This is a genomic window from Pseudomonas sp. HUK17, assembly GCF_001566765.1.
This window is the reverse complement of record NZ_LSMW01000012.1, coordinates 1-113242: the sequence shown is the minus strand read 5'-3', so window position 1 is coordinate 113242 and position 113242 is coordinate 1. Positions and strand designations below refer to the sequence as shown.

Here is a 113242-nt window from a genome sequence, read left to right as displayed (position 1 = left end):
AAATCGCGGCGTCATCATCAACGTCGCCAGCGGGGCCGGGCGCCAGCCCATCGCGGGCGCCGCGGCCTATGGCGCCGCCAAGGCGGCAGTGCGTTTCTTCAGCCAGAATCTGGCGGTGGAGCTGGCGCGCGATGGCGTGCGGGTCAATGCCGTCTCGCCGGGCGACATCGATACGCCCATGCTGGACTTTCAGGCCGCCCACTATGGCAGCGGCGACCCGGCCGGTTATCGTCGCAATCTGCTCAATCGCTACCCCCAGGGCGATACCGCTCGCTTCATCCAGCCGGAGGAAGTGGCTGAGTTTGTCTATTTCCTCTGTCAGCCCCAGGCGGCGGCCATTTCCGGTGCCGACCTGCCCATCGACTTCGGGCTCTCCGCCGGCCGTTGATGGCTGTGACAGACGGCGCCGTTGCGCCGTCTACAGGATTTTCCCCCCTCGAGGATTCGCCCATGGAAGCCGGCAACCACCAGTTGAGCATGACCATCCTGATGACCCCGGACCTGGCCAACTTTTCCGGCAATGTCCACGGCGGCGCCCTGCTCAAGCACCTCGACGAAGTGGCCTACGCCTGTGCCAGCCGCTATGCCGGACGCTATGTGGTGACCCTCTCGGTGGATCAGGTGATCTTTCGCGAGCCGGTGCATGTCGGCGAATTGGTGACCTTTCTCGCCTCGGTGAACTACACCGGGACCACCTCGATGGAAATCGGCGTCAAGGTGATCACCGAGAACATCCAGCAGCGTTCGGTGCGCCACACCAACAGCTGTTTCTTCACCATGGTGGCGGTGGACGAGAACGGCAAGTCCTGCCCGGTCCCGCAGCTGGAGCCGGTGACCGCGGACGAGAAGCGACGCTGTGTGCAGGCCCAGCAGCGCCGGCAGATCCGTCGGGAACTTCAAGAGCGCTATCAGGCACTCAAGGAAACCTTTTGAGTTTTGCCGGCTAGGTCGCCGTCGTTCGACGGCAGCGGCTCCAGGATCTGGCAATCCAAATCCTTGGAGCCAGCATGTCCCATGACACCCCTCTGATATCCACCCTGGCCATCGGCCTGGTCCTGGCCTTCGCCTTCGGCACCCTGGCCACCCGCCTGCGCCTGCCGCCCATCGCCGGCTATCTGCTTGCCGGCGTGGCCGCCGGCCCCTTCACCCCCGGCTTCGTCGCCGATCCCGAGCTGTCCAAGGAACTGACCGAAATCGGCGTCATCCTGCTGATGTTCGGTGTGGGCCTGCACTTTTCCATCAAGGATCTGCTGGCGGTCAAACGCATCGCCATTCCCGGTGCCATCGTGCAGATCGCCGCCGCCACTCTCATGGGCATGGGGGTGAGCCACTTTCTGGGCTGGGGCCTGGGCAGTGGTCTGGTCTTTGGCCTGTCACTGTCGGTGGCCAGTACCGTGGTGCTGCTGCGGGCCCTGGAAGAACGCCAGATGGTGGAAAGCCGGCGCGGACGGATCGCCGTCGGCTGGCTGATCGTGGAAGACCTGCTGATGGTGTTGGCCCTGGTGATCCTGCCGGCGCTGGCCGGACCCCTGGGTGGCGATAGCGGCGAAGAGCCGGGCCAGAGCCTGGGGCTGGAACTGGGCCTCACCGCGCTCAAGGTGAGTGCCTTCATCGCCCTGATGCTGCTGGTGGGGCGACGGGTCATTCCCTGGCTGCTGGCCCGGGTAGTCCGTACCGGTTCACGCGAACTCTTCACCCTGGCGACCCTGGCCATTGCCATGGGCATCGCCTATGGCTCGGCCTCGCTGTTCGGGGTGTCCTTCGCCCTGGGCGCCTTCTTTGCCGGCGTGGTGCTCAACGAATCGGAACTCAGCCATGACGCTGCGGAAAATTCGCTGCCCCTGCGCGAAGCCTTCGCCGTGCTGTTCTTCTTTTCCGTAGGTTGCCTGTTCGATCCGGAGATCCTGCTGGAGCAGCCCCTGGCGGTGCTGGCGACGGTGGCGGTGATCGTCCTCGGCAAGTCCATCGCCGCGACCCTGATCGTCCTGGCCTATCGCCGCCCCCTGAGCGTGGCCCTGACCATCGCCGCCAGCCTGGCGCAGATCGGCGAATTCTCCTTTATCCTGGCCAGCCTCGGCCTGTCGCTGAAACTGCTCGACCAGGGCGCCCACGACCTTATCCTGGCCGCCGCCATCATCTCCATCATCCTCAATCCCCTGCTGTTCCACGGTATCGATCGCCTGCAGCCGTGGATGGAGCGCCGCGAGGGTCGTCGGCTGATCAATGCCAAGGGCAAGCATGCACCGGAACTGGAGGACGAACCCGAGCCGATCGAGCAGAGCGGCCACCTGGTGCTGGTGGGCTATGGACGGGTGGGTCGCTACATCTGCGATCGCCTGGATCGCCAGGGACCGCCGCTGATCGTGATCGCGGACGAGCCGGAACACGTCACGGCGCTACGCCAGCAGGGCTTCACCGCGATCCTGGGCAACGCGACCCAGGACAAGGTGCTGGCGCGGGCCAAGCTCAAGGAGGCACGCGCCCTGCTGCTGGCGATTCCCAACGGCTTCGAGGCCGCCGAGATCGCCCGCCGCGCGCGCGAGCTGGCGCCGGACCTGCATATCCTCGCCCGTGCCCATCACGATGACGAGATCCGGCATCTGGAGAATCATGGCGTGGATGAGGTGATCATGGGCGAACGCGAGATCGCCCATGGCATGTTCCGCTATCTGGGCCTGGAGCGGCCCGGGGAACATGAGGCGGCGCCCAAGGGCTCCGCCGCCTAGCGACCTAGCGGCGCTGGATCTTGAAGTTGAAGGTCTTGGTGGCCTTGCGCGGCACGATCTGACCGCCGGAAACCCGGGGGGCGAAGCGCCATTCGCCCAGCACGTCGAGCACGGCGCGCTCCAGTTGCTTGTTGGAGGCTTCCAGCACCTGGATGTCAGCCAGTCGACCATCGGCGGTCACGGTGAACATCACCCTTACTTCGCCGCCCACGCCGCGGCGACGCAGCATTTCCGGATACTCCGGCGGTGTCATCTTGATCGGCCGGATGTCGGCGTCGTCGATACTGCCAGTGGGCAGGCCGGCGGTCTTCGGCGGACCGGAAGGCGCGGCGGCCGGTGCCGGCTGACTGGGCGCAGCCGTTGCCGCCGGTGCTGGTGACGGCGTCGCCTGGGCCACGGGCTCCGGGGCCGGTTCGACCTTTTTCGGCAGCGGCTTCTGCTGGCTGTGCTCGACCGGCTTGGGCTTCGGCTTGGGTTTGGGCTTTTCCACCACCGGCTTGGGTGGCTCCACCGGTTTCGGCGGTTCCACGGGCTTGGGCGGCTCCGGTGGCGGCGGTTCGGGTTGCGGTGGCGGGGGCGCGGGCGGTGCCGGGGTTGGCGCAGGCGGCTCGGGAACCGGCTTGGGCAACTGGATGAAGCTGACCTGCATGGGCTCATCGCCCTTGGCGATCTTCAACTCCGGCGGCGCCTGAACCACCATGAACAAGGCCACCGCCATGCTGGCGTGCATGATCAACGACAGCGCCGAGGCAGCGCCCCAGCCGCGGTCGCGCGGTGGCTGCTCGCCCGGCTCGGCCGCACCAACCGGGGTCAGCACCGGCGTCACGATCTCTTCGTTACGCTCGGGCATGCGGAACGACAGGATGGTGGCCGAGGGTTCGCTACGCTTGGCATTGACCCCCGCCACAGGCTCTACGTCGCCTGCCAGGGCGGCCCTGACAGGACCCTGAACGGATTCCACCTCATCACCGTCGGAACGCGCAGCAACTACGAGAGGTTCAGGCTTGGCAAGGGACGTTGGAGCCATGGGAGCTATACGCAGAGGAAGTAAATTTAATAATCATTATCATTAACTGAAAAGATTTGGCAACCTCAAATGTCGCGAATGGTGCCGCGCAGGCCTTTTTCGAGCGCCTCTAGGTCCGGCATCTCATCCAGGATCAACTCCAGCCGATTGTCGCGGCGCCACAGGGTCGACTCCCAATCGCCCTGCCCAGCTACACCATTGTAGGCCTGCCAACCATCCGCCAACTGCAGGACCGCCTTCAGCCTGAGCAGCCCGGGGAGACCACCCAGCAGGCCCAGCAACGCCGGGCCATCGAAGCGGTGGCTGGGATGCCAGCGCCAACCGACGGCATGGTGTCCTTCCTGGGTATGGCTGAAGCGCAGCGGGCGCCCGGGCAGCAACAGTGCCTGGGGACTGGAAGCCGCCATGGGCTCAGGTAGCTCATGGTCAGCCGACGTCTCACAATCAACCAGAGGCAGTTCGGCCAGGGTGATCCGCCCGCCTTCGGTCCAATACAGTGGCCGGTCGCCCAGTTGCGCAGGCACATCTGTCCGATCCAGGCCAGCGCTCTTGTTGAGCACGATCAGACCAGCCTGCTCCAGTGCCTGTTGTTGCGCCTCAGGCAAGGCCTGGCCTGCCAGCAGTTGTCCGGCATCCACCACCCAGATCAGGGGTTGCAGAGTCAGTACCCCGGTCCAGGGCGGCGCCTGGAGTTGCCGATAGAGGCTGGCGGGATGGCCCAGGCCGGAAGGCTCGATGAACAGCCGCTGCGGTCGCGCGCGCCGGAGCAACCGGGTGAGGGCTACCTGCAGGGGCACGCCTTGGACGCAGCACAGGCAACCACCCGGGACCTCGGCGATAATCAGGCCCGCGTCATCGCGAGTCATCAGCGCAGCGTCGAGACCGACCTGGCCGAATTCGTTGACCAGGATCGCCCAACGCTCATTGGCGGGACGCTGGGCGAACAGCTGGCGGATCAGGGTGGTCTTGCCGGCGCCCAGGGGACCGGCGATCACATGGGTCTTGATATCGGCGAGGCGCATGGCGAGAGGTCGGATGCTAGAGTGGCGATTTCATCAGGGAGATGGGCTGGAATGTGGCGATTGCTGATGACTCTGCTGCTGTTGCCGTCGTTGGCGCTCGCCGATGCCTGCGTGATCCGCAGTCGCCAGGGCAGTGTGGACGTGCAGGTCTGCCAGAGCAATATCGACATCCCTGCCCAGCTGTTCCGCGACGGCTTCTGCCAGCCGCAACTCAAGGACCAGCAGACCGAGGTCCGCTTCATCGACCGCTGCCCGGTCGGTGAGATCGGCATCTGTCAGGGCGCACGCAGCCCAGGCGTGCCCTACCGACAGGATATCCACTACTACGGCGAACCTGGCGACGGCCGCTTCCTGGCCGTCGCCTGCGTCCAGCAGAACCGGGGTAGTTGGCGGGTACCCTGACGAATTCCACCACCCGGCGCCGGCGAGAGCGTCGTGCGTCACTCAGGCTACCTTGGCCTGAACGCTGAACAGACTCGCCCCCAAGGCCACGAAGGACGCGCCGAACAGCCGGTTCAGCAGGCGGGCACGATGCGGCGCGGCGAGCTGGCGCCTGAGCACCCGCGCCAGGGTCACGTAGCAGCCATGGGAAAGCAGCGAGCAGGCTGCGAAGGTCAGCACGAGAAGACCCAGCTGGGCGTGCGAGTCGCTGTCCGGGCGGATGAATTGCGGCAGGAAGGCGGCGAAGAACAGGATCGCCTTGGGGTTGGTTAGCGCCACCAGTACCCCGTTGAGCAGCAGTCTGCGGTTGGACAGCGCACGCCTGGCCGGCGGGTCGAGCCTGTTGAAGGCGCTGCTGCGGCTCTGCCATTGCCTGATGCCCAGGTAGATCAGGTAACTCGCGCCGAGCACCTTGAGCAGCAGGAAGGCGGTCGCCGAGGCCTGCAGCAGCACCCCCAGCCCGGCACTGGTGGCGGCCGATATTACCAGCAAGCCGAGGGCATTGCCGATCGAACCGAGCATCGCCCGTCCTGGCCCATAGGCCACCGAATTGGACAGCGCCATGATGACCCCAGGCCCCGGCGTGAGGGTCACCAGCAGGGCGACGGCGACAAAACCCAACCAATCGTGGAGCGACATCCCTGCACCTCGCCTGGATAACTTTCCTTGAATTACCGGGGGTAGCCTGCGCTCAGGCAGGAACGCCGATCCTCGGATCCACTGTATACGTTAACCTGTGCTGGAGCCCAGATTACTCGCAGACCATGCTAGACATGTTCGTACTGAAACGACTTTGACCCAAGTTGCTGGAGTTCGTTGACCCACCCGAAGACTTAGCAAATGGTGACCTTGCGCGGAAATTCATAAGCTAAGGATGGGATAGCCGAAGTCGTCAGCCAGGTCAAAATCGCATCAGCGCCAAAACTTAGCTGTCAGATCGTGAAGCAACGAGCACGTTTCCGAGGTTCAGTATTCGAGAAGGTCGTTTGGCCGCCCAACATGAGTACCTTGCAATGCAGCGATCTGGGACTGTGCGTAAGCGACAGGAGATGCTCCACTGAAAACAAGCCAAGAGACGAGCTCGGGATCTACGATTGCCGTGAACCGTGCAAACTCAGCAAGATTTTCATGCGCGAGTGCAACTCGCTTCAGATGCCGTTTGAGCTTATCTGGTTTGCCCTTTGTGTCCTCACCCTGATAATCGGAAAGCTGGGAAGCGACTTCTGAGTAGTTTCGAGCAAGGGAAAGATCCTTGCACTCGACGATGAGCACTTGGTTTCGATCCGCACGCCAAGCAAGCAGGTCTATATCACCAGGATCATCGGACAGTTTTCGCCCCAATATCTCTGGAAATCCGATTCCGCGCCGTACAGTCCACCCCGCACCTTGAAGATCCTTTTCTAGAGACTTTTCGAAGGTATGCCCTTCCCGGGCCTCACCCAACCATTCGTCCCTCATTCCGTCGGTACGGAAGAATTCTCGTTTGAGCCGCCCCGAATGTGCCCCGTCGAAGACGTATTGCAGCGAGTTGCGCAATTGCCCTGGCGATACGATTACTAACGGGTCTTGGCTATCGTATATCTGTAGCAACGGCCTGGCGGCGGCTGACAAGCGTCGACCGAACCGCCAAGGATAGATGTCGGATAAGTCAAACTTGTCAGTCACTTCAGCCCACTTCGGACGAGTTTTGAGCACGAATTGGTCAAGGAACGCGGAAACGACGTTATCGTCGAGTCCGGCGGACTGGCCGGCATGCTCCAACTGGCTCCGCTTCATGGTGAGGATTGCCGCCTGATTAGCGATCCCAATCAACTCAAGTGCATGGACGAATTCGAGGCCTTCTACTAGCGTAAAGCCCATTTCTGCGTTCCAAAACGCGAGAAAGCTCTCAGTATCGTCATCGTCTGTGGCAGCATCCCTGGTGCCTTCTTCGCTTATCAACTCTTCAATCTCTTCCACTTTGGCGTAATGCTGTTTGAACCGAGCAGCGTGGGCTTCGAACCGCTCGTTGGTCACCTTAGACAACAAAGGGTCAAGCACCATTTCTCCAAGCTCGTCGCGGAAGAGAAGGTCACCTAATGGAGAAATCTGCACTTGGGCAGGTAGCGCTCCAAAGCGCACGGCGTCAGACATGCCGCCGATGCGAAAGAGTAATGCTGCTTGTGCAAGGAGCCGCTCGAGTGCCATATCGGAAGGCTCCATCCCTCCTTCAATAGGGCACGCGCAAATTGCTAACTCAATGACTAACCGGGAAGTCAGCGCCGCGCCGGAAAAACGTCCTAACTGCTTGGCGACGGTTGTCTCGACACCGACTTCACCAGCATGCAGACCGAGTACCGCAGCAGCCGTCCGATGCCAATGGTTCTCCTCACGGCGTGCTCGTTCGCAATTCTCGAGCAGGCGGGTAAGAGTCTTCAGCCGATCGAATTGGGAAAGCTCATCCTGCATGTCTTTCAAGAGCACATCCACTACATCGTTGAGGAGCTTACCGACCGCCTTCTTCCCCTCGTACTGCGCCGGTGCATCAGCCGCAACCGCACGCCACCCGAGCTCAATTCTGGCGGCACCCGACTCAGTATTTTCGATAGTCAAAAGGCGTCGGCTCAACGAGCTGGACACCCGGTCACTGAAGTCGAATGTTTCCATGATGTGGAAACTGCGCGCGGCATCATTGGTAACCGCGATCTGCTCGATCGCAAAGCCCTGGTCGGCTGGTGCATCGAAACGAAGCAGAGTGGCAAACGCGGTGCCGAGCGCGCGGACCAATGCGCGTTCTGCACGATTGTCCGAAGCTCGAAAGCCAGCAAGATATCCGTCTTTGAGCACTACTCTTAGTGCCCCATGCTCACGGATCCGCTCGAGCCTCCAGAAAGCATTTAGGTCACGGGGAATCGCCTTACCGTCGAACCCGCCAATATCGCCGTCACCCTCAAAGCAGAGATAGACCTTTGTCGACTTCCTCGTCCTCTCATTGCCTATGGCTTCGACCGCCTCACCAATTCGCCCAGCCCACGTGCGTACCATCTTGGCCAGCTCGACAAGGAGCGCTTGATCTTCTATATCAGGTGCCTCAATCGTCACCCAAAGGGTGAGCTGCCCCTCGTACACGCAACTCAGACGGTGAGCGTCAAGCTCATCGATTGATACGTAGCACCTGCTTTCGCGTTCGGTCGGGAAGTAGTCTCCCGCTGATGGCCGCATCACTCTGTGCCATCTGCCACTGTTGTCACAAATGCGATGCCAGTCATACCCCGTGTCTGCAGCTAACCGTACGTCGCGGAGAAGATCTGTAGGAATTGAGAGCATCAGAGGGCGCTCTGGTGTGATGCGTCCCTCTGGCAATTGATCGTGCGGCACCATATGGCCGTCATTGGAGCGTGCCCAGCCAAGGAGGTTGAGAATGCCGTTGACGTTGATCAATTGAACACCGGCTCGCGAAATTATTTCTTCAGCGTCCTGTACACGCCAGAAGGCAAGTGGGGACATCTCGGGGAGCGAGCTTAAGCGGAAAAAGTCTGCGCACGACATCCACTCAAACTGCCATGCCTTTGGCATTTCGGGCACCGAGCCAGCAAAGCCTGCACCCCAGCCACAACCCACACGCACGACGATGCCGCGCTGGAAGCCTGGTTGGTTGGAAAGACCAGCAGCGGCCTTTGCAGCTCGGGCGTCGAGGATACTCGCGGTTTCTTCATCGAGCCGGAGCATGCTGCTGAAACCATCGGTCGAGTGCTGCTGTACTGAAGGCAAGACGAATTGGAGCACCATGAAGTGCCCCACATCGACCGAAGAGTAAGAGGTCGCTGATCGGGTAGTCCCAACCTTGTCCCACGACAACCTAACTCGCTTGCCATCACCGAACGCTGGTTTCTGGGACAGAGTAAGTGCATAGGCTTCGGCTAATGCCCTGTCAAGGTTGCTCAACTCTCCCTTCTGCGCAGCGAACGCTATCACCGCGTGGCGAAGCGTGATAGATAAAGCAGTGGGTAGTACAACGATAAGGCCATCACGTGTGCGAAGAAGCGGACGTTGCTCCAGCACTCCCGCGCTAGGTACTTGGCTGCCAAGAGAAGAAATCTGCGTGTTATCGAGGATAAAGGGAGAAAGATCTGCAACTGCTACGCCAGCGGCCTGCAGCACGCGCCTCGTCAGGATGACACGTGAGCGGAGGGAGCTTGCGTCAAGGCCTCCAGTTACGAGCGAGTTGGTATCGATTTCAACACCCGGTTCGTAACGTCGTAGACCAGAGTTAGCGCAAATGACATCCGAAAGCCGAAGAAGCGCCTGAGTGGCCCGTTTAAGCGAAATGAAATAGCCCTCATCGGGCATGGCGAAGACAACATCGACCATCAACTGCGTGTAAAAGCCTGCGGCCTCCCATACGCCTTCCAGAATGCGGTAATCGCCTTTCTCGTTACCAACAATCGAGACGAATACATCCTCAGCCGGATCTTCCCCAATGACACTGTTCGACTCGCCGATGGTCGCATACCAGCGCCGCGCATCATCGACGGTGGCAACCTGTGCGCCTTGGCAATGAATGAGAGCCAGAGCAACCATCAACTCTAATCGCAAGCATTCGGACTGATGCGCAGGGAGTGTTAGCAAACTGGCGAGCAAAGCCACTGTGCCGCTCCGTTCGAAGTTGGCGAGGTCGGCGGCAAGTCCAGCGTTGTCCTTCGCAACATCATCCAGCGAGTGGCTGGGACTTGCCCAAGCAGCATTCTCGGCCATAGCCTCAAGCAGAATTTGCAAATCTTGTGTTGAGAAGGAATCGTTCACGAACAGCCCCTGGCAAATTGTTGGCTAGAGGATCTTACGTGACGGGCGGAAAAGGGCCCATGGGAACTTGAGGAGGGTGTGTTGTTGACGCTGACATCAAGTTGACCCAGTAGAGGCCACGCTACTCCAGCACTAATCCGCGAAATTTTAGCAATGAAGCGGGTCATAAAGTAGGGGCGTGGGTCAGCGACCGGGTCTGTCCTGTGCCGGCGATAACACAGAAGACAAGCCGAGGGCTGCTACCTAGTCCCTGCCAACAGATCTAATTCTCTCAATCCAGACGCTGGTATCAGAGAGTTAAAACTGTCGCAGCCAACACTGACGCGGCTTCGAGCAGTTTTTAACGCTGCTCTTGACCTGATCGGAACTCCCAAGTCGCAAGTAGAAACATTGCCATAGAGCCAGCTAGGTTTACGGCCAGTTCGGCATGTCGGGGTGCTGCCTTCGCAGCATTTTTACACTTTCCGTGCGCATCGCTGAGGCGATTTCTCAACGAGCCCAGTCCCTCCACCACTGCAGTGCAGCCTCCCAATATTTGCTTAAAAACCACCTCTTCATGCTGCGCTTTTGTCAGGTTGAGCAGCGAGGCTGTTTGCTTGTAGAGCTTGTTGAGATCAGGATTTGCTTCATGCTCGCTGTCGCCCGCTTCTTCCAGGATATGCTTGCAGACGGACTCAAGAAGCGTCCGGGCCATGGTGATCGCCCCCTCAGGATCCGAAGTACGGCGTTCAATCGCTTTAGTCCAAGCACCACGTACATGCTCGGCGTCGAATCGGTTCATCGCCTCAGACACCACCGCATCAGACGGATGTACATCGCCGACCTCAGCGTAATCAGCAAGTGCCCTGAACTCATCCCATATGAAGCTTCTACGTTCCGCGTACGATCCAAATTTTGGCTTTATGAAGCCCCAGAACTGATCTAGGTTCCGGTGCCTTTTCACCCAAGCAGGAGCAAGCGAAGCTGCACGTGGGTCGTCCAAAATGCTCTGACGGTAAAGTGGATAATCTCGCTCGTCGTCGTTGTTACCCAGTCCGGTCGCGCGGTTTACGTAGATAGCCTGTAAAGCATCAACATCGTCGATCAGAGACACTGGCGTCCTACCTCCAATGTAAGCCCATACTGACAGCGATTCAGGAACCGCTCCATCGTGCGTCGTTCTGGAGCGTATTATTGAAATCGCCGCCCTCTACGATACGAAGATAACATTTGACTAGGCGCTTGGTGGCAATGCTCATGGGCCTAGCCATTGATTTCATCCACCTCTGGCCTGATGCTTCCAGCTTTGCATCCGTACAAGGAGTCTCCATTGCTTTCATGGATTAAGCAGCTGATCCGTCAACCAGCCCGCGACTACGAAGAACGATTTACCCAAGCCTTGAAGCGCAGCAATGGCTGGGGCTTGGCGCCCTCAGGTTTCAGGCGCACCGACGAGCGCTTTGTCAGCAAGCACAACCTCCAAATCTTTCAGCAAGTGGTGGAAGCGCATCTATCCCATTTCCATGCTGAAGATGTTTCTCAGCAGTGCTTTGCCGTAACCGCAATGTTGAAAGCCCCATTAGAAGAAGCTCTGGGGGTGCCGCTCACGTTCACCCTAGGTTATGTCGAGTACAACGGGCACAATGTTTTTCATAGCGATACCCGTGATCTCAAGAGGATGCTGAAAAAAGGCTTACCGTCCCTAGCTCTGAATCTGCATGCGTGGCTCACGCTGCCAAGCCATGAGGTAATTGATATGACATTTGGCACAACCTACGGCGTGGTCAATGAAGTGCCGGAAGTCATTGGCCGCATGTGTTTCCTGCATCCGGATGATATGACCGCCGATATGCAGTATCACCCGCAGCTGATTGGGTGGGATTACCTGGAGCGGATCGGTGCTATGCACCTCTTGCTGATGCCGTCTTGAGCCTTAATCACATTGTATGAGCCTGTTGCTCGTGGAAAGACGCTGGCGCTAACCAAACGATGATTCAAGCTCCAGCACGCAAGCGCTACTAGCTTGCGATCAGATTGAGCTGATTTCGTCATAGAACTGCTGGAACACTGGGTATGTCCCCGACAGCCCCCCATGTCCAATGTCAAAACGCTTTGTATGTAGAGCTTGAGGAACGATAGCGTCTCACTTGCTCCTTGGTGAGGCCCGCCACTGTTCGATTCTGAAATGAAGTGGTGATCTTATCCGACATTGACTGGGTGCCTTCGATGTTATCGTCACTATCAACCACAGCAAAAACCTGACCTTGGGCTGACTCATAAGAAGGACGTTGACGATCTTGGATACACCTATTTTGCCCAGTGCTGATATCACCTCGATTTCAGGCGATGGGCTACGGGGTTCGCAGGAGGCAGTGAGGCAAATCCACCGGCTCCTGCGACAGTTTTAATTCTTTAAAACCAGCGTTCCACGTGGAACCCGTTATTCCACGGTCACTGATTTCGCCAGGTTGCGCGGCTGGTCCACATCGGTGCCCTTGAACACGGCCACGTGGTAGGACAGCAACTGCAGCGGGATCGTGTAGAGGATCGGCGACAGGGCATCGTGGATATGCGGCATAGGCACGATGCGGGTGCCTTCGCCTTCCTCGAAGGCCGCGCGCTCGTCGGCGAAGACGATCAACTGGCCACCCCGCGCCCGTACCTCCTGCAGGTTGGACTTGAGCTTTTCCAGCAACTCGTTGTTGGGCGCAACCGTCACCACCGGCATATCGGCGTCGACCAGGGCCAGGGGACCATGCTTGAGCTCACCGGCCGGATAGGCCTCAGCGTGGATGTAGGAGATCTCCTTGAGCTTGAGCGCCCCCTCCATGGCCACCGGGTACTGCTCGCCACGTCCGAGGAACAGGGTGTGGTGCTTTTCAGCAAAGGATTCCGCCAGCTTTTCCACGGTCTTGTCCATGGCCAGGGCTTCGTCCAGGCGCGCCGGCAGGCGGCGCAACTCGGCCACCAGTTCGGCTTCGATGCCGGCATCCAGGCGTTGCTGGCAGCGGCCCAAGCTCAGGGTCAGCAGGAGCAGCGAAACCAGCTGGGTGGTGAAGGCCTTGGTCGAAGCCACGCCGATCTCGGGACCGGCCTGGGTCAAAAAGCTCAACTGGGATTCGCGCACCAGCGAGCTGGTCGCCACGTTGCAGATCGCCAGGCTGCTCAGATAGCCGGATTGCTTGGCCATGCGAAGGGCCGCCAGGGTATCGGCGGTCTCGCCGGACTGGGAGATGGTGACGAACAGGGTGTCCGGGCTGACGGCGACGCGGCGATAGCGGAATTCGCTGGCCACCTCCACCTGGCAGGGAATGCCCACGTATTCCTCGATCCAGTAGCGCGCCACCGAACCGGCATGGAAGCTGGTGCCACAGGCGACGATCTGTACCTGGCGCACCTTGGCGAACAACGCGGACGCCGAGGGACCAAAGGCCTCGGGCAGCACCTGCCCATCACCCAGGCGCCCTTCCAGAGTGCGCTGGACCACGCTGGGCTGCTCGTGGATCTCCTTGAGCATGAAGTGGCGATAGGCGCCCTTGTCGGCGGCCTCGCTGCCTTCATGGTACTGCACCGTCTCGCGCTGCACCGGCTCGCCATCCACATTCCAGAGATTGACCTGATCCAGGCGGATCTCGGCCACGTCGCCCTCTTCCAGGTAGACGAAGCGGTCGGTCACCTGGCGCAGCGCCAGTTGGTCGGAGGCCAGGTAGTTCTCGCCCAGGCCGAGGCCGATCACCAGGGGACTGCCGCTGCGGGTCGCCACCAGGCGATCCGGCTGCTGGCGCCAGACCGCCGCCAGGCCGTAGGCACCGTGCAGCTCCTTGACCGCTGCCTTGAGCGCCGTGGTCAGGTCGCCACTGTCCTGCAGCTTGAGGTGCAGCAGGTGGACGATGACCTCGGTATCGGTCTGGGAGGTGAAGACATACCCCTGAGCCTTGAGCTGGGCCCGCAGGGCTTCATGGTTCTCGATGATGCCGTTATGCACCACCGCTACGTCACCCTGGGAGAAATGCGGGTGGGCATTGGCTTCGGTGGGTGCACCATGGGTAGCCCAGCGGGTGTGGGCGATGCCCAGGCGACCGGCCAGGGGGTCGGCCAGCAGGGCCGCTTCCAGTTCGCTGACCTTGCCGATACGGCGCAGGCGCTGCAACTCGCCCTGGGCATCCAGCAACGCCAGGCCGGCACTGTCGTAACCGCGGTATTCCAGGCGCTTGAGACCCTCGACCAGAATGGCGGTGATGTTACGCTCGGCAATGGCGCCGACGATTCCACACATGCTTACCTCCCGTTGCCGGTCTTATCCACAGCGACCCGACTGGGCCGGCAGTGGATGACCTGATTGTCTAGTTGTCCACCGGGGCGCAGATGACCTGCACCCCGCGGGTTTCGATCGCCCGGGCCGCTTCGGCGGGCAGTCGCTCATCGGTGATGAGCACATCCACTCTTTCCCAAGGTAGTTCCAGATTGGGAATTCGCCTGCCCAGCTTGCTCGCTTCGGCCATGACCACTACCTCCCGCGCCACCTCGGCCATCACCCGCGACAGCGACAGGTGCTCGTTGAAGGTGGTGGTGCCCCGCTCCGGATCGAGGCCGTCGGCGCCGATGAACAGCTGGTCGAAGTCGTAGGATCTGAGCACCTGCTCGGCGACCTGGCCCTGAAAGGATTCCGAATGCGGATCCCAGGTACCACCGGTCATCAGCAGCATGGGCTCCTGTTCCAGCTCGCGCAGGGCCATGGCGACCTGCAGGGAATTGGTCATCACCACCAGCCCGGGGCGGCGATCGAGTTGCGGAATCAGCGCCGCCGTGGTGCTGCCGCAGTCGACGATGATCCGCGCGTGTTCGCGCAGGCGCTGCGCCGCGGCCCTGGCGATGGCCTGCTTGAAGGGCGAGGCCTGGGGCGGCGCTTCAGCCAGCAACTCCTGGGGCATGGCCACTGCGCCGCCATAGCGACGCAGGAGCAGGCCATTGCGTTCGAGGGCGGCCAGGTCCTTGCGGATGGTGACCTCGGAGGTCTCCAGCTGCCGGGCCAGCTCGTCCACGCTGACCTCGCCCCGCTCCTGGAGCTGGGTAAGGATGGTGTGGCGACGCTGGGCAGTATTGCGACGAGTCATAAATTTCGATTCGAAAGATAATGGATCGAATCAAAACCTAATAGTGGCGTGTCGTCAAGCCTTGGGGACCTTCTTCGGTCGCTGCCAGCCAGTCTTGTTGACCTGCCTGGCCCGACCCAACGCCAGGGCGTCGGCCGGTACGTCCGCGGTGATAACCGAACCCGCCGCGGTGGTCGCACCAGCGCCCAGGGTGACCGGCGCCACCAGGGAACTGTTGGAACCAACAAAGACATCCGCACCGATTTCGGTTCGAAACTTATTGGCCCCGTCATAGTTGCAGGTGATGGTGCCCGCGCCTATGTTGCTACCCACGCCGATGCTGGCATCACCGAGATAGCTCAGGTGACCGGCCTTGGCGCCATCTTGCAGATGGGCGTTCTTGAGTTCGACGAAGTTGCCCACATGGGCCTTGCTGCCCAGTTCGCTGCCGGGACGCAGACGGGCGAAGGGACCGACGTCGGCGCCCTCCCCGATCACGGCGCCGTCCAGATGGCTGTTGGCCTTGATGATGGCGCCGCGCTTGAGGACGCTGTCCTTGATCACACAATTCGGACCGATGCTCACCCCATCCTCCAGCACCACCCGACCTTCGAGGATGACGTTGACGTCGATGGAGACGTCGCGGCCGGCCTCGACCTCGCCGCGCTGATCGAAGCGCAGGGGATCCAGCAGGGTCACGCCCTGCAGCATCAGGCGCTCGGCGGCACGCTGCTGGAAGTGCCGCTCCAGCTGCGCCAATTGCCGGCGATCGTTGGCGCCCTGGACTTCCATGGCGTCCGCCGGCTGGCTGGTGGCGATGGTCAGGCCATCCGCCACTGCCAGGGCGATGACGTCGGTCAGGTAATACTCGCCCTGAGCGTTGCTGTTGGACAGGCGGCTCAACCAGTCCGCCAGCCGCCGACCCGGCACCGCGAGGATGCCGGTATTGCCTTCGCGAATGGCACGCTGGGCGTCGCTGGCGTCCTTGTGCTCGACGATGGCGGTTACCCGCCCCTGGTCATCGCGCAGGATGCGGCCATAGCCGGTGGGATCGTCCAGCTCCACGGTCAAAAGCGCCAGGTGACCGTCGTCCACCTGCTGCAGCAGGCGTTGCAGGGTCTCGGTCTGGATCAGGGGGACATCGCCATAGAGGATCAGCACCCGCTCCGCCGTCAGCGCCGGCGCCGCCTGGGCCACGGCATGGCCGGTACCGAGCTGCTCGGCCTGGACCACGAAGCTCACGTCGTCGGCGGCCAGCTGGCTGCGAACCTGATCGGCGCCATGGCCGATGACGACATGGATGCCCGCCGGCTGCAATTCACGGGCGCGGTCGAGGACATGCCCCAGCATGCTGCGACCGGCCACGGGATGCAGCACCTTGGGTAGAGCGGATCTCATGCGGGTGCCCTGGCCAGCAGCCAGGATGACGATTTCCAGGGACATCGGAACCTCGGAGACAGGAGGAAGAATCGGGCCGGTAACCGAAGGCGACAGGCGCCTTCCGAGTCCGACCACGCGAAATTTCTCGCCCACTTTTTGGGCGACAAAAGAAAAGGGTAGCCGAAGCTACCCTTGTCGTTACAGCCTGACCTTGCGCTTAGCGCTTGGCTTGCCGCTTGAGCTGCTGGATGGTGCGCAGCTGGGCGGCGGCTTCGGCGAGCTGAGTGGCGGCAGCGGTGTAGTCGAACTCCGTGCCCTTGTCGCTCAGGGCTGCCTCGGCGCGCTGCTTGGCTTCCAGAGCGGCAGCTTCGTCGATGTCACCGGCGCGGCTGGCGGTATCGGCCAGCACTTCGACGACATTCGGCTGCACTTCCAGAAAACCGCCGGAGATGTAGAACACCTCCTCGGCGCCCCCGGCCTTGACCAGGCGGATGGGGCCCGGTTTCAGATCGGTGAGCAGCGGCGCATGGCCCGGGGCGATACCCAGATCACCCAGGTGGCCGTGGGCGATGATCATCTCCACCGCGCCGGAGAAGATTTCCCCTTCCGCGCTGACGATGTCGCATTGGACTGTCTTGGCCATAGCGTGCCTCTAAGAGCGCCCGTTGCCGGGCGCGGCAGTTACAGTTTCTTGGCTTTCTCGATGGCTTCGTCGATGCCGCCGACCATGTAGAACGCCTGCTCGGGCAGGTGATCGTAGTCGCCACGCAGGATCCCGGAGAAGCCGGCGATGGTGTCCTTGAGGGACACGTACTTGCCGGGCGAACCGGTGAAGACTTCGGCCACGAAGAACGGCTGGGACAGGAAGCGCTGGATCTTACGCGCGCGGGATACCAGCTGCTTGTCGGACTCGGACAGTTCGTCCATGCCCAGGATCGCGATGATGTCCTTCAGCTCCTTGTAGCGCTGCAGCACGTACTGGACGCCGCGAGCGGTGTCGTAGTGCTCCTGGCCGATCACGTTCGGGTCCAGCTGGCGCGAGGTGGAGTCCAGGGGATCGACCGCCGGGTAGATACCCAGGGAGGCGATGTCACGGGACAGAACCACGGTGGCGTCCAGGTGGGCGAAGGTGGTCGCCGGGGACGGGTCGGTCAAGTCATCCGCCGGGACGTAAACGGCCTGTACGGAGGTGATCGAACCCAGCTTGGTGGAGGTGATGCGCTCCTGCAGGACACCCATCTCTTCGGCCAGGGTCGGCTGGTAGCCCACCGCGGACGGCATACGACCCAGCAGCGCGGACACTTCGGTACCGGCCAGGGTGTAGCGGTAGATGTTGTCGACGAACAGCAGGACGTCACGGCCTTCGTCACGGAATTTCTCGGCCATGGTCAGACCGGTCAGGGCCACGCGCAGACGGTTGCCCGGCGGCTCGTTCATCTGGCCATAGACCAGGGCGACCTTGTCCAGAACGTTGGAGTCCTTCATCTCGTGGTAGAAGTCGTTCCCTTCACGGGTACGCTCGCCCACGCCGGCGAACACGGAATAACCGCTGTGCTCGATGGCGATGTTACGGATGAGTTCCATCATGTTGACGGTCTTGCCCACGCCGGCGCCGCCGAACAGGCCGACCTTGCCGCCCTTGGCGAAGGGGCAGACCAGGTCGATGACCTTGATGCCGGTTTCCAGCAGGTCGTTACCACCTGCCTGCTCGGCATAGGACGGGGCCTTGCGGTGGATTTCCCAACGCTCTTCCTCGCCGATGGGGCCGGCTTCGTCGATGGGGTTGCCCAGCACGTCCATGATGCGGCCGAGGGTCTTGACGCCGACCGGGACCTTGATGGCCTCGCCGGTGTTGCCGACGTTCAGGCCGCGCTTGAGGCCTTCGGTGCTACCCATGGCGATGGTACGGACCACGCCGTCACCCAGCTGCTGCTGGACTTCCAGAGTGGTTTCGGCACCCTGCACCTTGAGGGCGTCAAAGACGCGCGGTACCGCGTCGCGCGGGAATTCCACGTCGATCACGGCGCCGATGATTTGTACGATACGTCCGCTACTCATTTCGCGTTCCTCGAATGTTTAAGCTGTCCGTCAGACCGCGGCGGCGCCGCCGACGATTTCCGAAATTTCTTGGGTGATCGCAGCCTGGCGAGCCTTGTTGTAGACCAGCTGCAGCTCCTTGATGAGATCGCCGGCGTTGTCGGTGGCGTTCTTCATCGCGATCATCCGCGCGGCCTGTTCGCTGGCAGCGTTCTCGACCACGGCCTGGTACACCTGGGATTCCACGTAGCGCACCAGCAGACCGTCGAGCAGGGTCTTGGCGTCGGGCTCGTAGAGATAGTCCCAATGCTTGCCTTGCAGCTCACCGCCCTCGGCCGGCACCAGGGGCACCAGCTGCTGGATGGTCGGCTTTTGGGTCATGGTGTTGACGAAGACGTTGGACACCACGTACAGACGGTCGATACGGCCGTTCAGGTAGGCATCCAGCATCACCTTGATGCTGCCGATCAGATCGCCGATCGCCGGGGCTTCGCCGAGGTGGCTGATGGCCGCGACCACGTTGCCGCCGAAGCTGCGGAAGAAGGAGGCACCCTTGGCCCCGATCACCGCCAGATCGATTTCCACACCCTTGCCGCGCTGGTCGCTCATGTCGCGGACCAGAGCCTTGAACAGGTTGGTGTTCAGACCACCGGCCAGACCCCGATCGGAGCTGACCACGATGTAACCGACGCGCTTGACCTCGCGTTCCACCATGAAGGCATGGCGGTACTCGGGGTTGGCGTTGGCCAGGTGGCCGATCACAGCGCGGATGCGCTCGGCATAAGGCTTGCTGGCAGCCATGCGGGCCTGAGCCTTACGCATCTTGCTGACCGCAACCTTTTCCATGGCGCTGGTGATCTTCTGTGTGCTTTTGATGCTCGCGATCTTGCCGCGAATCTCTTTTGCGCCTGCCATGTGACACCTATCGGGTTGGCAAACGGGGGCTGGCGCCCCCGTCGCGGCTTACCAGGTTTGCGTGGCCTTGAACTTCTCGATTCCCGCCTTGATGCCGGCGTCGATCTCGTCGTTGAAGTCGCCCTTCACGTTGATCTTGGCCATCAGGTCGGCGTGATCGCGGTTGAAGTAGGCGATCAGGGCCTGCTCGAAGCTACCGATCTTGTCCAGGGACACATCGCTCAGGAAACCACGCTCGGCGGCGTACAGGCTCAGGGACATCTCGGCGATGGACATGGGCGCGTACTGCTTCTGCTTCATCAGCTCAGTGACACGCTGACCATGCTCGAGCTGCTTGCGGGTGGCTTCGTCCAGGTCCGAGGCGAACTGGGCGAAGGCCGCCAGTTCACGGTACTGGGCCAGCGCGGTACGGATACCGCCGGACAGCTTCTTGATGATCTTGGTCTGGGCCGCACCACCCACACGGGATACCGAGACACCGGCGTTGACCGCCGGGCGGATGCCCGAGTTGAACAGGCCGGCTTCCAGGAAGATCTGGCCGTCGGTGATGGAGATCACGTTGGTCGGAACGAAGGCGGACACGTCGCCGGCCTGGGTCTCGATGATCGGCAGCGCGGTCAGCGAGCCGGTCTTGCCGGTCACGGCGCCGTTGGTGAACTTCTCGACGTAGTCGGCGGAGACGCGGGACGCGCGCTCGAGCAGACGGCTGTGGAGATAGAACACGTCGCCGGGATAGGCTTCACGGCCCGGCGGACGACGCAGCAGCAGGGAGATCTGGCGATAGGCCACGGCCTGCTTGGACAGATCGTCATAGACGATCAGGGCGTCTTCACCGCGGTCGCGGAAGTATTCGCCCATGGTGCAACCCGAGTAGGGCGCCAGGAACTGCAGGGCAGCCGATTCGGACGCACTGGCTGCCACCACGATGGTGTTGTGCAGAGCGCCGTTCTCTTCCAGCTTGCGTACCACGTTGGCGATGGTCGACTGCTTCTGACCAATGGCGACGTAGACGCAGCGGATGCCGCTGTTCTTCTGGTTGATGATGGCATCGATCGCCATGGCGGTCTTGCCGATCTGACGGTCACCGATGATCAGCTCACGCTGACCACGACCAACCGGGATCATGGCATCGACGGCCTTGTAGCCGGTCTGCACCGGCTGGTCGACCGACTGACGCCAGATCACGCCCGGCGCGACCTTCTCGACGGCGTCGGTGGCGCTGGCATTCAGCGGACCCTTGCCATCGATGGGGTTGCCCAGGGCGTCGACGACGCGACCCAGCAGTTCCGGACCGACCGGGACTTCCAGGATGCGGCCGGTGCACTTGGCGCTCATGCCTTCGGCCAGACCCAGGTAGCTACCCAGGACCACGGCGCCGACGGAGTCTTGCTCCAGGTTCAGCGCCATACCGTAGATGCCGCCGGGGAATTCGATCATTTCGCCGTACATGACGTCGGCCAGACCGAAGATCCGCACGATACCGTCAGACACGCTGACGATGGTGCCTTCGTTGCGGGCTTGCGAGGTCACGTCGAGCTTGTCGATGCGACCCTTGATGATTTCACTAATTTCGGAAGGATTGAGTTGCTGCATGCTACTGCCCCTTCAAACTCAAGGTTTCAACGCTTCGGCCAGTTGCGCGAGCTTGCCGCGAACGGAGCCATCGATTACCAAGTCGCCGGCGCGGATAACCACACCACCGATCAGGCTCGCATCCTCGGATGCATTAAGTCGCACGTGTCGACCTAGCCTTGCGCTGAGAGCCTTGGCGAGTTTGTCTTGCTGTTCTTCGCTCAGGGCGAAAGCACTGGTGACTTCCGCCTCGATGGATTTTTCCTGCTCGGCCTTGTACGCCTCGTAGATCTCGGCGATGGCCGGGAACAGGTCGATCCGGTTGTTTTCTGCCACGGTCCGAACGAAGTTCTGGGACTGTGCATCCAGCTGATCGCCACATACGTCGATGAGCAATCCGGCCTTGGCGTCCGCAGTCAACTGCGGCTGCTGAAGCAGCTGGCGCACGGTCCCATCTTGGGATACCGCGGCGAGCAGCCCGAGCGCGGCCGACCATTGGGTCAGCTGCTGCTGGGACTGTGCGAACTCGAAAGCCGCCTTGGCATAGGGCCGGGCCAGCGTGTTCAGTTCTGCCATTGGTGGCCTCGCTTAGATTTCCGCTGCCAGTCGGTCGACCAACTGGGCATGAGCATTGGCATCAACGGTCGATCCGAGGATCTTCTCGGCGCCGGCCACGGCCAGCACGCCGACGCGAGCACGCAGAGCGTCCTTCGCGGTGTTGATTTCCTGCTCGATTTCCGCCTGAGCCTGCGCCTTGATCCGGTCGCCTTCGGCACGGGCCTTGGCCTGTGCGTCCTCGACGATCTGAGCGGCACGCTTGTTGGCTTGCTCGATGATCTCGGCTGCTTGGCCCTTGGCTTCGTTCACTTTCTGGTTGGCTTGCTGCTGTGCCACTTCCAGATCACGAGCCGCGCGGTTGGCAGCGTCAAGGCCATCGGCAATCTTCTTCTCACGCTCACGCAGCGCCGAGATGATCGGCGGCCACACGTACTTCATGCAGAAGAGCACGAAGATGAAGAAGGCAACGGACTGGCCTATCAGGGTTGCATTAATGTTCACGCCAACACCTCGCTCGTTCGTTGTCCATCAGTCCTGCCTACACCCGCGAGGGTGATCAGCCGGCGATCTGACCAACGAAGGGGTTAGCGAAGGTGAAGAACAGGGCGATACCAACACCGATCATGGTCACGGCGTCGAGCAGACCGGCGACGATGAACATCTTGACTTGCAGCATCGGAACCATTTCCGGCTGACGAGCGGCGCCTTCGAGGAACTTGCCACCCAGCAGACCGAAGCCAATGGCGGTACCCAGAGCGCCCAGGCCAATCAGCAGAGCAACGGCGATCGCGGTCAAACCAACTACAGTTTCCATCTTTCCTCCCGACTTTTTTAGTCGTCTTGGTTAAGGTTGAAGCGAAAAAGTTTTCCCAAGTTACCCGGCGGACGAGGTCCTCCGGGACTCACGGCAGAACCGCCCCCGGACGCCGTCAGCAGCGTCCGGAAGCCATTCCTTAGTGACTTTCTTCGTGCGCCATCGACAGGTAGACGATGGTCAGCATCATGAAGATGAAGGCCTGCAGGGTGATGATGAGGATGTGGAACACCGCCCACGCCCACTGCAGCACGATACCCAGACCGCCCAGTGCCAGACCGTTGGCGAACATGATGGCGATCAGGATGAAGATCAGCTCGCCCGCATACATGTTGCCGAACAGTCGCAGTGCCAGCGAGATCGGCTTGGCGATCAGGGTGACGAATTCGAGCAGGAAGTTGATCGGAATCAGGATGATCTGCAGCAGCGGATTCTTGCTGCTGAAGGGGTGCAGGGTCAGCTCGCCGAAGAAACCGCCGAGACCCTTCATCTTGATGCTGTAGAAGATGATCAGGCCAAACACCGACAGGGCCATGCCCAGGGTGGCGTTCGGGTCGGTGGTGGGCACCACGCGGAAGTAGGTGTGCTCGCCGAACAGCATGCCGGCCACGGACGGCAGCCAGTCCACCGGCACCAGGTCCATCAGGTTCATCAGGAAGATCCAGACGAAGATGGTCAGGGCCAGGGGCGCGATCAGGGCGTTCTTGCCATGGAAGGTGTCACGGACGCTGCCGTCGACGAATTCCACCAGCACTTCGACGAAGTTCTGCAGGCCGCCGGGCTGACCGCTGGTGGCCTTCTTGGCGATGCTGCGGAACAGCACCAGGAAGATCAGGCCGAGGGCGACCGACCAGCCGAGGGTGTCCACGTGGAAGGCCCAGAAGCCCATTTCCTTAGCTTCAGCGGGGGTGTGGGCGAAGCTCCAGCCGTTCACCGGATGCATACCATAGGTCAGGTTCTGCAGGTGGTGCTGGATGTAGCCCGAAGCGGAGTCTGCTGCCATGTGTGCCTCGAATGCCTTAAGGTCTAGTCGGTTTTTTCAGTAGCAAGGGCGCGCCAGCATTGACCATCAGCGTCAACAGATAGACGCCGAACAGTGCAGGAGCCGAAAGCGGTTTTACCCCGGCAAACGTCAGTGCAAAGAGCACTGCCGTGAGAATCAGTTTGCCCGCCTCGCCCGAGTAGAAAGAACGGACGATGTCTCGGGCGGCATGGGCGCCGCGATAGCGGAACGCCTTGAACGAAAAATACAGATTGGGCAGCCAGGCAATCAGCCCACCCAACAATCCGGAATAACCGGCGACCTTACCGACGAAGCAATACAAGACAACGGCGGCACACGACGCGACAGCCAGTTGGACGAGCAGCAGGCGAAAGGCAGGCTGATGATGGAAGGGCAGGCGTTTGGGCGTGCGGCGGTCCATCGGCTCGAAGTCCTCTGGTGTCGGCTTAATAGTTGTTTTCACTGGCATGCTTTGTGCCGACAAAAAGCGGGCAAAGTATAGGGGCGCGCCAGGGGTGGTTCAAGCCACCCCGGACAGATTGCCTTTATTGCCGGAAGGCATTTGTGTCAGCGAATGTGCGCCAGTACGCCTTGAAGTTCGTCCAAAGAGGTATAGCGGATCACCAGTTGACCCTTGCCCTTCTCGCCATGGCGGATCTGCACGTTGGCGCCCAAACGCTCGGCCAGACGCTGCTCCAGACGGCTGATGTCCGGATCCACGGCTGGTGCCTTCTCAACCGGCTCCGTTCCGCTGAGCCACTGGCGCACCAGGGCCTCGGTCTGGCGGACGGTGAGACCCCGTGCGACAACGTGCCGCGCCCCTTCGGCCTGGCGGGCCTTGGGCAGACCGAGCAGCGCCCGGGCATGGCCCATTTCCAGCTCGCCCTTGGCCAGCAGGTCCTTGGCGTCCTCGGCCAGCGCCAGCAGGCGCAGCAGATTGGTCACGCCCGAGCGCGACTTGCCGACGGCTTCGGCCACTTGGGCCTGGGTCAGCTCGAATTCGTCCTGCAACCGCTGCAGGGCCATGGCCTCTTCCAGCGGATTGAGATTCTGCCGCTGGATGTTCTCGATCAGCGCCAGGGCGATGGCCACCTGGTCGGGCACATCGCGCACCAGGGCGGGGATGCGGTCCAGGCCGGCCTGCTGGCTGGCACGCCAGCGGCGTTCACCGGCGATGATCTCGTAACGGCCTTCGCCGATGGCACGCACCACGATGGGCTGCATCAGCCCCTGGACGCGAATGGAGTTGGCCAGCTCTTCCAGAGCGGTCGGATCCATGTGCCGGCGCGGCTGGTACTTGCCGCGCTGGATGATGTCCACCGGCAGCGATTGCAGTTCGCTGACCGGGGTGGCGGCGGCCTGCTCCTGCAGGACCTTGACGCTGGCACCGCCGAGCAGGGCGTCGAGACCGCGGCCCAGACCTCGTTTCTTCACAGCCATGGGGATTCCTTAGGCAGTCTTGGCGACGCGAGCCGCCTTACGCTGACGTTTGACCAGCTCGCTGGCCAGCTCCAGATAGGCCGCGGCCCCCTTGGAGCTCTTGTCGTAGACCAGCGCGGGCATGCCGTAGCTGGGGGCTTCGGCCAGGCGGACGTTGCGCGGAATGATGGTTTCGTAGAGCTCGTCGCCGAAGTGCTGCTTGAGCTGGGCGGCAACGTCGTTGGCCAGGCCGATGCGCGGATCAAACATGGTGCGCAGCAGGCCTTCGATCTTGAGCTGCGGATTCAACCGCTGGGCGATGTGCTGGATGCTGCCGATCAGATCGGTCAGGCCTTCCAGGGCGAAGTATTCGCACTGCATGGGGATGATCACGCCGTCGGCGGCCACCAGCCCGTTGATGGTCAGCATGGACAGCGACGGCGGGCAGTCGATGAGCACGTAGTCGTAGTTGTCCCGCACGGGGGCCAGGGCGTCGCGTAGGCGACTCTCACGCCCGCTCATCTCCAGCAGCTCGACTTCCGCGGCGGTGACGTCGCGGTTCGAGGGCAGCAGCTGGTAGCCGCCGTGCTCGGAGAAGTGCATGGCGTCGAGCAGACCGCAGGCGCCGGTGAGGACGTCCAGCACCGAATGCTCCAGGGCATGCTTGTCCACCCCACTGCCCATGGTGGCGTTACCCTGGGGATCGAGGTCGATCAGCAGCACCTTGCGCCGGTTGGTGGCGGCCAGAGAAGCGGCGAGATTGATGCACGTGGTGGTCTTGCCCACCCCGCCCTTCTGGTTGGCTATCGCGTAAACCTTGGCCATGTACCGCCTTACCCCTCTCCGTTCGTGCGGCGCAGTATCAGCAAGTGCCGCTGGCCTTGGCAACCGGGAACCGCGAGGACGTGCGCCGCCGCAACTTGGAAATCCGCTGGTAGCTTGGCCAGTTCGTCGTCGGGGTGCAGCCCCTTCATCGCCAGCCACTGTGTTTGGTTGTCGCCCAGGTGGCGCGTCCAGGTGGCGAAGTCGTCGATGGCGCTGAACGCCCGCGAGACGATGCCGGTGAAGGGCGCGGCAGGCTGGTAGGCCTCGACGCGGGCGTGGACCACGTCGAGATTGGCCAGGCCCAGTTCGATCCTGGCCTGGGTCAGGAAGCGGGTCTTCTTGCCGTTGCTGTCGAGCAGGGTGAAGCGCGACTCGGGAAAGAGGATCGCCAGGGGAATGCCCGGCATACCGCCGCCGCTGCCTACGTCCAGCCACTGCCCCGCGCCTACGTAGGGGACGATGCTGAGGCTGTCCAGCAGGTGCCGCGAGACCATCTCGTTGGGATCGCGCACCGCGGTGAGATTGTAGGCCTTGTTCCACTTGACCAGCAGGTCCAGGTAGCCCAGCAACCGCTCTTCCACGGCGGCGGTCAGGGCCACGCCGAGGGTCTCGGCGCCCTGACGCAGTTCGTTGGCTTGGATCGCGCTGGCCATCAGGCGCTGTGCTCCAGGCTGCGACCGGCGCTGCGCTTCTTCAGGTGGATCAGCAGCAGCGAGACCGCCGCTGGCGTGACGCCGGGAATGCGCGAGGCCTGCCCCAGGGTCTCGGGACGGGCCTGGGCCAGCTTGTGCTGGATCTCCTTGGACAGTCCGGAAATGCTGGCGTAGTCGAGCTCCGCGGGCAGCGCCACGGCATCGCTGGCGCGCAGTCGCTGGATCTCGTCCTGCTGGCGATCGATGTAGCCGGCGTACTTGGTCTTGATCTCGATCTGCTCGGCGACCTGGGTCTCGGCCGGCGTCTCGCCCACCGCGGCCATCAGGCCGGCATAGTCGATCTCCGGCCGGGCCAGCAGGTTCTGCAGGTTGTATTCGTGATTGAGCGGCGTGCCGAAACGCTCGGCGACCGCCGTGCCCTGGGGCGTTCCCGGACGGATCCAGGTGGCCTTGAGACGCTGCTCTTCCAGGACGATGCCCTCGCGCTTGGCTTCGAACAGCGCCCAGCGCTGGTCGTCCACCAGGCCCAGCTCGCGGCCCTTTTCGGTCAGGCGCAGGTCGGCGTTGTCTTCGCGCAGGATCAGCCGGTACTCGGCGCGCGAGGTGAACATCCGGTAGGGCTCCTGGGTGCCCAGGGTGATGAGGTCATCCACCAGGACGCCGAGGTAGGCCTCGTCGCGGCGCGGACACCAGGCTTCACGGCCCTGGGCGCGCAGCGCGGCGTTGGCCCCGGCGAGCAGACCCTGGGCGCCGGCTTCTTCGTAACCGGTGGTGCCATTGATCTGGCCGGCGAAGAACAGCCCGGCGATGACCTTGGTCTCCAGGCTGTACTTGAGATCCCGCGGATCGAAGAAGTCGTATTCGATGGCGTAGCCGGGCCGCAGGATGTGGGCGTTCTCCATGCCACGCATGGAACGCACCACCTCGAGCTGCACATCGAAGGGCAGCGAGGTGGAGATGCCGTTGGGATAGAGTTCGTGGGTGGTCAGGCCCTCGGGTTCGAGAAAGACCTGATGGCTGTCCTTGTCGGCGAAGCGATGGATCTTGTCTTCGATGGACGGGCAGTAGCGCGGCCCTACCCCTTCGATCACGCCCGAGTACATGGGCGAACGATCCAGGTTGGCGCGGATGATGTCGTGGGTGCGGGCGTTGGTGTGGGTGATCCAGCAGCTGACCTGCTGGGGATGCTGCTCGCGATTGCCGAGGAAGGACATCACCGGCAGGGGGGTATCCCCGGGCTGCTCGGTCATCACCGAGAAATCCACCGAGCGGCCGTCGATGCGCGGTGGCGTACCGGTCTTCAGCCGCGATACCCGCAGTGGCAGTTCCCGCAGGCGCTGGGCCAGGGCGATGGCCGGCGGATCGCCCGCTCGTCCACCACTGTGGTTCTGCAGGCCGATGTGGATAAGACCACCGAGGAAGGTCCCGGCGGTCAGCACCACGTTGTCGGCATGGAATTTCAGGCCCATCTGGGTGACCACGCCGGCGACGCGATCGCCTTCGACGATGAGGTCGTCACAGGCCTGCTGGAATATCCACAGGTTCGGCTGGTTTTCCAGCGTATGGCGGATGGCCGCCTTGTACAGCACGCGGTCGGCCTGGGCGCGAGTGGCGCGCACGGCAGGTCCCTTGCGGCTGTTGAGAATGCGGAACTGGATGCCGGCGAGGTCCGTGGCCGCGGCCATGGCGCCGCCCAGGGCATCGATCTCCTTGACCAGATGGCTCTTGCCGATGCCGCCAATGGCGGGGTTGCAGCTCATCTGGCCGAGAGTTTCCACATTATGCGTGAGCAGCAGGGTGCGCACACCCATGCGAGCGGCCGCCAGGGCCGCTTCGGTACCGGCATGGCCGCCGCCGATCACGATGACGTCGAAACGGGAAGGAAAGTCCACCACGCACCTCGTGCCTGTTGGCAGGAATTCAAAGGAAAGCCGGCAAGTATAAGGCCTGAGCGGCTCTTGCAGAAGGGGTTCTGGCCAAAAAATGACCAGCCGTCAAGAGAGACCTCCAATATAAACAATAGGGAAGAAAATTTTAAAAGGACTGATATAGAGCTTATGTATATGCAGGCACTTCGCTGTGGATAAGGTTATCCAGCCCTCGTCAGCACTGAGCTGGGGAAAACCTGAGCCCCGTGCATGTCTTGTGCTGTGGATGGATACAAGCTCTCAGCATCCTGTGGAGCCTTTGCCTGTTTATCCACATGCGCAGTCATGGACAGCTCGTGCACCGATTTATGGGCAGACCTCAGGCAGGGTTATCAACAGGGCTCTGGAAGGGAGAGATGAGGACAGTCAAGGCCTGCCTTGCACAGGCCTGGAACGGCGGGCGGGAAATTACTTGCCGATGCAGAAGCTGGAGAAGATGCGGCCGAGCAGGTCGTCGGAGCTGAAAGCGCCGGTGATCTCGCCGAGCACCTGCTGGGCTTGGCGCAGGTCTTCGGCCAGCAGCTCGCCGGAGCCGGCCAGGGTGAGCTGACGATAGCCATGGTCCAGGGCACTGGCGGCTCTTTGCAGGGCATCCAGGTGACGCCGCCGGGCGCTGAAGCCGCCCTCGGTGGTCTGCTCGAAGCCCATGCAGGCCTTGAGGTGCTCGCGCAAGGCTTCGACACCGCCGCCATCGGTGGCGCTGAGGGCGATCTCGACCGGTTCGCTGGTGGCCAGCAGGCCGGTAACCTCGCCGGTGAGATCGGCCTTGTTGCGGATCACCGTCAGCTTGTCCAGCGGCGGCCGGGTGCTCAGCAGCTCCGGCCAGAGCGCCTGGGGATCCCGGGCTTCCGGCGCGCTGGCATCCACCACCAGCAGCACCCGATCGGCGCCGGCGATGGCGTCCAGGGCGCGCTGGACGCCAATCTGCTCGACCCGGTCGGTGGTGTCGCGCAGGCCGGCGGTATCGACCACATGCAGCGGCATGCCGTCGATGTGGATATGTTCGCGCAGGACATCCCGGGTAGTGCCGGCGATGTCGGTGACGATGGCGGCTTCGCGACCGGCCAGGGCATTGAGCAGGCTGGACTTGCCGGCATTGGGACGGCCGGCGATCACCACGGTCATGCCATCGCGCAGCAGGGCGCCGCGATTGGCTTCGCGCTGGACCTCGTGCAGCTCGGCCTGGACGCCCTCCAGCAGGCCCTGCACGCGGCCGTCGGCGAGGAAGTCGATCTCCTCCTCGGGAAAGTCGATGGCGGCCTCGACATAGATGCGCAGGCGGATCAGCTGCTCGACCAGGCTTTCCACCCGGCGCGAGAATTCGCCCTGCAGCGAGCGCAGGGCATTGCGCGCCGCCTGTTCGGTGCTGGCCTCGATGAGGTCGGCGATGGCCTCGGCCTGGGCCAGATCGAGCTTGTCGTTGAGAAAGGCGCGTTCGCTGAATTCCCCCGGGCGGGCCAGGCGGGCGCCCTCTTCCAGGGTGCGGCGCAGGAGCAGATCGAGGATCACCGGACCGCCGTGGCCCTGGAGTTCCAGCACGTCTTCGCCGGTGAAGGAGTTGGGGCCGGGAAAGAACAGGGCGATGCCGGCGTCCAGCACGCTGCCGTCGGCGGCGAGGAAGTTGCCGTAGTGGGCATGCCGAGGCGGCAGCTCACGGCCGCAGATCGCCCGCGCCAGGGGAGCGGCCAGGGGACCGGAGACGCGGACGATGCCGACCCCGCCGCGCCCGGTGGCGGTGGCGATGGCGGCGATGCTGTCGGAAGGCAGGGACATGACGATCCTCCAGAAAGCACGACGCCCCAATCAAGGGGCGTCGTGTGGACAGGGTGAGCGAGGTCAGGCCTTCTTGCTGGCCGCCTCGATCTTCCGGGTAATGTACCACTGCTGCAGGATCGACAGGCAGTTGTTGACGATCCAGTACAGCACCAGACCGGCCGGGAACCACAGGAAGAAGAAGGTGAAGACGATGGGCATCATCTTCATGACCTTGGCCTGCATGGGATCCGGCGGTGCCGGGTTCAGCATCTGCTGCACCAGCATGGTGGCGCCCATGATGATCGGCAGGATGAAGAAGGGATCCTTGGCCGACAGGTCGGTGATCCAGAACATCCAGGGCGACTGGCGCATCTCGACGCTTTCCAGCAGCACCCAGTACAGCGCCAGGAACACCGGCATCTGCACCACGATGGGCAGGCAGCCACCCAGGGGATTGATCTTCTCCTTGCGGTACAGCTCCATCATCGCCTGGGACATCTTCTGGCGATCGTCGCCATGCTGCTCCTTGAGCGCCTGCAGTCGCGGACCGACGGCGCGCATGCGCGCCATGGAGCGGTAGCTGGCGGCGGACAGCGGGAAGAACAGCAGCTTGATGATGATGGTCAGGACGATGATCGACCAGCCCCAGTTACCCAGGATGCTGTGGATATGCTGCAGCAACCAGAAGATCGGCTGAGCGATGAACCACAGGAAACCGTAGTCGACGGTCAGCTCCAGACCGTGGGACAGGGTCTTGAGGTGCTCCTGGATCTTCGGACCGGCATAGAGGGTCAGCGAGGTCTCACCCTTGCCACCCGCCGGCACGCTGAACTGCGGACCAGTGAAGCCGACGATGTAGTTGCCCTGGGCGTCCTTGCGGGTGGTGATCTGGTGCTGCTCGTCCTTGTTCGGCACCCAGGCGGTGACGAAGTAGTGCTGCAGCCAGCCGACCCAACCACCCTGCACGGCTTCCTGCAGGCGATTCTTGTCCATGTCGCTCATGGACACCTTGCGATAGGGCTCGGCCGGGGTACCGACGGCGGCGCCCAGGTAGGTGGACACGCCGGTGGCGGTGGTCGCCGAGGGATCGCCGCTCTTGTCCCGCTTGAGCTGGGCGTAGAGCACGCCGTTCCAGGCGTTGGCGCTCTGGTTGTCGATCAGGTAGCTGACCTGGATCTGGTAGGCGTCCGGGTTGATGCAGGTGATCTTCTTCTGCGCCTTCTCGGCGTCCGAGCAATCGACCTTCAGGCCCCGGTGGAAGGTGAATCTCTTGGTGTAGTCGACGCCGTTGGCCTGGTACTTGAGATCCACCACCAACTGCTGCTGGCCATCGGCGAGCACGTAGCTGGACTGGGCCGAGGTGTACAGCGGACGCCCGGCGCTGTTGGCGTCGGGACCGTTGGCACCGGTCAGGCCGCTCTGGGCCAGGTAGAGACGCTCGTTGCCGTTGTCGAACAGCATGAAGGGCACGTCGGGATGATCCTGACGGCGGGGGTACTGCACCAGACCGAGCTGGACGATGTCGCCGCCGCGAGGATCGATGGCCAGATCCAGGACGTCGGTACGTACCTTGATGAGCGCAGTGCTTGCCTGAGTGGTCGAGTTGTCCACCGGCGCCGCAGCCTTGGCGTCAGCGGGAACATCGGTGGGCACGTTGGGAGTGTCACCCGGCAGGACGCTGGTCTGCGTCTTGGCCGTGGGCAGATCGGCCTGGCCGTAATCCTTGTTCCACTGGAAAACCAGGGTGTAGGACACGATCGCCAAGGCGGCAATGAGTAGCGGGCGCTTGATATCCATGTTTACTCGGCCATCGAAGAGGTCGGGGCTGGGGTCTTTGCGGGAGGAACGGGATCATATCCGCCTGAGTGCCAGGGATGGCACCGGCACAGTCGCCGTGTGGTCAGCCAGCCACCACGCAGCAGCCCGTGGCGCTCGATGGCTTCGAGGGCGTAACCGGAACAGGTCGGATAGAAACGACAGTGACTGGCCATCATGGGGCTGATGGCATAACGGTAGAAGCGAATCAGCAGCAGGGCCGGTTTACGCATGAGCACCGTCGGGACTGTCGGTTGGGTGGGCAACGGTCTTGCTCGCCTGGCGATTGAGACGTTTCCACAGTTGCAGCAGCTGATCGTGCAATTCGGGATTGTCGACTTCGCCAAGTCCCTTGCGGGCGACGAAGACCAGATCGAAGCTGCCCAGGCGGTCCTGATTCAGACGGAAGGAATCTCGGATGACCCGCTTGATGCGATTGCGCTCGACAGAAAGCTTGACGCTCTTCTTGCCGATGACCAACCCCAGACGGGAATGGTCGAGCCCATTGGCATGGGCGAGCAGCAGCAGGTGCTTGCCGGATGCCTTGTGGGTGGGAGAGTCAAAGACCGCTTGGAACTGTTGGGAGCTCAGTAAGCGCCTGTCCCGACCGAAACCCTGACTCACCACCTGACCGGGCAATCAGATCGCCAGACGCTTGCGGCCTTTGGCACGGCGACGGGCGAGAACCTGACGGCCGTTCTTGGTTGCCATACGAGCACGGAAACCGTGGACACGGGCGCGCTTCAGGGTGCTGGGTTGGAAGGTGCGTTTCATGGACTTTTACCTAGGTGAAAGCGGCAAGGCATGAGTGCCCCGCGCAAAGAGACCGGCGATTCTAGAGAAAGCCTCGATGCAGGTCAATTTCCAACCAGCACCGGCTGACAGGAGACCGGGCAAATAAAATCAACAGGTCAGAAGGTTTTAAAAGACTGTTGAAGTGAATATGTATGGTGCAGCGGATTTCTGTGGATAGATCGTGCCAGGGCAGATGGCCTCTGCGCTGAGCGGGAACGGAAAGTCTGTTTTCAACAGGTGCAATTCGGGTGCTCTGCCTGCTGAGAGGCTGTGGATAAGCAGACCTGTTACGCACAGCACGATTATCCACAACAAAAAGCCCCGGGATGTCCAGAGAGGTCAGACGGCGTTATCCACAGAGCTGACGGTCATGGGTCTGCTCCTGATGGCCGTAACGGCTATCTACCGGGAAACTGCGTGGCCATGTGGATAACCTGGGTGGGGAGGGATACAATGGGCGTTTGCTCATGGCCCGTCCGGGCCGCTCCAGTTCTTGGGAGACGCTGTGTCGGTCGAACTCTGGCAACGTTGCGTGGATGTGCTGCGCGACGAGCTGCCTTCGCAACAATTCAATACCTGGATCCGGCCACTGCAGGTGGAAGCGGAAGGGGATGAGCTGCGGGTGTTCGCGCCCAACCGCTTCGTGCTCGACTGGGTCAACGAGAAGTACCTGAGCCGTATCCTCGAATTGCTCGAGGAACATGCCGACGACGGCATCGCGCCGGTGCTTTCCCTGCTGATCGGCAGCAAGCGCAGCAACAAGCCGCGCCCGGCCCAGACGCCCAGCAGCCAGAGCAGTCCGCTGCCACCCCCGGTGCAGGCGCCACAACCGATCCAGTCGGATATCGTCACCGCGGGCGTTGCCCTGGAAGACGTGACCGCGGAACTGGCCGAGGCCGACGAGCCGGCGGTCAAGACCGAGCGTACCGTGCAGGTGGAGGGTGCGCTCAAGCACACCAGCTATCTGAACCGGACCTTCACCTTCGAGAACTTCGTCGAGGGCAAGTCCAACCAGCTGGCCCGCGCCGCGGCCTGGCAGGTGGCGGACAATCCCAAGCACGGCTACAACCCGCTCTTCCTTTATGGGGGCGTGGGTCTGGGTAAGACCCACCTGATGCACGCGGTGGGCAACCACCTGCTCAAGCGCAATCCGAACGCCAAGATCGTCTATCTGCATTCGGAGCGCTTCGTCGCCGACATGGTCAAGGCGCTGCAGCTCAACGCCATCAACGAATTCAAGCGTTTCTACCGTTCGGTGGATGCGCTGCTGATCGACGACATCCAGTTCTTCGCCCGCAAGGAGCGTTCGCAGGAAGAGTTTTTCCACACCTTCAACGCCCTGCTCGAAGGTGGACAACAGGTGATCCTCACCAGCGACCGCTATCCCAAGGAGATCGACGGCCTGGAAGAGCGGCTCAAATCGCGCTTCGGCTGGGGTCTCACCGTGGCCGTGGAGCCGCCGGAGCTGGAGACGCGGGTGGCGATCCTGATGAAGAAGGCCGACCAGGCCAAGGTCGACCTGCCCCACGACGCCGCCTTCTTCATCGCCCAGCGCATCCGCTCCAACGTGCGGGAACTCGAAGGCGCACTCAAGCGGGTGATCGCCCATGCCCACTTCATGGGCCGGGACATCACCATCGAGCTGATCCGCGAATCGCTCAAGGATCTGCTGGCGCTGCAGGACAAGCTGGTCAGCATCGACAACATCCAGCGCACCGCGGCCGAGTACTACAAGATCAAGATCGCCGATCTGCTGTCCAAACGCCGCTCGCGTTCGGTCGCCCGGCCGCGGCAGGTCGCCATGGCGCTGTCCAAGGAGCTGACCAACCACAGCCTGCCGGAAATCGGCGACGCCTTTGGCGGACGCGATCACACGACGGTGTTGCATGCCTGTCGCAAGATCGCCGAACTTCGGGAATCCGACGCGGATATTCGCGAGGATTACAAGAACCTGCTGCGTACCCTGACCACCTGACGGACGCGGCCCTGGCAAGGACCTGACCATGCATTTCACCATTCAACGCGAAGCCCTGTTGAAACCGCTGCAGCTGGTGGCCGGTGTCGTGGAACGTCGGCAAACGCTGCCGGTGCTGTCCAACGTACTCCTGGTCGTGGAAGGCCAGCGACTATCGCTGACCGGTACCGACCTGGAAGTCGAGCTGGTTGGCCGGGTCGATCTGGAAGAAGCCGCCGAAGCCGGTGAGATCACCGTGCCGGCGCGCAAGCTGATGGACATCTGCAAGAGCCTGCAGCCCGATGCGCTGATCGACATCCGCACCGAGGAACAGAAGCTGCTGATCCGTGCCGGACGCAGCCGTTTCACCCTGTCCACCCTGCCGGCCAACGACTTTCCCACCGTGGAAGAAGGTCCGGGCTCGCTGAAGTTCAGCATTCCCCAGGGTCGCCTGCGCCGTCTGATCGAGCGCACCGGCTTCGCCATGGCCCAGCAGGACGTGCGCTACTACCTCAACGGCATGCTGCTGGAAGCCAGCACCGGACGCCTGCGCGCCGTGGCCACCGACGGTCACCGCCTGGCCATGTGCATGCTGGAGGCCGATGTCGACCAGGCCGAGAAGCACCAGGTCATCGTGCCGCGCAAGGGCATCCTGGAGCTGTCGCGCCTGCTCACCGAACCGGAAGAGCCGGTCAACGTGGTCCTGGGCCAGCACCATATCCGCGCCACCACCGGCGACTTCACCTTTACCTCCAAGCTGGTGGACGGCAAGTTCCCCGATTACGAGCGCGTCCTGCCACGGCATGGCGACAAGCTGGTACTGGGCGAGCGTCAGCACCTGCGCGAGGCCTTCAGCCGCACTGCCATTCTCTCCAACGAGAAATACCGGGGCATCCGCCTGCAGCTGGAAAACGGCTTCATGAAGATCCAGGCCAACAACCCGGAGCAGGAAGAAGCCGAGGAAGAACTGCAGGTCGACTACGACGGCGGCAGCCTGGAGATCGGCTTCAACGTCAGCTACCTGCTCGACGTGCTGGGCGTGATGACCACCGACCAGGTGCGCATCACCCTGTCCGATTCCAGCAGCAGTGCGCTGTTGCAGGAGGCGGGCAACGACGATTCCTCCTATGTCGTGATGCCGATGCGCCTCTGATCGCCGCTCGATGACGCTGATCCGCTTCAACGCCGACCGCCTGCGCAATCTGCAGGCGGTCGCGCTTCAACCCTCGCCACGGGTTAATCTGCTGCACGGCGCCAACGGCAGCGGCAAGACCAGCCTGCTGGAAGCCATCCACCTGCTGGGACTGGCCCGCTCCTTTCGCAGTACCAAGCTGGCGCCGGTCATCCAGCATGAGCAGGCCAGCTGCACGGTGTTTGGCCAGGTGCGGCTGCCCGGTGGCCAGGACTGCAACCTGGGCATCCAGCGCGAGCGCGGTGGCGACTACCAGATCCGCATCAACGGCGAGAATGCCCGTAGTGCGGCGCAGCTGGCCGAGGTGCTGCCGCTGCAGCTGATCAACCCCGATGGCTTCCGGCTGCTCGAAGGCAGCCCCAAGATCCGACGGCAGTTTCTCGACTGGGGCGTGTTCCACGAGGAACAGCGTTTCCTGCCCCTGTGGCAACGCTTGCAAAAGGCGCTCAGGCAGCGAAATCACTGGCTCAGACGTGGTAAAATCGACCCTGCGGCGCAGGCCGCCTGGGATCAGGAACTGGCCCTGGCCAGCGGCGAGATCGATGGCTTTCGCCAGGCCTATATCCAGCGTCTGAAGCCGGAGTTCACCGCGGTGCTGGCCGAGCTGATCCAGCTCGATGGCCTGACCCTGAGTTACTACCGCGGCTGGGACCGCGAGCGCGATTTGCGCGAGGTGCTGGCAGACAGTCTGCCACGGGATCTGCAGCTGGGGCATACCCAGGCCGGTCCCCAGCGCGCCGACCTGCGGATCCGCATCGGCAACCACAACGCGGCGGACATCCTGTCGCGCGGCCAGCAGAAGCTGGTGGTGTGCGCACTGCGCATCGCCCAGGGGCGGCTGGTCAACCAGGTCAAGCGGGGCCAGTGCGTCTATCTCATCGACGACCTGCCTTCGGAACTGGACGAGGGACACCGGCTGGCCTTGTGCCGGCTGCTGGAGGCACTGGAGTGCCAAGTCTTCATCACCTGTGTCGAGCGCGAGACGCTACAGGCCGCCTGGCGGCCGGAGACAGAGGTCAGCGTGTTTCACGTGGAACACGGCCATATCAAGCAGACCCACACTAGCGGGAGCCAAGCATGAGCGAGACCAATACCTACGACTCTTCCAGCATCAAGGTGCTGAAGGGACTGGATGCCGTGCGCAAGCGCCCCGGCATGTACATCGGCGATACCGATGACGGCACCGGCCTGCACCACATGGTCTTCGAGGTGGTGGACAACTCCATCGACGAGGCCCTGGCCGGCTTCTGCAGCGAGATCAGCATCACCATCCACATGGACGAGTCCATCACCGTGCGCGACAACGGTCGCGGCATCCCGGTGGACATCCACAAGGAAGAAGGCGTCTCGGCGGCCGAGGTCATCATGACCGTGCTGCACGCCGGCGGTAAGTTCGACGACAACACCTACAAGGTGTCCGGCGGCCTGCACGGCGTGGGCGTCTCAGTGGTGAACGCCCTGTCCGAGGAGTTGCGGCTGACCATTCGCCGTGCCGGCCAGGTGTGGGAGCAGGTCTATGTCCACGGCGTACCCCAGGCGCCGCTGGCGGTGATCGGCGAGACCGACACCACCGGTACCCAGGTGCACTTCAAGCCTTCGGCCGAGACCTTCAACAACATCCAGTTCAGCTGGGACATCCTGGCCAAGCGGATTCGCGAGCTGTCCTTCCTCAACTCCGGCGTCGGCATCGTCCTGCGCGACGAGCGCAGCGGCAAGGAAGAGCTGTTCAAGTACGAAGGCGGCCTGCGCGCCTTCGTTGACTACCTGAACACCAACAAGACCGCGGTGAACGAGGTGTTCCACTTCCAGGTGCAGCGCGACGACGATGGCGTCGGCGTGGAAGTGGCCCTGCAGTGGAACGACAGCTTCAACGAAAACATCCTCTGCTTCACCAACAACATTCCCCAGCGCGACGGCGGCACCCATCTGGCCGGCTTCCGTTCGGCGCTGACGCGCAACCTGAACAGCTACATCGAGGCCGAGGGCCTGGCCAAGAAGTTCAAGGTGGCCACCACCGGTGACGACGCCCGCGAAGGCCTGACTGCCATCATCTCGGTCAAGGTGCCGGATCCCAAGTTCTCTTCCCAGACCAAGGACAAGCTGGTTTCCTCCGAGGTGAAGACCGCGGTGGAACAGGAGATGGGCAAGCACTTCTCCGACTTCCTGCTGGAGAATCCCAACGAGGCCAAGGCGGTGGTCGGCAAGATGATCGACGCGGCCCGGGCCCGGGAAGCGGCGCGCAAGGCGCGGGAGATGACTCGCCGCAAGGGCGCGCTGGACATCGCCGGCCTGCCCGGCAAGCTGGCGGATTGCCAGGAAAAGGATCCGGCGCTGTCCGAACTCTACATCGTGGAGGGTGACTCCGCCGGTGGTTCGGCCAAGCAGGGCCGCAATCGGCGCACCCAGGCGATCCTGCCGCTCAAGGGCAAGATCCTCAACGTCGAGAAGGCGCGCTTCGACAAGATGCTCTCCTCCCAGGAGGTGGGCACCCTGATCACCGCGCTGGGCTGCGGCATCGGTCGCGAAGAATTCAACATCGACAAGCTGCGCTACCACAACATCATCATCATGACCGATGCTGATGTCGACGGCTCGCACATCCGTACCCTGCTGCTGACCTTCTTCTTCCGCCAGATGCCGCTGCTGATCGAGCGGGGCTACATCTACATCGCTCAGCCGCCGCTGTACAAGGTGAAGCGTGGCAAGCAGGAGCAGTACATCAAGGACGACGAGGCGATGGAGGAATACCTGACCCAGACCGCCCTGGAGGAAGCCAGCCTGCACGTCAACGAGAACGCCCCGGGTCTGTCCGGTGTGGAGCTCGAAAAGCTGGTGAACAGCTATCGCCAGGTGATGAAGACCTTCAAGCGTCTGTCGCGGCTGTATCCGGCCGACGTCAGCGAACACCTGCTGTACCTGCCCCGCGTGGGCGTGGAGCAGCTGGGTGACGAGGCGGCCATGCGCGAGTGGCTAGCCACTCTCGAGACGCGCCTGAAGGCCGCCGAGCGCAATGGCACCACCTACACCTTGAGCCTGCGCGAAGATCGCGAGCGCAGCCTGTGGCTGCCGGAGGTCGAGACCCGGGCCCACGGCCTGTCCAGCTACGTGACCTTCAACCGGGATTTCTTCGGCAGCAACGATTACCGCCTGGTGACCGAGCTGGCTGCCCAGCTGGACAACCTGCTGGAAGAAGGCGCCTATGCCAAGCGCGGCGAACGCCGTCGCCCGGTCAGCACCTTCAAGGAAGCCTGGGAGTGGCTGATGGTCGAGACCAGCAAGAGATTCAACATCCAGCGCTACAAGGGCCTGGGCGAGATGAATCCGGATCAGCTGTGGGAAACCACCATGGACCCGAACGTGCGTCGCATGCTGCAGGTGACCATCGAGGACGCCGTGGCGGCCGACCAGATCTTCAACACCCTGATGGGCGATCACGTGGAGCCGCGTCGCGATTTCATCGAGAGCAATGCCCTGGCGGTGTCGAACCTCGACGTCTGATTCCAGCGGTTATGCACAAGCCCCGCCATGCGGGGCTTTTTTGTGGAAAACATTCTAGCTAGACGAAGATGCCGTTTCGTTCCCTGGGAAGGATTGCCACTCATCTTATAGCCAGAGGTTTTGTGGATAGTTTTCCTCAGCTGCTTTTCGCAAAGCCTGTAAAGCAGCACAAAGAGGCCGTGCCATGCGGCATAGAGACACAGGCTATAACGGGCGATCCTGTGGATAAGCCTGGGAATAAGCTTATTGGTACTTGTGGATGACAGGGGATTCGCGGTAGCGGCCCACGATCAGGGCGCAGGAAAACCTCAGGATGTCCTGTGGATAAGTCTGTGGGAAACGCGAGGAAAACTGTCGGAAACAGCCAGGCCTTGCGGCCTGGCGATCAGGCGACGCAGCGCTCGACTGGGCTGGCGTCGGGCTTGGGGGCGAGGGCCTGTTCGATGAAGGCGAAGCAGCGGGCATTGAGATCGACAATGGCGCGGGGATCCTGGCCCTGGGGATAGAGCAAGGGGCCGATGCTGACCTTGATGGTTCCCGGCGACTTGATCCAGGAACGATTGGGCCAGTAGGCGCCGGCATCGTGGGCGATGGGCAGGATGGGCACGTTCAGGCTGCAGGCCAGGGCGGCGCCACCGCGGGAGAACTTGCCCATCTGACCGTAATCGATGCGCGTGCCCTGGGGAAAGATCAGTACCCAGCAGCCCTGGGCCAGGTAGCGGCCGCCCTGCTCGGTCAGCTGCTGGAGAGCCAGCTTGCCGTTGTCGCGGTCGATGGCGATGGGCTTGAGCAGCGAGAAGGCCCAGCCAAAGAAGGGAATCCGCAGCAACTCGCGCTTGATCACCTGGGAGGTGGGTTCGAACTGGGCGGACAGGAAGAAGGTTTCCCAGGTGCTCTGGTGGTTGGCCACGATCACGCAGGGCTGCGCCGGGACGTTTTCCAGGCCGTCGATCTCGTAGCGAATGCCGCAGATGACCTTGGCCAGCCAGACGGCAAAGCCGGTCCAGGCCTTGACCACCAGCCGATAGCGGGCGCGATAGGCCAGGAAGGGCGCGATCAGCAGGCTGACGCAGGACCAGAGGATGCCGCTGGTCCCCAGCAGCACGTAGAACAACAGGGTACGCAAGAGCCGCATCAGCGCGTTTCCTCGAGCAGGTGATCAGCCACCGCGGCCAGGTCGGCGAAGACCTGGGTGCCGGCTGGTAAAGGCTTGGCCAGGGTGCGCTCGCCCTTGCCGGTGCGCACCAGATAGGGGGTGCAGCCCAGGGCCACGCCGGCTTCCAGGTCGCGCAGGCTGTCGCCGACCACGGGGACTCCCGCGAGATCAGGGAGCCCATACTGGGTGGCGATGGCGCGGAACAGGCCGGGCAGCGGCTTGCGGCAGTTACAGCCCGCTTCCGGGCCATGGGGGCAGTAGAGGATCAGGTCGACCCGACCGCCCTCCTCGGCCAGCAAGCGTTGCAGCTTCTCGTGCATGGCCGCCAGGTCATCTTTCGTGAAATAGCCCCGGGCCAGACCGGACTGGTTGGTGGCCACGGCCACCTGCCAGCCGGCCCGGTTCAGCCGAGCGATGGCAGCAAGGCTGCCGGGCAGCGGTTGCCACTGCTCGGCGCTGCGCACGTAGTCATCGGAATCGACATTGATGACGCCGTCGCGGTCCAGCACGATCAGCTTCATGCCTAGCCCAGCACCGAGATGTCGGCGATGCCGAGGAACAGGCCGCGCAGGTGGGCGAGCAGCGCGTAGCGATTGGCGCGGACGCGCTCGTCCTCGGCGTTGACCAGCACCTCGTCGAAGAAGGCATCTACCGGGGCGCGTAGACTGGCCAGGCGTTCCAGGGCTTCGCGGTAACGGCGGGCTTCGGCCAGGGGCGCGGCATCCCGCTCGGCGTCGGCGATGGCGGCGGCCAGGGTGCGCTCGGCGTCGGTCTCGAACAGGGCGGCATCGGCCTGGGCCGCGACCTGACCTTCGAACTTGCCGAGCAGGTTGGAGACGCGCTTGTTGGCGGCGGCCAAGGCTTCGGCTTCGGGCAGGCGACGGAAGGCTTGCACGGCCTGGACGCGCTGGTCGAAGTCCAGCGCCGAGGCCGGGCGCAGGGCGCGCACGGCCAGGTAGGCGGCGGTGTCGATGCCTTCGTCCTCGTAGCGGGCGCGCAGCCGGTCGAAGACGAAGTCCAGCACCTGCTCCTGCAGGCCCGCGGCCTTGACCCGCTCGCCGTAGCCGCCGATGGCGAAGGCGACGGCGGCCGGCAGATCCAGCTCCAGGCCTTTCTCGATGAGGATGCGCAGCACGCCCAGGGCCTGACGGCGCAGGGCGAAAGGATCCTTGCTGCCGGTGGGCAGCATGCCGATGCCGAAGATGCCGACCAGGGTGTCGAGCTTGTCGGCCAGGGCCACGGCCGCACCGGTCAGGGTCTGCGGTAGTTCGGCGCCAGCGCCACGCGGCATGTACTGCTCGTTGAGCGCCAGGGCCACGTCTTCCGCCTCGCCGCCCTTCTTGGCGTAGTAGTAGCCGGCGATACCCTGCATCTCGGGGAATTCGCCGACCATCTCGGTGGCCAGGTCGCACTTTGCGAGCACGCCGGCGCGGTGGGCGCGCTCGGCATCACCGCCGATGCGTTCGGCGATGAACGCGGCCAGGGCAGCGACGCGCTGGGCCTTGTCGTAGACCGTACCGAGCTGGGCCTGGAAGACCACGTTCTTGAGGCGCTCGTTGAAGCTTTCCAGCGGCTGCTTCTGGTCCTGCTTGAAGAAGAACTCGGCGTCGGTGAGACGGGGGCGGACCACCTTCTCGTTGCCGCTGACGATCTGCGCCGGATCCTTGCTCTCCAGGTTGGCCACGGTGATGAAGCGCGGCAGCAGCTTGCCCTGGGCGTCCAGCAAGCAGAAGTACTTCTGGTTGTCCTGCATGGTGGTGATCAGGGCTTCCTGGGGCACCTCGAGGAAGCGTTCCTCGAAGGCGCACACCAGCGGCACCGGCCATTCCACCAGGGCGGTCACCTCGTCCAGCAGCGCGGGCGGCACCACGGCGCTGCCCTGCTCCGCCGCGGCCAGTTCGGCCACGCGGGATTCGATGAGCTGGCGGCGTTCGGCGAAGTCGGCCAGCACATGGGCGGCACGCAGGTCGGCGGCGTAGTGGGCCGGGGCGCTGATGCGCACGGCATCGGGATGATGGAAGCGATGGCCGCGGGACTCACGGCCGGCACGGCGGGTGAGAATCTCGCAGTCGATGACCTCGTCACCGAGCAGCATCACCAGCCACTGGGTCGGCCGGACGAATTCCTCGCGGCGGGCGGCCCAGCGCATGCGCTTGGGAATCGGCAGCTCGGCGAGGGAGGCTTCGACGATGCCGGGCAGCAGCGCGGCGGCGGGCTGACCGGGGATGCTCTGGGAGAATCTCAGCTTGGGGCCGCTGCGATCGATGGCGCTGATGTCGACGCCGCACTTGCGGGCGAAGCCCAGGGCGGCCTGGGTCGGCTGGCCATCGGCGCCAAAGGCGGCCTGGAGCGGCGGGCCGTCTAGGTTGACGCTACGCTCGGGCTGCTGGGTCTGCAGGGCTTCGACCAGCACGGCCAGGCGGCGCGGCGCGGCATAGGCGCGGGCGCTGGCATAGCCTAGACCGGCCTGCTTGAGGCCCTTCTCGATGCCGGCGAGAAAGCTGTCGCCGAGGGTCTTGAGCGCCTTGGGCGGCAGTTCTTCGGTACCCAGTTCGACCAGGAAATCCAGAGTGGTGCTCATCATTCGCCCTCCTTGAGCAGCGCCTGGACATCGTCGCGACCCAGGACCTCGTCACGCAGCGCCGGGGTGGCCAGGGGGAAGCCCAGGCGGGCACGGGCCTTGAAGTAGCCCTGGGCGACGCTGCGCGCCAGGGTGCGCACGCGCAGGATGTAACGCTGGCGCTCGGTCACCGAGATGGCGCGGCGGGCGTCCAGCAGGTTGAAGGTGTGGGAAGCCTTGAGCACCATCTCGTAGGTGGGCAGCGGCAGGTCCAGGGCGATCAGGCGATTGGCCTCGGACTCGTAGAAGTCGAACAGCTCGAACAGCTTGGGCACATTGGCGTGCTCGAAGTTGTAGGTGCTCTGCTCCACCTCGTTCTGGTGGAAGACGTCGCCGTAGGTCACGGTGCCGAAGGGGCCGTCGGCCCAGATCAGGTCATAGACCGAGTCCACGCCCTGCAGGTACATGGCCAGGCGTTCGAGGCCATAGGTGATCTCGCCGGTCACCGGATAGCACTCGATACCGCCCGCCTGCTGGAAGTAGGTGAACTGGGTGACTTCCATGCCGTTGAGCCAGACTTCCCAGCCCAGACCCCAGGCGCCCAGGGTGGGCGATTCCCAGTTGTCCTCGACGAAGCGCACGTCGTGCACCAGCGGATCCAGACCGATGGCGGCCAGGGAGCCCAGGTAGAGCTCCTGGAAGTTGTCCGGGTTGGGCTTGAGGACCACCTGGAACTGGTAGTAGTGCTGCAGGCGGTTGGGGTTCTCGCCATAGCGGCCGTCGGTGGGGCGGCGGCTGGGCTGCACATAGGCGGCGTTCCAGGTCTCGGGACCGATGGCGCGCAGGAAGGTGGCGGTGTGGAAGGTACCGGCGCCAACTTCCATGTCATAGGGCTGAAGTACCACGCAGCCCTGCTCGGCCCAGTATTGCTGCAAGGCCAGGATCAAGTCTTGGAAGGTGCGCACGGTGGGCTTGGACTGGCTCACGAAAGATACCCGTTCGGCTGCGACGAAAAGCCGGGGAGTATAGCTGAAAGCCGGGGGTGGCCACATGGGGGCTTTAGGGCTGCCCGACGGGAAAGTGCCTGCTCCCGTTATCGCAACCGTGGGCCAGCGTAGGTTGGGTTGAGCGTAGCGAAGCCCAACAGTGTCTCGGGGCGCCGGCGATGTTGGGCTTCGACGATAGAGCCGTCTCAACCCAACCTACGGTCTAGTGCTGCCATGGCTGCGATACGCTGGCAACCTGATAGCGTGGAAAAGCGCCTGGTGAGGCCGTTGGATTCGTCTCATCGACCTGGCAACTGCGCTAAGGTGACGTCTCCCCTCGCCGTCCGAGCCTTCGCCATGCCGCGTTGCTTCTGGTGCACCGCCGATCCGCTGTACATCGAGTATCACGACCACGAATGGGGCGTGCCCCAGCGCGATCCGGCGGTGCTCTTCGAATTTCTCTTGCTGGAAGGCTTTCAGGCCGGGCTGTCGTGGATCACCGTGCTGAAGAAGCGCGAGCGCTATCGCCAGGTGCTGCACGGCTTCGATCCCCGGCGCCTGGCGCAGCTGAGCGATGCCGAGATCGAGGCGCTGATGCAGGATCCGGGCATCATCCGCAACGGCGCCAAGCTGCGCGCCGCCCGTCAGAATGCTCAGGCCTGGCTCAGGCTCGAAGACCCGGCCGGCTGGCTATGGTCCTTCGTCGGCGGTGCGCCGAAGATCAACCATTTTCGCGACAGCCACGAGGTACCGGCGATCACCCCGGAAGCCGAGGCCATGAGCAAGGCGCTCAAGAAAGCCGGTTTCACCTTTGTCGGCCCGACCATCTGCTATGCCCTCATGCAGGCCATGGGGCTGGTGATGGACCACACCCTCGATTGCGACCGCCATGCCGAGCTGGCATCTTTGTCGGCAGAACCGCAGGAAAAGTCGAATGTATAGGCGTCAGTTGGCGCGAACCTTACGCTTTCTTAACGTTTCCGGGGCTTGTAGACGCTAAACTGTCGGCGCATTCAGACAGGAGTCCCTCTTTTGGAAAGATTCAAAGGCGCGCTGATGATCGCCTTCCTGCGCCTTTTCGCCCTGCTGCCCTGGCCGCTGGTGCAGCGCCTGGGTGGATTCATCGGCTGGTGCATGTGGAAGCTGCCGACTCGCGCCAGCAAGGTCACCCGCATCAACCTCGCCCATTGTTTTCCCGAACTCGATGCCGCCGGTCTGGAACGGCTGTCGCGCGAGTGCCTGCGCGGCATCGGCAAGACCCTGACCGAAAGCGCCTGCGCCTGGATCTGGTCACCCCAGCGTTCCCTGCGCCTGGTGCGCGAGGTGGAAGGCATGGACGTCCTGCAGGAAGCCCTGGCCTCCGGCGATGGCGTGGTGGGCATCACCAGCCATCTGGGCAACTGGGAGTTGCTCAACCACTTCTATTGCTCCCATGCCAAGCCGATCATCTTCTATCGGCCGCCCAAGCTGAAGGCGGTGGACGACCTGCTCAAGCGCCAGCGGGTCCAGCTGGGCAACCGCGTGGCGCCCTCCACCCCGGAAGGCATCATCAGCGTGATCAAGGAAGTCCGCCGCGGCGGCGCCGTGGGGATTCCGGCCGATCCTGAGCCAAGTCGCAGCGCCGGCCTCTTCGTGCCCTTCCTCGGCACCACTGCCTTGACCAGCAAGTTCGTGCCCTCGCTGCTGGCGCGCGGCAAGGCCCGCGGGGTGTTCTTCCATGCCGTGCGCCTGGCAGACGGCAGTGGTTACAAGGTGATCCTGGAAGCCGCGCCCGCAGCCATGTACGACCCGGATCCGGAGGTCTCGGTGGCCGCCATGAGCGAGGTGCTGGCCGGCTACGTACGGCGCTATCCGACCCAGTACATGTGGAGCATGAAGAGGTTCAAGAATCGCCCGGATGGCGAGGAGAAGTGGTACTGAGGTCTTTCGCCCGGGTCCTGCCCGGGCGCTGAGGGGCAGGAGGTGGTCCTACGACCTATCGCTCGGCGCTTCGCCAGGACCGTTCGGTCGGCGCGCGGCTGACAGCCGCTGGGCTTTGCCGGAAGCTGCCCGGACCTCTAGGGAACGCCCAAGCCAGGGAGTCAGGCGATGAATTCGCGCGATCAGCGCCAACATACCCGTACCCCACTCAAGTGCCGGCTGTGGATCGCCTATCCGGATGGCGAGATCGTCGGTGAGACCCGCGACCTGTCCGATGGTGGCGTCTATGTGGTGCATCCCGAGCTGACCCGGCTACCGCAGGGCACCCGCGTGGTCGGCCAGGTACTCGATCTGCCGATCGAAGCGCCCAAGGTGACCATGGAAGTCATGCGCACCGACGCCGACGGCGCGGGCCTCAGGTTCCTGCGCGATCAGGACTGAGCGCGGCGCGCCAGGCGCTTGAGAAACACCGTCATCTCCTTTTCCGCCTGCTTGTCGCCCTTGGCTTGCGCCGCCTGCAGGCCCTGGGTCCAGGCCGCCTCGGCGCTGGCCGGGTCGCCGCTCCCCTCATGGGCCTTGCCCAGCAGTTTCCAGGCCGCCGAATAGGCCGGATCGAATTCGACGCAGCGCGCCAGGTGCTCGATCGCCCGCGCGGGCTCCCCGGCATCCAGATAGCCCTTGCCCAGTCCGAACCTGAGCAGGGCATTGTCCTGGCCGCGAACGAGCATTTTCTCCAGGGATTCGAGCATGGCGGACTCCGGTAGCAGCGGGAGGGACGGGCCGATTCACGACCTTGAGCCGAACATTCTGCCCCGACTACGGCAGCCTGACGATCCGGTGTTGAAAGTGCCATATGTCAGGTGGACGGGCAGGTTGGTCTGGAACAGGCCTTTTGCCATCATTTTGTGACGTGTTTCACTTTAAGCTGACTGATCTATCGGCGCCTAGGACGGCCGCAGGATCTGATGAAGCTGTTTTCTTCCCTCAGTCGCAAGCTTGTGCGGGACGGTGCCCACATCGTCGACCCGCGTCAGGCAAAGAGCCCCTGGCTGCTGATCCTGACGCTGACATCGCTGCTGACATTCGCTCTGGGCTGCTGGCTGGGTGGTCGGGTTTCGCCTGCTGCAGCTCCGGCCACCCCAGTCGCTGCCACTCCGGGCAGCGCCAGCACAACGGTGGCCCTGGAGCGAATGGGCGTGCTGGTCGGCCGGCTGCAATCGCTGGAGGCCGATACCCAGGCGCTGCAGCGGATGCTGGAGCAGAACAGGCAATTGCGCGACCAGGTGAGCGCGGTCGACCCCAGTCTGCTGGTCGAGCCTTCCACGCGAGGTGCCCAGGGCGGTGCCTGGCTGCCGGCGCGATCCTGTAACGCCGGCGCCGCCAGCCAGGGCTTGCCTCTGCGCATGCTGGGTGCCAGCGAACAGGTAGCGCTCTGCCTGCGTCAACAACTGGATCTGCTGCTGAACCGGGTGGCCAGTCGCAATGCCGCCCTGATGGCGATTCCCTCGCTACGCCCAGTGGAACAGGCCCGTCTGGGATCGCTGTTCGGCAATCGGGTCGATCCCTTTACCGGTCACCTGGCGTTTCATTCCGGTGTCGACTTCGCCGCGCCCACTGGCACTCAGGTACACGCCGCGGCCGGGGGGCGTGTCCAGGTCACGGGCGCCCTGGGTGGCTATGGCAATCGGGTGGAGGTCGCTCACGGCAATGGCCTGGTCACCCGCTATGCCCATCTGAGCCGCATCTTCGTCAAGGAAGGCCAGGTGGTCATCCCCGGGCAACTCCTGGGTGCGGTGGGCTCCACTGGACGCTCGACCGGGCCTCATCTGCATTTCGAGGTCTTGCGTGACGGCCAATTCCTCGACCCCCAGCGCTTTCTTGCCCTAGGCCGACTGGAGCCCGAGCGCGATGGCCAGGCGCGCGACTAGTCGAGCGTCGAGTCGCGAGTTGCTGCGCGGCGAATTTCGCCTGCAGCCGGTCCCGCGACGGCGACTGGCCGGCTGGGTTGGTTTGTGCCTGCTGCTGTTGATACCGCTCGCGTTGCTGGTGGTCGGGCAGCGGATCCACCAGGGATACCAGGCGGAACTGAATCACCTGCAAGCCGAGAATCAGCACCTGCGCGATCGTCTGGCGCAGCAGACGCTGGATCTGCAACTGGGTGCGGCCACCGAACGCCAGTTGCTCGAACGCAACGCCGCCCTGTTGGCGCAGGTCGAGCGCCTGAGCGCGGAGCTGGCCTTCTTCCGTCGCCAGAATCAGAAACCCTAGTTGGAGAGCAGCACGGATGTTCAACAGAAAGAAGGCGGTTCCTCGCCCCGCGGTGAATGGCTTTTCCAGTCTCATCGCCGACAACCTGTCGATCCGCGGTGATCTGGAGTTCAGCGATGGCCTCAAAGTCGACGGCCGGGTATGCGGCAGCATCAGTTTCAAGTCCGGCACCACCAGCCTGCTGGCGATCAGTGCCAATGGCGTGGTGGAGGGCGACGTGAGCAGCTACGACGCCCTGATCGATGGCACCATCGTCGGCGATCTGCGGGTCGAGCATCTGCTGGAGCTGCATTCCAATGCGCGGGTGCAGGGCAACATCACCTATCGCCAGCTGAGCATGGAGAACGGCGCCGTGGTGGAAGGCACCCTGAGTCGCCTCGAAGAAGGCTCCCCGGTGCTGGAGCTGCCCCAGGCGGAGGTACGCGCGCAGTTGCCGCACCCAGCCGCCACCGCGGAGAAGCGTCCGCAGCAGGGTACGAACCAGCCGCTACCGCCAGAGGCTAGCGAGCAATCTTGATCAGCTTGCAGTAATAGAAGCCGTCGTGGCCGTCGGGCTGCGGCAGGAGCTGGCGACCATGGGGCTGGGCGAGGCCCCAGGGCGCGGGGATATCCAGTTCGCGGGCGCCCGGGGTGCGGGCGAGAAAGGCGGCGAGGTTGTCGCTGTTCTCTTCCGGCAACACCGAGCAGGTGGCGTAGACCAGGATGCCGCCGACGTCCAGCGTCGGCCAGAGGGCGTCCAGCAATTCGCCCTGCAACTGCACCAGGGGCGCGATATCGCTGGCCTGACGGGTCAGCTTGATGTCCGGATGGCGGCGGATCACCCCGGTGGCGCTGCAGGGAGCGTCCAGCAGGATGCGCTGGAAGGGCGTGCCGTCCCACCAGTCGGTTACGGCGCGGCCGTCGGCGGCCAGGGTGCGGGCGGTGAGGCCCAGCCGTGCCAGATTCTGCTCGACGCGCTCCAGGCGACCGGCATCGGCGTCCAGCGCCACCACCTCGGCCAGCCCCGGCTCACGTTCCAGCAGATGGCAGGTCTTGCCCCCGGGCGCGGCGCAGGCGTCAAGCACCCGCTGGCCGGGCGCCAGCTCCAGCAGTTCGGCCGCCAGCTGCGCGGCTTCGTCCTGCACGCTGAGACGCCCCGCTGCAAAGCCCGGCAGGGCGGTGACGTCCTGGGGTTGCAGCAGGCGGATGCCGTCGGCGCTGAAGGCGCAGGGCACGGCCTCGATACCGGCGGCGGCCAGCTCGGCCAGATAGCTGTCGCGACTGCCCTGGCGGCGATTGACCCTGAGGATCAGCGGCGGGTGCAGGTTGTTCGCGGAGGCGATGGCTTCCCAGTGCGCCGGCCAGCGCGCCTTGAGCGTCTTCTGTAACCAGCGCGGATGGGCCAGGCGCGCGGCCGGGTCATGCTCCAGGGCCGGTAGCAGGCTGTCGTATTCACGCTGGGCACGGCGCAGCACGGCGTTGAGCAGGCCCTTGGCCGAGGACTTCTTCAGCTTGTCGACGCAGCCCACCGTCTCGCCGATGGCGGCGTGGGCCGGGATGCGGGTGTGGAACAGCTGGTAGAGCCCGATCAGCAGCAGGGCTTCGAGATCGCGGTCGCCGGCCTTGAAGGGTTTCTGCATGAGCTTTTCCGCCAGCAGCGACAGGCGCGGCTGCCAGCGGGCGGTGCCGAAGGCCAGGTCCTGGGCCAGGGCGCGGTCACGCGGATCGACCTTGGCCAGTTGCTCGGGCAGGCTGCTACCGAGGGAGGCGCGCCCGGCCAGGACCGCCGCCAGGGCGCGGGTGGCCGCCAGCCGCGGATTCATAGACCCAGTACCTGGCCGGGGGCGAAGCGTTCGCGGCGGGCGTTGTAGAGATCGGCGAAGCCCAGCGGCTTGCCACCGGGCAGTTGCAGCCGGGTCAGACGCAGGGCGCCCTCGCCACAGGCCACCAGCAGGCCTGCGCGATCGGCGTCGAGCACCATGCCGGGAACGCCCTGCCCTTCCGCCAGTTCGGCGGCCCAAACCTTGAGCGGTTCACCGGCCAGGGCGGTGTGGCACAGCGGCCAGGGATCGAAGGCGCGGATACGGCGCTCCAGTTCCACCGCCGGCCGACCCCAGTCCAAGCGGGCCTCGTCCTTGTTGAGCTTGTGGGCGTAGGTGGCCAGGTTGTCGTCCTGTACCTCGCCCTGCAGACTGCCGTCGGCCAGACCCGGCAGGGCCTGGACCACGGCGGCGGCGCCCAAGGCGGCCAGGCGATCGTGCAGGCTGCCACCGGTGTCCGTGGCGGTCAGCGGCGTGGTCACCTTGCTCAGCATGGGGCCGGTATCCAGACCGGCTTCCATGCGCATCACGGTGACCCCGGACTCGGCATCGCCGGCTTCCAAGGCGCGCTGGATGGGCGCGGCGCCGCGCCAGCGCGGCAGCAGCGAGGCATGGCTGTTGATGCAACCCAGGCGCGGGATATCCAGCACCGCCTGGGGCAGGATCAGACCGTAGGCCACTACCACCAGCAGGTCGGGTTCCAGGGCCGCCAGGGTGGCCTGGGCCGCGGGATCGCGCAGGGTCGGCGGCTGCTGCACGGGAATGCCGTGGCTCAGTGCCAGCTGCTTGACCGGGCTCATGGCCAGTTTCTGGCCCCGCCCAGCGGGACGGTCCGGCTGGGTATAGACGGCGGCAATGGGATAACCGGCGTCGATCAGCGCCTGCAGGTGCACGGCGGCGAATTCCGGGGTTCCGGCGAAGACGAGGCGAAGGGATCTGGACATGGCGGACCTGGCGGAAAGGGCGAGCGGCGGACGCCGATGACGCCGTCCGCCAGGGCGATCAGGCCTTGTGGCGCTGCTGCTTTTCGAGCTTCTTCTTGATGCGATCGCGCTTGAGCGGCGACAGATAGTCGACGAACAGCTTGCCGTCGAGGTGATCGATCTCGTGCTGGATGCACACCGCCAGCAGGCCGTCGCACTCCAGCTCGAAGGGCTTGCCGTCGCGGTCCAGGGCAGTCACCCGGACGCGCTCGGGACGGCAGACCTTTTCGTAGAACCCGGGGATCGACAGGCAGCCTTCCTGGTACTCGCCTAGTTCCTGGGTGAGCGGCTCGGCCTCGGGGTTGATGAAGACCAGCGGTTCGCTCTTGTCTTCGCTGACGTCGATCACCACCAGGCGGCGATGAACGTTGACCTGAGTGGCGGCCAGACCGATGCCAGGCGCTTCGTACATGGTCTCGAACATGTCGTCGATGGTCTGGCGCAGGGCATCGTCGACCACGTCGATGGGCTTGGCGACGGTGCGCAGGCGGGGATCGGGGAATTCGAGGATGTCTAGGATCGCCATGGCGTTGAGGGCACTTGTGGAATACAGTCAAGGGGCGCTGCTAAGATGCCGCAGCGTTGTTTCCACCCGGCTCGAGCTGGTCCCGAGCGGTGGATGACGTCGGTCGACGGGGATGAGCGCCTGCGCTGCCCGGTGCCGACGAAGGTGGCGATCAGGGCACGACTGGGGCGATTCCCCGACGTTTGCGTGAAGACGGTTCTTCAAAGCTAAGTGTAAAGGGATTCGACGCATGAGGAAATCTTTGTTCGCCCTGCTGCTGGTCGCCGGGGGCGCCCTGCAGTCGGCGTACGCAGCGGTCACCCTGCGTCAGGATCACCCGGAGAGCTATACCGTGGTCCGCGGCGATACCCTCTGGGACATCTCCGCCAGATTCCTCAGCAAGCCCTGGGAATGGCCGGAGATCTGGCAGGCCAATCCGCAGGTCAAGAATCCCCATCTCATCTATCCCGGCGATACCCTGGTGCTGAGCTACGTCGACGGCCAGCCGCGGCTGCAGCTCAACCGCGGCGCCTCGCGTGGCACGGTCAAGCTGTCACCTACGGTGCGCAGCACGCCCATCGCCGAAGCCATCCCGGCCATTCCGCTGGAAGCGGTCAACAGCTTCCTCTTGCAGAATCGCGCCATCGATTCGGCCGAACAGTTCCAGGCGGCGCCCTATGTGGTGGCCGGCAATGCCGAGCGCGTGGTGAGCGGCGCCGGCGATCGCATCTATGTGCGCGGCAAGCTGCAGCCGGGTGTCTCGGCCTATGGCATCTACCGCCAGGGCAAGACCTATGTCGATCCCAAGACCGGCGCCTTTCTCGGCATCAATGGCGACTTCATCGGCAGCGCCGACCTGGTCACCCAGGAGGGCGACATCGCCACCCTGCGCCTGACCCGCACCACCCAGGAGGTGCGCCTGGGCGACCGGCTGTTCCCCACTGAGGAGCGGCTGGTGAATTCCACCTTCATGCCCAGTGCGCCGGCCCGTGACATCAACGGCCTGATCCTCGACGTGCCGCGCGGCGTCACCCAGATCGGCCAGTTCGATGTGGTGACCCTCAACAAGGGCGCCCGGGACGGTCTGGCCGAGGGCAATGTGCTGGCGGTCAACAAGACCGGCGAGACGGTGCGTGATCGCATCACCGGCGAGCTGGTGAAGATCCCCGACGAGCGCGCCGGGCTGCTGATGGTCTTTCGCACCTACGACAAGATCAGCTACGGCCTGGTCCTGACCGCCACCCGCCAGCTGGCGATCATGGACAAGGTGCGCAACCCCTAACCTCTTCCGGGTCGCCAGGACGGCGACCGGCCACCCTCAAGGATGACAGCATGGCCAGCCTCTCCCCTGCCGAGCTGGACGCTCGGCTTCGCCTGCATGCCCTGCCGGAGCTCGGTGCCGTGCGCCAGCGCCTGCTGCTGGATGCCTTTGGCAGCGCCAGCGCCGCCCTCAGTGCCCCCGCCTCGGCCTGGCGCGCCCTGCGCCTGCCGGCGGTGGCCGCGGACGCCCGCCGCAGCCCCGCGACCCGCGAACGGGTCGACCAGGCCCTGGCCTGGCTGGAGGACCCCGAGCGCCATCTGCTCTGCCTGGGCGACGAGCGCTATCCGGCGCTGCTCGCCGAGATCGCCGATCCACCGCCGCTGCTGTTCGTCGAAGGACGGGTCGAGTTGCTCGAACGACCGCAACTGGCCCTGGTCGGCAGCCGCCAGGCCAGTGCCCAGGGACTCGACAATGCCCGGCGCTTCGCCCACAGCCTGGCCGCGGCCGGCTTCTGCATCACCAGTGGCCTGGCGCTGGGCATCGATGGCGCGGCGCACCAGGGTGCGCTGGACGCCGGCGGCGGTACGGTGGCCGTGCTGGGCACCGGCCTCCGGCAGCTCTATCCCCGCCGTCATCTGGGCCTCGCCCGGCGCCTGCTGGCCGAGGGTGGTGCGCTGGTCTCGGAATTGCCGCTGGACTGCACGCCCCAGGCCGCCAACTTTCCGCGGCGCAACCGGATCATCAGCGGCCTCAGCCTGGGTACCCTGGTGGTGGAGGCCAGCCCCTCCAGCGGTTCGCTGATCACCGCGCGGCTGGCCGCCGAGCAGGGTCGCGAGGTCTTCGCCCTGCCCGGCTCCATCCATCATCCCGGGGCGCGAGGCTGTCATCAGCTGATCCGTGAAGGGGCGCAACTGGTGGAGGGCGTGGAGCATATCCTCGAAGCCCTGCAGGGCTGGCGCAGCCTGGCCCCGGTCGCCACGGCCGCGGTGGTCGAGGATCACCCCCTGCTGCGGCAGCTGGCCGCCGGACCGCTCAACAGCGAAGAGTTGGCGCGGCTCTGCCGCCTGTCGTTGCCGGAGGTGCTGGTCCAGCTGACCGAGTTGGAGCTGGAGGGCCGGGTGGTGGCGCAGCAGGGCAGCTGGACGCGTCTCGGCTAGCGGTGGATGGCTACCATCGGCGGCGCGCTCGGGTAGACTTCAGGGATTTGGCGGAGGCAAGGCGATGCACAACAGCTGGCGAGTGCGGCAGGCGGCGCGAATCGTGCGCGAGGGGGGCGTGCTGGCCTACCCCACCGAGGCCGTCTGGGGCCTGGGCTGCGATCCCTGGGATCAGGCCGCGGTCTATCGCCTGCTGACGCTCAAGCGGCGGCCCATGGAAAAGGGCTTGATCCTGGTGGCCGATACCATCCGCCAGTTCGACTTCCTGCTCCACGATCTGCCGGAAGAGTCCCTGGCCAAGCTGGCCAGCACCTGGCCCGGCCCCAACACCTGGCTGGTGCCGCACCACAATCGCCTGCCCGGCTGGGTGACCGGCGCCCACGCCACCGTGGCGCTACGGGTCTCCGAACATCCGCTGGTGGGCGAACTCTGCGCCCTCACCGGTCCGCTGATCTCCACCTCGGCCAATCCCGCCGGCCGTCCGGCCGCGCGCACCCGGCTGCGGGTTCAGCAGTACTTCCCCGATAACCTGGATGGCATCCTCATGGGCGAACTGGGTGGGCGCAAGAATCCCAGCGTGATTCGCGATCTGGTGACCGGCAAGGTCTTCCGGCCCTAGGTCAGTCCAGCAACTGGCGCAGCAGCCGCGCCAGGGCATCGATCTGGAACGGCTTGGCCAGCGAGAGCTCACCGTTCGGGGTGGGCCGTTCGGCGTGACCGCTGACGAACAGCACCGGCAACTCCGGCCAGCGCTCGCGCAGGCGCCCGGCTAGGTCGGCGCCGTCGAGATCCGGCAGGCCGAGATCGGTGATCAGTAGGTCACAGGGCAGGTCGCCGTCGACCAGGGTGAGCGCCGCCGAGGCACTGGCCGCGGTGCGCACGCGATAGCCCAGCTCGGTGAGCATCTCGCGCAGCAACAGCCGCACCGAGACATCGTCTTCCACCAGCAGCAGGCGTTCGCCCCGGCTCTGGGCGATGGCCGCCTGAGGTGTATCGCTCGCTGCCGGTCGCTCGGGCTGGGCACAGGGCAGCCAGAGGCTGACCCGGGTGCCGCTGCCCAGTTCGCTCTCCAGGGTCACGTGGCCACCCGACTGCTTGATGAAGCCATAGAGCATCGACAGGCCCAGGCCGGTGCCCTGGCCGATGGGCTTGGTGGTGAAGAAGGGATCGAAGGCGCGATCCACCACCTCGACCGGCATGCCGCTGCCGGTGTCGGCGATGGTCAGGCGCACATAGTCACCCGGCGGCAGGTCATGCTCGGCGGCCAGGTCGGTGAGGTGATCGAGGGCGGTTTCCAGGGTCAGCTGACCCCCCTCGGGCATGGCGTCGCGGGCGTTGATCACCAGATTCAGCAGGGCGTTCTCCAGCTGGTTGGTGTCGGTGCGCGCCGGCGGCAACTGCAGCGCGAGGCTGCTGCGCAGGCTGATGCGTTCGCCCAGGGTGCGCTGGAAGAGTTCTTCCAGGGACAGGATCAGGTCATTGACGTCCACCGGCCGCGGGTCGAGGGTCTGCCGACGCGCGAAAGCCAGCAGGCGATGGGTCAGGGCGGCGGCGCGGGTGGCGGATTGCTCGGCGGTGTCCAGGTAGCGCTGCAGGTTGTCGTGGCGGCCCTGGTCCAGGCGCCGACGCAGCAATTCTAGGGAGCCACTGATGCCGGTGAGCAGGTTGTTGAAGTCGTGGGCGATGCCGCCGGTGAGATGGCCGATGGCTTCCATCTTCTGTGCCTGGCGCAGCGCGGCTTCGGCGTTCTGCAGGGCCAGGGCGGCGTCGTGCTCGACGGTGACGTCGCGGCCGAAGACATAGATGCGGCCATCGTGATCGGCGGTGGCCTTCCACATCATGTGGCGCCAGTGGCCGTCGCGAGTGCGCAGGCGGCCCGGCAGATCGCTGAGCACCTCGCCATGGCGCAGGGCGGCCAGGCGCGGGAACACCGGCGGATCGTCCGGGTGCTCCAGCGAGGTCGGCGGCTGGTGGCGCAATTCCTCGTCGTCCCAACCCAGGGTGCGGCCCCAGGCCGGATTGCGACTGAGCCAGCGTTGCCCCTGGATGACACCGAGCAGGTCGTCGGCCACCCGCCACATGCGGTCACGCTCGACGGTGCGCTCATGGACGCGCTGTTCCAGCAGTTCGGCCAGGCGCCGCAGGCGGTGTTCGGCCATGCGGATCTCGCTGACGTCGGTGTGCACGCCCACCCATTCGCAGACCACGCCGTTTTCCCGCACCGGCAGGGCGCGCACGCTGAAGGTGCGCCACTGACCGTCGCGGCAGCGCAGCCGGTGTTCGTCGTGGAAGTCCACCTGTTGCTGCACCGCCAATCGCCAGCGGCGCAGGGTGCGGGGGGCATCCTCGGGATGCAGGGCAGCGGCCCAGCCGTCCTGCTGATACTGGGCATAGCTCTGCCCGGTCAGGGTGCTCCAGGCGAGTTGTTCGCCGAGCAGGTGCCCCTGGGCATTACTGGTCCAGACCACCCCCTGCACCGCTTCCACGGCGTTGCGGAAACGCTGGTTGGACAGGTGCAGCGCGGCTTCGGCCTGCTTGCGCTGGGTGAGATCCACCACCACCAGACTCACCGACAGCTCCTGGCCGATTTCCGACTGCAGCGGCGAGCCATGCAGGCTGACCCAGACCACCGAGCCATCCGGGCGCAGGAAGCGCTGGTCCAGCTTGAAGCTGTCGCCGCGCTCGCGCAGGGTGTCGAGATGGCGCTCCAGGATGGCCCGGTCCTCGGGATGGGTCTGGGCCTGCAGGGTCTGTTCCAGCACCCCGACCTCGTTGCGATCGAGCAATTCGCAGTAGCGGCGATTGGCGAGCAGGATGCGCCCGCGGGCGTCGGTCTGGCAGATGCCGACCGCCGCCTGGTTGATCAGGCTGGCCAGCCGCGCGCTGTGTTCCCGCAGGGCATTTTCCGCATCAACCCGTTGCTGAACGTCGTCGAACAGGGTGACCGAGGCGATCACCTCGCCAGTGGCCGAGCGAACGGGCGCGCTGGACACTTCCAGCAGCCGGATGCTGCCGTCGGGCCGTCGATAGCGCATCAATTCGGGCGATACCGCCTGGCCACTGCGCAGCACCCGGACCGTGGGATAGTCGTCCACCGCATAGGGCTGGCCATTGGCATGCAGGGCGCCGATGGCGCCATAGCGTTCGTCCAGCGTCTCACCGGCCGGGCGCTTGCCCAGGAGGAGGTCGACGCGGTCATTGAGCATCACCGCTTCTTCGCTGCCGGCCTCGGTGATGGAGATGCCCAGGGGCGCCTGCTGCAGCACGCTGGCCAAGAGCCCCTGTTCCAGCGACAACCGCCGTTCCAGGTGCCGGACCTGGTCCTGGGTCTGCTGCCGCACCAGCAGGGCGCCCAGCAGCAGGGCCAACTGGTCCAGCAACAGCCGGGTGTCCGCCTCGACGGCGTTGCTCAGCTGCAGATAGCCCAGGGGCTGCGCCGCAGCGCCGAACGGGAGGAGCGACTGACCCGCCGGCAGGCTGCCGGCTTCGGCCACGGACAGCAGCCGCGCCTGGGGATCGTCGGCGAGGTCACGCAGGGCCTGGGTGGCGCACAGGCGCAGGGCGGCAAGATCCGCCGTGCCGCTGAGGCGCCGCGACCATTCGCCAAGCGCCTGCAGGCGTTGTGGCAGATCCCGCTCGGCGCTGCGCCGGGCGGCGAAGCGGGCCCGGCTCGCTGGGGCCTGCCAGACGTGCAGCAGCCAACCCACGGCGACATCCGCCCGGCGCAGCGGCACCAGGTGCAGGTCGAGGCGTACCAGATGACCATCGCGATGGCGCAGGCCCCGGGTTTGGCAGCGTTCGAGGGCGGTCAGCCAGCCGTCCGCCGGGGGTTCCGGGAGCAACAGGCCGACGATGGACTCGCCGACCTTGTCCTGCGCGCTCCAGCCCAGCAGCCGGGCGACGGCCGGGCACCACTGCCCGATGCACCCTTCGGCGGTCAGGGTGATCAGTGCCGTGTCCGTGGCGGTGTCGAGCAGGTTGGCGAGGGGGCTGGAGATGGGCATGACGAGGGCAGCGATCCGGCCGATTCTGGAAAGAGCGTCGAGACCTTGGCGGCCTGACTGTCCGAGATAGACCGGCGTTTACCCCCGTCGTGCCGCCTGGTTACGGGAAACTTAATGGCCGTCACGATTTACCCGGCCAGGCGCGCGAACGTCTAGCCTCAGGGCAGCAGGATGGTCGAGCCGCTGGTCTCGCGGCCTGACAGGGCGCGGTGCGCCTCCTGCACCTCGGCCAACGGATAGCGGCGACCGATGTCCACCTGGATACGGCCATCGGTGATCAGCTCGAACAACTGATCGGCCATGTCCTGCAGCGCTTCGGGTGAGGCGGCGTAGGTAGCCAGGGTCGGCCGGGTTACATAGAGCGAACCCTTCTGCGAGAGGATGCCCAGGTTGACCCCGGTGACCGCGCCCGAGGCGTTGCCAAAGCTGACCATCAGGCCGCGCGGGGCCAGGCAGTCCAGCGACATCTCCCAGGTGTCCTTGCCGACGCCGTCGTAGACCACCGGCACCTTGGCACCCTCGGTTAGCTCGCGGACCCGCGCCGGGACGTCTTCCTGGCGATAGTCGATCACTGCCCAGGCGCCCAGGGCCTTGGCCTTTTCCAGTTTTTCCGGCGAGCCGGCGGTACCGATCAGGCGTACGCCCAGGGCCTTGGCCCATTGGCAGGCCAGGGAGCCGACGCCACCCGCCGCGGCATGGAACAGCACGGTGTCGCCGGCCTGCAGTGGATAGGTCTGGCGCAGCAGGTACTGCACCGTCAGGCCCTTGAGCATGACCGCAGCGCCCTGCTCGAAGGAGACCGCCTCCGGCAGGTGCACCAGATGCCGCTCGGGCAGCACATGGACCTCGGCATAGGCGCCCAGCGGACCGGTGGCGTAGGCGACGCGGTCGCCGGCCTTGAAGCGGGTGACGGCGTTGCCCACCGCCTCCACCACTCCGGCACCCTCGGTGCCCAGGCCCGAGGGCAGCGACGGCGGCGGATAGAGGCCGCTGCGGTAGTAGGTCTCGATGAAGTTGAGGCCGATGGCGTGGTTGCGCACCCGCACCTCGTCGGGGCCGGGCGCGGCGGGTTCGAAATCCACAAGTTCGAGTACTTCGGGACCACCGGTGCGGCTGAACTGGATGCGCTGGGCCATGCTGTCGGTTCCTTATTGACGTGAGCCTTCATCCAAGCCGCAACCGCGGGCCACGTCAACCGGTCGGATACGGGTGTTATGCTCTCCGCCCTCCCCGCCTGTTGTGGAAATCCTTGCGATGAATCCCTCCCTGGAGGCCGTCAAGGCCTATCTGCTCGATCTGCAGGAGCGCATCTGCGCCGCACTGGAAGCCGAGGATGGCGCTGCGCATTTTGTCGAAGACGCCTGGACCCGGCCGACCGGCGGTGGTGGCCGTACCCGGGTCATCGCCGAGGGCGCCCTGCTGGAAAAGGGCGGTGTGAACTTCTCCCATGTGCATGGCGACAGCCTGCCGCCCTCGGCCAGCGCCCATCGTCCGGAACTGGCCGGGCGCAGCTTCGAGGCCATGGGCGTGTCGCTGGTCATGCACCCGCGCAATCCCCATATCCCCACCGCCCACGCCAATGTGCGCTTCTTTCTCGCCGAGAAGCCCGGCGAAGCGCCGGTCTGGTGGTTCGGTGGCGGTCTGGACCTCACCCCCTACTACGGCAACGAGGCCGACTGCGTGCACTGGCACCAGGTCTGCCATGACGCCTGCGCACCTTTCGGCGCCGACGTCTATCCGCGCTACAAGGCCTGGTGCGACCGCTATTTCCACCTCAAGCACCGCGGCGAACCGCGCGGCATCGGTGGCCTGTTCTTCGATGACCTGAACGACTGGGACTTCGACACCTGCTTCGCCTTCCAGCGCGCCATCGGCGATGCCTTCGTCGACGCCTACCTGCCCATCGTCCAACGCCGCCGTGACCAGCCTTATGGCCAGGCCGAGCGGGAATTCCAGGCCTATCGTCGTGGGCGCTACGTGGAATTCAACCTGGTCTACGACCGTGGCACCCTGTTCGGCCTGCAATCCGGCGGCCGCACCGAGTCCATCCTCATGTCGCTGCCGCCCGAGGTGCGCTGGGGTTATGACTGGAAACCCGTACCCGGCTCGCCGGAAGCGCGACTGACCGATTTCTTTCTCACCGACCGCGACTGGCTCGCGCTCGCCCCGACGCCTGCAGGATAGCCCCATGGATCGCTACGCCGTCTTCGGCAACCCCATCGCCCACAGCAAGTCGCCGCTGATCCACAGCCTGTTCGCCGACCAGACCGGTCAGCGCCTGCACTACGGGCCGCTGCTGGCACCGCTGGACGGCTTCACCGAAAGCGCCCGCAGCTTCTTCCAGAGCGGCCTGGGCGCCAACGTCACGGTGCCCTTCAAGGAAGAGGCCTACCAGCTGTGCGACGACCTCACCCCGCGCGCCCGGCGCGCCGGGGCGGTCAACACCCTCAAGCGCCAGCCTGACGGTCGCCTGCTGGGCGACAACACCGATGGCGCCGGGCTGGTGCGGGACCTCACCGTCAACGCCGGTCTGCAGCTGGCTGGCCAGCGCGTCCTGGTGCTGGGCGCCGGGGGCGCGGTACGCGGCGTGCTGGAGCCGCTGCTGGCCTGCCAGCCCGGGCAACTGGTGCTGGCCAACCGCACCGAACTCAAGGCGGTGCAGCTGGCGCGGGAATTCGCCGAGCTGGGGCCTATCGAGGTGGCCGCCTTCTCCACCCTGCGCGAGCCCTTCGACGTCATCATCAACGGCACCTCCGCCAGCCTCGGTGGCGGTCGTCCGCCGCTGTCGGAAGCGGTGATCGGCCCCCAGACCGTGACCTACGACATGATGTACGGCAAAGACCTGACCGCCTTCAATCGCTGGGCGCAGGACGAGGGTGCCTTCCATACCCTGGACGGCCTGGGCATGCTGGTGGAACAGGCCGCCGAGGCCTTCGAACTCTGGCGCGGCGTGCTCCCCGACGGTGCGCCGGTGCTGGCGGAGTTGCGGCGGCAGCTGGGTTAGTTCCGGGATGCTGTTGGGCTTCGCTGCGCTCAGCGCCAACCTACGGCCATGGCCGCGATCAGTTGTAGGTTGGGTTGAGGTGGCTCCATCACCGAAGCCCAACGGGCCGCGGTCAGCCCGCCAGCCGGGGCTGAAGTCTGCCGGAGGTCGAAGACACCGGCCACGCCTGGGCGATGCCGAAGCCGATTTCGATCACCAGGAACATTGCCAACAAGGGACTGGCACCCTGGTACAGCGCCCAGGCCTGCCACAGGGCGAACAGGCCCCTGGCCACGGCGTCGTAGCGCCCCAGTGCCACCGAGGGGCTGGCCAGCCGCAGCGCCGCCCAGACGCATACCACTGAGCCGAGCAGGTTGCCCAGTAGCAGGGCTTCCGGGCTGAAGGTCGCCAGGGGGGCGAATCCCAACCACTGCCCCAGGGCGTCGAGCTGCCGCAGCAGCCAGGCGAGACTCCAGGGGGTGGCGAAGGGCGCGGTGACCAGCAGATCATAGAGGGCGCTGGCACGGACCAGTCGCAGATAGGGCGCAAGCTTCCACATGGACGGACTTCCTAGAACAGAGGAAATCCAGTGTCGACCCTGGAGCTAGGTCCAGGGTCAAGGAGAACGGATGCGTATCGGCACCCTCGCCCAGGCCACCGGCCTGAGTCGCGACACCCTGAGATTCTACGAGCGCCAGGGGCTGCTCAAGGCGCCGCGGCGGGCCAACGGCTATCGTGACTATCCGCCCGAAGCCGTGGAATGGCTGGGCTACATCCGTACCGCCCAGCGACTGGGTTTCAGCCTGCAGGAAATCGCCGCCAACCTGGAGGACGTCGAGCGCGCTGCCGATCCCGACGCCTATCTGCAGGAACTGCTGCGCGACAAGCTCAGGGTCATCGAGGCGCGCATCGACGAATTGCAGGCGTTGCGTGGGGTGCTGTATTCGCGCCTGGGTGAAGCCTGTCCGCTGCGGACGTAGCTGAGCGTTGGGCTTCGCTGCGCTCGACCCAACCTACGGCCGTGAGCGGCGATCGCGGCCATGGGCCGCTCCTACCATTGCGTTGGAGCCTGTAGGAGCGGTCGTATCGACGGACCGCCATGGCTGTGATCAGTTGTAGGTTGGGTTGAGGCGGCTCCATCGCCGAAGCCCAACAGGACCAGGCCTGCTAGGCCCCCTCCTCCCCGTAGCCTTCAGCCAGATGCTGGTCCTTGAGCTTCACGTAGTTGCCGGCGCTGTAGCTGAAGAAGGCGAGCTCCTTTTCCTCCAGCGGGCGGATCTGCTTGACCGGACGGCCGACATAGAGGTGGCCGCCTTCCAGCCGCTTGCCCGGCGGAACCAGGCTGCCGGCGCCGATCACCACGTCATCCTCCACCACCGCGCCGTCCATGACGATGCTGCCCATGCCCACCAGCACCCGGTCGCCAATCGTGCAGCCGTGCAGCGTCACCTGGTGGCCGACGGTGACGTCGCTGCCGATCAGCAAGGGATAGCCGTCCGGATTGAAGGGGCCGGCGTGGGTGATGTGCAGCACGCTGCCGTCCTGGATGCTGGTGCGGGCGCCGATCCGGATACAGTGCATGTCGCCACGGATCACCGTCAGCGGCCACACCGAGCTGTCTGCGCCAAGGCTCACGTCGCCGATCACCACCGCGGTGGCATCGACGAAGGCGCGTTCGCCCAGGTGCGGGGTCTTACCTTGGAAGGTCCTTATGGTCACGATAGATACCTTTTCTCGTCGGAAGGGTCTTGAGACCTATTAGGATGGGCTCCATATATAACTGTCAAAGCCATCGCCCCGAGGGGAACGCCGTGAGCGCCAGCAATCCGCTGCTTCAGTCCTACGACCTGCCGCCCTTTTCCGCCATCAAGCCCGAGCACGTCGAGCCGGCCATCGACACCGTCCTGGCCGAGAACCGTGCCGCCCTGGCCAAGCTGCTGGAGACCCAGAAGGAACACCCCACCTGGGCCGGCCTGGTGCTGGCGATGGACGAGCTGAACGATCGGCTGGGTCAGGCCTGGAGCCCCATCGGCCACCTCAACGCCGTGTGCAACAGCGCCGAGCTGCGCGCCGCCTACGAGGCCTGTCTGCCCAAGCTGTCGGCCTACTCCACCGAGATCGGCCAGAACAAGGATCTCTTCCAGGCCTACAGCCGCCTGGCTGAAAGCGAAGAAGCCAAGGGCTTCGACGCCGGCCAGAAGACCACCCTGGAACACGCCCTGCGTGACTTCCGCCTGTCCGGCATCGACCTGCCGCCGGCCGAGCAGCAGCGCTATGCCGCCATCCAGGCGCGTAAGTCCGAGCTGGGCAGCAAGTTTTCCAACCAGTTGCTCGACGCGACGCAGGCCTGGACCAAGCACCTCACCGATGAAGCCGCCCTTGCCGGCCTGCCTGAATCGGCCAAGGCCCAGCTGCAGGCCGCCGCCCAGGCCAAGGAGCTGGACGGCTGGCTGGTGACCCTGGAATTCCCCAGCTACTACGCGGTGATGACCTACGCCGACGACCGTGCCCTGCGCGAGGAAGTCTATGCCGCCTATGCCACTCGCGCCTCCGAGCAGGGCCCCAACGCCGGTCAGTTCGACAACGGCCCGGTGATGGAAGAACTGCTCGACCTGCGCCAGGAACTGGCGCGTCTGCTGGGCTACGCCAACTACGCCGAGCTGTCGCTGGCCACCAAGATGGCCGAGAGCAGTGATCAGGTGCTGGGTTTCCTGCGCGACTTGGCGGTGCGCTCCAAGCCCTTCGCCCAGCGCGACCTGGAAGAATTGCGCGCCTTCGCCGCCGAACAGGGCGTGCAGGATCTGCAGAGCTGGGACACCGGCTACTTTGCCGAGAAGCTGCGCCAGCAGCGCTACGCGCTGTCCCAGGAAGAGGTCCGCGCCTGGTTCCCGGTGGACAAGGTGCTCTCCGGCCTGTTCGCCACGGTGCAGAAGCTCTATGGCATCGAGATCGCCGAGCTGCGCGACTTCGAGAAGTGGCATCCCGACGTGCGCCTGTTCGAGATCAAGGAGAACGGCACCTCCATCGGCCGCTTCTATTTCGACCTCTACGCCCGTGCCAACAAGCGCGGCGGTGCCTGGATGGACGGCGCCCGCGACAAGCGCCGCGATGCCCAGGGCCGGCTGATCGATCCGGTGGCCTACCTGGTCTGCAACTTCACCCCGGCCAGCCCCGGCAAGCCGGCGCTGCTGACCCATGACGAGGTGACCACCCTCTTCCACGAATTCGGCCATGGCCTGCACCACCTGCTGACCCGCGTCGAGCACGCCAGCGTCTCCGGCATCAACGGCGTGGCCTGGGATGCGGTGGAGCTGCCCAGCCAGTTCATGGAGAACTGGTGCTGGGAGCCCGAGGGCCTGGCGCTGATCTCCGGTCACTACGAGACCGGCGAGCCGCTGCCCCAGGAACTGCTGGACAAGATGCTGGCGGCCAAGAACTTCCAGTCCGGCCTGATGATGCTGCGCCAGCTGGAATTCTCGCTGTTCGACTTCGAATTGCACGCTACCCATGGCGACGGTCGCAGCGTGCGCGAGGTGCTGGAAGGCATCCGCGACGAGATCTCCGTCGTACGGCCGCCGGCCTACAACCGCTTCCCCAACAGCTTTGCCCACATCTTCGCCGGCGGTTATGCGGCGGGCTACTACAGCTACAAGTGGGCCGAGGTGCTGTCCGCCGATGCCTTCGCCAAGTTCGAGGAAGAAGGCGTCTTCAACCCCGAGACCGGGCGCGCCTTCCGCGAGGCCATCCTGGCCCGCGGCGGCTCCCAGGCGCCCATGGTGCTGTTCGTCGACTTCCGCGGTCGCGAGCCCAGCATCGACGCCCTGCTCCGCCATTCCGGGCTGAGCGAGGAGGCGGCGTGAGCGAGCCGATCCGCAAGAGGTTCATCGCCGGGGCGGTCTGCCCGGCGTGCCAGGCGCAGGACACCCTCAAGATGTGGACCCAGGACGGTACGCCCCACCGCGAGTGCCTCTCCTGCGGCTACAGCGACACCCTGGACGAGCGTGGCAATTCGGTCCCCAAGGAATTGCCGACGCGGGTCAATATCAGTGCGCTGAAACCCAAGAAGCCTGATCCTAAGGTGCAGGCCGTGCAGTTCTTTCCCAATCCCAAGCTGAAAAAGCCGGAATAGCGAAAGGCGACCTTCAGAAAAGCCGCGCCCGGTCATCCAGGCGCGGCTTTTCCGTTTCCAGGCTGGGGAAAATCGATCCGCGCACGGCTTGAGTGCAGGCGAAAACGAGCGTCAGCGCAGGGGGGTCCCAGGCTTTATCCACAAAAAGCGGATTCGATAGCCAGCCGATCATCTTTTTAATCTATTGATAATAAAGGGATTTTATTGAGTCTCTGATTGGCGTCAGGGTTTTCTCCTGAAGTTATACCGATTTTATCCCCGATTTATCCACAGGCTGAAGAGTCCTGGAATGACTTGGGAGTCTTTTCCTGCAATCAGACTCCAAGTGGATAGCCGACGCCATCGTCCCTGACGAGGAAATCCCATGCGTACCGTCCTTTCTGCTGCAGTCCTCTGTCTGATAGGCAACCTGGCCCTGGCCGCGCCGCCGGAACATGGACCGGGAGGACCCAAGGGGCCGCATGGCCCAGGCTGGCAGGACCAGGGCGGTCCGCATGGCAAGGGACCGGGTCCCGAGTCGCGTGGCCAGGGTCGCCCGGGTGCCGGACCGGGTGCCGGCGGCCCGCCGGATCTGGGACCGGCGCGGGAGCGTATCCAGGCGCTGCGCGGCCAGATCGGTCGCGGGGGCGACCTGCCGCCGGGGCTGCGTCTGGAGCGCGGACGCCCTCTCCCACCTGGTTATGGCCGACCGCTGCCGCCGGGTATCGCCCGCCAGTTGCCGGACTACCCGGGCTACGAATGGCGGCGTCTGGGAGCCGACATGGTACTGGTCGCCGTGGGCACCGGGATCGTCTACGCCATCCTGCAAGGCGTACTGGACTGACCGGGACGATTCTTTTAGCGGTAGCCAAGGAGTAGTGCCGAGCTCACCGCAGGCTCTGGCACAGACTCCTTGGGCCTGCCGGCCCGGCGGAACTGGCCGGCGCGCCATCGCAGGCGATAAATGGAGAAAGACCTCTGGCACAGTGCCAGCCTGGATTTCAGTAGAATAACCGCCGCGCGCGGCCGCCCTCCGCCTTCAGACGGTAGGGAAACCGGGCCGCTTCGTATCGGTCTCAACGCCCATCGCTCGCCAAGGATTTCCCATGAGAGCTCTGCCCCGTCTGCTGCCGCTGGCCCTGTTCGCCCTGCTCGTGGGGCATAACGCCCCAGCCCGCGCCGAACCCGGTCTGTTCAATCTGCTGGTGGGCAGTTACACCGCGGGCAGCAGCCAGGGACTGTATGTCTACCGCTTCAACAGTCGTAATGGCCAGATCGATGGCCCGCTACGGATCGTCAAGGCCTCCAATCCGTCGTTCCTGACCCTGTCCCGCGATGGCCGCACCCTGTTCGCCGTCAACGAGAACGGCCGCGGTTCGAGTGGCGACAGCATCGGCCGGGTCACCTCCTATCGTTTCGAACCGGGCAATGGCCGCCTGCAGCAGATCAGCCAGGTCAAGAGCCTGGGCGACGAGCCGACCCATTCCAGCCTCAGCACCGACGGCAAGTTCCTGTTCGTGGCCAACTACTCCAGCCTGCCGGAGGGCTCGCTGGCGGTGCTGCCGATCCAGGACGGCGGCGTGCTCAGTCCGGTGGCGCAGATCGAATTCCACCAGCCCAGCGAACAGCACCCGCGCCAGCAGTCCAGCCATGTGCACGCGGCGGTGACCACTCCGGACGGCCGCTTCGTCTTCGCCCCGGATCTGGGCGCCGACAAGGTATTCGTCTATCGCTATCTGCCGCAGCAGCCGGAGCGACCGCTGGTGGCCGCCGAGACGCCCTTCGTGCCGGTGCCGGAAGGCAGCGGGCCGCGCCACCTGGTGTTCAGCGCCGATGGCCGCTACGCCTACCTGACCCTGGAGCTGGCCGGCCAGGTGATGGCCTTCGCCCACCAGGACGGCATGCTGCGGCAGTTGCAGAGCTACAGCCTGACGCCCCAGGAATTCACCGGCGAGCGGGATGCCGGGGCCCTGCACCTGTCCGGCGACGGACGTTTCCTCTATGTCGCCAGCCGTGGCACGGACAACCAGCTTGCCGTGTTCGCGGTCAATCCCGACGGTACCCTGACCTTTGTCGAGCGCCATCCGGTCAACGGCCTGTCGCCGCGGGAGTTCGCCATCGATCCGTCCGGGCGGTACCTGCTGGTGGCCAACCAGAAATCCAACCAGCTCAAGGTCTTCGCCCGGGATCCCGACAGCGGCAAGCTCGGCGATGAACTGCAGAGCCTGGACGTCGGTGCTCCGTCCGACCTCAAATTCGTCGCGGTACCCTGATGACCCACTTCGACCGTCTGCACCATGTGGCGCTGATCTGCGCCGACTACGAACGCTCCCGGCACTTCTATACCGAGATCCTCGGGTTGCCGGTGATCGCCGAGACCTATCGCGAGGCCCGGCGCTCCTGGAAGCTGGATCTGGCAGTGGGCACGCATGCCCAGCTGGAGCTGTTCTCCTTTCCCGATGCCCCGCCCAGGCCGTCGCGCCCGGAGGCCCAGGGCCTGCGCCACCTGGCTTTCGCCGTGGCCGACCTGGACGCCACCGTCGCCCACCTGCACGGCCATGGCGTGGTCACCGAGCCGATCCGTACCGACGAGCTGACCGGCAGGAGATTCACCTTTTTCGCCGATCCGGACGATCTGCCACTGGAAGTCTACGAGCGCTGAGTTCGGCTCAGGTCGCCAGCCGTGCGCCGGCCAGGGACTCGCGTGGCATCTCCAGCTCTTCCAGCAGCCAGTCGAGAAAGCGCTGCACCAGCCGCTGGCGCCGCTTGCGCTCGGGCAGGATGGCGTAATAGCCGTAGCGCGAGGTGGCCAGTCCGGCGAAGGGACGACAGAGCAGCTCCTGCTGCAGCAGGTCGTCCACCAGGTGGCGCCAGCCGATCGCCAGGCCCTGCCCGGCAATGGCCGCCTGAATCACCAGGGTGTAGTTGTCGAAGCTCAGCACCGCGCTGGACGGTGCCGCGGTCAGGGGCGCCAGGTCCAGCGCCGGCAACAGGGTCTTCCAGTCGTACCAGCGACTGTTGGGCGCCGCCTTGAGGTGCAGCAGCGGCCAGCGCCCCAGCTCCGTGGCGGGCAGCGGCGGTTGCCGGCCCTGGAGCAGCCGCGGACTGCACACCGGAAAGACTTCCTCGCGAAACAGCGGCCAGGCCTCGCCATGCTTGAAGCGGCCGTCGCCGAAGCCCAGGGTGATGTCGATCTCCGGGCCGGGCAGCGGCACTCGATCGCTGGTGACCAGGCTGACGTCCAGCTCCGGATGGCGGGCATGGAAGCGCGGCAGGCGCGGCAGCAGCCAATAGGCGGCGAAGGCGAAGTCGGTGGCCACCTGCAGGACTTCATGGGCAGGCCGGGCGGTGACCAGGCGTACCCCTTCGTCCAGGGTGGCGAGGCCGGCCTCGACGTATTCCTGCAACAGCCGTCCGGCTTCGGTGAGCAGGATGCCGCGATGGACCCGATCGAACAGCCGCACCTGCAACTGGGCTTCCAGGCGCTTGATCTGCTGGCTGATGGCCGGCTGGGTGGTGCCCAGTTCGCTGGCCGCCGCGGTAAAGCTCAGGCGGCGCGCCACCACCTCGAAGGTGCGCAGGCTGTCCAGCGCCAGCGCCAGGGCAGGGCGGTCGGCAGGCGTAGTGGCGTCCAAGGTGAAATCCCTGTGAGGGTCAGGCATAAGCCCAGCTTATCCGAAACATCATCTTCTATGCCCTTCACGTGATTTTCCTGGCGTCGGATGATGGGTTATCCATAAGCAACCCTGATTCGAAGCGGAGGCCCTCTTGTCCAAGCCGATGAACATCCTCTTTCTCATGGCCGACCAGATGGCGGCGCCCATCCTACCGCTGTACGACGCCGCCTCGCCGATCAAGCTGCCGAATTTGCAACGCCTGGCCGAGCGCGCCGTGGTGTTCGACTCCGCCTACTGCAACAGCCCGCTGTGCGCGCCCTCGCGCTTCACGCTGGTGAGCGGCCAGCTGCCGTCGAAGATCGGCGGCTACGACAACGCCGCCGATTTCGCCGCCGACATCCCTACCTACGCCCACCACCTGCGCCGCCTCGGCTATCGCACGGCGCTGTCGGGCAAGATGCACTTCTGCGGACCGGATCAGCTGCACGGCTACGAGGAGCGCCTGACCAGCGACATCTATCCCGCCGACTATGGCTGGGCGGTGAACTGGGACGCGGCGGACGTGCGCCCGAGCTGGTACCACAACATGTCCTCGGTGCTGCAGGCCGGGCCCTGCGTGCGCACCAACCAGCTGGATTTCGACGAAGAGGTGGTCTTCAAGGCGCGTCAGTATCTCTACGATCACGTGCGTCGCGGCGATGACCAGCCGTTCTGCCTGACCGTGTCCCTGACCCACCCCCACGATCCCTACACCATTCCCCGCGAATTCTGGGACCTGTACGACGACGTCGACATCCCCCTGCCGGAAGGCACCATTCCCCAGGCCGAGCAGGACCCCCACAGCCAGCGCCTGCTCAAGGTGATCGACCTCTGGGACAAGCCGCTGCCCGAGGCCAAGATCCGTGACGCCCGCCAGGCCTACTACGGTGCCTGCAGCTATGTCGACGCCCAGGTCGGCCACCTGCTCAAGACGCTGGAGGAGTGCGGCCTGGCCGATGACACGGTGATCGTCTTTTCCGGCGACCACGGCGACATGCTCGGCGAGCGCGGACTCTGGTACAAGATGCACTGGTTCGAGATGGCCGCCCGGGTACCGCTGCTGATCCATGCGCCCGGGCGCTTCGCCCCGGCGCGGGTGCAGGCCTCGGTGTCGACCATGGACCTGCTGCCGACCTTCGTCGAGCTGGCCGGCGGCAGGCTGCCAGCGGAGTTGCCGCTGGATGGTCGTTCGCTATTACCGCACCTGGAAGGCCGGGCAGGGCATGACGAGGTCATCGGCGAATACCTGGCCGAGGGCACCGTCAGCCCGCTGCTGATGATCCGCCGCGGCCCCTACAAGTACATCCACTGCGAGCTGGACCCGCCACTGCTGTTCGATCTGCAGAACGATCCGCTGGAACGCGAAAACCTGGCCGCCAGCCCCGACTATGCCGAGCTGCTCGCCAGCTTCCAGGCCGAGGTCCGCCAGCGCTGGGACCTGGCGCGCCTGCATGGCGAGGTGCTGGCCAGCCAGCGGCGGCGGCGCTTCGTCGCGGCGGCCCTGGAGCAGGGCGAGCGGACCAGCTGGGATCATCAGCCCTTCGTCGATGCCAGCCAGCAATACATGCGCAATCACATCGATCTCGACGACCTGGAGCGTCGCGCCCGCTACCCTCAACCCTGAACCGCTAACTGGAGCACGGCCATGAAACACGGAATCATCGCTACGTTCACGCTGGCCCTGGTCAGCCTGTCGGCCCAGGCCGAGGATCAGGCCTGTGGAACGGTTCGCCTGGCCGATCCGGGCTGGAGCGACATCGCCGCCACCAACGCCCTCACCGGCGCGGTCCTGGGCGCGCTGGGCTACACCAGCAAGGTCGAGACCCTGGCGGTGCCGATCATCTACGGTGGCATGCGCAACGGGCAGGTGGACGCCTTCCTCGGCAACTGGATGCCGGCGCAGCAGGCGCACTATGACCAGTTCGTGAAGACCGGCCAGGTGACCGAGCTGGCGCAGAACCTGGTCGGTACCGAATTCACCCTGGCCGTACCCACCTATGTCTGGGAGGGCGGGGTGAAGAGCTTCGCCGATCTGGCCAAGCATGCCGACCAGTTCGGCAAGAAGATCTACGGTATCGGGGCCGGCGCGCCGGCCAACCAGTCGCTGCAGAAGATTATCCAGGACAACGAATTCGGCCTGGGCGGCTGGCAGCTGGTGGAATCCAGCGAGCAGGCCATGCTGTCCCAGGTCGGGCGCGCGGTGAAGCGTGACAAGTGGGTGGTCTTTCTCGGCTGGACGCCGCACCCCATGAATGTCGACTACCCGATCAAGTACCTGACCGGGGGCGACAAGTATTTCGGTACCGCCGGCACGGTGAACACCCTGACACGCAATGGCTACGCCGAGCAGTGCCCCAATCCGGCCCGGTTGCTGACCAACATGAAATTCACCCTGGACATGGAAAACGCCGTCATGAGCGCCGCACGGGACAAGGGCGGCAGCTACGAGGCCGCCGCCAAGGCCTGGCTCAAGGCCCATCCCCAGGTGCTGGAGCCCTGGCTGCAGGGCGTCACCACCCGCGCCGGCCAACCCGGCTTGCCGGCGGTACAGCAAGCGCTCTGATCCTTTCCCTCGTCCGGCATCCCCGTGGTGTCGGACGCTGCTCCATGCCCTCCCTAGCCGTTCTGGCCACCGTCGTTCCCTTCCCTGACCAGCCGATAGACGTAGACGTTTTGGCGGCGAGCTGCCTTGAGCTCCCCGGCGAATTCGGTCACTAATTAATGGTGTTAACTAAATAGCCGGACAAACAACAACAAAGCTTGCCGCTCGTGCGGCCGCGAGGCTCGTCCATGGAAAGGTTTTCCCATCTGCGACTGGGGCTGAAACTGCAAATCGCCTTTTTCAGCTGCGCGCTCATCACCCTGATCATCGGCGGCCTGGGCAGCCTGGGCGTTGCCCGACTCTCCAGCGGTCTGCAGCAGGTCTTCGCCCAGGACCTGGTATCGGTGGCCAAGGTCGCCGAGGCCAAGGCCGCGGCCATTTCTCACAACCGTGATCTCTATGTGGTGCTGTCGATGACCATGGGGCGTGCGCCCGCCGTGGAGATCGCGCAGATGCGCACCTGGCTGGAGGCGGACCGCCAGGCCAGCGAGCGCGCCTTCGCCCACTATCGCGCGCTACCGCTGCGGGCGGAGGAGCGGGCGCTGGGGACGCCGCTCGAAGGGCAATGGTCAGCCTATCAGGACAGTGCGACCCGGGTACTCAAGGCACTGGAAAGCGGCGACATGGCGCCGCTGCCTGATCTCCTGCGTCAGGAAGTCTTTCCCCGCTATTTGCAGGTGATGGCCACCTTCGACGCCCTGAGCGCCCTCAAGGATGAGCAGATCGGGGCGGGTGCCGAGCAGGCCGCGGCCACTGCCGAAGGCATCAAGGCCAAGCTCTATGGTGGCATCCTCGTCGCCTTCATCGTGGCGATCGGCTTGGGGTTGCTGATCACCCGCTCCATCACCAGGCCCCTGAGCATCGCGGTGGCCAGTGCCCAGCGCATTGCCGCCGGGGATCTGAACGGCGTGATCCACAGCACCCGACGGGACGAACCGGGCCAGTTGCTGCAGGCGCTGGAACGCATGCAGGGGCAGCTCAGGGGTACCCTGCAGGAGATCGGTGACGCCGCCAGCCGGCTGGCCAGGGCCGCCGCAGGCCTGGATACCGTCACCGACGCGAGCGCTCGCGGCCTCACCCGGCAGCATGATGAGATCCAGCAGGCGGCCACCGCGGTGACCGAGATGACCACCGCCGTGGAGGAGGTGGCGCGCAATGCGGTGTCCACCTCCGCGGCCTCGCGCAACGCCAGCCAGGAGGCGAACAGCGGGCGCACCCAGGTGCAGGAGGCGGTCGCCACCATCGCGAGTCTGAGCCAGGCGCTGGGCACCTCCAGTGTCACGGTGGAGCAATTGGCCGAGCGGGTGCGCAGCATCGGCAGTGTGGTGGATGTCATCCGCGGCATCGCCGAACAGACCAATCTGCTGGCGCTGAACGCCGCCATCGAAGCCGCTCGGGCCGGCGATCAGGGACGGGGCTTCGCCGTGGTGGCCGACGAGGTCCGCGCCCTGGCTGCGCGCACCCAGGCCTCCACCGGCGAGATCGAGCGGATGATCGGCGGCGTGCAAGAGAGCGCCGTGCAGTCGGTTCGCGCCATGGGCGACAGCCAGAGTCTGGCCCAGGCGACCCAGGCCGCCGCGCACGCCGCCGATCAGGCCCTGGCGCACATCACCCAGACGGTGGGCGGCATCAACGAGCGCAATCTGGTCATCGCCAGCGCCGCGGAAGAGCAGGCCCAGGTGGCGCGGGAGGTGGATCGTAATCTGACCAACATCCAGCAGTTGTCGACGCAGACGGCGACGGTCGCCCAGCAGACCCGCCAGGCCAGCCAGGAGCTGTCCCAGGTGGTGGGCACCTTTACCGGTCTGGTGGCGCGTTTCCGCTTCTAGGCGCTAGGCCGGACGCTTCACTTGAGCCCCAGCCGCCGCGCCAGGCGGGCGAGATTGGCGCGGTCCAGGTCGAGGGCGGCGGCGGCCAGGGTCCAGTTCTGGCCATGCTGTTCCAGGGCCAGGGTGATGGTCTGGCGCTGGAAGGCCTCCGTGGCTTCGCGCAGGGAGGTGGCGGGCAGGACGAGATCCTCGTCGGGCAGCGCCGTGGTGCCCAGCGGCAGGCCGAGCTGCTCGCTGTCCAGGGTCAGGATGCCGCCGCGTTCCTCGCTGCCGGCATGGGCCTTGAGCGCCGCCCGGCTGATGAGGTGCGACAGTTCGCGCACGTTGCCCGGCCAGGCGTAGGCCAGCAGGGTGCGCTGCGCCGCGGGTGTCAGCCGGAGGCCGCGCAGGCCCAGGCGGGCGCGATTCTGCTCCAGGTAGAAACCGGCCAGCAGCAGGACATCCCGGCCACGCTCGCGCAGGGCCGGTACCGCCAGCGGATAGACGCTCAGGCGGTGGTAGAGATCGGCGCGAAAGCGTCCGGCGCGCACGCAGTCGGCCAGGTCGCGGTTGGTGGCGGCGATGATGCGCACGTCCACCTTGAGATCGCGATCCGAGCCCAGCCGCTGCAGTTGGCCGCTCTGCAGCACCCGCAGGAGCTTGGCCTGCACCGTCAGCGGCAATTCGCCGACCTCGTCGAGAAACAGGGTGCCGCCATCGGCCAGTTCGAAGCGCCCGCGGCGTTCGCTGACGGCACCGGAAAAGGCGCCGCGCACATGGCCGAAGAGTTCGCTTTCCACCAGCGCCTCGGGCAGCGCCGCGCAGTTGAGACTGATCAGCGGCCGCTGCTGGCGCAGGGAGCGGGCATGCACGGCTTCGGCCACCAGTTCCTTGCCGACTCCGGTCTCACCGGTGATCAGCACCGTCAGATCGCTGGCCGCCACGGTGTCGATCTCCTGGCGCAGCCGCAGGCTGGCCGGACTCTGGCCGATGAGTTCGCGAGGCCGCTGGTGCCCCACCGATTGCTGATAGGCCACGGTCAATTCGTGCTCGCTGACGATGCGGGCGGAGAGCTGACCAATGCGCTCGGCGGCGGCCACGGTGGCGGCGGCCAGGCCGGCGAAGGCGGCGAGGGTGGTGAGATCCTCGGGTCGGGCATTCTGCGCCTGCAGCGAATCCAGGGTCAGCAGGCCCCAGAGCTGGTCCTGCACATAGAGCGGACAGCCCAGGCAGTCATGGACCTCCAGATGCCCCTGCACGCCTTCCACCAGGCCATCGTAGGGATCGGGCAGGTCGCAATCGAGGGCGAAGCGAGTGGGCGCGCGACTCGCCAGCAGCAGGGCCAGGCGCGGGTGCTCACCGACCTTGAAGCGGCGTCCCAGGGTGTCGGCTGCCAGCCCGCGCACCGCCAGGGGCACCAGCACCTCGCCATCCAGGCGCAGCAGGGCCACCGCATCGAAGGGCAGGACCTGGCGCAGGGCATCGAGCAGACTGGCGTAGCGTTGTTGATCGGGCAGGTCGCGGGCCAGATCCGCCACCAGCGGTACCATCACATCGAGCAGAGTGGGGCGGGTCAATTTGACCTCGGCGAGTCATAGGGACCTGGTCATTATGACCTGCGCACTGGCTAAAAGCCTGATCCAGGGCAAGTTTTAGGCTGGCACGACTCGTGATAGGGACAGGGCAGTCCTGTTTGGAGATCCTTGCCATGCTGTCATCCGACCAAAAAGCCATCATCACGGCTACCGTCCCCCTGCTGGAAACCGGGGGTGAGGCCCTCACCCGGCATTTCTACGCCAAGTTGCTGGGCGACAATCCCGAGATCCGCCCGCTGTTCAATGGCGCCCACCAGGCCAGTGGTGCCCAGGCGCGAGCGCTGGCCCGGGCGGTGCTGATGTACGCCCGCTACATCGATCGCCTGGATACCCTGGGGCCGCTGGTGGAGCAGATCGTCAACAAGCACGTCTCCCTGCAGGTCCAGCCGGATCATTATCCACTGGTGGGTATCGCCTTGCTGCAGAGCATTCGCGAGGTGCTAGGGGCCGAGGTCGCCACCGATGCGGTGATCGATGCCTGGGCTGCCGCCTATGGTCAGCTGGCCAACCTGCTGATCGGTGCCGAGGAACAGCGCTATGCGGCCCAGGCCGAGGCGCCTGGAGGCTGGCGCGGTGGACGCCCGTTCCGCATCGCGCGGATCGAACCGGAAAGCGAAGAGATCAGCTCCTTCTACCTGGAGCCGGTGGACGGCCTGCCGACCAGCATCGCCCAGCCCGGCCAGTACCTGGGTCTGAGCCTGACCCTGGACGGAGTCGAATACCGACGCAATTATTCGATTTCGGCAGCCAGCGATGGCCAGGGCTATCGCATCAGCGTCAAGCATCAGCCAGGTGGGGTGGTTTCGCGTTACCTGCACACCGATGCCCATGAAGGCGGCGTGTTGCAGGTCTTCGCGCCAGCCGGCGAATTCGTCCTGCAGGAATCGACCAAGCCGCTGCTGCTGATCGCTGGCGGCGTCGGCATCACGCCGCTGTTGCCCATGGTATCGGCGGCCCTGCCCAGCGGCCGGCCGATCCAGCTGATCCACTGCACCCGCCATGTCGGGGTGCAGGCCTTCGGACACTGGCTCGAAGAGCAGGCCGCCCATCATCCGCAATTGCAGCTGTACTTCTGCTACAGCGAGCCGGTGGCGGAGGAGGCCTATGCCTCGCGATTGGACCGGACGCGCCTGCAGCGCTGGTTGCCCAAGGATCGCGACCTGGACGCCTACCTTCTCGGCCCGCAGCCCTTCATGGCCCAGGTGCGACGGGATCTGCTGGAGCTGGGGGTGCCGGAAAAGCAGATCCGTCACGAATTCTTCGGACCTGCTACGGACCTTTAGATGCGACAACGCCCGCCACCTCTCGGTGGCGGGCGTTGCATCGGCAGCGGCCGGCACTACCTTGGGCAGCACCCGGCAGCCGGAGACCTAGCGACGCTGGTAGACGATTTCCTTGCTACCGCCTTCGCAGTTACCCACCACCTTGGCGGAGGCGCTGGCGCTGCCCTTATCCACCACCTCAAGACTGTAGTGCGCTACCTGCTTGGCCTGCAGCTTGGCATCGATATCGGCCTTGACCGTGTCGCACGAAGTGCCAGCGGCGAAAGCTCCGCTGCTCAGGGCCAAAAAACCGAGGGTAATCACGACTCTACGCATCTTGCCTGTCCTTTTGCGAGGGGAGGGAGGTCTTGAATAGCTGCTCAGCTGGCTTCGATACGGAAGCCGATCTTCAGGGTGACCTGATAGTGCGCCACCTTGGCGTCCTGGATATGACCGCGGATTTCACCCACTTCGAACCATTCCAGGTTCTTCACCGACTTGGAAGTCTCGGCGAGGGCATTATTGATGGCGTCCTCGACACTGGTGGTGGAAGAGCCAACGATTTCCAGCTTCTTGTAGGTGTGATGATCGGACATGAAAATCTCCTGGGTCAGCAATGACGGGCGCTGCAGCGGATAGCCGGCAACGCGTTGACCGGTGTCGCGGTCGACTCGCCGGGAAGGGTGCCTCTGCCATTTGAGGCTGCGAAAGGTCCCGATAAGTTCACTGCCCAGGCTCTCGGATACGGCTATGCAGCACTTTCCAACGGCTCGGTAGTCACATTTCCTGAATCCGTCCATCTCAGGAGGTTGTCATGGCCCGTAATACCGACTACCAGGCGTCCATCGCCAGCATCGAGAACGAAATCAACAGCCTGCTCGACTCGCTGGCATCGCTGAAGAAGAACGCGGCGCGCGAATCCCGCAGCAGCCTGAATTCCTTCAAGAGCACCGCTCGCGAAGCCCTGCATCATTCGGGCGATTCGCTGGAAGAAGTCTATGACGACGTGCGTCGCCTGACCCGTCAGTACGGCCGTGCCGCCAGTGGCGTGGCGCGCGAACATCCCTGGGCCACCGTCGGCATCGCCGCTGGCGTGACCGTTCTGGTCGGCTGGGCGCTGCTGCGCGGCGACCACTGATCGTGGCAGTTCGAGGCATCCCACGGGATGCCTTGGGCGCTAGCGCTCGGCCAGCTCCTGTCTGAGCCAAGCCGCCAACCGCTCCACCCGCTCATCCGCCAGCCGACCCGGCGCCCATAGCGCCAGCTCCGCACCGGTCGTCGCGAAGCCCCAGGGCGCGACCAGCCTGCCCGCCTTCAAATCCGCCGCTACCAGTGGTTCCGGTGCGATCGCCACTCCCAATCCCGACAGCGCCGCCTCCAGCAGGTAATAGAGGTGCTCGAAGCCCTGCCCGTACTCCAGCACCGGTGCCGCCAGGCCCTGAATGGCGAACCACTGTGGCCAGGCCTGGGGCCGCGACAGGGTGTGCAGCAGTCGCTCCGCCAGCAAGGCCTGCAGCTCACCGTCCCTGAGCCGCAGATAGGCCGGGCAGTAGGGACTCAGCACGGGCCCGATCCGCTCGGGCGCCAGGTGATAGGGCATTACGTCCTGGGGCGGCGCCGTCTCGGTGAACAACAGGCTGGCGTCCAGGCCGGCAGCGGCCAGCGGGGTGTCGTCGGTACGGGTCGAAAGGTGCAGGCGCAGCTCCGGCAGATCGCGATTGAGGCGATCCAGTCGCGGAATGAACCAGCGGGCCACCAGGCTGCCCGGGCAGCCCAGCACGAAGGGTCCCTGGCGACTGCCAGCCTTGAGTTCAGCGCACACCTCGCGTAATCGTTCGAAAACCTCACCGCTCACCTCGCGCAGGCGCAGCCCGGCCTCGGTCAACGCCAGCCCCCGCCCTTCACGGCGAAACAGCGCCACCCCGAGCTGTTCCTCCAGTGCACGAATCTGGCGACTCACGGCGCCGTGGGTCACATGCAGTTCATCTCCGGCGCGACTCATACCGCCCAGACGAGCGGTGGCTTCAAAGGCACGTAGGGCATTCAGGGGAGGCAGGTCGCGGGGTTCGCTCATCTGTGAGATTTCCTGACGGGTCATCGCGATCTTATCGATTTATCACTGGCACTCAAGCAGGTAAGGTAGATCCATCTTCGCAGGAGAATCCCATGACCCAGACCGCCTATCGCCAGGGCCCCGACGCTCAAGGCATGTTCGGCCAGTTCGGTGGCCGCTATGTCGCCGAAACCCTGATGCCGCTGATCCTCGATCTGCAGCGCGAATACGAGACCGCCATGGAAGATCCGGCGTTTCTCGAGCAGCTGGCCTATTTTCAGCGCGACTACATCGGCCGGCCCAATCCGCTGTACTTCGCCGAGCGCCTGACTGAGCATTTCGGTGGTGCCAAGATTTATCTCAAGCGCGAAGAGCTGAACCACACCGGCGCGCACAAGATCAACAACTGCATCGGCCAGATCCTGCTGGCCAAGCGCATGGGCAAGACCCGCATCATCGCCGAGACCGGCGCCGGCATGCACGGCGTGGCTACCGCCACCGTGGCCGCGCGCTTCGGCCTGCCCTGCGTCATCTACATGGGCACCACCGACATCGATCGCCAGCAGGCCAACGTCTTCCGCATGAAGCTGCTGGGCGCCGAGGTGATTCCGGTCACCGCCGGTACCGGTACCCTCAAGGACGCCATGAACGAGGCCCTGCGCGACTGGGTGACCAACGTCGCCGACACCTTCTACCTGATCGGCACCGTGGCCGGTCCGCACCCCTATCCGGCCATGGTCCGCGACTTCCAGGCGGTGATCGGTCGCGAGACCCGCGCGCAGATCCTGGAAAAGGAAGGGCGCCTGCCCGACAGCCTGATCGCCTGCGTCGGCGGTGGCTCCAATGCCATGGGCCTGTTCCACGAATTTCTCGATGACACCGACGTCGCCATCGTCGGCGTCGAGGCCGGTGGTCACGGCGTGAACACCGACAAGCACGCCTCCAGCCTCAATGGCGGAGTGCCCGGGGTACTGCACGGCAACCGCACCTTCCTCTTGCAGGACGACGACGGCCAGATCATCGACGCCCACTCCATTTCTGCCGGTCTGGACTATCCCGGCATCGGCCCGGAGCACGCCCACCTGCATGATGTGCAGCGGGTGGAATACGTACCGATCAACGATGACGAGGCGCTCACCGCCTTCCACCAGACCTGCCGTCTGGAAGGCATCATCCCGGCCCTGGAATCCGCCCACGCCCTGGCCGAGGCCTACAAGCGCGCGCCGCACTTGCCCAAGGACCACCTCATGGTGATCTGCCTCTCGGGCCGCGGCGACAAGGACATGCAGACCGTGATGAGTCACCTGGGAGACAAGCTATGAGCCGTCTGGAAACCCGCTTCGCCGCGCTGAAGGCCGAGGGCCGCGCGGCCCTGGTCACCTACACCACCGCGGGCGATCCGGACTATGCCACCGCCCTGGCCATCCTCAAGGGCCTGCCGGCGGCCGGCGCCGACGTCATCGAACTGGGCATGCCCTTCACCGATCCCATGGCCGACGGTCCAGCCATCCAGGCCGCTGCCCTCCGTGCCCTGCAGGGTGGCCAGAATCTGGCCAAGACCCTGGAGATGGTGCGTGACTTCCGTCGTGGGGAAGGGGAGACTCCACTGGTGCTGATGGGCTACTACAACCCCATCCATCGCTATGGCGTGGAGCGCTTCCTGGTGGAAGCCGCCGAAGCGGGCGTGGATGGCCTGATCGTGGTCGACCTGCCGCCCGAGCACGACGCCGAGCTGGCGCTGCCGGCCCAGGCCGCCGGTATCGACTTCATCCGTCTGACCACCCCGACCACCGATGACGCCCGCCTGCCGCGCGTACTCAACACCAGCTCCGGCTTCGTCTATTACGTATCCGTCGCGGGCGTGACCGGTGCCGGCTCGGCCACCACCGAGCACGTCGAGGCCGCCGTGGCGCGCCTGCGTCGTTTCACCGACCTGCCGCTAGCCGTCGGCTTCGGCATCCGTACCCCGGAGCAGGCCCGGGTGATCGCCCGGATCGCCGATGGCGTGGTGGTGGGTTCGGCATTCGTCGACCAGATCGCCAAGGCCGAATCCTCGGGCGCTGCCATCGATGGCGTGCTCGGCCTCTGCAAGCAGCTGTCGGACAGCGTACGCACCGCGCGCTGAGCACTTGCCAGTGCTTGAAAAGACCGCCTAAAGCGGTCTTTTTTATGTCTGAATGCTTTGCAAACTGTGCATAAGGTTGTGGGCAGTCTGTTCGCTACCGGCGCAAAGCCGCGTGCCAGAAGGGCTGCGGGGATACTGACCTTGTTGATCGAATTGGCGACGGTCAGATTCAACCGGTCAGGCTGCGGACGATTGCCTGTCGTGCCGTCATTGCTTGACAGGTAAAGGCTGTGGATAAGCCCTGGGCAAGTTGTCAGCAACCGTTGGGGCAACTGTCCAAGGAAAATTGCTCAATAAATAACCAATTCCGCTCAGGCTATGCATGACCCCAGAAGACTTTTCTCCTGGCGGGTTTGCCCACATCTGCTGTGTGCGTGCCTGTGGAAAAGATGTGGGACCTGATCTGTACGCCAGGGCTGGCAAGGCCTGCAGAGGATCGTACAAAAAATGATCAATACTGTTTCAGGCGTTTTCCACAACCCACAATAGCGTTGCATAGGGCTGTGGATAGGTTGTTTGTCCAGTGCCAGAGACCAGAGCTGGCGCGGTCTCCAGAGGATCGATCAAATAATGACCAGTTTTTCGAGATATGCCCGAGTCAAGGGATTTCTTTCGCCAGCCCAAGGAGTTATCCACGCCTGTTCAGCTCGGAGTTCAGCGATCGCCGCTAAAAGCCATGTGGATAACTCTGTTGATTTTCTGTTTGGAAGCCTGTGCATTAAGCCTGCGTCCTAGCGCAGCGTCACCTGTTGGCGCAGACCGGCAGCCGGTAGGGTGAAGGCACATTCTTCGAAGGTGGCCATGCGCATGCGCAACGGCGGATTGTTGCTGTAGCCGTATTGTTCGGTGGGCATGCCGATGAAATTGGTATCCAGCTGGCTGTTGCTGTTGCTGTCGTGGATGACCGACACGGCGTAGCGTCCGGGCGGCAGGTCGAAGCGCTGTTCCTGGGCACCTGCCTGTGCAGCGAGATGCGCCTGGGCCACCGGCGTCTTGTGCGCCTTCCAGGCCTCTTCGCTATCGAATACCGCCAGCAGCAACTGGCCTCCCGAGGCATCGACCGTCTCCACCCGCACCTGCAGCTCGGCGGCGTGCAGCACACCACTCAGACAAAGACCAGCGACCAGCAACAGAGACTTCATGGACATTCCTTCAGCAGGGGGAGGGCCGCAGCCGCAACAGCTCGACCGGGTGTTCGAAGAAGAGATCGGGCTGCTGCGCACGCAGCGTCACCGGGCAGCCATAGCCCCAGGCCACGGCCGCGCAATCCAGCCCGGCGCGGTGCGCAGCCTGGAGATCGCGCAGCTCGTCACCGACATAGAGCGCCTCGGCCGGTGCGATGCCCTGGCGGCGGAGCAACCGTGTCAGGCGCCGGGCCTTGCCCAGCAGGGGGATATCGAATTCGCCATCAGGGAACAACCGTCCGGCCTGGGGCAGTACCTGGTGGACGGCCGCGGCGGAATTGGAGGTCGCCAGACCCAGCGCCAGGCCGTTGGCCTGGAGCCGGTCGAGGGTGGCGGGAATCTCGGCGAAGGGCGCCACCTGGTCGCCGCGCTGGACCAGCAGGCGGCGATAGTGGCGGGCGATGCGCGGTACCTGCCACAGCGGGATGCCCAGGCTGTCGAGCAGGCCGGTCAGGGAGGCGGCGCGCAGCCGGGGCCACTCGTCGGCAGCCGGCTGCCGAAAGCCATGGGTTCGCGCCAGCTCGCCCAGGCAGCTCAACAGAAAGGGCAGGCTGTCCGCCAGGGTGCCGTCGAAGTCGAAGATGACGTAGCGATAGCTCATGCGAGAGAGGCGCGGTGGGCGAAGGCGCCAGCGTAGCGGTCGCCTCCCGGTTTTGCCACCGCGATGGGATCCGGTAGGGGTGTCCCTGCCGGACAGGTCACACGCGGAAGCGGCGGATCTGGCCGTTGAGCTCCACCGCCAGTTCGGAGAGCTGCTGGCTGGCGGCGCGGGTCTGTTCGGCACCGGCGGCGGTCTGCACCGACAGATCGCGGATGCGCACCAGGTTGCGATCCACTTCGCGGGCCACCTGGGCCTGCTCTTCGGCGGCGCTGGCGATCACCAGGTTGCGCTCGTCGATGCCCGATACCGACTGGGCGATGGCGGCCAGGGCGGCGTTGGCCGACTGCGCCTGCTCGCGGGTCTGGCGCGCCTGGTCGGCGCTGGTCAGCAGCGCATCGACGGTTTGGCCGGTGCCCTGCTGGATGCTGCCGATCATGCCTTCGATCTCGCGGGTGGATTCACCGGTGCGATGGGCCAGGGCGCGCACCTCGTCGGCGACCACGGCGAAGCCGCGACCGGCATCACCGGCACGCGCGGCTTCGATGGCGGCGTTGAGCGCCAGCAGGTTGGTCTGTTCGGCGACCGAGCGGATCACGTCCAGCACCTGGCTGATGTTGCGGGTCTGTTCAGCCAGCTGGCGGGCCTGTTCGCTGGCACCCAGCACGTTTTCGGTGAGCACCTCGATTGCGCCCAGGGTATCGCCCAGCTGCCGCTGGCCCTGGCGCGCGGTATCGGCGGCCTGGCGCGATTCGGACGAGGTGGAGGTGGCATTGCCGGCCACTTCGTCCACCGCCTGGCTCATCTCGGTGACCGCGGTGGCCGCCATCTCAATCTCGCTGTTCTGCTGTTGCAGGCCGTTGGCGCTCTCCTGCATGACCGCGGTCATTTCCTCGGCGGCGGAGGCCAGCTGGGTAGCGGAATGGCCCAGGTGCCCCAGCGTGTCGCGCAGATTGGTCTGCATCTGCTGCATGGCCTGCAGCAGCTGGGCGGCTTCGTCGTGACCGCGGGTATCCAGGGTCTGGGTCAGATCGCCGCTGGCGATGGTCCGGGCGGCGGCCACGGCCTCGGCGATGGGCCGGGTCATGCTCAGGGTCAGGCGCCAGGCCAGCAGCACGGTCAGACCCAGGGCCAGGGCGATGACCATCCAGGTGATGGAGGTGGCCTGGGCATAGGTGTCGCCGGAGTGCTGGGAGGCGGCTTTGATGTCTTCCTGGTTGATCTTGCGCAGGGCTTCGGTGCGCTCGTTCATCTGCACGCCGAGCTGGGCCATGCTGGTCTGGATCAGGCTGCGGGCCTCGTCGACCTTGCCGGCCCCGATGAGGTCGGCGAGTTGCGCGGTGTAGCGGACATAGTCGCCATGGATCTGGCGCAGGGCCTCGAAGGCCTGGCGCTCGCGGTCGCTGCTGACGAGCTTGTCATAGCGACCGAAAGCGGCGCCGATGTCGGCATTGATGCTGTCGATCTTCTTGCGCGTGTTGGCGACGGTAGCGGCGTCCGGAATGGCCAGTAGGCGCAGTACCTCGACCCGGGTGCGGGCCAGTTGCAGGGCAAGGTTGTCGGCTTCGACGATGCTGGGCACGTTGTTGGTCTCGATCACCTGGCCCTGGGCCCGGATCTGCGACAGTTGCAGCAGGCCGAACAGGCCCAGACTGGCGACGAGGATGGCCAGCAGGCCGAAACACAACACACTGCGAATGGCTAGGGAGAAGGAACGAAAGGTCACGGCGGCAGCCCCGGTGAAGAGTGAGGTCTCCTTTAACGGCTAGAGGCGCCGCGACTTTATGGTCATTCGTCTTAAAGCTGACTGTTGACGACCCGACGGCTTCTAGCCTAGGGGCTGATACTCGCTCAGAACTGGAAGCGGCGTACCTGACCACTCAAGGTCGCTGCCAGATCCGCCAGTTGCTGGCTGGCGCCCCGGGTCTGCTCGGCACCGGCGGCGGTCTGCACCGATAGATCGCGGATGCGTACCAGATTGCGATCCACCTCGCGGGCCACCTGGGCCTGCTGCTCGGCGGCGCTGGCGATCAGCAGGTTGCGTTCGTCGATGCCGGATACCGCATCCGCGATGGCAGCGAGGCCGGCATTGGCCGCCTGGGCCTGTTCCCGGGTCAGTCGTGCCTGATCGGCACTGCTCAGCAGCGCATCGACGGTCTGGCCAGTGCCCTGCTGGATATTGCCGATCATCTTCTCGATCTCGCTGGTCGAGTCCCCGGTACGCTTGGCCAGGGCCCGTACCTCGTCGGCCACCACGGCAAAGCCGCGGCCCGCCTCACCGGCCCGGGCGGCCTCGATGGCGGCGTTGAGCGCCAGCAGATTGGTCTGCTCGGCCACCGCGCGGATCACGTCCAGCACCTGGCTGATATCGCGGGTCTGGCTTTCCAGCTCACGAGCCTGGGCGCTGGCGCCGAGGACCTGCTCGGTGAGGGCTTCGATGGCGCCGAGGGTCTCGCCCAGCTGGCGCTGGCCCTGGGCCGCGGTCTGGGCGGCCTGGCGCGACGCGGTAGAGGTCGAGCCGGCATTGCCGGCGACCTCTTCGACCGCCTGGCTCATCTCGGTGACGGCCGTGGCGGCCATTTCGATCTCGTTGTTCTGCTGGCGCAGGCCGTGGGCGCTTTCCTGAGTCACCGCGGTCATCTCCTCGGCGGCCGAAGCCAACTGGGTGGCCGAATCGCCGATGTGCGCGAGGGTCTCGCGCAACTGGCCCTGCATCTGCTGCATGGCCTGCAGCAGCTGGGCCGCCTCGTCGCGCCCGCGAGCGTCCAGCGGCTGGGTCAGGTCGCCGGTGGCGATGGTACGCGCCGCCGCAACGGCCTGGGCGATGGGCCCCGCGATGCTGCGGGTCAGCCGCCAGGCGAGCAGGGCGGTGAGGGCCAGCGCCAGCAGGATCATCAGCCAGGTCACGGTGGTGGAGCGCGCATAGGCGGTATCGGCCTCGTTACTGGCCGTATGGATATCCTGCTGGACCACGTTGCGTAGCGTCTCGATGCTGGCGTTCATCCGGAGACCCAGTTGCGCCATGTTCTGCTGGACCACCTGGCGCGCCTCGGCCATCTGGCCGGCACCGGCCAGGTCGGCCAGCTGCCGTACGCCCTGCATGTATTCCCGGTGCACCTGGCGCAGATCGTCCAGTGCCTGTCGGCTCTGTGGCGACAGCGCGCCTTGCTGATAGCGCCCGAAGGCGGCCTGGACCTCGGTACTCAGGTCGTCCAGCTTCTTGCGGGTGTTGGTCAGGGTTTCGGCATCGGGCATGGCCAGCAGACGCAGGGTTTCGATGCGGGTTCGGGCCAGCAGCATCCCCAAGTCATTGGCGGCGACGAGCGTGGGGATATGGCGCTGTTCTACCTGATGACCCAACTGGCGGATTTGCGCCAACTGAAACCAACCGAACAAGCCGAGGGCAGCGACGAGTGTCGCAAGAATGCCAAAACACAGCAGATTGCGAGTAGCGATGGACAGCGAGCGAAGAGTCATGATGAGCCCGTGAAAGACGATTCAAAACGTGAACAGGCTCACAACTTTATGTGATGTTTTAAAATAAAGACGCTAAAAAGGGGTGCGTCAAAAAACCGCATTAACATAAAGACAGTTTATTGGCATGCCCATGGAGCCCTTGCGACTCCATGGGCGGCTTGGAATTCGCGTTCCTCAGTCACCGCCGACCTGGCGTAGATGCGCGGCTGGCGCCTCTTCGCCGAGGTTGTTGAGCAGCCGCTCGCTGTACCAGTCGATGAAGTTGATCACGCCGAATTCGTAAGTCTTTGAGTAGGGACCCGGCTGGTAGGCCTTGGAGTTGATACCACGCTGGTTTTCCTCGGCCAGGCGACGATCCTGGTCGTTGGTGGCATCCCAGACCTTGCGCAGGTTGACCGGATCGTAGTCGACGCCTTCCACGGCGTCCTTGTGCACCAGCCACTTGGTGGTCACCACGGTCTCGGTCGGACCCAGCGGCCAGACGGTGAAGACGATCATGTGATCGCCCATGCAGTGGTTCCAGGAGTGCGGCAGGTGCAGGATGCGCATGGAGCCCAGGTCCGGGTCCTTGATGCGACCCATGAGCTTCTGGCAGCCGGGCTTGCCGTCCAGGGTCATGGACACGGTGCCGGCGAGCAGTGGCATGCGCACGATGCGGTTGCGCAAGCCGAAGCTGGCATGGGCGTAGGGGATGTTGTCGGCGTCCCAGCGCGTGGTGCAGGCGGCGACCTGATCCTTGAATGCCTGGGAGGCACGCGGATCGGTGACGTCGTCCCATTCCAGCAGGGTGTTCAGCAACTCGGGGTGGGAGCCGCTGCAGTGATAGCACTCGCGGTTGTTTTCCAGCACCAGCTTCCAGTTGGCCTGCTCGACCAGGTCGGTGCGTACCGCGACCTTGGCGTTCTCCATGTCGTACGGCTCCATGTAGTGCTCGAGCGTACGCAGGAAGTCGTCGATGGCCGGCGGTTCGTCGGCCAGGGAGATGAAGATGTAGCCGCCGGCGGTCTTGACGTGGATCGGCTTGAGGTTGAAGTCGGCCATGTTGAAGTCGGCGCCCATCTCGGTGCCGGCGAACAGCAGACGGCCGTCCAGCTCGTAGGTCCACTGGTGGTAGGGGCAGACCAGCTTGGCGACCTTGCCCTTGTCGCTCACGCAGAGGCGCGAACCGCGGTGACGGCAGACGTTGTGGAAGGCGTGGACCTTGCCCTCGGCACCGCGGACCACCAGGATGGGATTGTCACCCAGCTGCAGGGTGATGAAGTTGCCCTTGGTGGGGATCTCGCAGGTCATGCCGGCGATCAGCCATTCCTTGCCGAAGATCTCCTGCATGTCGATCTGGAACAGGCGCTCGTCGTTGTAGAACGGCTGGGGCAGGGAGTAGGTGCGCTCGCGGGTGCGCAGCATCTCGGCCGTGGCCTTGCGGGCCGGATCGAGAGGGTCGCCCAAACTCAAGGTGCTGACGTCCATCGTACATCCTCGTGGCCACCGCAGCGGGTGGCGAAAGTGGTTGGTCACGGTATTGCAAGGCTATTGGCCGACAGGACAGGGCCGCCGAATGACCCCGTGCTTCGCCCGTCGCGCGCTGTTCAGGTTCGGCTTGGGGCGGAGTGTGGGGCCGGAGCCGGGAGGGGGCCTTGCTCATGGGCGACATGGCCGACGCTGTTCACGACGCCCCAGCCCTTGCCCCTGCTGGGCCGGTCGCCATCGGCATGTGGATGTCGCGATTGGGAAAGTGGCGGTCGTGGGGCCCTCCCAGAATCGCCGCCAATAGCCCCAGTGGCAGTCGAGGTGCGTCATGAATACCTTCCTCAACCCCGTAACCACCCAGACCTGGACCAATGGCCGCCATCCCGTGCGCTGCGTCAAGGTCATCCAGGAAACCTGGGACGTGCGCACCTTCTGCTTCACGGCCGAAATCCCACTGATGTATTTCTTCAAGCCGGGCCAGTTCGTGACCCTGGAACTGGAGATCGATGGCCGGCAGGTGATGCGCTCCTACACCATCTCCAGCTCGCCCTCGGTGCCCTACAGCTTCTCCATCACCGTCAAGCGCGTGCCGGGCGGCCTGGTATCCAACTGGCTGCACGACAACCTCAAGGTCGGTGAAAACCTGGCCGTGCATGGCCCGGTCGGCCTGTTCAACGCCATCGATTACCCGGCCGACAAGGTGCTCTACCTCTCCGGCGGCGTGGGCATCACCCCGGTGATGTCCATGGCGCGCTGGTTCTACGACACCAACGCCAGCGTCGACATGGTCTTCGTGCACAGCGCCCGCACCCCGCGCGACATCATCTACCAGGGTGAGCTGGAGCACATGGCCGCGCGGATCGACAACTTCGCCCTGAACCTGGTGTGCGAGCGCACCGAGCACGGTGAGTCCTGGGCCGGTTTCCGCGGCTACTTCGATCGCCGCATGCTGGAGCTGATGGCGCCGGACTTCCGTGAACGCGAGATCTTCTGCTGCGGCCCCACGCCCTACATGAACGCCGTCAAGGCCATGCTCCGCGAGCTGGACTTCGACATGACCCGCTACCACGAGGAATCCTTTGGCGCGACGCCACCGGAAGCCAAGGTCGAAGCCGCCGAACAGGCCGAAGCCGCCGCTGACCTGCCGCCGATTCCCCTGGAAGCCCAGTGCCTGATCTCCTTCACCGAGAGCGACAAGAGCGTCAGCATCGGTCCCGGCGAGACCATCCACGGCGCCGCGGCCAAGCTCGGCCTGCACATTCCCAAGGCCTGCGGTATGGGCATCTGCGGCACCTGCAAGGTGCTCAAGAAAAGCGGCGAGGTGGTCATGGACCACAACGGCGGCATCACCGAGGAAGACGAAGCCGAAGGCTACATCCTGTCCTGCTGCAGTATTCCGCAGGGGGATGTGCAGATCGAGTTTTGAGGAGGAGGGCGGTTGGGCTGAACCTGAGCGAAGCCCAACGCTGCCCAGATCGAGCCCGCTATGTCGGGCTTCGACGGTGGAGCTGTCTCAGCCCAACCTACATCACGAACTTCAGTAGGTTGGCGCTGAGCGCAGCGAAGCCCAACGCTGTTCAGGTCGAGCCCGCCATGTCGGGCTGCGACGGTGGAGCTGTCTCAGCTCCACCTACATCCGGTCCCTAGGCGCTGCGCTAGGCCAGGCGCAGCGGCAGGTGCAGGGTGATGATCACCTCGCCCGCGCCATTGGCGAAGCGCGCCTCGCCACCAAAGCTTTCGCTGAGCGCCTTGACGATGGGCAGGCCCAGGCCCCAGCCGCGCTTGTCGCTGCGGGTGGAGATGAAATAGGGCGTGGCCAGGTTGGCCAGGACCTCGTCGGGAAACTGCCCCAGGTTGCGTAGCTCCAGCATGACCTGATCGCCGGCCAGCCATTGCCGCACCTGGATCGGCGTTCCCGTGTCGCCATGCTTGGCGGCGTTGAGCACCAGGTTGTCGAAGATGCGCAGGAAGGCGTATCTGTCCCACAGCACCTCCAGCGCCGGGGTCTCCAGTTGCAGCTCGAGGTGATTGCCGAATTGCAGCTGCAGATTGGCGGCGGCGTCGTTCAGCAGCGGACCCAGCACCAGCGGATCGCCGCTGAGACGGACGCCGCCGCCCAGGCTCATGTGGCTGATGTCCAGCACGTCGGTGATCATCTGGTTCATGCGCTGCAGGTTGTCGTGCAAGGTCTGCAGCAGATCGTCGGTGCGTCGCGCCGGGCTGCGCTGCATCAGGTTGACCACCATGGTGGCGGCCGTCAGCGGCGAGCGCAGGTCGTGGTTGAGCGATCTCATGAAGCGTTCCAGCATGACCTTTTCCGCCTGCAGGTTCTCGCTGCGGGCGATGGCCGAATTGCGCTGCTGCTCCATGTGCCCGACCCGGGAGCTGGCCTTGAGCAGGGCGCCGACGGTGGCCAGCACCTCTTCCGGATTGATCGGGTGGGTCAGGTAGGCCTGGGCCCCGGTGTTGAAGCCCTGGGCCTTGTCCTTGCCGGAGACGAAGGTGGCCGAGATGTTGATGATGGCCGGCAGCCGACCCCAACCGCACCTCTGCTCGATGGCCTGGATCAGCTCGAAGCCGGTGGTGTCCGGTAGATTGACGTCGATGATCACCAGTTCGACGGATTCGTCGATCAGCGCCAGGCCAGCGGCACCGCTAGCCGCTTCCAGCACTTCGTAGTGGGTCTGGCTGCCGAGGATCTTGCGCAGCACATAGCGATTGGCCTCGGTGTCATCGATGATGACGATACGGCGCTGGGTACTAGTCATCGGACAGGCTCCGCGCCAGCGCACAGACCTCGGCCAGCAGCCGCTCGGCGTGATCGGGGGCGTGCTTAAACAGGATGGCGTGGCAGTAGTCCTGCAGGCGCTGGCGACCCGCTTCGTCCAGGGGCTGGGCGGTGTTGATCAGCACCCGTCGGTGCATGCTCCAGTCCATGCTGGCGAGTAGATCCTCGCCGTTGATGTCGGGCAGGTCGAGGTCGAGGATGATGATGTCCGGGCGTACCGCATTGAGCCGATCCAGGCTGCTGCGGGCGCTATCGGCCTCTAGCAGCACCGGATTGAGCCGTTCGAGGGTACGACGGACCAGATAGCGATCCCCTTCGTTGTCTTCGATCACCAGCACGGTGAGGCCGCTGAGATCGGGTTCCGGTTCGGCAGCGCGGTGACTGGCGTAGTGGCGCGGCAGGCGCAGGGTGAAGCGACTGCCGCGGCCGACCTCGCTGTCCAGGGACAGCTCGCCGCGCAGCAGCACGGCCAGGCGTTGCGCCAGGGGCAGGCCCAGGCCGGTGCCTTCGATATGGGTCAGGTGCGGCGAGCGGATCCGCTCGAATTCCTCGAAGATCTTCTGCTGATCCGCGGCGGCGATGCCGATGCCGCTGTCTTCCACCAGGAATTCCAGGCTGGCGTCGTCCGGCTGGAACACCTGGATGCGCACCTGGCCCCGAGGGGTGTACTTGAAGGCGTTGGAGATCAGATTGCGCAGCACCTGGAACAGCCGGCTCTCGTCGGTATCCAGCAGCACCTCGGCGGGCGGCGGGGCGACGCTGAAACTGACCTGGGGATAGCGCGGCGCCAGGGCGGCGGCGAACTGTTCCAGGCGGTCGACGAAGGTCCCCAGCGGGAAGGGCTGGGGCACGATGGTCAGGCGACCGGACTGTACCTCGGCCAGGGCCAGCAGCTCGCTGACCAGATTGGCCAGTTCCAGCGCCGCATCGCTGATGAAGCGCACCTGGCGCTGCTGTTCGGCATTGAGCGCCCCGTCCACGCCGCTGGCGAGCAGCTTGGCGACGTTCTCGATGATGTTGATCGGGGTGCGGAATTCATGGGTCATGTTGGAGAAGAAGCGCGTCTTCGCCTCGCTGGCCTCCTTGAGTTCCTGGGTGGCCTTTTCCAGTTCGGAATAGAGCGCCACCACCCCCTGATTGGTGTTTTCCAGTTCCTTGTTGGTGACCTCCAGCTCCGACTGGCGCAGTTGCAGTTCGGTGTTGGTCAGCAGCAGTTCTTCGCTCTGCAGGCGGATCTGCTGATAGGGATCCGGTGGCGGACTGCCTTGCAGGTCGGCCGTCAGCGCCTGGAGCAGGTCAGCGTGGGGAAAGGGCCGTGGCGCCTGGTACTTGCGGGCGGTGATGCAGGTGCCGGCGGGGGAGGTCTGGATGTCGAAGTCGTCGAACAGCCGCTGGGCGCCGCGCAGGCCGATACCCATGCCGGTGTTGGAGCGATAGCTGCCGGCGCGGATGGCGTCCATCTCGGCGATGCCCGGGCCCTGGTCGACCGCACGCACCTCCAGGCCGCGCAGGCGCTGGCCGTCATCTCGCAGCAGGGCGAAGTCGAAATGCCCGCTGCCGGCGTACTGATGGATGTTGCGCGCCAGTTCGGAGACCGCGGTGGCCAGACGGATCTGCTCCAGCACCGGCCATTCCAGAGCCGCGGCCAGGCGCTTGGCGGCCTGGCGGCAATGCACGATGTCCTGCTCGCTGCGCAGGGCGAGGGTCAGCAGGGGCAAGACGTCAGACATGCTTGAGTACCAAAACGGTGGCATCGTCGGCGGAGCGCCGGAAGTCGCGATGCAGAAGGGCGGCGATCAGCGCCGGATGGCGCGCCCCGAGCCCGGAGTGCTCGCCCAGGCCTACCTTGGACGTCAGTCCATCGGAGTTCAGCACCAGCAGGGTGCCGGGTGTCCAGGGGTAGGTATAGGTCTGGATCCGTCCGATCCGGTAGCCCAGGGTGCCATTGTTGGACACCAGGCTGCGCGAGGTGTTGCCGAGCAGGCGCCCGGCGATGTTGCCGATGCCGCAAAAGCTCACCTGGCCCTGATCGGGGTCCAGCTCGGCCAGGGCCAGGGCGGCGCCACGGGTGTCCATCAGCGCCTGGTGCAGGTTCTCCATCAGTCGCTGCAGCGGCAGGTGCGCGCCATGGCGCAGGAACAATTCTCGCGCCCGGCGACTGGCCGTGGCGGCCTGCCGGCCGTGTCCCAGGCCATCGCAGACCAGCAGGCGGCGCTCGCTGACCGCCCAGGTGTCGCCGCAGACCTCTTCCTCGGGATGCGGCGTGCACAGGGCGCCATGCTGCAGCCGGCTGCTGGGCGTGCCCGCCAGATGAAAGCGGGCCAGCACCACGGTGCCCTGACCGGGTCGCGAATGGATGTCGAACACATCGGCCTGCCGGCGGATCGCCCCCAGGCCGGCACCCAGCGTCGCGGCCGTGCTGTAGTGATCGCTCAGGCAGCGGGCGACGTCGTGCATGCCCGGGCCGCGATCCACCGCCAGGACATCGAGCACGCCTTCGCCGCTCAGGGTGGCCAGGAGTTCGCCATGTCCGGCATGCCGAACCAGGTTGTAGCCCAGCTCCTGGGCGACGATGGTCAGGCGCCCGAGCAGGGTTTCATCGGTGGTGACGGTGCCGGCCAGGCGGACCAGGGCGCGCCGGGCGGCATCGACATGGACCGTGGTGGTCACCGGCAGCACCAGGCTGCACGGCTGGTCGTTCATCGCCACTTCCAGAGCTCGACGGTGGTGCCCTGGCCGGGCTGACTCTCGATGTGGAAGTCGTCCACCAGCCGCCGCGAACCGGAGAGCCCCAGACCCAGGCCCTTGCCCGAGGTGTAGCCGTCGACCATGGCGCGGTCGAGGTCGGCGATGCCCGGACCCTGGTCACGGATCACCAGGCGGATCGCCGGCTTGCCGGCGCGCAGTGTCTCCTCGATCAGGCATTCGCCGCCCAGTCCGTAGACCAGGCCGTTGCGCGCAATCTCGCTGGCCGCGGTGACGATCTTGGTCTGGGAGATCAGGCCCAGGCGGATGGCTTCGGCGACCTTGCGCACCTGCTGACGGATCAGCACGATGTCAGTCTCCTGGCGGAGTGGAAGCGTCTGTGTCTTCGCCACCCTCTGACTCCTCCAGCGATTCGTCCGCGGCGACCATGGCTTCCAGCCGGCGCATGCCCTTTTCCATGTTCAGCGCCGTGGCGATGCCCTCCAGCGACAGCCCCAGTTCCACCAGGGTGATGGCCACCGCCGGCTGCATGCCGACCACGATCACCTTGGCATCGAGGATGCGCGAGACCTGGGCGATGTGGGACAGCATCCGGCCAATGAAGGAGTCGACGATTTCCAGGGCCGAGATGTCGATGAGCACGCCCTTGGCCTTGTGGCGGACGATCTTCTCGGTGAGGTCTTCCTGCAGGTCCAGCGCCAGCTGGTCGTGCATGTCCACCTGGATGCTCAGCAGCAGGAAGGGGCCGAGCTTGAGAATCGGAATCCGGTCGATCATGGCGCGCTCCTAGCCCTTGGCGGGGGCGGCCAGGCGCACGCCCTGCTGGCGCAAGGCCAGGCGGAAGGCATCGGCCAGCGACGCCTTGGTGATCACATCGCCCAGGTCCACGCCCAGATGGACGATGGTGGCGGCGATCTGCGGGCGGATGCCGCTGATGATGCACTGGGCGCCCATCAGCCGGGCGGCGGTCACCGTCTTGAGCAGGTGCTGGGCGACCATGGTGTCCACCGTGGGCACGCCGGTGATGTCGATGATGGCGAGGTCCGATTCGGTCTGGACGATCTTTTCCAGCAGCGACTCCATCACCACCTGGGTGCGGTTGCTGTCCAGCGCGCCGATCAGCGGGATGGCCAAGATGCCGTCCCACAGTTCCACCACCGGGGTGGACAGTTCCAGCATGCTTTCCTGCTGCTCGCGGATCACCGTCTCGCGACCGTTCACATAGCTTTCCATGCTGTACAGACCGAGGTCGTCGATCAGCCGGGTGGCGGCCCAGATTTCAGCGAGGGGATCGTCGCATTCGTTCTGGATCAGCGTGAACAGCGGCTCCTTGAGCGAGAAGACGAAGGTCGCCGTCTGCGACGGCGTCAGGCCGGCACGACTCTGGTCGAAGGAAAACCGCTCCAGCAGCGCGCGCACCGGCTGCCAGTGCGGCTCGCGCAGATCACCCAGGCCCTGGGCGGCGGCCACGGTGATGCGCCGCAACAGCTCGGCGGAGTTGGCCAGGATGGTGGTTTCGTCGAGCAGGTCGATGCGCATGCCGGCCGCGCGCTGGGCGCCGATCCAGGCGTCGAGCAGCGCCCGCTCGTGGGTGCGCAGCAGCTCGACCAAAGCGGTACTGTACATGGGGGTTCCTAGGTGACGAAGAGGGCGGCTCAGGAAGGGCCGACCGGACGAAGAGGGTGTGGGAAAGAGACGGCAGGCGCGAAGGGGGACCCGGCGCTACGGCCAGGTCCCCGAGAGATCACATGTCCATCTTTTCCTTGGTGATCTTGCCGGTCTTGGCGTCGGCATGGAAGTCATACTTCATACCATCTTTCTTCATGCCTTCGCCTTCCCACTGACCGTCATCGGCTTCGATCTTGGTGATCGAGGTGTAGCCCTGCTCCATGAGCTTGGACTTGACGTCGTTCATGGGCATCCAGTCGGCGCCGGGCTGGTCGGCCAGGGCCGCGGTGCTGGCCAGGACGGAACAGGCAAACAGGGAAGCGAGCAGCTTGGATTTCATCGCGAGACCTCGTCGTGGTGGTATGTCCTGACCTTGGACCACCACCACGTGCGACAGATCCGTCTGGCCCAGGCGTTAGACTGACGATTCTTCGACCAGGTGTGGCAACAGCCCGGCAGGGGCCTTGGCGCTCTTGGGCTTGGCTTTGCGCGACTCATAGGGGCGGCTGGCCAATCGCCAGAGGTCCCGCCAGCGTTCGGCGAGGGCGGTGGGCTTGTCCAGATAGAGACGCAGGCCCAGGGAAAAGGCCTTCGCCTGCAAGCGCTCGCGCTGCTGGGCCAGGCTCTCGCCAATCGCCAGGCGGGTATTGCTGGCGCCGAACAGCGTCGGCTCGCTTTCCAGCAACAGCTGCATCACCGCCAGGTCGTGATCGTCGCCCAGGTATTCCGAAAGACGCTTGAGGCTCTTCTGGCGCGTCTTGAATTCCGCCGGCCAGGCCGCGGCCAGCAGCTGGGTGTGATACCAGTGATCCTTCACCCGCTTGCGCCAGTCGTGCAGGGTCTCGTCGGTGGGCTTGTCGCGGGCGGTCTTGAGCGCCTGACGCCCGGCCTTGTAGTTGTCTTCCAGGCCACGGGCGAACAGCCCGAAGCCCTTGCCGGAGAGCTTCCAGCCAGCCACTTCCTCGCGCAGGGCGGTCAGTTCCTCGAGCAACTCGGGATGGCCGCTGGCCGCGGCGATCTGCTGGTCGGCGCGCTCCTGCAGGCGCTGGCGCACCCGCTTCATGGCCGGCGAAGCGAACCTCTTGCGGTCGGACTCACCCAGCTTGTCCCAGCTTTCCACCAGGGCGGCGCTGTCGCGTAGCGACGACAGCTGGCGGCCCAGGTCGCGCAGGCGCCGATTGCGACTGGCGAAGGCGCGCTTGCCCAGGGCGCCGTGCAACAGCCGCAAGAGGGCGCGTAGTTCCTTGAGGCGCTTGCGCGTCTCGTGGACGCCTTTGGGGGTACCGCTCGCCAGGGACGTTTCAGCCTGTACCAGACGATCCGTCACCACGCGGCGGACTTCCTCGTCAGCTGCTTGCCGCGCATCGAAACGAAAGGCCATCGAACTCTCCTCAATAGGTGGACTGCAGACCCGCGCTGCGCGGGAGCGTAACGGTAAGAAAGACCTCCACGACAGCGGGAGATGCCAAATTTCATCTAAACGTCATATTTCCTTCATGAGATCTAGCAGCGGGCACCGCCTGCCGCCTGGCCGGTCAGAAGGGCTATAGTTGCCCGACCACCAGAGCGAGGAGATCCGGATGTTCGAAGCCGCCGAAAACGAACACCTGCTCGACGAGGCCACCTACGACGCCAAGCTGCCCAAGCTGCGCGAAGCGTTGCTGGCCGCCCAATACGAACTCAAGGCGCAGGGCCGTTTCCCGGTGATCGTACTGATCAATGGCATCGAGGGTGCGGGCAAGGGCGAGACGGTCAAGCTGCTCAACGAGTGGATGGATCCGCGCCTGATCCGCGTCGAGACCTTTCTGCAGCCCACCGTCGAGGAGCGCCAGCACCCGCCGGCCTGGCGCTACTGGCAGCGCCTGCCGGGCAAGGGTCGGACCGGCGTTTTCTTCGGCAACTGGTACAGCCAGATGCTGCATGGGCGGGTCAACAAGGCGCTCAGTCGCGTCGAACTGGATGCCGCTATCGGCCAGGCGGAGCGTTTCGAGCGGATGCTCGCCGACGAGGGCGCGCTGATCCTCAAGTTCTGGTTCCACCTTTCCAAGCCCCAGCTCAAGCAGCGCCTGAAGCACCTCAAGAACGATCCTCGCCTGGGCTGGAAGCTCAGTCCGCTGGACTGGCGCCAGGCCAAGGTCTACGACCGCTTCGTCAAGGAGGGCGAGCGGGTGGTGCGGCGGACCCATCACGACTACGCCCCCTGGCACGTGGTGCCCGGTTTCGACGAGCGCTTTCGCAGCCTGACCGTCGGCACCGTGCTGCTCAAGGCGCTGCAGCGCGCCCTGGCCAACAAGCCGCGCAAGCAGCGCCGGGCCGCCGCCGTGCTGCCGCCGCCGGTGGATGGCCGCGGCGTGCTGGAGGCCATGGACCTGGGTCAGCGCCTGGACAAGGCCGATTACGAGGACCAGCTGCTCGCCGAGCAGGCCCGCCTGGCGCGGCGCCTGCGCGACAAGAAGTATCGCCGTCATGCCCTGGTGGCGGCCTTTGAGGGCAACGATGCCGCCGGCAAGGGCAGCGCCATCCGCCGTGTCACCGGCGCCCTGGATCCGCGCCAGTACCGCATCGTCCCGGTGGCCGCGCCCAGCGACGAGGAACTCGCCCAGCCCTATCTCTGGCGCTTCTGGCGGCACATTCCGCGCCTGGGCAATTTCACCATCTTCGATCGTTCCTGGTACGGCCGGGTGCTGGTGGAGCGGGTCGAGGAGCTGACACCGGTCGCCGACTGGCAGCGGGCCTATGGCGAGATCAACGACTTCGAGGAGCAGCTCCACGACGCCGGCATCGTGCTGGCCAAGTTCTGGCTGGCCATCGACCAGGACACTCAGCTGGAGCGCTTTCGTGCCCGCGAGGAAACGCCCTTCAAGCGCTTCAAGATCACCGAGGACGACTGGCGCAATCGCGACAAGTGGGACCTCTACAGCCAGGCCGTCAACGACATGGTGGTGCAGACCAGCACGGCCATCGCGCCCTGGACGCTGGTGGAGGCCAACGACAAGCGTTTCGCGCGGGTTAAGGTGCTGAGGACACTCAACGAGGCGCTAGAGAGGGCGTATGACAAGGGCTGAATTAAGCCCGGCTTTCGGTAAAAACGGTTGCTCAGCTCGTTATCGTGCTTTGGGGATACTTTTGTTTCGCCCCGCCGGGCGACTCACTTTTTTCAATCGCCAAAAAAGTAAGCAAAAACGCTTGCCCCGCCATCCGGCCCCGGCTGCGCCGGGGTCCGCTCTCTCCATCGTCGCTCCAAGGGCCCGCCGCGAAGGGCCTTCCTTGGCCCTCGCGACTCTCGCGGCATCCATGCCGCTCGACCCCTTACGCAACGATTGCGCTCGCCCTGTTGGAAGGGGCGTTGGCCGCGCCTGGACGTTTGATTGCCAGGTGGGGGATCGGAGTGAAGCGTGGTAAGGCTGGCTTGAATGCTAAACCCCAGAAACGAAAAAGCCCCGCCGAAGCGGGGCCTTTCTGCAACCGGATCAGTCGTTAGACGACTTGAACCTGGTCAGCTTGCATACCCTTCTGGCCTTTGACAGCCACGAAAGTGACCTTCTGGCCTTCGCTCAGGCTCTTGAAGCCGGCGCTTTCGATGGAGCGGTAGTGCACGAACAGGTCGGCGCCGCTTTCCGGGGTGATGAAGCCGTAGCCTTTCTCATCGTTGAACCACTTGACGGTGCCATTTTCACGATTGGACATGAGTATCTCCAGGTGTAGGGGGAACAACCACGTTAGCGAGACATTCGTTAACGGGACTGTAATGCGAGAGTGAGACGAGCCAGGAGATGAAAATGAAGCAACATCAAGCAGGTATCGAGTAACTATTGCAGTAGCAGTGCCCACACCATACTCGCTTTCGCGAGCTTGTATAGCCCTGATTCGCATATTTGTTGACCAGTGGCGCTGCTTGCGCTGCCAGGGCGTCTCACTCAGGCTACGGATTCCCCTGCTCGAAAGAGACTCCGCATGGACAAGCTGCACCGGATCAAGGGGGCCTGGCCCTACCTGATCGCCGTCTTTCTCAACGCCTTCGTCGATCTTGGCCACAAGATCGTCATCCAGAACACCGTGTTCAAGGTCTATGACGGTTCCACCCAGGTGGTGCTGACCGCCCTGGTCAACGGCATGATGCTGCTGCCCTTCATCCTGCTGTTCAGTCCCTCCGGCCATGTGGCCGATCGCTTCGCCAAGGTGCGGGTGCTGCGACTCGGCGGCTGGGCGGCGGTAGCCATCACCCTGGGCATCACCCTGGCCTACTATGCCGGACTGTTCGAACTGGCCTTCGCCATGACGCTGTTGCTGGCCATCCAGGCGACCTTCTATTCGCCGGCCAAGTACGGCTACATCAAGGCGCTGTTCGGCAAGCAGCGGCTGGCCGAGGGCAATGGCCTGGTGCAGGCCAATTCCATCATCGCCATCCTGGCCGGCACCGTGGTCTTCACCGCCTTCTTCCAGCTGCACCTGGGCGAGGGCCATGCCACGCCCCATGCGATCCTGCAGGACATCGCGCCGCTGGGCTGGCTGCTGGTGCTCTGCAGCCTGGCCGAGGTGGCGTTGCTCTATCGCCTGCCGCTGCTGGAAGAGCCCAAGCCGCGCGAGCCCTTCGACTGGCATGCCTATCTGCGGCTGCAGACCGCCCGGCGCAACCTGGCGGTGATCGGCGAGAATTCGGTGATCCGCCTGTCGATCATCGGCTTGGCGGTGTTCTGGTCGGTGGGCCAGGTGCTGCTGGCGAGCTTTCCGGCCTATGCCAAGGATCACCTGGGCATCGACAACGTGCTGCTGTTGCAGGGCATCCTGGCCTGCGCCGGCATCGGCATCGCCTTGGGCTCGGCGCTGGCCAGCCGGGCCTCCCGCGGGCGCATCGAGACCGGGCTGATCCCGGTGGGCGCCCTGGGCATCGCCCTTGGCCTGTGGTGGCTGCCGGCGCCCACTTCGGCGCTGGTGCATGCGCTCAATTTCGTCTTCATCGGCCTGATGGGCGGGCTGTTCATCGTGCCGCTCAATGCCCTGATCCAGTTCCATGCCCGTGAGGACCAGCTCGGCACGGTGCTGGCGGCCAACAACTGGGTGCAGAACGTCGCCATGCTGAGCTTTCTGGTGCTCACCGCGGTGATCGCTCTGCTCGGCCTGGACAGTCGCTGGCTACTGCTGCTGATCGCCGCCGTGGCCCTGATCGGCGGGGCCTACACGGTGTGGAAGCTGCCCCAGAGTCTGGTGCGTTTCCTGCTCGGCCTCATGGTCACCCGCCACTACCGCATCCAGGTCCAGGGGCTGCAGAACCTGCCGGCCCAGGGCGGGGTGCTGCTGCTGGGCAATCACATCAGCTGGGTGGACTGGGCCATGGTGCAGATCGCCAGTCCGCGACCGGTGCGCTTCGTGATGCTCAGGTCGATCTATGAGCGCTGGTACCTGAAGCCCTTCCTCAAGGCGATGGGGTGCCTGCCCATCGCCCAGGGCAGCGGCGCCGGCGCGGCGCTGGAGCAGGTGGCTGGCCTGCTGAGTGCGGGGGAGGTGGTCTGCCTGTTCCCCGAAGGCGCCATCAGCCGTACCGGCCAGCTCGGCGAATTCCGCCGCGGCTATGAAAAGGCCTGCGAGCGGGTCGGCCCGGAGGTGCGGATCGTGCCCTTCTATCTGCGCGGCCTCTGGGGCAGCCAGTTCTCGCGTTCTTCGAGCAAGCTCAAGGAGCTGCGCGACAGTCCGCTGCACCGCGAGGTGGTGGTGGCCTTTGGCAAGGCGCTGCCCAAGGACACCCCGGCCGATGTGCTCAAGCGGCGGATCTTCGAGTTGTCGATTCGCTCCTGGGAGCGCTATATGCAGGGCCTGCCGTCGCTGGCCGACGCCTGGGTCGCCAGCGTCAAGCGCCGGCCCAATGGCCTGGCCCTGATCGACGACCTGGGCGCGCCGCTCAAGGCCGCCCAGGCGCTTACCGGCGCCGCCTGCCTGGCGCGGCGGATGCGCAAGCGGCCCGAGGCCAATCTCGGCCTGCTGCTGCCCACCAGCAGTGGCGGCATGCTGGCCAACATGGCGGTGCTGCTGGCCGGCAAGACCCTGGTCAATCTCAACTACACGGCCACCCCCGAGGCCCTGGCGTCCGGCCTGGACCAGGCCGGCATCCGTACCGTCTACACCTCCCGGCGCTTTCTCGAACGCCTGCAGAAGCGCGGTCTGCCGGTGGAGGAGTTGCTCGCCGGACGCGAGGTGGTGGACCTGGAAGAGCTGCGCGCCGGCATCGGCAAGGCCGAACTACTGGCCAACTGGCTGGCGGTCCGGCTGTTGCCCACCGCTATGCTGCAGGTGCTGGTGAGCCGCGCCCACGATCCCGCGGCCACCGCCGCCATCCTCTTCTCCAGTGGCAGCGAGGGTACGCCCAAGGGGGTGATGCTCAGCCACAGCAACCTCATGGCCAATCTCAAGCAGACCTCGGACGTGCTCAACACCCAGGACGACGACGTCTTCATGGCCTCGCTGCCGCTGTTCCACGCCTTCGGCCTCACCGTGACCCAGTTCCTGCCGCTGATCGAGGGGGTGCCGGTGGTCTGCCAGGCCGATCCCACCGACGTGGCCGGCATCGCCAAGGCGGTGGCCACCCATCGCGCCACGGTGCTCTGCGGCACCTCGACCTTCCTGCGGCTGTTCGTGCGCAACACCAAGGTGCATCCGCTGATGCTGGAGAGTCTGCGCATCGTGGTGGCCGGTGCCGAGCGCCTGGATCCGGCGGTGCGCGAGGCCTTCAAGCTCAAGTTCAACCAGGACATCTACGAAGGCTACGGCGCCACCGAGACCGCGCCGGTGGCGTCGGTCAACCTGCCCGACGCCCTGGACGTCAGCTACCTGCAGGTGCAGCGTGGCGGCAAGCTCGGCACCGTGGGCATGCCGCTGCCAGGGACCGGCTTCAAGATCGTCGACCCCCAGACCCTTGCCGAATTGCCCACCGGCGAGGCGGGCATGGTGCTGATCGGCGGACCGCAACTGATGCAGGGCTACCTGAACGATCCCGAGCGCACCGCCAAGGCGATCCGCGAGATCGACGGCGAGCGCTGGTACGTGACCGGCGACCAGGGTCGGCTGGACGAGGACGGCTTTCTCACCATCGTCGACCGCTATTCGCGCTTCGCCAAGATCGGCGGCGAGATGGTCAGCCTGGGCGCCGTGGAGCAGGCCCTGGCCAAGGCGGTGGCCGATCCGGAGATCGAGCTGCAGGCGGTCAATCTGCCGGATGCCAGGAAGGGCGAGCGCATCGTGGTGCTGCATACCGGCACCCTGGACGGCGCGGCGGTGGAAAAGACGCTGCTGGCCCAGGGGGTGAGCGGACTGCTGCTGCCCTCGGCTTGGCTGGCGGTGGACAGCCTGCCGAAACTGGGGACCGGTAAGGCCGACGTGGCCGGCGCGAAACGTCTGGCGCAGACGCGGTTGAGCGAGGCGGGGGAGGCCTAGGCGATAAATCGTCCATCCGGCGCCGGTGAACCCTAAAGCCTGACGCCGTTTGGCCGATCATGAGGAGGCTAATCTTTTTTTTTCGAGGTCTTCCCGGTGAAGCTACGCTCCCTCAACATCGCCCCGCGGGCCCTGGTTGCCTTTGGTTTCTTCGCCCTGCTGGTGATCGGCCTCGGGCTGTTTTCCCTGGGCCAGAATCGCGTCATCAAGGAGGGCGAGGAGCAGATCGTCGGCAACGTGATTCCCAGCGTCCAGGTCATCGGCGAGATCCGCGCCGACCTGCTGAGTCTGCGCATGCACAACCAGGGCCTGATGCTGGCGACCTCCAACGCCGAGACCCAGGCCGTGCACAAGGCCATAGACGCGGCCAAGGCCACCCTGGAGCAGCACGTGCGCCAGTTCGACGCCCTGCTGCTGAGCGACAACGGGCGTGAGGTTTACACCCGCTTGACCGGCCAGCTGACCACCTACCTGGACAACCAGAACCGCTATCTCAAGGCGCTGGACGACCAGAACGACGCCGAGTTGCTCAAGCTCGCCGGTCAGGACGGCGAGATGGCCCGTAGCGGCAATGCCCTGAGCGCCACCGTCAACGAACTCGCCGGGCTGGTCGATGGCAAGGTCACGCGTCTGGCCGCTGCTTCCATGGCCAGCTACCACAACGCCATCGCCATCACCGTGGCGGTGATGGTGGCGGCCCTGGCCGGTACCCTGCTGCTGGCCTGGCGCTTCACCCGCAGTCTCACCGGGCCGCTGGAAAAGGCCCTGGCGGTGGCCGAACGCATCGCCGCCAATGACCTCAGTCGGTCGGTCGAGCAGGACGGGCGTGACGAACCCGGCCGGCTGCTGGCGGCCATGGCGCGGATGCAGGACAACCTGCGCGGCACCCTGGAGCGGCTGACCCTGTCGTCCACCACCCTGGCGTCTACCTCCGAGGAGATGTCGACGGTCACCGAGACCGGCCTGCGCGGCATTCAACGGCAGAACGACGAACTGGCCCAGGCCGCCACCGCCGTCAACCAGATGACCGCTGCGGTGGAGGAGGTGGCGCGCAATGCCGCTGCCGCCAGCGCCGCCGCCCAGGATTCGCGCACCTCGGCCGATCTTGGCCAGCGCCGGGTCGAGGAGACCCTCACCACCATTCACGCGCTGCACACGGCGGTGACCTCCAGCAGCGGCGAGATCGACGGCCTGGCCGCCCAGGTGCAGCGCATCAGCGGGGTGCTCGACGTCATCCGCGGCATCGCCGAACAGACCAATCTGCTGGCGCTCAACGCCGCCATCGAAGCCGCGCGGGCCGGCGAGGCGGGGCGCGGTTTCGCCGTGGTGGCCGACGAGGTACGCGCCCTGGCGGCCCGCACCCAGCAATCCACCGGTGAGATCGAAGACATGATCGGCGCCATCCAGGGTGGCGCGGGCAAGGCGGTGGACGCCATGGCCACCAGCAATCAGCAGGCCGGTGCCTGCCTGACGGTGGCCGCGGCCGCCGGCGAGGCCCTGGCCGAGATCGGTCGCCACATCGTGCAGATCACCGAGCGCAACCTGAGCATCTCCGCTGCCACCGAAGAGCAGGCCCAGGTGGCCCGCGAGGTGGATCGCAACCTCACCAGCATTCGCGACCTGTCCACCCAGAACGCCGCCGGGGCCGGGCAGACCGCGGCCGCCAGCACCGACCTGGCGCGTCTGGCCGGTGACCTGAGCGGTGCGGTGCGACAGTTCCGCTTGTAGGCAGCACAAGACAGCGCAGGCGTGCCCCGCCTCAGCGGCGCGGTGCGCTCAAGGCACCAGCGCCAGGGCCGTGCGCAGATCCACCACCAGGACATCCAGATAGCCACCCTGCAGCGCACCACGAATGGCGTTGACCTTGCGCAGGCCGCCGGCCAGACCCACCACGCGGTCGATCTCCAGCAGTTGCGGCAGGCCCACCGACACTACGGTCTCTTCACTGTCGTCCAGCACCGGCCGGCCCTGGGCGTCGAAGTACCTGAGGCAGATGTCGCCCACAGCGCCGCGGGCGGCCAGCACTTCCAGCATGGCCTCGCCATGGTAGTTGCCGCTGTTGCGTAGGAGCTGCGAAGGCTCCAACTCGCCGATGCCGACCAGGGCCACGGTGAGCCGGGCGAAGCGCTCGGTCACCTCGCGTACCTCGTCCAGTTGCAGGATGCGCTGGCGACTCTCGGGTGACTGCTCGATGCTCTGGGACGGCAACAGATAGGCCGGGCAACCGAGCAGATTGGCCAGTTGCTGGGTCAGCAGGGTGGCTTCGAAAGCCCCTTTGTTGCCGACCCCGCCGAGCAGCTGCACCACCTCGGTCGCGCCCTGGCGACTGCTGCCCCGATGCATGTGGCCGACCATGGCGCGGATGGTGGAGCTCCAGGAAGAGATGCCGATGTGGTCCTTCTCGGTGACGCTGGTTTCCAGGTAATGGGCGGCGGCCGAGCCGATGGCCTGCTTGATGGCCTCTTCGTCATCGCCGGTGGGCTCCACCACGATGGCCTGGCGGATGCCGTAGCGCTGCTGCAGCTGACGCTCCAGTTCCAGGTGGAAGTTGCGTGGCCGCTGCACCGAGATGCGCACGATGCCTTCCTTGAGCGCTCGGCTCAGGGCGCGGCTGACGAAGGATTGCGACAGGTCGAGCTGTTCGGAGATCTGCGACTGCTTGAGTCCCTCTTCGTAGTAGAGGGAGGCGATCTTGGTCAGCAGGCGTTGTTCTTCGAGGTTACTCATCCAGATTCCCGGTACCAGCGGCTAGGTCGCGCCCAGGGTCGCCAGGCCGGCCTGGCCATGACGAACCGCCGAAAAGCAGGCACGTACCTGTTAGAAAGGCGCATTTTCCCGCTATTTTCCCTCAGCCTCTCGCTGGACGCCAAGGCTTTTGCGGCCTGGGCGCCCAGGGGGCGATCTCAGGACATGATGAGGCCACCGTCCACATTGATCGCCTGGCCGGTGATGTAGGCTGCGTCCGCCGAGGCCAGGAAGGTCACTAGGCCGGCCACGTCGGCCGGGGTGCCGGCGCGCTTCATGGGGATGTTGCCGACCCATTCGGTCATCAGCTCACCCTGGCCATAGCGCTTTTCCGGGGTGGAAAGGATCTCGCCCCAGACCCGGTCGTTATAGTCCCACATCTCGCTTTCGATGATGCCCGGGCAGAAGGCGTTGACCGTGATGCCATGGCGCGCCAGTTCGTGGGCCAGACTCTGGGTGATGCCGATGACGCCCATCTTGCTCGCCGCATAGTGGGGCGTGTAGATGAAGCCCTGGCGCCCCTGGCCGGAGCTGGTGTTGATCAGGCGTCCACCACGTCCGGCGGCGACCATGCGCCTAGCCGCCTCGCGGCAGCACAGCCAGACGCCGGTGGTGTTGACCTGCAGGATACGATCGAAGTCCTCGCGCGGCATGCGGTCGAAGGCGTCGATGGTGATGATCCCGGCGTTCTGCACCGAGACGTCGATGCGCCCGAAGCGGGCTTCGGCCTGGGCATAGAGGTCGGCCACCGCCGCCTCGTCGGTGATGTCCACCACCAGCGGCAGGACTTCGGCCCCAGTATCGGCCACCAGCCGTGCAGCGGTCTCATGCACCCGCTCGGCATTGGACACCAGTACTAGATTGGCACCCTCACGACCGAAGCGCTCGGCGATACCCTCGCCGATGCCTCGGCAACCGCCGGTGATGACCACGGTTTGACCAGCGAAGCGACGTTCCACGTGAAACCTCCTAAAGTCTGGCGGCAGCCCGGCGCAGGCTGGCTGTGCCGAATCGCCAGCGACGTGTTACCAGCAGACGAAACCACCATCGACGATCAGATCCACCCCGGTGCAAAAGGATGCGGCAGGGCTGCAGAGGAAGATCGCCGGACCGACCATTTCCTCCACTTCGGCCATGCGGCCCAGCGGGGTGGTCTGCTCGAAGATCTTGACCTGGTCGGCCACCTCGGGACGGGTGTTCATGGGGGTGGCGGTGTAGCCGGGGCTGATGCAGTTGACCCGGATGCCGCGCTCGGCCCATTCCATCGCCAGGCTCTTGGTCAGGTGGATGACGCCGGCCTTGGAGGTGTTGTAGTGGGCCTGCAGCAGGCCGCGGTTGACGATGCTGCCGGACATGGAGGCGATGTTGACGATGGCCCCCTTGCCGCGCGGCAGCATGACCCGCGCCTGGGCCTGGCAGCTCAGCATCACGCCAGTGAGGTTGATGTCGAGCATGCGCTGCCAGCGCTCCAGCTCCAGTTCCTCGGCGGCTTGGGCGTTGGCGATGCCGGCGCTGTTGACGGCGAGGCTCAAGGGGCCGAGTTCGGCCTCGGTGCGGGCCACGGCGGCTTCCAGGTCAGCGGCGCTGGTCACCGAGCCTTCCAGGGCCAGGGCGCGGCGGCCGTGGGCCTGGATGCGCTCGACGGTGCCGGCGAGGTCGCGACTGCCGGGCAGGTCGAAGCAGGCCACATTGGCGCCAGCCTCGGCGAGGCCGACGGCGATGGCCTGGCCGATGCCGCTGCCGGCACCGGTGACGAAGGCGGTCTGGCCGCCGAGATCGAAGAGACGCATGAGAAAACTCCTAGTCAGGCGGTAGCCAGTTCCATCACGGCCACCGGAGTGGCCTGTTCGCGTTCGAGAATGCCCATCTGCTGGCCACGGCTCATCACCATGACCCGGTGCGACAGGCCGAGCACCTCGTCGAGATCCGAGCTGACCACGATCACCGCCATGCCGGTGGCCGCCAGTTCAGCGATCACCTGGTAGATGGCGGCGCGGGCGCCGACGTCGATGCCGCGGGTGGGCTCGTCGAGGATGAAGACCTTGGGGTTGCGCGCCAGCCACTTGGCGATGATCACCTTCTGCTGGTTGCCACCGGAGAGGGCGGCGATGGCCTGCTCCGGATGGCCCTTGACGCCGAGCCGGGCCACCGCCTTGCGAGCGAAGGCGCGCAGGCCACCGGGGGACACCCAGCCACCGGCGGCGAGCAGGTCGGTGTTGCCATAGATGAGGTTTTCCTCGATGGCATGGTCGACCACCACGCCCTGCTGCTTGCGATCCTCGGGCACCAGCACGATGCCGGCCTGGATGGCTTCGCAGGGACTAGCGAAGCGGCAGGTCTGGCCTTCCAGCGCCAGCTCGCCGGTGACCTGTTCGGCGGCGCCGGCTATGGCGCGGACCAGCTCGGTACGGCCGGCGCCGACTACCCCGGCCACGCCGAACACCTCGCCGGCGCGCACACTGAAATCGATGTCCTTGAGCGGCATTTCGCGGCAGCTCAGACCCTTCACCCGAAGCACCTCGCGGGCGGCGGGCGCGGCCATGGCCGGAAAGATGCGCTCCACGCTGCGCCCGACCATCTCTTCCACCAGTTGCCGCACCGGTACCTGGGCGGTGGCGTGCAGGGCGATCTGGCGGCCGTCGCGCAACACCAGGACCCGGTCGGCGATCCGCGCGATCTCTTCCAGGCGATGGCTGATGTAGATGAAGGACACGCCCTCGGCCTTGAGCCGCTCGACCTGGGCGAACAGCAATTCGGTCTCTTCGCCGCCCAGGGCCGCGGTGGGTTCGTCGAGGATCAAGAGGCGCGCCTTGAGGGTCAGCGCCTTGGCGATCTCCACCAGCTGCTGGGCGGCCACACTGAGGCCAGCCACGGTGCGCGTGGCGGGTACCTTCAAGCCCAGGCGATCCAGCTGACGCTGGGCCTCGGTTTCCATGAAGGCTCGATCGATGCGGCCGCCGCGCATGGGCAGGCGACCGACGAACATGTTCTCGGCGATGGTCAGCTCCGGCAGCAGGCGGATTTCCTGGTGAATCAGGCCGATGCCGGCGGCCAGGGCGGCGCCGGGAGAATCCGGAGCGTAGTCGCGCCCCAGCCAGGTCATGCGCCCACCGGTCTCGGGCGGCACCAGGCCGGCGATGATGGACGACAGGGTGGACTTGCCGGCCCCGTTCTCGCCGAGCAGGGCCAGGACTTCACCGGGCTGGATATCGACGTCCACGCCGCTGAGCACCTCGATGCCGGCGTATTTCTTGCCGATGTTTCTCAGGCTGAGGGCCGCGGGCTGTTCCAGGGGCATGACGGCGGACATGGGGCCTCCGAAGGGGGGAGCTGAAACGGTGCTTCCCTTGGGAGGCACCTGGGGCAGGAGCTGGCAGCGGCGGCCGTTACCCGCCGCGGGCCAGACGCACCGTTAGGGGTGGTTCTCGATGAAGGGGGCGACGTTGTCCTTGGTGGTCAGGATCGCCTGCTGCAGCTGCTCCTTGGGCAGCTGCTTGCCTTCCTTGAGCGCCACTGCCGATTCCAGGGCCATGCGGCCCATCTTGCGGGTCTGCTGGGTCATGGTGGCGGACAGGGTGCCGGCGGCCACGGCCTTGAGGCCGGCCACGTCGCCGTCGAAGCCGACGATGGTCACCGGATGATCGAGGTTGGCCACCTTGACCGCCTGGGCAGCGCCAAGGGCCATGGCGTCGGCGCGACCAAAGAAGACGTTGATGTTGGGGTCACGCTGGAGCATGTCCTGGGCCACGGCGAAGCCCTTGTCCTGGGCCCACTCGGCGGGTTGCTGGGCCACCACCTTCAGCTCGGGAAATTTGGCCAGGCCTTCGGCAAAGCCCTTGGCGCGATCGTTTTCCGGCGTGGTGCCGATCTGGCCCTGGAGGATGGCTACGCGGCCCTTGCCTTCGGTGACCTTGCCGACGTATTCGGCCAGGGTGCGGGCGGCGGCGACGCTGTCGCTGGCGATGAAGGTGTCACCCGGGGCATCGGGGGCGTTGCGGTCCACCGCCACCACCGGGATGCCGGCGGCCTTGGCCGCCTTGACCGGGACACCGGCGGCGGTGGCGCCGGCCGGGATATAGATCAGGGCGTCGACCTGGCGGGTGATCAGATCCTGGATCTGGTTGACCTGGGTCGCCGAGTTGCCCTGGGCGTCCACGGTGATGACCTTGATGCCCTTGGCCTTGCCCTCGGCCTCGACGGCCTGCTTGATCTGATTGAAGAAGTCGGCCTGCAGGTTGGCCACGGCCAGGCCCACGGTGAGTTCCTTGGCCTGGGCATTGAAGGCAGCGGTGCAGGTCATGGCGGCGAACAGGGTACTGAGCAACAGCTTCTTGGGGGTCAGCATGGATGGCACTCCGTTGTTATTGTTGTACTGCGGTGACGAGACGAAGCAGAGCAGACCTAGCGCTGCCCGTTACGGCGGCGCAGGGTGTCCAGGGTGACGGCCAGGGCGATGACGATGCCGATGATCACCTGCTGCACGAAGGGCGAGACCCCCAGCAGATTCAGACCATTGCGCAGCACGCCGATGATCAGCACGCCCACCAGAGTGCCGCCGACGCTGCCGACGCCGCCGCTGAGGCTGGCACCGCCGATCACCACCGCGGCGATGGCATCCAGCTCCATGGACAGGCCGGCGCTGGGCTGGGACGAATCCAGCCGCGCGGCCATGGCCACCGCGGCCAGGCCCGCCAGGGCCCCGCTCAGGGCATAGATCCAGATGGTGAGGGTGCGCACCTTGATGCCTGACAACCGCGCCACCTCGGCGCTGCCGCCCATGGCATAGAGGTTGCGGCCACCGGCGCGAAAGCGCAGGAACACCCAGGCCACCAGCAGCATCAGCAGGAAGAGGCCGACGGTGACCGACAGGAAGCCGAAGTGCCGTACTGTGGCTAAGCTGGTGAACCAGTCCGGAAAGCCGACGATCTGGCGGCCGTCGGTAAGGATGTTGGCCAGACCCCGGGCCACCGACATCATGGTCAGGGTGGCGATGAAGGCGGGCAACCGTGCCTTGGCGATGAGCATTCCCGATACCAGGCCGCACACCAGACCGCCGAGGATGGCTGCGGGAATCGCCAGGCCCAGCGGCCAGCCGATGTCCTGATAGAGCCAGCCCAGCAGCATCATGGAAAAGGCCAGCACCGAGCCCACCGACAGGTCGATGCCACCGATGACGATGACCAGGGTCATGCCGATGGCCAGGATGCCGAGCACCGTCACCTGGTCAAGGATGTTGAGGGCGTTGCGCACGGAGAAGAAATACTCCGAGGCAAAGGAGAACACGGCGATCAGCAGCGCCAGACCGATCAGCGGACCGCCGACGTTGCGGGGCAGGCGTAGCGCCAGGCGGGCGAGGGGCTTGGCGGGTGGCGAGGCGATCGGGGCTTTGGCGTCCACGAGCTTCTCCTGAGGTTATTGTTCTTGTGTAGGGCTCGCTTGAATATTTATGCGTGCCTGATTTTTAATTCAGACTCTGCCTGTTCCGGGTGGAAGTCAAGCGCCTTTTCATCGCTGTATGCCGAACGCGATGGCTTCGGCAATCCCGCATCCCGCCACGCATTCTATCCGCTCGCCAGATCGCCAATGGCCTTTCCTGGCTATTGACGACCCTGCGGATTGGGGTCTAAATGATAAATATATTTTCAGTGACGAATAAATATTCATAAGACGCCCACTGAAACCTCGGCAGGCGTCTGCTCCACTGCAGCTTCGGATACCCGAGGGGGTCGCCTGATGAATCCGTTCCAGTACGACGTCGCGCAGATTCGCGAAAAGGCCCGGCTGATCCGCCGGCACGTCATCCAGCTCAACGCCGGCTCGCCTGCCGGCGGCCATACCGGGGCGGATCTGTCGGAGACCGACATCCTCGCCACCCTCTATTTCCGCCTGCTCGACGTCGCCCCTGAACGCCTCGCCGATCCCCAGCGCGACATCTACATCCAGAGCAAGGGCCACGGCGTCGGCGGCCTCTACTGCTGCCTGGCCGAAGCCGGCTACTTCCCGCCGGAATGGCTCGACACCTACCAGCACTTCGATTCCCACCTGCCGGGTCATCCGGTACGGCAGAAGACCCCCGGCATCGAGCTCAACACCGGCGCCCTCGGCCATGGCCTGCCGGTCGCCACGGGGATCGCCCTGGCCGCCCAGCGCGATGGCAGTCCGCGCCGCGTCTATGTGCTGACCGGCGATGGCGAACTGGGCGAGGGCTCCAACTGGGAGTCGGCGCTGACCGCCGCCAAGTATCGGCTGGACAACCTCACGGTGATCGTTGACCACAACCGCCTGCAACTGGCCGGCCCCACCGCCGAGATCCTGCCGCTGGAGCCCCTGGCCGAGAAGTGGCGCGCCTTCGGCTTCCATGTGGTCGAGTGCGATGGCAACGACGTGGCCCAACTGGTGGAGACCCTGGAAGCGTTGCGCGATCACCGCGGCCAGCCCCAGGTGCTGATCGCCAATACCGTCAAAGGCAAGGGGGTTTCCTTCATCGAGGGCAAACCCGAATGGCACCACCGGGTGCCCAAGGGCGACGAGATCGCCGCTGCACTGGAGGAGCTCGACCATGGCCACTGATACCCAGATCCCGGGCGAAGCCCATCTCGCCAGCGTCATGGTCGAGGCCTTCATCGCCGCGGTGGACGCCGGCGTCGACCTGGTGCCGGTGGTCAGCGACTCCACCTCCACGGCCAAGATCGGCCCCTTCGTCAAACGCTTCCCCGAGCGCCTGGTCAACGTCGGCATCGCCGAGCAGACCCTGGTCGGGGTGGCGGCTGGCCTGGGCCTGGCCGGCAAGGTGGCGGTGACCTGCAACGCCGCGCCCTTCCTGATCTCCCGCGCCAACGAGCAGGTCAAGGTGGACGTCTGCTACAACAGGTCCAACGTCAAGATGTTCGGCCTCAACGCCGGGGCCAGCTACGGTCCCCTGGCCAGTACCCACCACAGCCTCGACGACATCGCCGTGATGCGCGGCTTCGGCAACGTGGAAATCTATGCCCCGGCCGACGGCGCCGAGTGCCGGCAGATCGTCGAGCACGCCCTGGCCCATGACGGTCCGGTCTATATCCGCCTGGACGGCAAGGCGCTGCCCGATCTGCATGGGTCCGACTACCGCTTCGTCCCCGGTCAGGTCGACGTGCTGCGCCAGGGTCACGACGTCAGCCTGGTGGCCCTGGGTTCCGTGGTCCATGAGGCGGTGGACGCCGCCCGGTTGCTGGCCGAGCAGGGCATCAGCGCCCAGGTGATCAACCTGTCGTCGATCCGTCCGCTACAGCGCGAAGCCCTGCTGGAAGCCCTCTGCGCCGCCCGCGGCGGGGTGGTCACGGTGGAAGAACACAATGCCAACGGCGGGGTGGGCAGTCTGGTGGCCGAGGTCATGGCCGAGGCCGCCCTGGGCGTGCCGCTGATCCGCCTGGGCATCGCCGATGGCGAGTATGCTGCCGCCGGCGCGCGCGGGCCGACCCGCGCCAAGCACGGCATCGACGCTGCCGGTATCGTCGCTGCGGTGCAGCGCCTGCGCTGATACGCCGGCGCCTAGGACAAGAACAACAACAGGAGCTGCCATGGCCGCCGAACCGCTGATCCTCGCCCTCGACGAGGGCACTACCAATGCCAAGGCGATCCTGGTGGATCGCGCCGGGCGGGTCGTGGCCCGCGGGTCCCGGCCGCTCACGGTCGAGCATCCCCAGGCGGGCTATGCCGAGCAGGATCCCCTGGCCATCTGGCAAGCCCTGCAGGGCGCCATCGGCGATTGCCTGGCCCAGACGGATGCCCCCCTGGCAGCCATCGCCATCAGCAATCAGCGCGAATCCGCCCTGGCCTGGGAGCGCAGCAGCGGCCAGTTGCTCGGTCCGCTGGTGAGCTGGCAGTGCAAGAGATCCCAGCCGCAGTGCGAGGCCTTGCACGCCGCCGGGCAGGGCGAGCTGATCCTGCAGCGCAGCGGCCTGGCGCTGGATCCGATGTTTTCCGCCGGCAAATGGCGCTGGCTGCTCGAGCAGATCCCCGACGGCACGGCCCGCGCCGCCGCCGGCGACATCTGCCTGGGCACCGTGGACAGCTGGCTGCTCTGGCAACTCAGTGGTGGCACGAGCTTTCTCATCGACGCGGCCAACGCGGCCCGTACCCAGTTGCTCGACCTGCGCGGCGGCGACTGGGACCCACAGCTGCTGAGCCTCTTCGGCATTCCCCGGGCGGCGTTGCCGGAGATCCGACCCAGTGCCGGCTACTTTGGCGAGACCCGTGCCCAGGGTCCGTTACCGGCCGGTCTGCCGATCCTGGCCATGATCGGCGATTCCCATGCGGCGCTGTTCGGCCAGGGCGGTTTCGTGCCGGGCAAGGTCAAGGCCACCCTGGGCACGGGTTCTTCGCTGATGACACCCATCGCCGAGCCGGTGGTGTCCGCCCATGGCCTGGCCACCACCCTGGCCTGGCGCCTAGGGGATACCCCGACCTTTGCCCTGGAAGGCAACATCGTCCACACCGGCGCCGCCGTGGGCTGGACCGCGCGGCTGTTGGGCGGCGCCGGAGAGCTGGAGGCCCTGGCCGCGGAAGCCGCGGCGCTGCCGGACAACGGCGGGGTCTATTTCGTCCCGGCGCTGGGAGGCCTGGGCGCGCCGCACTGGCGGGCCGAAGCCCGTGGGCTGTTCTGCGGTCTGGCCGAGAACTGCGGGCGGGCGCACCTGATGCGCGCGGCGCTGGAAGCCATCGCCTACCAGATCCGCGACGTCTTCGACGCCATGCAGCAGGACAGCCCGACGCCCCTGGAAGAACTCTGGGTGGATGGCGGCGCCACGCGCAACGAATGGCTGCTGCAATTCCAGGCCGATCTCCTGCAGCGGCCGGTGATCTGCAGCCTGTCGCCGGAGGTCTCGGCGCTTGGCGCCGCCCACCTGGCCGGCCACGCCCTCGGCTGGTGGCAGGACGCCGCGGCCCTGGCCGATCTCGAACGACCCCGTCGCCGCTATGAGCCGCGGGCTAATGCCGTACCCGAGCTCTACGCCGGTTGGCGCCAGGCCCTGGCGCGAACGCTGCTGTAGAGACCGTAGGTTGGGTTGAGACGACTCCATCGGCGAAGCCCAACAATACGGATTCGATCTGGGCATTATTGGGCTTCGCTGCGCTCAACCCAACCTACGGCGGCTCTCCCGAAAGGAGAGGCGGCTAGATCGTAGGTTGGGTTGAGACGACTCCATCGGCGAAGCCCAACAATACGGATTC

The 113242-nt window shown here is 65.2% G+C and carries 103 protein-coding genes and 5 pseudogenes (1 of these 108 cut by a window edge); 42 read left to right on the top strand and 66 right to left on the bottom strand.

What is annotated here, in order from left to right; all coding sequences use genetic code 11:
- From AX284_RS07480 to ybaL, 3 genes are all read left to right on the top strand, one after another.
- Positions 1 to 388: the 3' portion of an SDR family NAD(P)-dependent oxidoreductase gene (locus tag AX284_RS07480; protein ID WP_007160108.1), read on the top strand. The gene continues 371 nt to the left of window position 1, outside the view; only the last 388 of its 759 coding nucleotides appear in the window; its start codon lies beyond the left edge, outside the window; the stop codon is at positions 386 to 388.
- 62 nt (positions 389 to 450) lie between these two features.
- On the top strand, positions 451 to 933 hold the full coding sequence (locus AX284_RS07475; RefSeq protein ID WP_007160109.1) for an acyl-CoA thioesterase: 483 nt from the start codon (positions 451 to 453) through the stop codon (positions 931 to 933).
- Between the two features lie 74 nt (positions 934 to 1007).
- The gene (gene ybaL / locus AX284_RS07470) at positions 1008 to 2726 is read left to right on the top strand and encodes a YbaL family putative K(+) efflux transporter (protein WP_068384432.1); all 1719 of its coding nucleotides are present in this window, start codon (positions 1008 to 1010) and stop codon (positions 2724 to 2726) included.
- A gap of 4 nt (positions 2727 to 2730) precedes the next feature.
- Here the strand turns inward: ybaL and AX284_RS07465 are convergent, their stop codons facing one another.
- Positions 2731 to 3633, bottom strand: a complete 903-nt coding sequence (locus AX284_RS07465; protein WP_236712150.1) for an energy transducer TonB — start codon at positions 3631 to 3633, stop codon at positions 2731 to 2733.
- A 185-nt stretch (positions 3634 to 3818) separates the two neighbouring features.
- Positions 3819 to 4775 (bottom strand): CobW-like GTP-binding protein, encoded by a 957-nt coding sequence (locus AX284_RS07460; protein WP_068384428.1) that lies wholly within the window; start codon positions 4773 to 4775, stop codon positions 3819 to 3821.
- 66 nt (positions 4776 to 4841) lie between these two features.
- Here AX284_RS07460 and AX284_RS07455 point away from each other — a divergent pair, with 66 nt between their 5' ends.
- On the top strand, positions 4842 to 5177 hold the full coding sequence (locus tag AX284_RS07455; protein ID WP_442963838.1) for an NADH:ubiquinone oxidoreductase: 336 nt from the start codon (positions 4842 to 4844) through the stop codon (positions 5175 to 5177).
- A 42-nt stretch (positions 5178 to 5219) separates the two neighbouring features.
- Here AX284_RS07455 and AX284_RS07450 read toward each other — a convergent pair whose 3' ends face one another.
- The 3 genes from AX284_RS07450 to AX284_RS11730 all read right to left on the bottom strand — a co-directional run bounded on the left by AX284_RS07450 (position 5220) and on the right by AX284_RS11730 (position 11091).
- On the bottom strand, positions 5220 to 5855 hold the full coding sequence (locus tag AX284_RS07450) for a LysE family translocator (RefSeq protein WP_068384425.1): 636 nt from the start codon (positions 5853 to 5855) through the stop codon (positions 5220 to 5222).
- Positions 5856 to 6182: 327 nt separating this feature from the next.
- Positions 6183 to 9998 carry an anti-phage protein Upx gene (gene upx, locus AX284_RS07445; RefSeq protein ID WP_068384423.1) on the bottom strand — a complete coding sequence of 1272 codons (3816 nt, stop codon included), beginning with the start codon at positions 9996 to 9998 and terminating at the stop codon, positions 6183 to 6185.
- A 340-nt stretch (positions 9999 to 10338) separates the two neighbouring features.
- Complete coding sequence (locus AX284_RS11730) at positions 10339 to 11091, bottom strand: abortive infection family protein (RefSeq protein WP_082731526.1); 753 nt, start codon at positions 11089 to 11091, stop codon at positions 10339 to 10341.
- Positions 11092 to 11307: 216 nt separating this feature from the next.
- Here AX284_RS11730 and AX284_RS11960 point away from each other — a divergent pair, with 216 nt between their 5' ends.
- On the top strand, positions 11308 to 11907 hold the full coding sequence (locus AX284_RS11960) for a hypothetical protein (RefSeq protein ID WP_177329653.1): 600 nt from the start codon (positions 11308 to 11310) through the stop codon (positions 11905 to 11907).
- Between the two features lie 510 nt (positions 11908 to 12417).
- Here the strand turns inward: AX284_RS11960 and glmS are convergent.
- From glmS to rpmH, 21 genes and pseudogenes are all read right to left on the bottom strand, one after another.
- The gene (gene glmS / locus AX284_RS07430) at positions 12418 to 14253 is read right to left on the bottom strand and encodes a glutamine--fructose-6-phosphate transaminase (isomerizing) (protein WP_068384419.1); all 1836 of its coding nucleotides are present in this window, start codon (positions 14251 to 14253) and stop codon (positions 12418 to 12420) included.
- Positions 14254 to 14320: 67 nt separating this feature from the next.
- Positions 14321 to 15100, bottom strand: a pseudogene (locus AX284_RS07425) (DeoR/GlpR family DNA-binding transcription regulator); the annotation flags it as partial.
- Positions 15101 to 15145: 45 nt separating this feature from the next.
- Positions 15146 to 16513 carry a bifunctional UDP-N-acetylglucosamine diphosphorylase/glucosamine-1-phosphate N-acetyltransferase GlmU gene (gene glmU / locus AX284_RS07420; RefSeq protein ID WP_068384415.1) on the bottom strand — a complete coding sequence of 456 codons (1368 nt, stop codon included), beginning with the start codon at positions 16511 to 16513 and terminating at the stop codon, positions 15146 to 15148.
- A gap of 154 nt (positions 16514 to 16667) precedes the next feature.
- Positions 16668 to 17093, bottom strand: a complete 426-nt coding sequence (locus AX284_RS07415) for a F0F1 ATP synthase subunit epsilon (RefSeq protein ID WP_007160117.1) — start codon at positions 17091 to 17093, stop codon at positions 16668 to 16670.
- Positions 17094 to 17131: 38 nt separating this feature from the next.
- On the bottom strand, positions 17132 to 18508 hold the full coding sequence (atpD, locus tag AX284_RS07410) for a F0F1 ATP synthase subunit beta (protein WP_017641466.1): 1377 nt from the start codon (positions 18506 to 18508) through the stop codon (positions 17132 to 17134).
- 30 nt (positions 18509 to 18538) lie between these two features.
- On the bottom strand, positions 18539 to 19402 hold the full coding sequence (gene atpG / locus AX284_RS07405; protein ID WP_007160119.1) for a F0F1 ATP synthase subunit gamma: 864 nt from the start codon (positions 19400 to 19402) through the stop codon (positions 18539 to 18541).
- Positions 19403 to 19450: 48 nt separating this feature from the next.
- Positions 19451 to 20995, bottom strand: coding sequence for a F0F1 ATP synthase subunit alpha (atpA, locus tag AX284_RS07400; RefSeq protein WP_017641467.1), 1545 nt, complete (start codon positions 20993 to 20995; stop codon positions 19451 to 19453).
- Positions 20996 to 21013: 18 nt separating this feature from the next.
- Positions 21014 to 21550, bottom strand: a complete 537-nt coding sequence (locus AX284_RS07395) for a F0F1 ATP synthase subunit delta (RefSeq protein ID WP_017641468.1) — start codon at positions 21548 to 21550, stop codon at positions 21014 to 21016.
- A gap of 12 nt (positions 21551 to 21562) precedes the next feature.
- Positions 21563 to 22033: a F0F1 ATP synthase subunit B gene (locus AX284_RS07390; protein ID WP_007160122.1), complete on the bottom strand. Its 471-nt coding sequence runs from the start codon at positions 22031 to 22033 to the stop codon at positions 21563 to 21565.
- 55 nt (positions 22034 to 22088) lie between these two features.
- Positions 22089 to 22346: a F0F1 ATP synthase subunit C gene (atpE, locus tag AX284_RS07385; RefSeq protein WP_003097235.1), complete on the bottom strand. Its 258-nt coding sequence runs from the start codon at positions 22344 to 22346 to the stop codon at positions 22089 to 22091.
- Positions 22347 to 22485: 139 nt separating this feature from the next.
- Positions 22486 to 23349: a F0F1 ATP synthase subunit A gene (gene atpB, locus AX284_RS07380; protein WP_007160124.1), complete on the bottom strand. Its 864-nt coding sequence runs from the start codon at positions 23347 to 23349 to the stop codon at positions 22486 to 22488.
- A 16-nt stretch (positions 23350 to 23365) separates the two neighbouring features.
- A complete protein-coding gene (locus AX284_RS07375; RefSeq protein ID WP_017641469.1) occupies positions 23366 to 23770 on the bottom strand; it encodes a F0F1 ATP synthase subunit I in 405 nt (134 codons plus the stop codon).
- Between the two features lie 146 nt (positions 23771 to 23916).
- Entirely contained in the window at positions 23917 to 24789 is an 873-nt protein-coding gene (locus tag AX284_RS07370; RefSeq protein WP_017641470.1) for a ParB/RepB/Spo0J family partition protein, read from the bottom strand.
- Positions 24790 to 24798: 9 nt separating this feature from the next.
- A complete protein-coding gene (locus AX284_RS07365; protein WP_007160127.1) occupies positions 24799 to 25593 on the bottom strand; it encodes a ParA family protein in 795 nt (264 codons plus the stop codon).
- Between the two features lie 8 nt (positions 25594 to 25601).
- A complete protein-coding gene (gene rsmG, locus AX284_RS07360) occupies positions 25602 to 26246 on the bottom strand; it encodes a 16S rRNA (guanine(527)-N(7))-methyltransferase RsmG (protein ID WP_068384413.1) in 645 nt (214 codons plus the stop codon).
- Positions 26246 to 28138, bottom strand: coding sequence for a tRNA uridine-5-carboxymethylaminomethyl(34) synthesis enzyme MnmG (mnmG, locus tag AX284_RS07355; RefSeq protein WP_068384411.1), 1893 nt, complete (start codon positions 28136 to 28138; stop codon positions 26246 to 26248). The genes rsmG and mnmG overlap by 1 nt, the downstream gene beginning before the upstream one ends.
- A 444-nt stretch (positions 28139 to 28582) precedes the next feature.
- Positions 28583 to 29947 (bottom strand): tRNA uridine-5-carboxymethylaminomethyl(34) synthesis GTPase MnmE, encoded by a 1365-nt coding sequence (gene mnmE, locus AX284_RS07350; RefSeq protein ID WP_017641473.1) that lies wholly within the window; start codon positions 29945 to 29947, stop codon positions 28583 to 28585.
- Between the two features lie 63 nt (positions 29948 to 30010).
- Complete coding sequence (gene yidC / locus AX284_RS07345) at positions 30011 to 31726, bottom strand: membrane protein insertase YidC (RefSeq protein ID WP_068384408.1); 1716 nt, start codon at positions 31724 to 31726, stop codon at positions 30011 to 30013.
- 2 nt (positions 31727 to 31728) lie between these two features.
- Positions 31729 to 31977 (bottom strand): membrane protein insertion efficiency factor YidD, encoded by a 249-nt coding sequence (gene yidD / locus AX284_RS11720; protein ID WP_081594596.1) that lies wholly within the window; start codon positions 31975 to 31977, stop codon positions 31729 to 31731.
- Complete coding sequence (rnpA, locus tag AX284_RS07340) at positions 31970 to 32371, bottom strand: ribonuclease P protein component (protein ID WP_026083891.1); 402 nt, start codon at positions 32369 to 32371, stop codon at positions 31970 to 31972. Before rnpA ends, yidD begins: the two co-directional genes overlap by 8 nt.
- Positions 32372 to 32383: 12 nt before the next feature.
- Positions 32384 to 32518 (bottom strand): 50S ribosomal protein L34, encoded by a 135-nt coding sequence (gene rpmH, locus AX284_RS07335; RefSeq protein ID WP_017641476.1) that lies wholly within the window; start codon positions 32516 to 32518, stop codon positions 32384 to 32386.
- A gap of 526 nt (positions 32519 to 33044) precedes the next feature.
- Between rpmH and dnaA the strand changes: the two genes are divergently transcribed.
- From dnaA to gyrB, 4 genes are read left to right on the top strand one after another with little or no spacing between them, the layout of a single operon-like run.
- The gene (gene dnaA / locus AX284_RS07330; RefSeq protein ID WP_017641477.1) at positions 33045 to 34514 is read left to right on the top strand and encodes a chromosomal replication initiator protein DnaA; all 1470 of its coding nucleotides are present in this window, start codon (positions 33045 to 33047) and stop codon (positions 34512 to 34514) included.
- A 28-nt stretch (positions 34515 to 34542) separates the two neighbouring features.
- Complete coding sequence (gene dnaN / locus AX284_RS07325; RefSeq protein ID WP_007160136.1) at positions 34543 to 35646, top strand: DNA polymerase III subunit beta; 1104 nt, start codon at positions 34543 to 34545, stop codon at positions 35644 to 35646.
- 10 nt (positions 35647 to 35656) lie between these two features.
- Positions 35657 to 36766 carry a DNA replication/repair protein RecF gene (gene recF / locus AX284_RS07320; RefSeq protein ID WP_017641478.1) on the top strand — a complete coding sequence of 370 codons (1110 nt, stop codon included), beginning with the start codon at positions 35657 to 35659 and terminating at the stop codon, positions 36764 to 36766.
- Positions 36763 to 39183: a DNA topoisomerase (ATP-hydrolyzing) subunit B gene (gene gyrB / locus AX284_RS07315; RefSeq protein WP_017641479.1), complete on the top strand. Its 2421-nt coding sequence runs from the start codon at positions 36763 to 36765 to the stop codon at positions 39181 to 39183. The genes recF and gyrB overlap by 4 nt, the downstream gene beginning before the upstream one ends.
- Positions 39184 to 39568: 385 nt before the next feature.
- Here the strand turns inward: gyrB and AX284_RS07310 are convergent, their stop codons facing one another.
- Genes AX284_RS07310 through glyQ form a run of 4 tightly spaced genes read right to left on the bottom strand, consistent with a single transcriptional unit; the run spans position 39569 to position 43885 of the window.
- Entirely contained in the window at positions 39569 to 40318 is a 750-nt protein-coding gene (locus tag AX284_RS07310; protein WP_068384406.1) for a lysophospholipid acyltransferase family protein, read from the bottom strand.
- On the bottom strand, positions 40318 to 40860 hold the full coding sequence (gmhB, locus tag AX284_RS07305; RefSeq protein WP_068384404.1) for a D-glycero-beta-D-manno-heptose 1,7-bisphosphate 7-phosphatase: 543 nt from the start codon (positions 40858 to 40860) through the stop codon (positions 40318 to 40320). The genes AX284_RS07310 and gmhB overlap by 1 nt, the downstream gene beginning before the upstream one ends.
- A 2-nt stretch (positions 40861 to 40862) precedes the next feature.
- Positions 40863 to 42920, bottom strand: coding sequence for a glycine--tRNA ligase subunit beta (gene glyS / locus AX284_RS07300; protein WP_068384402.1), 2058 nt, complete (start codon positions 42918 to 42920; stop codon positions 40863 to 40865).
- Complete coding sequence (gene glyQ / locus AX284_RS07295) at positions 42920 to 43885, bottom strand: glycine--tRNA ligase subunit alpha (RefSeq protein ID WP_017641483.1); 966 nt, start codon at positions 43883 to 43885, stop codon at positions 42920 to 42922. The genes glyS and glyQ overlap by 1 nt, the downstream gene beginning before the upstream one ends.
- A gap of 357 nt (positions 43886 to 44242) precedes the next feature.
- On the opposite strand from glyQ, the gene AX284_RS07290 reads away from it, so the two are divergent.
- The 3 genes from AX284_RS07290 (at position 44243) to AX284_RS07280 (ending at position 46246) form a co-directional block, all read left to right on the top strand.
- Complete coding sequence (locus AX284_RS07290; protein ID WP_068384400.1) at positions 44243 to 44827, top strand: DNA-3-methyladenine glycosylase I; 585 nt, start codon at positions 44243 to 44245, stop codon at positions 44825 to 44827.
- 90 nt (positions 44828 to 44917) lie between these two features.
- Positions 44918 to 45805, top strand: coding sequence for a lysophospholipid acyltransferase (locus AX284_RS07285; RefSeq protein WP_017641485.1), 888 nt, complete (start codon positions 44918 to 44920; stop codon positions 45803 to 45805).
- Positions 45806 to 45973: 168 nt separating this feature from the next.
- On the top strand, positions 45974 to 46246 hold the full coding sequence (locus tag AX284_RS07280; RefSeq protein WP_017641486.1) for a PilZ domain-containing protein: 273 nt from the start codon (positions 45974 to 45976) through the stop codon (positions 46244 to 46246).
- Here the strand turns inward: AX284_RS07280 and AX284_RS07275 are convergent.
- A complete protein-coding gene (locus AX284_RS07275; protein WP_068384398.1) occupies positions 46237 to 46554 on the bottom strand; it encodes a tetratricopeptide repeat protein in 318 nt (105 codons plus the stop codon). The genes AX284_RS07280 and AX284_RS07275 overlap by 10 nt on opposite strands.
- Before the next feature lie 216 nt (positions 46555 to 46770).
- Here AX284_RS07275 and AX284_RS07270 point away from each other — a divergent pair, with 216 nt between their 5' ends.
- Genes AX284_RS07270 through AX284_RS07260 form a run of 3 tightly spaced genes read left to right on the top strand, consistent with a single transcriptional unit; the run spans position 46771 to position 48590 of the window.
- Positions 46771 to 47733, top strand: a complete 963-nt coding sequence (locus AX284_RS07270; protein ID WP_068384396.1) for a M23 family metallopeptidase — start codon at positions 46771 to 46773, stop codon at positions 47731 to 47733.
- Positions 47714 to 48073 (top strand): hypothetical protein, encoded by a 360-nt coding sequence (locus tag AX284_RS07265; protein ID WP_026083892.1) that lies wholly within the window; start codon positions 47714 to 47716, stop codon positions 48071 to 48073. Before AX284_RS07270 ends, AX284_RS07265 begins: the two co-directional genes overlap by 20 nt.
- Before the next feature lie 16 nt (positions 48074 to 48089).
- Positions 48090 to 48590: a bactofilin family protein gene (locus AX284_RS07260; RefSeq protein WP_068384394.1), complete on the top strand. Its 501-nt coding sequence runs from the start codon at positions 48090 to 48092 to the stop codon at positions 48588 to 48590.
- On the opposite strand, the gene rsmB is transcribed toward AX284_RS07260, so the two are convergent.
- The 3 genes from rsmB to def are packed head-to-tail and all read right to left on the bottom strand — an operon-like array spanning position 48574 to position 51381.
- Entirely contained in the window at positions 48574 to 49875 is a 1302-nt protein-coding gene (gene rsmB / locus AX284_RS07255; protein ID WP_068384392.1) for a 16S rRNA (cytosine(967)-C(5))-methyltransferase RsmB, read from the bottom strand. The two genes, AX284_RS07260 and rsmB, sit on opposite strands and share 17 nt — an antisense overlap.
- The gene (gene fmt, locus AX284_RS07250) at positions 49872 to 50816 is read right to left on the bottom strand and encodes a methionyl-tRNA formyltransferase (protein WP_068384391.1); all 945 of its coding nucleotides are present in this window, start codon (positions 50814 to 50816) and stop codon (positions 49872 to 49874) included. Before fmt ends, rsmB begins: the two co-directional genes overlap by 4 nt.
- Before the next feature lie 58 nt (positions 50817 to 50874).
- A complete protein-coding gene (gene def, locus AX284_RS07245) occupies positions 50875 to 51381 on the bottom strand; it encodes a peptide deformylase (protein ID WP_064307096.1) in 507 nt (168 codons plus the stop codon).
- A gap of 229 nt (positions 51382 to 51610) precedes the next feature.
- Between def and AX284_RS07240 the strand changes: the two genes are divergently transcribed.
- The 3 genes from AX284_RS07240 to AX284_RS07230 all read left to right on the top strand — a co-directional run bounded on the left by AX284_RS07240 (position 51611) and on the right by AX284_RS07230 (position 54397).
- Complete coding sequence (locus AX284_RS07240; RefSeq protein ID WP_026083893.1) at positions 51611 to 52642, top strand: LysM peptidoglycan-binding domain-containing protein; 1032 nt, start codon at positions 51611 to 51613, stop codon at positions 52640 to 52642.
- Positions 52643 to 52692: 50 nt separating this feature from the next.
- Positions 52693 to 53778, top strand: a complete 1086-nt coding sequence (gene dprA, locus AX284_RS07235; protein WP_064307097.1) for a DNA-processing protein DprA — start codon at positions 52693 to 52695, stop codon at positions 53776 to 53778.
- 64 nt (positions 53779 to 53842) lie between these two features.
- The gene (locus AX284_RS07230; RefSeq protein ID WP_017641494.1) at positions 53843 to 54397 is read left to right on the top strand and encodes an L-threonylcarbamoyladenylate synthase; all 555 of its coding nucleotides are present in this window, start codon (positions 53843 to 53845) and stop codon (positions 54395 to 54397) included.
- Between the two features lies 1 nt (position 54398).
- Here the strand turns inward: AX284_RS07230 and AX284_RS12315 are convergent.
- The 4 genes and pseudogenes from AX284_RS12315 to AX284_RS07220 all read right to left on the bottom strand — a co-directional run.
- Positions 54399 to 54716, bottom strand: a pseudogene (locus AX284_RS12315) (response regulator); the annotation flags it as partial.
- Positions 54717 to 54857: 141 nt separating this feature from the next.
- Positions 54858 to 55097 (bottom strand): annotated as a pseudogene (locus AX284_RS12310) (ATP-binding protein); the annotation flags it as partial.
- A 201-nt stretch (positions 55098 to 55298) separates the two neighbouring features.
- Positions 55299 to 56813 (bottom strand): annotated as a pseudogene (locus tag AX284_RS12305) (PAS domain S-box protein); the annotation flags it as partial.
- Positions 56814 to 57940: 1127 nt separating this feature from the next.
- Positions 57941 to 58918: an NADPH:quinone reductase gene (locus AX284_RS07220; RefSeq protein ID WP_017641496.1), complete on the bottom strand. Its 978-nt coding sequence runs from the start codon at positions 58916 to 58918 to the stop codon at positions 57941 to 57943.
- A 118-nt stretch (positions 58919 to 59036) separates the two neighbouring features.
- On the opposite strand from AX284_RS07220, the gene hemF reads away from it, so the two are divergent.
- Complete coding sequence (gene hemF, locus AX284_RS07215; protein ID WP_068384387.1) at positions 59037 to 59966, top strand: oxygen-dependent coproporphyrinogen oxidase; 930 nt, start codon at positions 59037 to 59039, stop codon at positions 59964 to 59966.
- 4 nt (positions 59967 to 59970) lie between these two features.
- Positions 59971 to 60786: a shikimate dehydrogenase gene (gene aroE / locus AX284_RS07210; RefSeq protein ID WP_068384385.1), complete on the top strand. Its 816-nt coding sequence runs from the start codon at positions 59971 to 59973 to the stop codon at positions 60784 to 60786.
- 112 nt (positions 60787 to 60898) lie between these two features.
- Here aroE and AX284_RS07205 read toward each other — a convergent pair whose 3' ends face one another.
- Positions 60899 to 61324 carry a hypothetical protein gene (locus tag AX284_RS07205; RefSeq protein WP_068384383.1) on the bottom strand — a complete coding sequence of 142 codons (426 nt, stop codon included), beginning with the start codon at positions 61322 to 61324 and terminating at the stop codon, positions 60899 to 60901.
- Positions 61325 to 61394: 70 nt separating this feature from the next.
- Here AX284_RS07205 and AX284_RS07200 point away from each other — a divergent pair, with 70 nt between their 5' ends.
- Positions 61395 to 61745: a MerR family transcriptional regulator gene (locus tag AX284_RS07200; RefSeq protein ID WP_068384381.1), complete on the top strand. Its 351-nt coding sequence runs from the start codon at positions 61395 to 61397 to the stop codon at positions 61743 to 61745.
- 187 nt (positions 61746 to 61932) lie between these two features.
- Here AX284_RS07200 and AX284_RS07195 read toward each other — a convergent pair whose 3' ends face one another.
- Positions 61933 to 62484: a gamma carbonic anhydrase family protein gene (locus AX284_RS07195; RefSeq protein ID WP_068384379.1), complete on the bottom strand. Its 552-nt coding sequence runs from the start codon at positions 62482 to 62484 to the stop codon at positions 61933 to 61935.
- A gap of 44 nt (positions 62485 to 62528) precedes the next feature.
- Between AX284_RS07195 and prlC the strand changes: the two genes are divergently transcribed.
- Together prlC and AX284_RS07185 are read left to right on the top strand one after the other, a co-directional pair.
- The gene (prlC, locus tag AX284_RS07190) at positions 62529 to 64625 is read left to right on the top strand and encodes an oligopeptidase A (RefSeq protein WP_177323669.1); all 2097 of its coding nucleotides are present in this window, start codon (positions 62529 to 62531) and stop codon (positions 64623 to 64625) included.
- Positions 64622 to 64894: a YheV family putative zinc ribbon protein gene (locus tag AX284_RS07185; protein ID WP_017641503.1), complete on the top strand. Its 273-nt coding sequence runs from the start codon at positions 64622 to 64624 to the stop codon at positions 64892 to 64894. The genes prlC and AX284_RS07185 overlap by 4 nt, the downstream gene beginning before the upstream one ends.
- 13 nt (positions 64895 to 64907) lie before the next feature.
- On the opposite strand, the gene AX284_RS11915 is transcribed toward AX284_RS07185, so the two are convergent.
- Complete coding sequence (locus AX284_RS11915; RefSeq protein ID WP_160329276.1) at positions 64908 to 65066, bottom strand: hypothetical protein; 159 nt, start codon at positions 65064 to 65066, stop codon at positions 64908 to 64910.
- Positions 65067 to 65258: 192 nt separating this feature from the next.
- On the opposite strand from AX284_RS11915, the gene AX284_RS12085 reads away from it, so the two are divergent.
- The 3 genes from AX284_RS12085 to gloA2 all read left to right on the top strand — a co-directional run bounded on the left by AX284_RS12085 (position 65259) and on the right by gloA2 (position 67535).
- Positions 65259 to 65717, top strand: coding sequence for an anti-virulence regulator CigR family protein (locus AX284_RS12085; protein ID WP_068384377.1), 459 nt, complete (start codon positions 65259 to 65261; stop codon positions 65715 to 65717).
- A gap of 262 nt (positions 65718 to 65979) precedes the next feature.
- Positions 65980 to 67146, top strand: a complete 1167-nt coding sequence (locus AX284_RS07175; protein ID WP_064307107.1) for a lactonase family protein — start codon at positions 65980 to 65982, stop codon at positions 67144 to 67146.
- The gene (gloA2, locus tag AX284_RS07170; RefSeq protein ID WP_068384375.1) at positions 67146 to 67535 is read left to right on the top strand and encodes an SMU1112c/YaeR family gloxylase I-like metalloprotein; all 390 of its coding nucleotides are present in this window, start codon (positions 67146 to 67148) and stop codon (positions 67533 to 67535) included. The genes AX284_RS07175 and gloA2 overlap by 1 nt, the downstream gene beginning before the upstream one ends.
- A 7-nt stretch (positions 67536 to 67542) precedes the next feature.
- Here gloA2 and AX284_RS07165 read toward each other — a convergent pair whose 3' ends face one another.
- On the bottom strand, positions 67543 to 68535 hold the full coding sequence (locus AX284_RS07165) for a choline sulfate utilization transcriptional regulator (RefSeq protein ID WP_153015327.1): 993 nt from the start codon (positions 68533 to 68535) through the stop codon (positions 67543 to 67545).
- A 118-nt stretch (positions 68536 to 68653) separates the two neighbouring features.
- Between AX284_RS07165 and betC the strand changes: the two genes are divergently transcribed.
- The 3 genes from betC to AX284_RS07150 all read left to right on the top strand — a co-directional run bounded on the left by betC (position 68654) and on the right by AX284_RS07150 (position 72960).
- A complete protein-coding gene (gene betC, locus AX284_RS07160; RefSeq protein WP_068384736.1) occupies positions 68654 to 70153 on the top strand; it encodes a choline-sulfatase in 1500 nt (499 codons plus the stop codon).
- A 21-nt stretch (positions 70154 to 70174) separates the two neighbouring features.
- A complete protein-coding gene (gene choX, locus AX284_RS07155; protein ID WP_068384373.1) occupies positions 70175 to 71092 on the top strand; it encodes a choline ABC transporter substrate-binding protein in 918 nt (305 codons plus the stop codon).
- A 227-nt stretch (positions 71093 to 71319) separates the two neighbouring features.
- Positions 71320 to 72960 (top strand): methyl-accepting chemotaxis protein, encoded by a 1641-nt coding sequence (locus tag AX284_RS07150; RefSeq protein ID WP_068384371.1) that lies wholly within the window; start codon positions 71320 to 71322, stop codon positions 72958 to 72960.
- Between the two features lie 17 nt (positions 72961 to 72977).
- Here the strand turns inward: AX284_RS07150 and norR are convergent, their stop codons facing one another.
- Positions 72978 to 74516: a nitric oxide reductase transcriptional regulator NorR gene (norR, locus tag AX284_RS07145; protein ID WP_068384369.1), complete on the bottom strand. Its 1539-nt coding sequence runs from the start codon at positions 74514 to 74516 to the stop codon at positions 72978 to 72980.
- Between the two features lie 131 nt (positions 74517 to 74647).
- On the opposite strand from norR, the gene hmpA reads away from it, so the two are divergent.
- Positions 74648 to 75817 carry an NO-inducible flavohemoprotein gene (gene hmpA, locus AX284_RS07140; protein ID WP_068384367.1) on the top strand — a complete coding sequence of 390 codons (1170 nt, stop codon included), beginning with the start codon at positions 74648 to 74650 and terminating at the stop codon, positions 75815 to 75817.
- An 87-nt stretch (positions 75818 to 75904) separates the two neighbouring features.
- On the opposite strand, the gene AX284_RS07135 is transcribed toward hmpA, so the two are convergent.
- Both AX284_RS07135 and AX284_RS07130 read right to left on the bottom strand, forming a co-directional pair.
- Positions 75905 to 76132: a DUF1161 domain-containing protein gene (locus tag AX284_RS07135; RefSeq protein WP_068384365.1), complete on the bottom strand. Its 228-nt coding sequence runs from the start codon at positions 76130 to 76132 to the stop codon at positions 75905 to 75907.
- A 44-nt stretch (positions 76133 to 76176) separates the two neighbouring features.
- The gene (locus AX284_RS07130; RefSeq protein WP_017641514.1) at positions 76177 to 76392 is read right to left on the bottom strand and encodes a dodecin; all 216 of its coding nucleotides are present in this window, start codon (positions 76390 to 76392) and stop codon (positions 76177 to 76179) included.
- A 218-nt stretch (positions 76393 to 76610) separates the two neighbouring features.
- Between AX284_RS07130 and AX284_RS07125 the strand changes: the two genes are divergently transcribed.
- Positions 76611 to 76934: a DUF883 family protein gene (locus tag AX284_RS07125; protein ID WP_007160170.1), complete on the top strand. Its 324-nt coding sequence runs from the start codon at positions 76611 to 76613 to the stop codon at positions 76932 to 76934.
- Between the two features lie 39 nt (positions 76935 to 76973).
- On the opposite strand, the gene AX284_RS07120 is transcribed toward AX284_RS07125, so the two are convergent.
- Positions 76974 to 77870: a LysR family transcriptional regulator gene (locus AX284_RS07120; protein WP_068384363.1), complete on the bottom strand. Its 897-nt coding sequence runs from the start codon at positions 77868 to 77870 to the stop codon at positions 76974 to 76976.
- 92 nt (positions 77871 to 77962) lie between these two features.
- Here AX284_RS07120 and trpB point away from each other — a divergent pair, with 92 nt between their 5' ends.
- Together trpB and trpA are read left to right on the top strand one after the other, a co-directional pair.
- Positions 77963 to 79171 (top strand): tryptophan synthase subunit beta, encoded by a 1209-nt coding sequence (trpB, locus tag AX284_RS07115; RefSeq protein WP_064307113.1) that lies wholly within the window; start codon positions 77963 to 77965, stop codon positions 79169 to 79171.
- A complete protein-coding gene (trpA, locus tag AX284_RS07110) occupies positions 79168 to 79974 on the top strand; it encodes a tryptophan synthase subunit alpha (RefSeq protein ID WP_064307114.1) in 807 nt (268 codons plus the stop codon). Before trpB ends, trpA begins: the two co-directional genes overlap by 4 nt.
- Positions 79975 to 80705: 731 nt before the next feature.
- Here trpA and AX284_RS07105 read toward each other — a convergent pair.
- From AX284_RS07105 to AX284_RS07090, 4 genes are all read right to left on the bottom strand, one after another.
- Positions 80706 to 81116 (bottom strand): DUF2141 domain-containing protein, encoded by a 411-nt coding sequence (locus tag AX284_RS07105; RefSeq protein ID WP_064307115.1) that lies wholly within the window; start codon positions 81114 to 81116, stop codon positions 80706 to 80708.
- A 10-nt stretch (positions 81117 to 81126) separates the two neighbouring features.
- Entirely contained in the window at positions 81127 to 81759 is a 633-nt protein-coding gene (locus tag AX284_RS07100; RefSeq protein ID WP_064307116.1) for an HAD hydrolase-like protein, read from the bottom strand.
- Between the two features lie 97 nt (positions 81760 to 81856).
- Positions 81857 to 83482: a methyl-accepting chemotaxis protein gene (locus AX284_RS07095; protein ID WP_064307117.1), complete on the bottom strand. Its 1626-nt coding sequence runs from the start codon at positions 83480 to 83482 to the stop codon at positions 81857 to 81859.
- 125 nt (positions 83483 to 83607) lie between these two features.
- Positions 83608 to 85182, bottom strand: a complete 1575-nt coding sequence (locus AX284_RS07090; RefSeq protein WP_231356102.1) for a methyl-accepting chemotaxis protein — start codon at positions 85180 to 85182, stop codon at positions 83608 to 83610.
- Here AX284_RS07090 and AX284_RS12080 point away from each other — a divergent pair.
- The gene (locus AX284_RS12080) at positions 85090 to 85287 is read left to right on the top strand and encodes a hypothetical protein (protein ID WP_017641522.1); all 198 of its coding nucleotides are present in this window, start codon (positions 85090 to 85092) and stop codon (positions 85285 to 85287) included. The two genes, AX284_RS07090 and AX284_RS12080, sit on opposite strands and share 93 nt — an antisense overlap.
- A 120-nt stretch (positions 85288 to 85407) precedes the next feature.
- Here AX284_RS12080 and gbcA read toward each other — a convergent pair whose 3' ends face one another.
- Positions 85408 to 86700 (bottom strand): glycine-betaine demethylase subunit GbcA, encoded by a 1293-nt coding sequence (gbcA, locus tag AX284_RS07085; RefSeq protein ID WP_017641523.1) that lies wholly within the window; start codon positions 86698 to 86700, stop codon positions 85408 to 85410.
- 328 nt (positions 86701 to 87028) lie between these two features.
- Here gbcA and AX284_RS07080 point away from each other — a divergent pair, with 328 nt between their 5' ends.
- On the top strand, positions 87029 to 88126 hold the full coding sequence (locus AX284_RS07080) for a hybrid-cluster NAD(P)-dependent oxidoreductase (protein WP_017641524.1): 1098 nt from the start codon (positions 87029 to 87031) through the stop codon (positions 88124 to 88126).
- 229 nt (positions 88127 to 88355) lie between these two features.
- Here AX284_RS07080 and AX284_RS07075 read toward each other — a convergent pair whose 3' ends face one another.
- From AX284_RS07075 to AX284_RS07040, 8 genes are all read right to left on the bottom strand, one after another.
- The gene (locus tag AX284_RS07075) at positions 88356 to 89468 is read right to left on the bottom strand and encodes a hybrid sensor histidine kinase/response regulator (RefSeq protein ID WP_068384361.1); all 1113 of its coding nucleotides are present in this window, start codon (positions 89466 to 89468) and stop codon (positions 88356 to 88358) included.
- A complete protein-coding gene (locus AX284_RS07070) occupies positions 89461 to 91218 on the bottom strand; it encodes an ATP-binding protein (protein ID WP_068384359.1) in 1758 nt (585 codons plus the stop codon). The genes AX284_RS07075 and AX284_RS07070 overlap by 8 nt, the downstream gene beginning before the upstream one ends.
- Entirely contained in the window at positions 91211 to 92191 is a 981-nt protein-coding gene (locus AX284_RS07065) for a SpoIIE family protein phosphatase (protein ID WP_068384357.1), read from the bottom strand. The genes AX284_RS07070 and AX284_RS07065 overlap by 8 nt, the downstream gene beginning before the upstream one ends.
- The gene (locus AX284_RS07060) at positions 92188 to 92541 is read right to left on the bottom strand and encodes an ATP-binding protein (protein WP_017641528.1); all 354 of its coding nucleotides are present in this window, start codon (positions 92539 to 92541) and stop codon (positions 92188 to 92190) included. Before AX284_RS07060 ends, AX284_RS07065 begins: the two co-directional genes overlap by 4 nt.
- 4 nt (positions 92542 to 92545) lie before the next feature.
- A complete protein-coding gene (locus AX284_RS07055; protein WP_068384355.1) occupies positions 92546 to 92971 on the bottom strand; it encodes an STAS domain-containing protein in 426 nt (141 codons plus the stop codon).
- A 9-nt stretch (positions 92972 to 92980) separates the two neighbouring features.
- A complete protein-coding gene (locus AX284_RS07050) occupies positions 92981 to 93820 on the bottom strand; it encodes an STAS domain-containing protein (protein WP_017641530.1) in 840 nt (279 codons plus the stop codon).
- Positions 93821 to 93938: 118 nt separating this feature from the next.
- Positions 93939 to 94202, bottom strand: a complete 264-nt coding sequence (locus AX284_RS07045) for a PepSY domain-containing protein (RefSeq protein WP_007160186.1) — start codon at positions 94200 to 94202, stop codon at positions 93939 to 93941.
- Positions 94203 to 94277: 75 nt separating this feature from the next.
- The gene (locus AX284_RS07040) at positions 94278 to 95243 is read right to left on the bottom strand and encodes a CHAD domain-containing protein (protein WP_064307123.1); all 966 of its coding nucleotides are present in this window, start codon (positions 95241 to 95243) and stop codon (positions 94278 to 94280) included.
- A 199-nt stretch (positions 95244 to 95442) separates the two neighbouring features.
- Between AX284_RS07040 and pap the strand changes: the two genes are divergently transcribed.
- Positions 95443 to 96927, top strand: a complete 1485-nt coding sequence (gene pap, locus AX284_RS07035) for a polyphosphate:AMP phosphotransferase (RefSeq protein ID WP_017641532.1) — start codon at positions 95443 to 95445, stop codon at positions 96925 to 96927.
- Positions 96928 to 97339: 412 nt separating this feature from the next.
- Here pap and AX284_RS07030 read toward each other — a convergent pair whose 3' ends face one another.
- Positions 97340 to 97549 (bottom strand): cold-shock protein, encoded by a 210-nt coding sequence (locus AX284_RS07030; protein WP_007160189.1) that lies wholly within the window; start codon positions 97547 to 97549, stop codon positions 97340 to 97342.
- Positions 97550 to 97816: 267 nt separating this feature from the next.
- On the opposite strand from AX284_RS07030, the gene AX284_RS07025 reads away from it, so the two are divergent.
- From AX284_RS07025 to AX284_RS12295, 3 genes and pseudogenes are all read left to right on the top strand, one after another.
- Positions 97817 to 101287, top strand: a complete 3471-nt coding sequence (locus AX284_RS07025) for an acyl-[ACP]--phospholipid O-acyltransferase (protein ID WP_068384353.1) — start codon at positions 97817 to 97819, stop codon at positions 101285 to 101287.
- Positions 101288 to 101383: 96 nt separating this feature from the next.
- Positions 101384 to 102109 (top strand): annotated as a pseudogene (locus tag AX284_RS12300) (MCP four helix bundle domain-containing protein); the annotation flags it as partial.
- A gap of 33 nt (positions 102110 to 102142) precedes the next feature.
- On the top strand, positions 102143 to 103015 hold the full coding sequence (locus tag AX284_RS12295; protein ID WP_414204870.1) for a methyl-accepting chemotaxis protein: 873 nt from the start codon (positions 102143 to 102145) through the stop codon (positions 103013 to 103015).
- 48 nt (positions 103016 to 103063) lie between these two features.
- On the opposite strand, the gene AX284_RS07015 is transcribed toward AX284_RS12295, so the two are convergent.
- The 6 genes from AX284_RS07015 to AX284_RS06990 form a co-directional block, all read right to left on the bottom strand.
- Positions 103064 to 104014 (bottom strand): sugar-binding transcriptional regulator, encoded by a 951-nt coding sequence (locus tag AX284_RS07015; protein ID WP_064307126.1) that lies wholly within the window; start codon positions 104012 to 104014, stop codon positions 103064 to 103066.
- Positions 104015 to 104190: 176 nt separating this feature from the next.
- Positions 104191 to 104991: an SDR family oxidoreductase gene (locus AX284_RS07010; protein ID WP_068384349.1), complete on the bottom strand. Its 801-nt coding sequence runs from the start codon at positions 104989 to 104991 to the stop codon at positions 104191 to 104193.
- A gap of 66 nt (positions 104992 to 105057) precedes the next feature.
- On the bottom strand, positions 105058 to 105822 hold the full coding sequence (locus tag AX284_RS07005; RefSeq protein WP_017641537.1) for an SDR family oxidoreductase: 765 nt from the start codon (positions 105820 to 105822) through the stop codon (positions 105058 to 105060).
- A 14-nt stretch (positions 105823 to 105836) separates the two neighbouring features.
- Positions 105837 to 107342 carry a sugar ABC transporter ATP-binding protein gene (locus AX284_RS07000; RefSeq protein WP_068384347.1) on the bottom strand — a complete coding sequence of 502 codons (1506 nt, stop codon included), beginning with the start codon at positions 107340 to 107342 and terminating at the stop codon, positions 105837 to 105839.
- A 102-nt stretch (positions 107343 to 107444) separates the two neighbouring features.
- Positions 107445 to 108377 carry a sugar ABC transporter substrate-binding protein gene (locus AX284_RS06995; RefSeq protein WP_068384345.1) on the bottom strand — a complete coding sequence of 311 codons (933 nt, stop codon included), beginning with the start codon at positions 108375 to 108377 and terminating at the stop codon, positions 107445 to 107447.
- Between the two features lie 56 nt (positions 108378 to 108433).
- Complete coding sequence (locus AX284_RS06990; RefSeq protein WP_017641540.1) at positions 108434 to 109429, bottom strand: ABC transporter permease; 996 nt, start codon at positions 109427 to 109429, stop codon at positions 108434 to 108436.
- Between the two features lie 336 nt (positions 109430 to 109765).
- On the opposite strand from AX284_RS06990, the gene AX284_RS06985 reads away from it, so the two are divergent.
- From AX284_RS06985 to AX284_RS06975, 3 genes are read left to right on the top strand one after another with little or no spacing between them, the layout of a single operon-like run.
- Positions 109766 to 110602 (top strand): transketolase, encoded by an 837-nt coding sequence (locus AX284_RS06985; protein WP_068384343.1) that lies wholly within the window; start codon positions 109766 to 109768, stop codon positions 110600 to 110602.
- Positions 110592 to 111548, top strand: coding sequence for a transketolase family protein (locus tag AX284_RS06980; protein ID WP_068384341.1), 957 nt, complete (start codon positions 110592 to 110594; stop codon positions 111546 to 111548). The genes AX284_RS06985 and AX284_RS06980 overlap by 11 nt, the downstream gene beginning before the upstream one ends.
- Positions 111549 to 111588: 40 nt before the next feature.
- Positions 111589 to 113061, top strand: coding sequence for an FGGY family carbohydrate kinase (locus AX284_RS06975; RefSeq protein ID WP_068384339.1), 1473 nt, complete (start codon positions 111589 to 111591; stop codon positions 113059 to 113061).
- Positions 113062 to 113242 lie beyond the last annotated feature (181 nt).

Bases quoted from the DNA above. Each gene is read 5' to 3' on its own strand.
- AX284_RS07475 (WP_007160109.1), top strand. From the start codon at position 451: ATGGAAGCCGGCAACCACCAGTTGAGCATGACCATCCTGATGACCCCG.
- ybaL (WP_068384432.1), top strand. From the start codon at position 1,008: ATGTCCCATGACACCCCTCTGATATCCACCCTGGCCATCGGCCTGGTC.
- AX284_RS07460 (WP_068384428.1), bottom strand. From the start codon at position 4,775: ATGCGCCTCGCCGATATCAAGACCCATGTGATCGCCGGTCCCCTGGGC.
- AX284_RS07455 (WP_442963838.1), top strand. From the start codon at position 4,842: ATGACTCTGCTGCTGTTGCCGTCGTTGGCGCTCGCCGATGCCTGCGTG.
- AX284_RS07450 (WP_068384425.1), bottom strand. From the start codon at position 5,855: ATGTCGCTCCACGATTGGTTGGGTTTTGTCGCCGTCGCCCTGCTGGTG.
- glmS (WP_068384419.1), bottom strand. From the start codon at position 14,253: ATGTGTGGAATCGTCGGCGCCATTGCCGAGCGTAACATCACCGCCATT.
- glmU (WP_068384415.1), bottom strand. From the start codon at position 16,513: ATGTCCCTGGAAATCGTCATCCTGGCTGCTGGCCAGGGCACCCGCATG.
- AX284_RS07415 (WP_007160117.1), bottom strand. From the start codon at position 17,093: ATGGCCAAGACAGTCCAATGCGACATCGTCAGCGCGGAAGGGGAAATC.
- atpD (WP_017641466.1), bottom strand. From the start codon at position 18,508: ATGAGTAGCGGACGTATCGTACAAATCATCGGCGCCGTGATCGACGTG.
- atpG (WP_007160119.1), bottom strand. From the start codon at position 19,402: ATGGCAGGCGCAAAAGAGATTCGCGGCAAGATCGCGAGCATCAAAAGC.
- atpA (WP_017641467.1), bottom strand. From the start codon at position 20,995: ATGCAGCAACTCAATCCTTCCGAAATTAGTGAAATCATCAAGGGTCGC.
- AX284_RS07395 (WP_017641468.1), bottom strand. From the start codon at position 21,550: ATGGCAGAACTGAACACGCTGGCCCGGCCCTATGCCAAGGCGGCTTTC.
- atpE (WP_003097235.1), bottom strand. From the start codon at position 22,346: ATGGAAACTGTAGTTGGTTTGACCGCGATCGCCGTTGCTCTGCTGATT.
- atpB (WP_007160124.1), bottom strand. From the start codon at position 23,349: ATGGCAGCAGACTCCGCTTCGGGCTACATCCAGCACCACCTGCAGAAC.
- AX284_RS07375 (WP_017641469.1), bottom strand. From the start codon at position 23,770: ATGGACCGCCGCACGCCCAAACGCCTGCCCTTCCATCATCAGCCTGCC.
- AX284_RS07370 (WP_017641470.1), bottom strand. From the start codon at position 24,789: ATGGCTGTGAAGAAACGAGGTCTGGGCCGCGGTCTCGACGCCCTGCTC.
- AX284_RS07365 (WP_007160127.1), bottom strand. From the start codon at position 25,593: ATGGCCAAGGTTTACGCGATAGCCAACCAGAAGGGCGGGGTGGGCAAG.
- rsmG (WP_068384413.1), bottom strand. From the start codon at position 26,246: ATGGCCAGCGCGATCCAAGCCAACGAACTGCGTCAGGGCGCCGAGACC.
- mnmE (WP_017641473.1), bottom strand. From the start codon at position 29,947: ATGTCCCTGCCTTCCGACAGCATCGCCGCCATCGCCACCGCCACCGGG.
- yidC (WP_068384408.1), bottom strand. From the start codon at position 31,726: ATGGATATCAAGCGCCCGCTACTCATTGCCGCCTTGGCGATCGTGTCC.
- yidD (WP_081594596.1), bottom strand. From the start codon at position 31,977: ATGCGTAAACCGGCCCTGCTGCTGATTCGCTTCTACCGTTATGCCATC.
- rpmH (WP_017641476.1), bottom strand. From the start codon at position 32,518: ATGAAACGCACCTTCCAACCCAGCACCCTGAAGCGCGCCCGTGTCCAC.
- dnaN (WP_007160136.1), top strand. From the start codon at position 34,543: ATGCATTTCACCATTCAACGCGAAGCCCTGTTGAAACCGCTGCAGCTG.
- recF (WP_017641478.1), top strand. From the start codon at position 35,657: ATGACGCTGATCCGCTTCAACGCCGACCGCCTGCGCAATCTGCAGGCG.
- gyrB (WP_017641479.1), top strand. From the start codon at position 36,763: ATGAGCGAGACCAATACCTACGACTCTTCCAGCATCAAGGTGCTGAAG.
- AX284_RS07310 (WP_068384406.1), bottom strand. From the start codon at position 40,318: ATGCGGCTCTTGCGTACCCTGTTGTTCTACGTGCTGCTGGGGACCAGC.
- gmhB (WP_068384404.1), bottom strand. From the start codon at position 40,860: ATGAAGCTGATCGTGCTGGACCGCGACGGCGTCATCAATGTCGATTCC.
- glyS (WP_068384402.1), bottom strand. From the start codon at position 42,920: ATGAGCACCACTCTGGATTTCCTGGTCGAACTGGGTACCGAAGAACTG.
- AX284_RS07290 (WP_068384400.1), top strand. From the start codon at position 44,243: ATGCCGCGTTGCTTCTGGTGCACCGCCGATCCGCTGTACATCGAGTAT.
- AX284_RS07280 (WP_017641486.1), top strand. From the start codon at position 45,974: ATGAATTCGCGCGATCAGCGCCAACATACCCGTACCCCACTCAAGTGC.
- AX284_RS07275 (WP_068384398.1), bottom strand. From the start codon at position 46,554: ATGCTCGAATCCCTGGAGAAAATGCTCGTTCGCGGCCAGGACAATGCC.
- AX284_RS07270 (WP_068384396.1), top strand. From the start codon at position 46,771: ATGAAGCTGTTTTCTTCCCTCAGTCGCAAGCTTGTGCGGGACGGTGCC.
- AX284_RS07265 (WP_026083892.1), top strand. From the start codon at position 47,714: ATGGCCAGGCGCGCGACTAGTCGAGCGTCGAGTCGCGAGTTGCTGCGC.
- AX284_RS07260 (WP_068384394.1), top strand. From the start codon at position 48,090: ATGTTCAACAGAAAGAAGGCGGTTCCTCGCCCCGCGGTGAATGGCTTT.
- rsmB (WP_068384392.1), bottom strand. From the start codon at position 49,875: ATGAATCCGCGGCTGGCGGCCACCCGCGCCCTGGCGGCGGTCCTGGCC.
- fmt (WP_068384391.1), bottom strand. From the start codon at position 50,816: ATGTCCAGATCCCTTCGCCTCGTCTTCGCCGGAACCCCGGAATTCGCC.
- def (WP_064307096.1), bottom strand. From the start codon at position 51,381: ATGGCGATCCTAGACATCCTCGAATTCCCCGATCCCCGCCTGCGCACC.
- AX284_RS07240 (WP_026083893.1), top strand. From the start codon at position 51,611: ATGAGGAAATCTTTGTTCGCCCTGCTGCTGGTCGCCGGGGGCGCCCTG.
- dprA (WP_064307097.1), top strand. From the start codon at position 52,693: ATGGCCAGCCTCTCCCCTGCCGAGCTGGACGCTCGGCTTCGCCTGCAT.
- AX284_RS07230 (WP_017641494.1), top strand. From the start codon at position 53,843: ATGCACAACAGCTGGCGAGTGCGGCAGGCGGCGCGAATCGTGCGCGAG.
- AX284_RS07220 (WP_017641496.1), bottom strand. From the start codon at position 58,918: ATGGCCCAGCGCATCCAGTTCAGCCGCACCGGTGGTCCCGAAGTACTC.
- hemF (WP_068384387.1), top strand. From the start codon at position 59,037: ATGAATCCCTCCCTGGAGGCCGTCAAGGCCTATCTGCTCGATCTGCAG.
- aroE (WP_068384385.1), top strand. From the start codon at position 59,971: ATGGATCGCTACGCCGTCTTCGGCAACCCCATCGCCCACAGCAAGTCG.
- AX284_RS07205 (WP_068384383.1), bottom strand. From the start codon at position 61,324: ATGTGGAAGCTTGCGCCCTATCTGCGACTGGTCCGTGCCAGCGCCCTC.
- AX284_RS07200 (WP_068384381.1), top strand. From the start codon at position 61,395: ATGCGTATCGGCACCCTCGCCCAGGCCACCGGCCTGAGTCGCGACACC.
- prlC (WP_177323669.1), top strand. From the start codon at position 62,529: ATGGGCTCCATATATAACTGTCAAAGCCATCGCCCCGAGGGGAACGCC.
- AX284_RS11915 (WP_160329276.1), bottom strand. From the start codon at position 65,066: ATGATCGGCTGGCTATCGAATCCGCTTTTTGTGGATAAAGCCTGGGAC.
- AX284_RS12085 (WP_068384377.1), top strand. From the start codon at position 65,259: ATGCGTACCGTCCTTTCTGCTGCAGTCCTCTGTCTGATAGGCAACCTG.
- AX284_RS07175 (WP_064307107.1), top strand. From the start codon at position 65,980: ATGAGAGCTCTGCCCCGTCTGCTGCCGCTGGCCCTGTTCGCCCTGCTC.
- gloA2 (WP_068384375.1), top strand. From the start codon at position 67,146: ATGACCCACTTCGACCGTCTGCACCATGTGGCGCTGATCTGCGCCGAC.
- AX284_RS07165 (WP_153015327.1), bottom strand. From the start codon at position 68,535: ATGCCTGACCCTCACAGGGATTTCACCTTGGACGCCACTACGCCTGCC.
- betC (WP_068384736.1), top strand. From the start codon at position 68,654: ATGAACATCCTCTTTCTCATGGCCGACCAGATGGCGGCGCCCATCCTA.
- choX (WP_068384373.1), top strand. From the start codon at position 70,175: ATGAAACACGGAATCATCGCTACGTTCACGCTGGCCCTGGTCAGCCTG.
- AX284_RS07150 (WP_068384371.1), top strand. From the start codon at position 71,320: ATGGAAAGGTTTTCCCATCTGCGACTGGGGCTGAAACTGCAAATCGCC.
- hmpA (WP_068384367.1), top strand. From the start codon at position 74,648: ATGCTGTCATCCGACCAAAAAGCCATCATCACGGCTACCGTCCCCCTG.
- AX284_RS07135 (WP_068384365.1), bottom strand. From the start codon at position 76,132: ATGCGTAGAGTCGTGATTACCCTCGGTTTTTTGGCCCTGAGCAGCGGA.
- AX284_RS07130 (WP_017641514.1), bottom strand. From the start codon at position 76,392: ATGTCCGATCATCACACCTACAAGAAGCTGGAAATCGTTGGCTCTTCC.
- AX284_RS07125 (WP_007160170.1), top strand. From the start codon at position 76,611: ATGGCCCGTAATACCGACTACCAGGCGTCCATCGCCAGCATCGAGAAC.
- AX284_RS07120 (WP_068384363.1), bottom strand. From the start codon at position 77,870: ATGAGCGAACCCCGCGACCTGCCTCCCCTGAATGCCCTACGTGCCTTT.
- trpB (WP_064307113.1), top strand. From the start codon at position 77,963: ATGACCCAGACCGCCTATCGCCAGGGCCCCGACGCTCAAGGCATGTTC.
- trpA (WP_064307114.1), top strand. From the start codon at position 79,168: ATGAGCCGTCTGGAAACCCGCTTCGCCGCGCTGAAGGCCGAGGGCCGC.
- AX284_RS07105 (WP_064307115.1), bottom strand. From the start codon at position 81,116: ATGAAGTCTCTGTTGCTGGTCGCTGGTCTTTGTCTGAGTGGTGTGCTG.
- AX284_RS07100 (WP_064307116.1), bottom strand. From the start codon at position 81,759: ATGAGCTATCGCTACGTCATCTTCGACTTCGACGGCACCCTGGCGGAC.
- AX284_RS12080 (WP_017641522.1), top strand. From the start codon at position 85,090: ATGGCGCTGTTCTACCTGATGACCCAACTGGCGGATTTGCGCCAACTG.
- gbcA (WP_017641523.1), bottom strand. From the start codon at position 86,700: ATGGACGTCAGCACCTTGAGTTTGGGCGACCCTCTCGATCCGGCCCGC.
- AX284_RS07080 (WP_017641524.1), top strand. From the start codon at position 87,029: ATGAATACCTTCCTCAACCCCGTAACCACCCAGACCTGGACCAATGGC.
- AX284_RS07075 (WP_068384361.1), bottom strand. From the start codon at position 89,468: ATGACTAGTACCCAGCGCCGTATCGTCATCATCGATGACACCGAGGCC.
- AX284_RS07070 (WP_068384359.1), bottom strand. From the start codon at position 91,218: ATGTCTGACGTCTTGCCCCTGCTGACCCTCGCCCTGCGCAGCGAGCAG.
- AX284_RS07065 (WP_068384357.1), bottom strand. From the start codon at position 92,191: ATGAACGACCAGCCGTGCAGCCTGGTGCTGCCGGTGACCACCACGGTC.
- AX284_RS07055 (WP_068384355.1), bottom strand. From the start codon at position 92,971: ATGATCGACCGGATTCCGATTCTCAAGCTCGGCCCCTTCCTGCTGCTG.
- AX284_RS07050 (WP_017641530.1), bottom strand. From the start codon at position 93,820: ATGTACAGTACCGCTTTGGTCGAGCTGCTGCGCACCCACGAGCGGGCG.
- AX284_RS07045 (WP_007160186.1), bottom strand. From the start codon at position 94,202: ATGAAATCCAAGCTGCTCGCTTCCCTGTTTGCCTGTTCCGTCCTGGCC.
- AX284_RS07040 (WP_064307123.1), bottom strand. From the start codon at position 95,243: ATGGCCTTTCGTTTCGATGCGCGGCAAGCAGCTGACGAGGAAGTCCGC.
- pap (WP_017641532.1), top strand. From the start codon at position 95,443: ATGTTCGAAGCCGCCGAAAACGAACACCTGCTCGACGAGGCCACCTAC.
- AX284_RS07030 (WP_007160189.1), bottom strand. From the start codon at position 97,549: ATGTCCAATCGTGAAAATGGCACCGTCAAGTGGTTCAACGATGAGAAA.
- AX284_RS07025 (WP_068384353.1), top strand. From the start codon at position 97,817: ATGGACAAGCTGCACCGGATCAAGGGGGCCTGGCCCTACCTGATCGCC.
- AX284_RS12295 (WP_414204870.1), top strand. From the start codon at position 102,143: ATGGCGCGGATGCAGGACAACCTGCGCGGCACCCTGGAGCGGCTGACC.
- AX284_RS07015 (WP_064307126.1), bottom strand. From the start codon at position 104,014: ATGAGTAACCTCGAAGAACAACGCCTGCTGACCAAGATCGCCTCCCTC.
- AX284_RS07005 (WP_017641537.1), bottom strand. From the start codon at position 105,822: ATGCGTCTCTTCGATCTCGGCGGCCAGACCGCCTTCGTCACCGGTGCC.
- AX284_RS07000 (WP_068384347.1), bottom strand. From the start codon at position 107,342: ATGTCCGCCGTCATGCCCCTGGAACAGCCCGCGGCCCTCAGCCTGAGA.
- AX284_RS06995 (WP_068384345.1), bottom strand. From the start codon at position 108,377: ATGCTGACCCCCAAGAAGCTGTTGCTCAGTACCCTGTTCGCCGCCATG.
- AX284_RS06985 (WP_068384343.1), top strand. From the start codon at position 109,766: ATGAATCCGTTCCAGTACGACGTCGCGCAGATTCGCGAAAAGGCCCGG.
- AX284_RS06980 (WP_068384341.1), top strand. From the start codon at position 110,592: ATGGCCACTGATACCCAGATCCCGGGCGAAGCCCATCTCGCCAGCGTC.
- AX284_RS06975 (WP_068384339.1), top strand. From the start codon at position 111,589: ATGGCCGCCGAACCGCTGATCCTCGCCCTCGACGAGGGCACTACCAAT.